The organism is Gluconobacter sp. P5B12, from assembly GCF_018812035.1.
Taxonomy (GTDB): Bacteria; Pseudomonadota; Alphaproteobacteria; order Acetobacterales; family Acetobacteraceae; genus Gluconobacter.
Window position 1 is genome coordinate 1 of sequence record NZ_JACRVV010000003.1, and the last position, 115,026, is coordinate 115,026.

Annotated in this window: 104 protein-coding genes, 7 tRNA genes and 1 other RNA gene (1 of these 112 only partly in view); 59 read left to right on the forward strand and 53 right to left on the reverse strand. The window is 55.2% G+C overall.

What is annotated here, in order from left to right; genetic code table 11:
- The first annotated feature begins 110 nt into the window (after nt 1–110).
- Nucleotides 111–187 (forward strand) — tRNA-Met (locus tag KP702_RS06815).
- A 255-nt stretch (nt 188–442) separates the two neighbouring features.
- Here the strand turns inward: KP702_RS06815 and KP702_RS06820 are convergent.
- From KP702_RS06820 to KP702_RS06830, 3 genes are all read right to left on the reverse strand, one after another.
- Entirely contained in the window at nt 443–1,723 is a 1,281-nt protein-coding gene (locus KP702_RS06820) for a DEAD/DEAH box helicase (RefSeq protein WP_202208425.1), read from the reverse strand.
- Nucleotides 1,724–1,909: 186 nt separating this feature from the next.
- Nucleotides 1,910–2,347 (reverse strand): hypothetical protein, encoded by a 438-nt coding sequence (locus KP702_RS06825; RefSeq protein WP_202208427.1) that lies wholly within the window; start codon nt 2,345–2,347, stop codon nt 1,910–1,912.
- Nucleotides 2,348–2,751: 404 nt separating this feature from the next.
- Nucleotides 2,752–6,495, reverse strand: a complete 3,744-nt coding sequence (locus KP702_RS06830) for a glycoside hydrolase family 99-like domain-containing protein (protein ID WP_202208429.1) — start codon at nt 6,493–6,495, stop codon at nt 2,752–2,754.
- 151 nt (nt 6,496–6,646) lie between these two features.
- On the opposite strand from KP702_RS06830, the gene KP702_RS06835 reads away from it, so the two are divergent.
- From KP702_RS06835 to KP702_RS06845, 3 genes are all read left to right on the forward strand, one after another.
- Entirely contained in the window at nt 6,647–7,840 is a 1,194-nt protein-coding gene (locus tag KP702_RS06835; RefSeq protein ID WP_215768702.1) for a homoserine O-acetyltransferase, read from the forward strand.
- Nucleotides 7,840–8,439: a methionine biosynthesis protein MetW gene (gene metW / locus KP702_RS06840; protein WP_064273068.1), complete on the forward strand. Its 600-nt coding sequence runs from the start codon at nt 7,840–7,842 to the stop codon at nt 8,437–8,439. The genes KP702_RS06835 and metW overlap by 1 nt, the downstream gene beginning before the upstream one ends.
- A 422-nt stretch (nt 8,440–8,861) precedes the next feature.
- On the forward strand, nt 8,862–10,178 hold the full coding sequence (locus tag KP702_RS06845; RefSeq protein ID WP_202208432.1) for a DEAD/DEAH box helicase: 1,317 nt from the start codon (nt 8,862–8,864) through the stop codon (nt 10,176–10,178).
- Between the two features lie 615 nt (nt 10,179–10,793).
- Here the strand turns inward: KP702_RS06845 and KP702_RS06850 are convergent.
- The 3 genes from KP702_RS06850 to KP702_RS06860 form a co-directional block, all read right to left on the reverse strand.
- Nucleotides 10,794–11,963: a polysaccharide biosynthesis/export family protein gene (locus KP702_RS06850; RefSeq protein WP_237390079.1), complete on the reverse strand. Its 1,170-nt coding sequence runs from the start codon at nt 11,961–11,963 to the stop codon at nt 10,794–10,796.
- 1,375 nt (nt 11,964–13,338) lie between these two features.
- Complete coding sequence (locus KP702_RS06855; RefSeq protein ID WP_215768703.1) at nt 13,339–14,364, reverse strand: hypothetical protein; 1,026 nt, start codon at nt 14,362–14,364, stop codon at nt 13,339–13,341.
- A 251-nt stretch (nt 14,365–14,615) separates the two neighbouring features.
- Complete coding sequence (locus KP702_RS06860) at nt 14,616–15,779, reverse strand: polysaccharide pyruvyl transferase family protein (protein ID WP_215768704.1); 1,164 nt, start codon at nt 15,777–15,779, stop codon at nt 14,616–14,618.
- A gap of 996 nt (nt 15,780–16,775) precedes the next feature.
- On the opposite strand from KP702_RS06860, the gene KP702_RS06865 reads away from it, so the two are divergent.
- The 7 genes from KP702_RS06865 (at nt 16,776) to KP702_RS06895 (ending at nt 26,310) form a co-directional block, all read left to right on the forward strand.
- Nucleotides 16,776–17,876 (forward strand): hypothetical protein, encoded by a 1,101-nt coding sequence (locus tag KP702_RS06865; protein ID WP_202208436.1) that lies wholly within the window; start codon nt 16,776–16,778, stop codon nt 17,874–17,876.
- A 5-nt stretch (nt 17,877–17,881) separates the two neighbouring features.
- On the forward strand, nt 17,882–18,673 hold the full coding sequence (locus KP702_RS06870; protein WP_237390080.1) for an ABC transporter permease: 792 nt from the start codon (nt 17,882–17,884) through the stop codon (nt 18,671–18,673).
- Nucleotides 18,670–20,181: an ATP-binding cassette domain-containing protein gene (locus KP702_RS16450; protein WP_202208438.1), complete on the forward strand. Its 1,512-nt coding sequence runs from the start codon at nt 18,670–18,672 to the stop codon at nt 20,179–20,181. Before KP702_RS06870 ends, KP702_RS16450 begins: the two co-directional genes overlap by 4 nt.
- Before the next feature lie 74 nt (nt 20,182–20,255).
- The gene (galE, locus tag KP702_RS06880; RefSeq protein WP_202208439.1) at nt 20,256–21,242 is read left to right on the forward strand and encodes a UDP-glucose 4-epimerase GalE; all 987 of its coding nucleotides are present in this window, start codon (nt 20,256–20,258) and stop codon (nt 21,240–21,242) included.
- 33 nt (nt 21,243–21,275) lie between these two features.
- Complete coding sequence (gene glf / locus KP702_RS06885) at nt 21,276–22,424, forward strand: UDP-galactopyranose mutase (protein ID WP_215768705.1); 1,149 nt, start codon at nt 21,276–21,278, stop codon at nt 22,422–22,424.
- Between the two features lie 209 nt (nt 22,425–22,633).
- Nucleotides 22,634–24,634 carry a glycosyltransferase gene (locus KP702_RS06890; protein ID WP_237390082.1) on the forward strand — a complete coding sequence of 667 codons (2,001 nt, stop codon included), beginning with the start codon at nt 22,634–22,636 and terminating at the stop codon, nt 24,632–24,634.
- Nucleotides 24,635–24,696: 62 nt separating this feature from the next.
- Nucleotides 24,697–26,310: a glycosyltransferase family 2 protein gene (locus KP702_RS06895; protein ID WP_202208443.1), complete on the forward strand. Its 1,614-nt coding sequence runs from the start codon at nt 24,697–24,699 to the stop codon at nt 26,308–26,310.
- Nucleotides 26,311–26,912: 602 nt separating this feature from the next.
- On the opposite strand, the gene KP702_RS06900 is transcribed toward KP702_RS06895, so the two are convergent.
- Nucleotides 26,913–27,002 (reverse strand) — tRNA-Ser (locus tag KP702_RS06900).
- 226 nt (nt 27,003–27,228) lie between these two features.
- Between KP702_RS06900 and KP702_RS06905 the strand changes: the two genes are divergently transcribed.
- The 12 genes from KP702_RS06905 (at nt 27,229) to KP702_RS06960 (ending at nt 38,863) form a co-directional block, all read left to right on the forward strand.
- Entirely contained in the window at nt 27,229–27,750 is a 522-nt protein-coding gene (locus KP702_RS06905) for a Spy/CpxP family protein refolding chaperone (RefSeq protein WP_202208444.1), read from the forward strand.
- A gap of 129 nt (nt 27,751–27,879) precedes the next feature.
- Nucleotides 27,880–29,295, forward strand: coding sequence for a signal recognition particle protein (gene ffh / locus KP702_RS06910; RefSeq protein ID WP_202208446.1), 1,416 nt, complete (start codon nt 27,880–27,882; stop codon nt 29,293–29,295).
- Between the two features lie 40 nt (nt 29,296–29,335).
- Nucleotides 29,336–29,686, forward strand: coding sequence for a 30S ribosomal protein S16 (rpsP, locus tag KP702_RS06915; RefSeq protein ID WP_202208448.1), 351 nt, complete (start codon nt 29,336–29,338; stop codon nt 29,684–29,686).
- Between the two features lie 31 nt (nt 29,687–29,717).
- Entirely contained in the window at nt 29,718–30,260 is a 543-nt protein-coding gene (rimM, locus tag KP702_RS06920; protein WP_202208450.1) for a ribosome maturation factor RimM, read from the forward strand.
- Nucleotides 30,257–30,961, forward strand: a complete 705-nt coding sequence (gene trmD, locus KP702_RS06925) for a tRNA (guanosine(37)-N1)-methyltransferase TrmD (RefSeq protein WP_202208452.1) — start codon at nt 30,257–30,259, stop codon at nt 30,959–30,961. Before rimM ends, trmD begins: the two co-directional genes overlap by 4 nt.
- Nucleotides 30,962–30,985: 24 nt before the next feature.
- Nucleotides 30,986–31,378: a 50S ribosomal protein L19 gene (gene rplS, locus KP702_RS06930; protein WP_007283497.1), complete on the forward strand. Its 393-nt coding sequence runs from the start codon at nt 30,986–30,988 to the stop codon at nt 31,376–31,378.
- Nucleotides 31,379–31,398: 20 nt separating this feature from the next.
- Nucleotides 31,399–32,826, forward strand: coding sequence for a 3-isopropylmalate dehydratase large subunit (leuC, locus tag KP702_RS06935; protein WP_202208454.1), 1,428 nt, complete (start codon nt 31,399–31,401; stop codon nt 32,824–32,826).
- Entirely contained in the window at nt 32,826–33,452 is a 627-nt protein-coding gene (gene leuD / locus KP702_RS06940; RefSeq protein ID WP_064273079.1) for a 3-isopropylmalate dehydratase small subunit, read from the forward strand. The genes leuC and leuD overlap by 1 nt, the downstream gene beginning before the upstream one ends.
- Nucleotides 33,449–34,558, forward strand: a complete 1,110-nt coding sequence (gene leuB, locus KP702_RS06945; protein WP_086633647.1) for a 3-isopropylmalate dehydrogenase — start codon at nt 33,449–33,451, stop codon at nt 34,556–34,558. Before leuD ends, leuB begins: the two co-directional genes overlap by 4 nt.
- 164 nt (nt 34,559–34,722) lie before the next feature.
- Nucleotides 34,723–35,925, forward strand: a complete 1,203-nt coding sequence (locus KP702_RS06950; RefSeq protein WP_215768706.1) for a pyridoxal phosphate-dependent aminotransferase — start codon at nt 34,723–34,725, stop codon at nt 35,923–35,925.
- Complete coding sequence (locus tag KP702_RS06955) at nt 35,922–37,133, forward strand: pyridoxal phosphate-dependent aminotransferase (RefSeq protein WP_202208458.1); 1,212 nt, start codon at nt 35,922–35,924, stop codon at nt 37,131–37,133. Before KP702_RS06950 ends, KP702_RS06955 begins: the two co-directional genes overlap by 4 nt.
- Before the next feature lie 41 nt (nt 37,134–37,174).
- Nucleotides 37,175–38,863 carry a M3 family oligoendopeptidase gene (locus tag KP702_RS06960; protein WP_202208459.1) on the forward strand — a complete coding sequence of 563 codons (1,689 nt, stop codon included), beginning with the start codon at nt 37,175–37,177 and terminating at the stop codon, nt 38,861–38,863.
- Between the two features lie 49 nt (nt 38,864–38,912).
- Here the strand turns inward: KP702_RS06960 and KP702_RS06965 are convergent, their stop codons facing one another.
- Nucleotides 38,913–39,437 carry a thioredoxin family protein gene (locus KP702_RS06965; protein WP_373687834.1) on the reverse strand — a complete coding sequence of 175 codons (525 nt, stop codon included), beginning with the start codon at nt 39,435–39,437 and terminating at the stop codon, nt 38,913–38,915.
- Nucleotides 39,438–39,509: 72 nt separating this feature from the next.
- On the opposite strand from KP702_RS06965, the gene KP702_RS06970 reads away from it, so the two are divergent.
- A complete protein-coding gene (locus KP702_RS06970) occupies nt 39,510–39,848 on the forward strand; it encodes a hypothetical protein (protein ID WP_052750061.1) in 339 nt (112 codons plus the stop codon).
- A 4-nt stretch (nt 39,849–39,852) separates the two neighbouring features.
- On the opposite strand, the gene KP702_RS06975 is transcribed toward KP702_RS06970, so the two are convergent.
- Nucleotides 39,853–40,281 (reverse strand): DUF423 domain-containing protein, encoded by a 429-nt coding sequence (locus tag KP702_RS06975; RefSeq protein ID WP_202208461.1) that lies wholly within the window; start codon nt 40,279–40,281, stop codon nt 39,853–39,855.
- 116 nt (nt 40,282–40,397) lie between these two features.
- Between KP702_RS06975 and KP702_RS06980 the strand changes: the two genes are divergently transcribed.
- The 3 genes from KP702_RS06980 (at nt 40,398) to KP702_RS06990 (ending at nt 42,383) form a co-directional block, all read left to right on the forward strand.
- Nucleotides 40,398–40,991, forward strand: coding sequence for a DUF4142 domain-containing protein (locus tag KP702_RS06980; RefSeq protein WP_202208462.1), 594 nt, complete (start codon nt 40,398–40,400; stop codon nt 40,989–40,991).
- Between the two features lie 16 nt (nt 40,992–41,007).
- On the forward strand, nt 41,008–41,571 hold the full coding sequence (locus KP702_RS06985; protein ID WP_202208463.1) for a cob(I)yrinic acid a,c-diamide adenosyltransferase: 564 nt from the start codon (nt 41,008–41,010) through the stop codon (nt 41,569–41,571).
- Between the two features lie 236 nt (nt 41,572–41,807).
- Complete coding sequence (locus KP702_RS06990; protein WP_202208464.1) at nt 41,808–42,383, forward strand: hypothetical protein; 576 nt, start codon at nt 41,808–41,810, stop codon at nt 42,381–42,383.
- 3 nt (nt 42,384–42,386) lie between these two features.
- Here KP702_RS06990 and KP702_RS06995 read toward each other — a convergent pair whose 3' ends face one another.
- The 3 genes from KP702_RS06995 to KP702_RS07005 form a co-directional block, all read right to left on the reverse strand.
- Nucleotides 42,387–44,282 (reverse strand): OPT family oligopeptide transporter, encoded by a 1,896-nt coding sequence (locus KP702_RS06995; protein WP_215768707.1) that lies wholly within the window; start codon nt 44,280–44,282, stop codon nt 42,387–42,389.
- 73 nt (nt 44,283–44,355) lie between these two features.
- Nucleotides 44,356–46,056 (reverse strand): alginate export family protein, encoded by a 1,701-nt coding sequence (locus tag KP702_RS07000; RefSeq protein WP_202208466.1) that lies wholly within the window; start codon nt 46,054–46,056, stop codon nt 44,356–44,358.
- Nucleotides 46,040–46,630 carry a hypothetical protein gene (locus tag KP702_RS07005; RefSeq protein WP_215768708.1) on the reverse strand — a complete coding sequence of 197 codons (591 nt, stop codon included), beginning with the start codon at nt 46,628–46,630 and terminating at the stop codon, nt 46,040–46,042. Before KP702_RS07005 ends, KP702_RS07000 begins: the two co-directional genes overlap by 17 nt.
- 101 nt (nt 46,631–46,731) lie before the next feature.
- On the opposite strand from KP702_RS07005, the gene ispH reads away from it, so the two are divergent.
- From ispH to KP702_RS07025, 4 genes are all read left to right on the forward strand, one after another.
- Nucleotides 46,732–47,733, forward strand: coding sequence for a 4-hydroxy-3-methylbut-2-enyl diphosphate reductase (gene ispH, locus KP702_RS07010; RefSeq protein WP_046901354.1), 1,002 nt, complete (start codon nt 46,732–46,734; stop codon nt 47,731–47,733).
- Nucleotides 47,734–47,739: 6 nt separating this feature from the next.
- Nucleotides 47,740–48,690, forward strand: a complete 951-nt coding sequence (locus KP702_RS07015) for a homoserine kinase (protein ID WP_202208467.1) — start codon at nt 47,740–47,742, stop codon at nt 48,688–48,690.
- Nucleotides 48,683–49,135, forward strand: a complete 453-nt coding sequence (gene rnhA / locus KP702_RS07020; RefSeq protein ID WP_046901356.1) for a ribonuclease HI — start codon at nt 48,683–48,685, stop codon at nt 49,133–49,135. The genes KP702_RS07015 and rnhA overlap by 8 nt, the downstream gene beginning before the upstream one ends.
- Before the next feature lie 108 nt (nt 49,136–49,243).
- Nucleotides 49,244–49,319, forward strand: a tRNA-Asn gene (locus tag KP702_RS07025).
- 130 nt (nt 49,320–49,449) lie between these two features.
- Here the strand turns inward: KP702_RS07025 and KP702_RS07030 are convergent.
- Nucleotides 49,450–50,676 (reverse strand): MFS transporter, encoded by a 1,227-nt coding sequence (locus KP702_RS07030; protein ID WP_064273089.1) that lies wholly within the window; start codon nt 50,674–50,676, stop codon nt 49,450–49,452.
- Between the two features lie 61 nt (nt 50,677–50,737).
- On the opposite strand from KP702_RS07030, the gene gpt reads away from it, so the two are divergent.
- From gpt to KP702_RS07045, 3 genes are all read left to right on the forward strand, one after another.
- Nucleotides 50,738–51,253: a xanthine phosphoribosyltransferase gene (gpt, locus tag KP702_RS07035; RefSeq protein WP_086633629.1), complete on the forward strand. Its 516-nt coding sequence runs from the start codon at nt 50,738–50,740 to the stop codon at nt 51,251–51,253.
- A 50-nt stretch (nt 51,254–51,303) separates the two neighbouring features.
- Nucleotides 51,304–51,380, forward strand: a tRNA-Pro gene (locus tag KP702_RS07040).
- A 20-nt stretch (nt 51,381–51,400) separates the two neighbouring features.
- A tRNA-Arg gene (locus KP702_RS07045) sits at nt 51,401–51,477 on the forward strand.
- A gap of 44 nt (nt 51,478–51,521) precedes the next feature.
- Here the strand turns inward: KP702_RS07045 and KP702_RS07050 are convergent.
- The 24 genes from KP702_RS07050 to rnpB all read right to left on the reverse strand — a co-directional run bounded on the left by KP702_RS07050 (nt 51,522) and on the right by rnpB (nt 79,754).
- Complete coding sequence (locus KP702_RS07050; RefSeq protein WP_202207291.1) at nt 51,522–51,932, reverse strand: Ivy family c-type lysozyme inhibitor; 411 nt, start codon at nt 51,930–51,932, stop codon at nt 51,522–51,524.
- A 28-nt stretch (nt 51,933–51,960) separates the two neighbouring features.
- Nucleotides 51,961–52,521: an isochorismatase family protein gene (locus KP702_RS07055; protein WP_202207292.1), complete on the reverse strand. Its 561-nt coding sequence runs from the start codon at nt 52,519–52,521 to the stop codon at nt 51,961–51,963.
- A gap of 95 nt (nt 52,522–52,616) precedes the next feature.
- Complete coding sequence (locus tag KP702_RS07060) at nt 52,617–53,960, reverse strand: hemolysin family protein (protein WP_046902044.1); 1,344 nt, start codon at nt 53,958–53,960, stop codon at nt 52,617–52,619.
- 86 nt (nt 53,961–54,046) lie between these two features.
- Entirely contained in the window at nt 54,047–56,083 is a 2,037-nt protein-coding gene (gene ligA / locus KP702_RS07065; RefSeq protein ID WP_215768709.1) for an NAD-dependent DNA ligase LigA, read from the reverse strand.
- Nucleotides 56,080–57,798 (reverse strand): DNA repair protein RecN, encoded by a 1,719-nt coding sequence (recN, locus tag KP702_RS07070; RefSeq protein WP_215768710.1) that lies wholly within the window; start codon nt 57,796–57,798, stop codon nt 56,080–56,082. The genes ligA and recN overlap by 4 nt, the downstream gene beginning before the upstream one ends.
- A 45-nt stretch (nt 57,799–57,843) precedes the next feature.
- Complete coding sequence (locus tag KP702_RS07075; RefSeq protein ID WP_211516639.1) at nt 57,844–58,737, reverse strand: outer membrane protein assembly factor BamD; 894 nt, start codon at nt 58,735–58,737, stop codon at nt 57,844–57,846.
- 68 nt (nt 58,738–58,805) lie between these two features.
- Nucleotides 58,806–59,843, reverse strand: a complete 1,038-nt coding sequence (gene lpxC / locus KP702_RS07080; protein WP_202207295.1) for a UDP-3-O-acyl-N-acetylglucosamine deacetylase — start codon at nt 59,841–59,843, stop codon at nt 58,806–58,808.
- Between the two features lie 135 nt (nt 59,844–59,978).
- Nucleotides 59,979–61,523, reverse strand: coding sequence for a cell division protein FtsZ (gene ftsZ, locus KP702_RS07085; protein WP_202207296.1), 1,545 nt, complete (start codon nt 61,521–61,523; stop codon nt 59,979–59,981).
- Between the two features lie 58 nt (nt 61,524–61,581).
- Nucleotides 61,582–62,979, reverse strand: a complete 1,398-nt coding sequence (gene ftsA / locus KP702_RS07090) for a cell division protein FtsA (RefSeq protein ID WP_046901366.1) — start codon at nt 62,977–62,979, stop codon at nt 61,582–61,584.
- A complete protein-coding gene (locus KP702_RS07095) occupies nt 62,976–63,920 on the reverse strand; it encodes an FtsQ-type POTRA domain-containing protein (protein WP_215768711.1) in 945 nt (314 codons plus the stop codon). Before KP702_RS07095 ends, ftsA begins: the two co-directional genes overlap by 4 nt.
- On the reverse strand, nt 63,920–64,831 hold the full coding sequence (locus KP702_RS07100; protein WP_215768712.1) for a D-alanine--D-alanine ligase: 912 nt from the start codon (nt 64,829–64,831) through the stop codon (nt 63,920–63,922). Before KP702_RS07100 ends, KP702_RS07095 begins: the two co-directional genes overlap by 1 nt.
- On the reverse strand, nt 64,828–65,742 hold the full coding sequence (gene murB, locus KP702_RS07105) for a UDP-N-acetylmuramate dehydrogenase (RefSeq protein WP_215768713.1): 915 nt from the start codon (nt 65,740–65,742) through the stop codon (nt 64,828–64,830). Before murB ends, KP702_RS07100 begins: the two co-directional genes overlap by 4 nt.
- The gene (gene murC, locus KP702_RS07110) at nt 65,739–67,175 is read right to left on the reverse strand and encodes a UDP-N-acetylmuramate--L-alanine ligase (RefSeq protein ID WP_215768714.1); all 1,437 of its coding nucleotides are present in this window, start codon (nt 67,173–67,175) and stop codon (nt 65,739–65,741) included. Before murC ends, murB begins: the two co-directional genes overlap by 4 nt.
- Before the next feature lie 40 nt (nt 67,176–67,215).
- Nucleotides 67,216–68,313 (reverse strand): undecaprenyldiphospho-muramoylpentapeptide beta-N-acetylglucosaminyltransferase, encoded by a 1,098-nt coding sequence (gene murG / locus KP702_RS07115; RefSeq protein ID WP_215768715.1) that lies wholly within the window; start codon nt 68,311–68,313, stop codon nt 67,216–67,218.
- Nucleotides 68,310–69,503, reverse strand: coding sequence for an FtsW/RodA/SpoVE family cell cycle protein (locus KP702_RS07120; protein ID WP_086633620.1), 1,194 nt, complete (start codon nt 69,501–69,503; stop codon nt 68,310–68,312). The genes murG and KP702_RS07120 overlap by 4 nt, the downstream gene beginning before the upstream one ends.
- A 5-nt stretch (nt 69,504–69,508) precedes the next feature.
- A complete protein-coding gene (gene murD, locus KP702_RS07125) occupies nt 69,509–70,855 on the reverse strand; it encodes a UDP-N-acetylmuramoyl-L-alanine--D-glutamate ligase (RefSeq protein ID WP_215768716.1) in 1,347 nt (448 codons plus the stop codon).
- A complete protein-coding gene (mraY, locus tag KP702_RS07130; RefSeq protein WP_064273099.1) occupies nt 70,852–71,943 on the reverse strand; it encodes a phospho-N-acetylmuramoyl-pentapeptide-transferase in 1,092 nt (363 codons plus the stop codon). Before mraY ends, murD begins: the two co-directional genes overlap by 4 nt.
- Nucleotides 71,943–73,319, reverse strand: coding sequence for a UDP-N-acetylmuramoyl-tripeptide--D-alanyl-D-alanine ligase (gene murF / locus KP702_RS07135; RefSeq protein WP_202207303.1), 1,377 nt, complete (start codon nt 73,317–73,319; stop codon nt 71,943–71,945). The genes mraY and murF overlap by 1 nt, the downstream gene beginning before the upstream one ends.
- Nucleotides 73,316–74,767, reverse strand: a complete 1,452-nt coding sequence (locus KP702_RS07140) for a UDP-N-acetylmuramoyl-L-alanyl-D-glutamate--2,6-diaminopimelate ligase (RefSeq protein WP_202207304.1) — start codon at nt 74,765–74,767, stop codon at nt 73,316–73,318. Before KP702_RS07140 ends, murF begins: the two co-directional genes overlap by 4 nt.
- 8 nt (nt 74,768–74,775) lie before the next feature.
- Nucleotides 74,776–76,743, reverse strand: a complete 1,968-nt coding sequence (locus KP702_RS07145; protein ID WP_202207305.1) for a penicillin-binding protein 2 — start codon at nt 76,741–76,743, stop codon at nt 74,776–74,778.
- An 85-nt stretch (nt 76,744–76,828) separates the two neighbouring features.
- On the reverse strand, nt 76,829–77,629 hold the full coding sequence (locus KP702_RS07150) for a hypothetical protein (protein ID WP_202207306.1): 801 nt from the start codon (nt 77,627–77,629) through the stop codon (nt 76,829–76,831).
- The gene (rsmH, locus tag KP702_RS07155) at nt 77,626–78,597 is read right to left on the reverse strand and encodes a 16S rRNA (cytosine(1402)-N(4))-methyltransferase RsmH (protein ID WP_215768717.1); all 972 of its coding nucleotides are present in this window, start codon (nt 78,595–78,597) and stop codon (nt 77,626–77,628) included. Before rsmH ends, KP702_RS07150 begins: the two co-directional genes overlap by 4 nt.
- Entirely contained in the window at nt 78,594–79,064 is a 471-nt protein-coding gene (gene mraZ / locus KP702_RS07160; protein WP_046901379.1) for a division/cell wall cluster transcriptional repressor MraZ, read from the reverse strand. The genes rsmH and mraZ overlap by 4 nt, the downstream gene beginning before the upstream one ends.
- A gap of 286 nt (nt 79,065–79,350) precedes the next feature.
- Nucleotides 79,351–79,754, reverse strand: an RNA gene (rnpB, locus tag KP702_RS07165) — RNase P RNA component class A.
- Between the two features lie 75 nt (nt 79,755–79,829).
- On the opposite strand from rnpB, the gene KP702_RS07170 reads away from it, so the two are divergent.
- Nucleotides 79,830–80,822 carry an alpha/beta hydrolase gene (locus KP702_RS07170; RefSeq protein ID WP_202207308.1) on the forward strand — a complete coding sequence of 331 codons (993 nt, stop codon included), beginning with the start codon at nt 79,830–79,832 and terminating at the stop codon, nt 80,820–80,822.
- Between the two features lie 9 nt (nt 80,823–80,831).
- Here the strand turns inward: KP702_RS07170 and KP702_RS07175 are convergent, their stop codons facing one another.
- The gene (locus tag KP702_RS07175) at nt 80,832–81,290 is read right to left on the reverse strand and encodes a hypothetical protein (RefSeq protein ID WP_046902046.1); all 459 of its coding nucleotides are present in this window, start codon (nt 81,288–81,290) and stop codon (nt 80,832–80,834) included.
- 6 nt (nt 81,291–81,296) lie between these two features.
- On the reverse strand, nt 81,297–82,766 hold the full coding sequence (gene zwf, locus KP702_RS07180) for a glucose-6-phosphate dehydrogenase (protein WP_202207309.1): 1,470 nt from the start codon (nt 82,764–82,766) through the stop codon (nt 81,297–81,299).
- Nucleotides 82,767–83,036: 270 nt separating this feature from the next.
- Between zwf and KP702_RS07185 the strand changes: the two genes are divergently transcribed.
- On the forward strand, nt 83,037–83,303 hold the full coding sequence (locus tag KP702_RS07185; RefSeq protein WP_007283547.1) for a GapR family DNA-binding domain-containing protein: 267 nt from the start codon (nt 83,037–83,039) through the stop codon (nt 83,301–83,303).
- Nucleotides 83,304–83,361: 58 nt separating this feature from the next.
- Nucleotides 83,362–83,952 carry a hypothetical protein gene (locus KP702_RS07190; RefSeq protein ID WP_215768718.1) on the forward strand — a complete coding sequence of 197 codons (591 nt, stop codon included), beginning with the start codon at nt 83,362–83,364 and terminating at the stop codon, nt 83,950–83,952.
- A gap of 23 nt (nt 83,953–83,975) precedes the next feature.
- Here KP702_RS07190 and proB read toward each other — a convergent pair whose 3' ends face one another.
- From proB to rplU, 4 genes are all read right to left on the reverse strand, one after another.
- Nucleotides 83,976–85,112: a glutamate 5-kinase gene (gene proB / locus KP702_RS07195; protein WP_202207311.1), complete on the reverse strand. Its 1,137-nt coding sequence runs from the start codon at nt 85,110–85,112 to the stop codon at nt 83,976–83,978.
- Nucleotides 85,109–86,119 (reverse strand): GTPase ObgE, encoded by a 1,011-nt coding sequence (obgE, locus tag KP702_RS07200; RefSeq protein ID WP_064273106.1) that lies wholly within the window; start codon nt 86,117–86,119, stop codon nt 85,109–85,111. The genes proB and obgE overlap by 4 nt, the downstream gene beginning before the upstream one ends.
- Before the next feature lie 77 nt (nt 86,120–86,196).
- Entirely contained in the window at nt 86,197–86,463 is a 267-nt protein-coding gene (gene rpmA, locus KP702_RS07205; protein WP_046901385.1) for a 50S ribosomal protein L27, read from the reverse strand.
- Nucleotides 86,464–86,489: 26 nt separating this feature from the next.
- Nucleotides 86,490–86,804 (reverse strand): 50S ribosomal protein L21, encoded by a 315-nt coding sequence (rplU, locus tag KP702_RS07210; RefSeq protein ID WP_046901386.1) that lies wholly within the window; start codon nt 86,802–86,804, stop codon nt 86,490–86,492.
- A 285-nt stretch (nt 86,805–87,089) separates the two neighbouring features.
- On the opposite strand from rplU, the gene KP702_RS07215 reads away from it, so the two are divergent.
- A tRNA-Ser gene (locus KP702_RS07215) sits at nt 87,090–87,179 on the forward strand.
- 164 nt (nt 87,180–87,343) lie between these two features.
- Here KP702_RS07215 and KP702_RS07220 read toward each other — a convergent pair.
- Nucleotides 87,344–89,590 carry an FUSC family protein gene (locus tag KP702_RS07220; protein ID WP_202207312.1) on the reverse strand — a complete coding sequence of 749 codons (2,247 nt, stop codon included), beginning with the start codon at nt 89,588–89,590 and terminating at the stop codon, nt 87,344–87,346.
- A 31-nt stretch (nt 89,591–89,621) separates the two neighbouring features.
- A complete protein-coding gene (locus KP702_RS07225; RefSeq protein WP_237389934.1) occupies nt 89,622–90,668 on the reverse strand; it encodes a UdgX family uracil-DNA binding protein in 1,047 nt (348 codons plus the stop codon).
- Between the two features lie 423 nt (nt 90,669–91,091).
- On the opposite strand from KP702_RS07225, the gene KP702_RS07230 reads away from it, so the two are divergent.
- From KP702_RS07230 to KP702_RS07240, 3 genes are all read left to right on the forward strand, one after another.
- On the forward strand, nt 91,092–91,556 hold the full coding sequence (locus KP702_RS07230) for a MucR family transcriptional regulator (RefSeq protein ID WP_046901389.1): 465 nt from the start codon (nt 91,092–91,094) through the stop codon (nt 91,554–91,556).
- Between the two features lie 68 nt (nt 91,557–91,624).
- Nucleotides 91,625–92,578: a signal peptide peptidase SppA gene (gene sppA, locus KP702_RS07235; RefSeq protein ID WP_202207314.1), complete on the forward strand. Its 954-nt coding sequence runs from the start codon at nt 91,625–91,627 to the stop codon at nt 92,576–92,578.
- A gap of 39 nt (nt 92,579–92,617) precedes the next feature.
- Nucleotides 92,618–92,923 carry an integration host factor subunit beta gene (locus tag KP702_RS07240; RefSeq protein ID WP_202207315.1) on the forward strand — a complete coding sequence of 102 codons (306 nt, stop codon included), beginning with the start codon at nt 92,618–92,620 and terminating at the stop codon, nt 92,921–92,923.
- A gap of 223 nt (nt 92,924–93,146) precedes the next feature.
- Here KP702_RS07240 and KP702_RS07245 read toward each other — a convergent pair whose 3' ends face one another.
- From KP702_RS07245 to trxB, 3 genes are all read right to left on the reverse strand, one after another.
- A complete protein-coding gene (locus tag KP702_RS07245) occupies nt 93,147–93,335 on the reverse strand; it encodes a hypothetical protein (RefSeq protein ID WP_215768719.1) in 189 nt (62 codons plus the stop codon).
- Nucleotides 93,336–93,372: 37 nt separating this feature from the next.
- Nucleotides 93,373–94,269, reverse strand: a complete 897-nt coding sequence (locus tag KP702_RS07250; protein WP_202207593.1) for a LysR family transcriptional regulator — start codon at nt 94,267–94,269, stop codon at nt 93,373–93,375.
- Nucleotides 94,270–94,386: 117 nt separating this feature from the next.
- Nucleotides 94,387–95,361, reverse strand: coding sequence for a thioredoxin-disulfide reductase (gene trxB, locus KP702_RS07255; RefSeq protein ID WP_202207317.1), 975 nt, complete (start codon nt 95,359–95,361; stop codon nt 94,387–94,389).
- 98 nt (nt 95,362–95,459) lie between these two features.
- Between trxB and KP702_RS07260 the strand changes: the two genes are divergently transcribed.
- The 6 genes from KP702_RS07260 (at nt 95,460) to KP702_RS07285 (ending at nt 102,511) form a co-directional block, all read left to right on the forward strand.
- A complete protein-coding gene (locus KP702_RS07260) occupies nt 95,460–95,942 on the forward strand; it encodes an Lrp/AsnC family transcriptional regulator (protein ID WP_046902047.1) in 483 nt (160 codons plus the stop codon).
- A complete protein-coding gene (locus KP702_RS07265) occupies nt 95,942–97,063 on the forward strand; it encodes a glycosyltransferase family 2 protein (protein ID WP_237389935.1) in 1,122 nt (373 codons plus the stop codon). Before KP702_RS07260 ends, KP702_RS07265 begins: the two co-directional genes overlap by 1 nt.
- Nucleotide 97,064: 1 nt before the next feature.
- Nucleotides 97,065–98,462 (forward strand): glycosyltransferase family 39 protein, encoded by a 1,398-nt coding sequence (locus KP702_RS07270; RefSeq protein WP_237389936.1) that lies wholly within the window; start codon nt 97,065–97,067, stop codon nt 98,460–98,462.
- 49 nt (nt 98,463–98,511) lie between these two features.
- Nucleotides 98,512–99,432, forward strand: coding sequence for a flagellar motor protein MotB (locus KP702_RS07275; RefSeq protein WP_202207318.1), 921 nt, complete (start codon nt 98,512–98,514; stop codon nt 99,430–99,432).
- A gap of 26 nt (nt 99,433–99,458) precedes the next feature.
- Nucleotides 99,459–100,325 (forward strand): flagellar motor stator protein MotA, encoded by an 867-nt coding sequence (gene motA, locus KP702_RS07280; protein ID WP_046901396.1) that lies wholly within the window; start codon nt 99,459–99,461, stop codon nt 100,323–100,325.
- A 68-nt stretch (nt 100,326–100,393) separates the two neighbouring features.
- Nucleotides 100,394–102,511, forward strand: a complete 2,118-nt coding sequence (locus KP702_RS07285; RefSeq protein WP_215768720.1) for a prolyl oligopeptidase family protein — start codon at nt 100,394–100,396, stop codon at nt 102,509–102,511.
- Nucleotides 102,512–102,645: 134 nt separating this feature from the next.
- On the opposite strand, the gene rpsU is transcribed toward KP702_RS07285, so the two are convergent.
- Nucleotides 102,646–102,849: a 30S ribosomal protein S21 gene (gene rpsU, locus KP702_RS07290; RefSeq protein WP_007283570.1), complete on the reverse strand. Its 204-nt coding sequence runs from the start codon at nt 102,847–102,849 to the stop codon at nt 102,646–102,648.
- Nucleotides 102,850–103,038: 189 nt separating this feature from the next.
- Here rpsU and def point away from each other — a divergent pair, with 189 nt between their 5' ends.
- From def to KP702_RS07310, 4 genes are read left to right on the forward strand one after another with little or no spacing between them, the layout of a single operon-like run.
- Nucleotides 103,039–103,551: a peptide deformylase gene (def, locus tag KP702_RS07295; protein ID WP_202207319.1), complete on the forward strand. Its 513-nt coding sequence runs from the start codon at nt 103,039–103,041 to the stop codon at nt 103,549–103,551.
- Nucleotides 103,552–103,553: 2 nt separating this feature from the next.
- Complete coding sequence (locus KP702_RS07300) at nt 103,554–104,036, forward strand: MarR family winged helix-turn-helix transcriptional regulator (RefSeq protein ID WP_252348613.1); 483 nt, start codon at nt 103,554–103,556, stop codon at nt 104,034–104,036.
- Nucleotides 104,033–104,731 (forward strand): response regulator, encoded by a 699-nt coding sequence (locus KP702_RS07305; protein ID WP_202207321.1) that lies wholly within the window; start codon nt 104,033–104,035, stop codon nt 104,729–104,731. Before KP702_RS07300 ends, KP702_RS07305 begins: the two co-directional genes overlap by 4 nt.
- The gene (locus KP702_RS07310) at nt 104,709–106,076 is read left to right on the forward strand and encodes an ATP-binding protein (protein WP_202207322.1); all 1,368 of its coding nucleotides are present in this window, start codon (nt 104,709–104,711) and stop codon (nt 106,074–106,076) included. The genes KP702_RS07305 and KP702_RS07310 overlap by 23 nt, the downstream gene beginning before the upstream one ends.
- A gap of 8 nt (nt 106,077–106,084) precedes the next feature.
- Here KP702_RS07310 and KP702_RS07315 read toward each other — a convergent pair whose 3' ends face one another.
- Nucleotides 106,085–106,657 (reverse strand): outer membrane protein assembly factor BamE, encoded by a 573-nt coding sequence (locus KP702_RS07315; RefSeq protein ID WP_086634131.1) that lies wholly within the window; start codon nt 106,655–106,657, stop codon nt 106,085–106,087.
- 108 nt (nt 106,658–106,765) lie between these two features.
- Between KP702_RS07315 and KP702_RS07320 the strand changes: the two genes are divergently transcribed.
- The 7 genes from KP702_RS07320 to KP702_RS07350 all read left to right on the forward strand — a co-directional run bounded on the left by KP702_RS07320 (nt 106,766) and on the right by KP702_RS07350 (nt 111,233).
- Nucleotides 106,766–107,347, forward strand: coding sequence for a DUF177 domain-containing protein (locus KP702_RS07320; RefSeq protein WP_046901403.1), 582 nt, complete (start codon nt 106,766–106,768; stop codon nt 107,345–107,347).
- 154 nt (nt 107,348–107,501) lie between these two features.
- Entirely contained in the window at nt 107,502–107,705 is a 204-nt protein-coding gene (gene rpmF, locus KP702_RS07325; protein WP_046901404.1) for a 50S ribosomal protein L32, read from the forward strand.
- Nucleotides 107,706–107,768: 63 nt separating this feature from the next.
- Nucleotides 107,769–108,878 carry a phosphate acyltransferase PlsX gene (plsX, locus tag KP702_RS07330; protein ID WP_202207323.1) on the forward strand — a complete coding sequence of 370 codons (1,110 nt, stop codon included), beginning with the start codon at nt 107,769–107,771 and terminating at the stop codon, nt 108,876–108,878.
- Nucleotides 108,879–108,886: 8 nt separating this feature from the next.
- Nucleotides 108,887–109,855 (forward strand): beta-ketoacyl-ACP synthase III, encoded by a 969-nt coding sequence (locus tag KP702_RS07335; protein WP_215768722.1) that lies wholly within the window; start codon nt 108,887–108,889, stop codon nt 109,853–109,855.
- 72 nt (nt 109,856–109,927) lie between these two features.
- Nucleotides 109,928–110,251, forward strand: coding sequence for an integration host factor subunit alpha (locus KP702_RS07340; RefSeq protein WP_064273136.1), 324 nt, complete (start codon nt 109,928–109,930; stop codon nt 110,249–110,251).
- A complete protein-coding gene (locus tag KP702_RS07345) occupies nt 110,205–111,095 on the forward strand; it encodes a MerR family transcriptional regulator (RefSeq protein ID WP_215768723.1) in 891 nt (296 codons plus the stop codon). The genes KP702_RS07340 and KP702_RS07345 overlap by 47 nt, the downstream gene beginning before the upstream one ends.
- Nucleotides 111,096–111,156: 61 nt before the next feature.
- Nucleotides 111,157–111,233, forward strand: a tRNA-Pro gene (locus tag KP702_RS07350).
- 48 nt (nt 111,234–111,281) lie between these two features.
- Here the strand turns inward: KP702_RS07350 and KP702_RS07355 are convergent.
- From KP702_RS07355 to KP702_RS07365, 3 genes are all read right to left on the reverse strand, one after another.
- Entirely contained in the window at nt 111,282–112,388 is a 1,107-nt protein-coding gene (locus tag KP702_RS07355; RefSeq protein WP_202207326.1) for an AI-2E family transporter, read from the reverse strand.
- Between the two features lie 89 nt (nt 112,389–112,477).
- Nucleotides 112,478–112,909 (reverse strand): DUF3574 domain-containing protein, encoded by a 432-nt coding sequence (locus KP702_RS07360; RefSeq protein ID WP_202207327.1) that lies wholly within the window; start codon nt 112,907–112,909, stop codon nt 112,478–112,480.
- Nucleotides 112,906–113,544, reverse strand: coding sequence for an NUDIX domain-containing protein (locus tag KP702_RS07365; protein WP_237389938.1), 639 nt, complete (start codon nt 113,542–113,544; stop codon nt 112,906–112,908). The genes KP702_RS07360 and KP702_RS07365 overlap by 4 nt, the downstream gene beginning before the upstream one ends.
- Before the next feature lie 268 nt (nt 113,545–113,812).
- On the opposite strand from KP702_RS07365, the gene KP702_RS07370 reads away from it, so the two are divergent.
- Nucleotides 113,813–115,026, forward strand: partial view of an ABC transporter ATP-binding protein/permease gene (locus tag KP702_RS07370; RefSeq protein ID WP_215768724.1) — the 5' portion only. It continues 589 nt past the right edge of the window; 1,214 of the gene's 1,803 nt are visible here — the first part of the coding sequence; its start codon is at nt 113,813–113,815; its stop codon lies off the right edge, out of view.

Below are 115,026 nucleotides of genomic sequence, written 5' to 3' on the forward strand. Positions count from 1 at the left end.
AATCCCTCAGCGCCTATGATACTGCACCTCAAGGTGCGGAAAAGTCGGTCGCCGCCAGGTCCCCTAGCCCACTCACAAAAACTCCCACACACCAACATCACATACACCACCGCGGGGTGGAGCAGCCCGGTAGCTCGTCAGGCTCATAACCTGAAGGCCGCAGGTTCAAATCCTGCCCCCGCAACCACACCAATACAGTTCCAAAACCCCCGCTCTCTCACCGAGACAGCGGGGGTTTTCGTGTTGCGGGGAGTTTAGGTAGAAACTACTAAGGAAACAGACGGAAAGGCTTCCTGCAGTAATTTTCGCGTTTGGTAAAAGTATGTGAATTCTGGAATTAGCTGGCGTCATACACCCGGGCTACCAGCATCAAGTGTTTAATTGATGCTGGCTTATCCGCTAAGCCCTCCATGGGCAGGTAAAGCTATAAGCAAATCGTTCTTTAAGCTCTTTTGGCTGCTTCACGTGCGGCAAGCTTTTCTTCTTCGGTCCAGACCTTGCGCTCACGCTTGACCTGCGGCTTGACCTGTTTGACTGGGCCGCCTCCTAGCACGGGTGCTCTCATGGTTGAGTGACGTGCGGTTTCTGAATGCCAAGGATGATCGGTGTGAACCATTAATGTGCGACCGATCTCTTGTTCCACACCATGCAGCCACGCACGTTGTTCGGCATCACAAAGGGTAATGGCGAAACCACTGCGCCCAGCGCGGCCGGTACGACCGATCCGATGGACGTAACTCTCGGGTAGGCTTGGGAGATCATGGTTGAAAACATGTGTGACTGTGTCGACGTCGATGCCGCGGGCAGCAATATCTGTTGCGACAAGCACCTGTACAGCTCCCTCGCGGAACGCATTGAGTGCACGCTCTCGCTGCCCTTGAGATTTGTTGCCATGCAAAGCTTCAGCAGTAATTCCTGCCTCGGTTAAAAAGGCACAGACCTCATTGGCGATGTTCTTCTGAAGTGTGAAGACAACAGCCTGACCAACATCCTGTGTCTCGAGTTGTGCGAGAAGAGCTGCTTTTTTGTGGGCGGCATCCATAAACATCACCGACTGCTCAATTCGATCCACAGTGGTCGATGGAGGCGCAATTTCGACTTTTACTGGATCGCGGAGAAGGCTCTCGACCAGAGCTGTGATAGATTTCGGCATTGTCGCTGAAAATAGAACGGTATGCCGATCTTTCGGCAGCGTTGCGACAATACGCTCGATTGGTTTTGCAAAGCCCATATCCAGCATCTGATCGGCCTCATCAAGTACAAGCGCTTCAAGTTGCGAGAGATCGCATAAGCCCTGTTCGATAAGATCCAGAAGCCGTCCTGGAGCGGCGACAATAATGTCTACGCCATTTTCAAGTGCATTGACCTGATGGAATTGGCTGACACCGCCGAAAATCGTTGTTACGCGAAGGCTCAGATTGCGCCCGAATTTCTCAAAACCATCTGCAATCTGGGAAACAAGCTCACGTGTTGGTGCGAGTACGAGGACGCGTGCGCCACCTTTTGGTGCTGTACGAGAGTTGGCTGCCAAACGGTGGAGTAGCGGGAGCGCAAAAGATGCTGTCTTGCCTGTGCCAGTTTGCGCCATACCCAAGAGATCGCGGCCTGCCAGCAGCATAGGAATTGACTGTGCCTGGATGGGGGTAGGTGTGACATACCCTTCTTCAGCCAGAGCGCTTAGGAGAGTCGGCGCCAAGGAAAGATCGGCGAAAGTCATGGACATGGACACGCGGCGCCTCCGGCGCTCAATAATGCTGCGCCTGGTTGGGCTTCGCTGTTTCAGAACGCGGAGTTTTACGGGTGATGCCAAGCGGGGTCAACGCGTTCAATCGGTTCTTTTATCTCTATGCGCGCATCACATCTTCTGCGGTTCTTACAAGTACTCCCACCTATTAACCGCTCCAATAATTCATGATTTTGCGATATCTCGCATCGCTACCACCAGATTCATATGAGACGCTAAAAGACGCTGCGGGAGCGTAGGGAGATAAATACGAATGGCTTCCAGTCTTTTTGACTCTGGTAGTGTTGCGAAAGGCGGACGCGAGCTTTCACCATCACTGCCCGCATCATAACTTTTAGCGATCGCATTAATGAGGGAAGGCGGAACGGAAGCCAGCAGCGTCTTTTGGGCGGGAGTTAGAAGTCTGTCTCGCAAAGGGCCAGACAGGGTCCGAATTTCAGAGACTTTTGGAGGTTCGTAAGGCTTGAGTTGGGACAGCGGAAAATCGACTTCTACGCCATTGCTTTGCATCACATAACCAGTGGAACCTTCAATATCGACAAGTTTGCCGTCATGGGCGCCTTTGAGGTCCGAAACATGATCGCCGATTGAGAACTGTGCCATGGCTAACCTCACAATATGATGTGTCATAGGGGGGTATGAAATGCTTGGGCGTCAAGCAGGCTGCCACCCGTCAAACACTTTTTCCTGTTTGAGTGCGCAACGAATAATAACTGCGAAGTAATAAGTAGAAAATAGATCTCTATTTACGTCTTGGACGTAGATATGGATCTGCGTCAGTCTCTCATTACTGGAATAGAGATTATTCATTTCATCCAGGAAAGCACCCAAGTTCTGGCGGTTTCAGGCGTTCGTCAGCGCCAATGTAACTCTCTCATTTCGCAAAACTCATGCGATGGTTCTCTGACCCAAGACATCAGATACGCCCGTGACATCCGTCTTTGTATGGAATAATTGTTTGTTCCGGTAACGGGTGAAGGCCTGTCTTGGAATTCCATCCTATAAAATTACAAACCGAATTGCTGACGAATTTTTTGATGATAAAGCTTTTGCCTTTCAGCCTGCTCGTCAGAAAAATGTAATCTTCTTGAAACAAGCTCATGCATGAATTTTATTTCTTCGAGATGAGTATTTTGATTGAGCGTATGGGTCGAAGACGATTGATGTCGTCTATGGATGTTCATGGCATCGCTGACATAAACAACACTCACGTCCTTATTATCTAAAAGCTCAAGATAAACGCGCCAGTCTCCGGCGACGTTCAAAACTGCCAAGTCTTTCTTGCATTTTTTTAGAGCCGCTTGCATCGCTGTTTTTTGAAAAATAGCGCTGCTGACATTGAGAACCAGATTACGCTCAGCCAGGCATGTTTGGAGAAAATCTTGTCCGCTGAATTGCCCATCGTGTTCAAGAAGGTTTCCGGCTGCTTCCATGCAATATGGTTGATATGATGCGGAAAGCGGTGCGCCGTTCTCATCTATTGAGCGGCTATCACAAAATGCCATGACCGTGTTCGGGCACTGATGCGCAGCGTGAACAAGTTTTTCCAGAAAGTGAGGGTCACAGAGATCATCTGCTTCCGCGATCCAGACCCATTCGCCTTGTGCCTGTTTGAGTGCTTTCTGCCATTGAGCGAAGACCGATCCGGAAGGGCGTCTGCCTTTGATGATGCGAACGTCACGTCCCCACTCGGCAGCAGTATCCACCGCGATCTCGACGCTCTTATCTGTCGATGCATCATCGAGAACGATAATTTCCAGAACTGGAAACGTCTGCGTAAAAATGGAGACAAGCCGGGCCTCCAGATAACGAGCGTAATTGTAAGAGGGGACTACGACAGACACTGATGGGACTTTTGGCGCAGCCAGTCGCAGAAGTTGCTCAGCGTAAGGGCGAAAAAGAAAGGACTTCCCGAGTTTGCGTGCCGCGTCCTGTCGGCTGGTTTGAGTGCGGCCTTTTGACCATTGGGCAAGTTCCAGCGCTGCCAAACTCATGGCTCTGACATCGGCGAATGGCACAATTGTATTGCATGTTGTCGGGTCGTCTTGCAGGCTTTTAAGAAGCTCTGGAATGCCACCGTTGTCTGCAAAAGACGTACAGGGCAGGCCTGATGCCAGAGCTTCCAGGACGACGGAAGGGTAGGGGTCTTCGCGCGAGGTCAAAGTGAAGACGTCAGAGGCCGACAGCCAGTCTGATACGTTGCAAACACGACCCGGCATATGAAAGGTGCCGCTTGTGCGGGCATGATCGATTTCGGTTCTCAAACCATCCTGAAGGACCGGATCAATTGCACCGACCCATACACAATGAGCTCGCCCAGCCAGCTTCCTCCAGAGCTGGAGAAACAGGTCGAAACCTTTTCGCATATCCGCGTAGCCAACCCCAATGACCAGAAGATCCTGACCCGTAAGGCCTAACTGTGATCTGAGCGCTTCGCGAGCGGGCCTGCTGAAGGTTGTCTGATCATACAAACCCTGAGGAAGGATCGTCGTGCGAGGGTGTTTTTCCAAGCCGAGCCGTGCGGCGCAGGAGCGTGTGGGGACAACAACTGACTGGGCCGTTTCGCACGCGCCTCCCATAGATTTCCGTAGATCTCGGCTTTGGAGAAGGTGAGGTAATTCGTGAATAAGGAATGTGTAAGTGATTGCATTGTCATGCAACAGAGGCGCAATTGTCGATGACGCCGCGCTATTTAATAGCGCGTATTCAAAACCTTCTGCCCGCAACGTATTCAGGCGCGCCATGGCATGGCCAGTTGTGGGGGGCAAGATTTCAACAGGGGCAATGGCCCGGTAGTCTTCCATCATTGCGCCGCCTTCAAGCAGAATGAAGCGGATATCGACACCAAAAGATCTTCGGAATGTCCGACCTGTCTCCAGGAGGAGTTTTTGCGCGCCGGCAGGAAAAGCATCGTGCCCAATCAGCAGCAGGCGCACTTTGTTTGAGGAGCTTTTGAAGCCGGTGCAGGCTCTGGCTGTGGCATTCAGATAGGCGCTCCCAAAATGAACGTCTGGCTCTAGATAGGCGCCTTCTGCCCATTCATTCCACGCATTGATGCAGACAATGGATTCCCCGAAAAAGCGGTTCTTTTGCGCGGAGTTGACGAGGCCATTGAGCCATTTCTCATAAAGCTCAGGAGTTGACCCGTGCATGACGAGGCCGTTGCCCTGACGTCGTGCGTCATTATCCCATGAAGGCGCCGCTGTGCGGATAAGGGGAAAAGACGGGCTTGGCTGTCGGAGCGCATTTTCTACAATATCCGTGTAATCGTAGATCTGTCCTCTGAAGTCTTCGTCAAGAATTTGAACGTTTTCATTGATGAGGCGGCAGTCGGAAACGACTTTGTGCGGAGGGAATTCAATGGCTCCTTCAACACCGAAGGAATGAGGGTCTTCATCTCCAAAAGCCTGTCCCATAATAAATATGGGGTTGAGGCCATGTCTTTCCCGAAAGAGTTCACGCCAGCGCGCAAAGGCTTGTCGTGCATTGGGAATGGTTCCAGGGCGGTACACCATGAGGAGAGGGCGATCCCCGATCCTGATGTATCGTGGATCACACATATGTCTGGCAAAGCAGTCTACGAGAGCGTTGTCATCCTCGTCTCTGTAATGCTGGGCAATCAGAATATCATCTTCTGATCCGTCCCAGCGGCGGCTCCAGTTCTCATTGGCCCACATCAGACAAAATGGGAGGTCAATCTGAGGGTTGGCCAGAAGCATCTCTAACGGCCCGTCAAGGAGACGTTTTCGATTGAACCAGTAAAAATAGAAGACAAACCCTTCAATTCCGGCGGCCTTGGCCATTTGGGCCTGACGGTCCAGAAGGTCTGGAGAATTCAGAGTGTAATGACCCAGGTCACGCGGAATCCGGGGCTGATAATGATCTGCGAAGCGGGGGAGTGCGCGCGACGTATTGGTCCACTCTGTAAATCCCTTGCCCCACCATTCATCGTTTTCGGATGTGGCATGATATTGGGGCAAGTAATATGCAAGGACACGGGCGCGTCTGATTGCGCTCTGGGGAAGTGGGTTGAAATCCTCAAAGGAGGGGCCTGGCGCGCTACGCCGCCGAACTTCCCGAAAGACTGTGACTTCATTTGGCGGGCATGAAGAATGAATTCCCGAACGGTTCTTGTTCTCCAGATAGTGGAGAAGCGGATTACTGTCCGGAGCATGGCGAAGATAATTCTTCCGGTAGTAAACAGGGTCAAAGCCTTCAAATGGCTGCCTGGCCTCACGGAAGCCCTGGATCATGTAATGTTCCAGCGGGTCGAGACCGGCGGCGGCTACATCGGGATAGGTTTTTAAATAAAAAGCCGGATCAAACTCAGCAATAGGCTTTAATTTCTGGGTATGGCGGTTGAGCAGATAATGAGCCAGCGCCAGCATCCCTTGTGGAATGGGGTAAGTTTGAGTGTACCAGCCAGGATCAAACCAGCCGATTGGTCGGCGACCTTCTTTCTCTCCATTTGTGACGTAATGTAAGAGCGGATCTCCCAGAACATCCCGATTTTGGGCGATATACCAATGAGGATCAAAAAAAGGGTTGGGTTTGCGGCCCTCTTTCCAGCCGTGCTGGTGATAATGCCGCAGAGCTGCGGTTCCGAGGTTCTGGAGGTCTGGATTGTTCTTCAGATAATATGTTGCATCAAACACCCCGGAGTATCCCAGAATTTGAAGCGCGCTTGGTGCGAAAGCATCCGAGGCTGCAGAGACGGCTGGGCTGGATGAATCCGGGAGGGTGTGAAGCATGAAACGGTTTTTTACTGTTTCTTAATGAATTTCAAGTGCGTTAATTTATCGTCAATAAGAAGGGTGATTTGCCGTGGGGTGCGGAGAATGTCATACCGTCGGCCCCGAAGGGCATCGACGCCCTCCCGTCGGCATCGGAGGTGGAAGACTGATGGACCGCAGTGTGTCTTCCTTTGAGGAAGATAGTCCCGTTTACACGCATCAGACCATGTACCTGGAAGAGGGGATGGATCTGGAATGCGGCGTTCATCTTGCGCCGCTTGAAGTTGCTTACTGCACCTATGGCACCCTCGCGCCTGATCGCGGCAACGCCATACTGGTTTGTCATGCTCTGACCGGAGATCAGTATCTGGCGGAGCCTAATCCACTGACTGGCAAGTCGGGCTGGTGGAACCGCATGGTTGGGCCTGGCCTTCCAATCGATACGGACAGATTTTTCGTCATCTGCCCCAATGTGCTGGGCGGGTGCATGGGATCTACCGGTCCGAAGTCCATTCGGGCAGAGACCGGGCGGCCGTGGGATAGTGAATTTCCTCCCATCACCATGCACGATATCGTCGCTTCTCAGGCATGTCTGTTGAACCACTTGGGCATCAAGCGTCTTTTTGCTGTCGTAGGCGGCTCCATGGGAGGAATGCAGGCGCTGACGTGGATTGCCGATTATCCAGAGCGCGTCTTTGCGGCTTTGCCGATTGCAACGTCGCCGTTTCACTCAGCCCAGAATATTGCATTCAACGAAGTCAGCCGTCAGGCGATCTTTGCAGATCCTGACTGGCATGATGGCCATTACAGAGACTTTGGCGCCATTCCGGCTCGTGGCCTGGGGGTCGCGCGGATGATGGCCCACATTACTTATCTGTCTGAAGAGGCTCTGAGCCGGAAGTTCGGACGTAAAGTTCGAAGTGAAGCTCCAACGGCCGTGCCGGCTGCCAGCAGTCCTTCTCTGTTTGGTGAGATGTTCGAAGTTGAGAGTTATCTGCGGCATCAGGGTTCAACATTCGTGCGCCGGTTTGATGCAAATTCGTATCTGACAGTAACGCGGGCGATGGATTATTTTGATCTGGCCGCCGAGCATGATGGCGATCTTTCGGCACCGTTTCGCAAGTGCGAGACGCGTTTTTGCGTTGTGTCCTTTAGTTCAGACTGGCTTTTCCCCACGTCTCAGTCCCGTCTTCTGGTGCGGGCATTGAACAAAGCCGGAGCAAACGTCTCTTTTGTGGAAATTGAGAGCGATCGTGGGCATGACGCGTTTCTGCTAGACGAGCCTGATCTGGATCGAACGGTTCGGGGTTTCCTGAATGGTGCGGCTGAGCATGCAGGTCTGACGAAAGTGGAGGGGGTCTGATGCGGCTGGATCAGCGTTTGATTGCGGAGATGATTCCAACCCGGGCCCGCGTTCTGGATGTCGGAAGTGGCGACGGTACGCTCATCGATTATCTGTATCGGACGCGAAACTGCGACGCTCGCGGCATTGAAATCGACATGCAGAGCGTGACGCAGTCCGTTGCGCATGGTCTGCCGGTTATGCACGGAGATGCAGATCACGATCTGTCCTACTATCCCGATGACTCGTTTGACTATGTTGTTCTGCAAAGAACACTTCAGGCGGTTGAGCGTCCCCGGGAAGTGTTACGGCAAATGTTGCGGATAGGGCGCCACGCCATCATCTCTTTCCCGAATTTTGGTCATTGGCGGTTGCGTTTGCAGCTTCTGACAACCGGCCGCATGCCGATGACATCAGTGTGGAGTACGCCTTGGTATTCCACGCCCAACATCCATCCGTGCACTATTCGGGATTTCCTCGCGTTGTGTGAGGAAGAGGGATATATTGTGCAGCAATGGCTTGCCATTGATGAGGATGGGTTGAAAGCGCCTTGGCGGCGCTCAATTCGCTTCGCAAATCTCTTTGGTGAGCAGGCACTCTTTTTGTTGCGTCGCGGGTAGGGGGCGGTTCTTTTCTCTCTGTGCATTGTGCATGCTCGGGAGCTTCACTGTTTTGCAAAACACGTGAAATAATAATGATTTTTTATAAATCATAGCCCTCAATTCCCTTGCGAGGCAGGGGAAGCTGCCCTACATCCGTTTGCAGATATCTCTGCCTGAAAGCAGGGAGATGCTGACGGTTTCTTCGTCATGCTGGTCGATTTTGGCACAAGGTGCTTTGCTTCCCTGATTCTTGCAGGAAAAGTGAAGTGGGCAATGTGCGAAGGCTCTCGGGCTTCCGCGCATGTCCAGCCGTGTGCCTGCGTCTCGGTGTGAAGGTTCGTCTTTCATCAACTCTCTAGGCTCAAAGCAGGCATTTTCTTCGTGCATAAAGTGCGAACTAGCTGTGCGAGCCAGGCCTTGTTATCCCTCAGGAGGGGTCCATGACCAGTTTCGCAGAGCTCAAACTCGCCGAGCCACTTCAGAAAGCCCTTGCTGAAGAGGGTTACACCACGCCAACCCCCATTCAGGCTGGCTCCATTCCTTACCTTCTGGAAGGACGGGACCTTCTTGGTCTGGCTCAGACGGGAACAGGCAAGACGGCTGCATTCGCGCTGCCGATCCTGGACTACCTGCTGCGGCATCGTCGCCCGGCAACTCCAAAGAGTGTCCGGGTACTGGTTTTGGCTCCGACGCGTGAGCTGGCTTCCCAGATCGATGAGAGCTTTGCTGCATACGCACGCCACATGAAGCTGACGCATGCAGTCGTGTTCGGCGGGGTCGGACAGGGACGCCAGGTCGAGGCAACGCGCCGTGGCGTGGATGTTCTCGTGGCTGCGCCGGGCCGTCTGCTGGATCTGGTTGGGCAGGGTCACATCGATCTTTCTGCCCTGGAGGTTCTGGTGCTGGATGAAGCCGATCGTATGCTCGACATGGGCTTCGTCCGTGATATCCGCCGCATCATGGCTCTCTTGCCTGCGCGCCGTCAGACGGTTCTGTTCTCGGCAACGATGCCGCAGTCCATTAGCGATCTTGCTCATTCTCTGCTGAAGGACCCTGCTACTGTTCAGGTAACACCTGAATCCAGCACGGTTGATCGCATCCGTCAGGCTGTGATGTTCGTGGAGACGGACAAGAAAAAGGATGCGACACTGATGCTCGTTGAGAGCTCAAATGTCGTACGTGCGGTCGTGTTTACGCTGATGAAGCATGAAGCGAACAAGGTTGCGGAATTCCTGAACAAGAACGGCATTACGTCCGAAGCACTGCACGGGAACAAGTCCCAGGGTGCGCGTGAACGTGCCATGGCTGGCTTCCGCAACGGGACGATCAAGGTCCTGGTCGCGACAGACATTGCTGCGCGTGGCATTGACGTTGATGATGTTTCTCACGTCTTCAACTACGATCTGCCAAATGTCCCTGAATCTTACGTTCATCGTATCGGTCGTACAGCGCGTGCTGGCCGCGATGGCTGGGCCGTCTCGCTCTGCGATGCCGAGCAGCGTGCGTGGCTTCGGGATATCGAGAAGAAGATCGACAAGGCTATCCCTGTTGTAACCGATCATCCTTACCACTCTGATGCGGCTCAAAACTCCACGATGCGTCCGCCAGTGTTGGGTGGTGGTCGTGGCGGTGGCGGCCAGAGGGGCGGTGGTGGAAATGGCGGCGGTCGCCGTCGTTCCGGCCCTCCTGCTGGTGGACGTAGTGGTGATGGCGCTCGTCGTGGCGGCGGTGGTGGTCGCCCAACGGGTCGTCGTTGATCCATTTGTAGTGGATATTAAATAATAGTATGTAGTCCTGAGAGGGATTTCTACTTCTCCGCCTATTAAGTTAGGCGGAGATTTTTTTAGACATGACGTTGAAACTATTTTTTATGTAATGATAAATATATTTTTCTTGTAGAGCGCGAATAATCCGCGGAGATGCGCCTTTTCAGCTTCAGAGTGCTGTTTGAGATCGGTCAGAAACTCTGTACGGAGAGTTTGACTAAGTGCTTGAAAGTAGCTTGAGGACGCGCAAGGTTTGAACTGTTAAGCTTCCGGAAGCACATGAATAGCACGGCTGGAGATTGACCGGATGCCGGAGGATTGTTCAGTTCAGGAACCAATTATGCACGGTTGCCTTCTGCGTCAGATCAGCAGCAGATACGGCACAGTTTCAGACTAATCATAATCTTTTTAGGTAAGCGCTAGTTTGATCCTATGAATAGAGCAATCAGGTCAAGAAAATAGCCGCCAAAATTTTTGCTGTGATAGGAATGATTGGTTAAAATATATGTCAAGTATTTTGCATTTGTTTATATTCGCGTATCATACATCTATGATATGCGAATATAATTACATAATTCGGACTAGAAAAATTAGAAAACTGAAAATTTAGCGTGCAATCCACGCTGCCGTGATCGCTGGGCTTATAAGGGTGCTGATCAACTGATTGAACTTATAGAAACGGTCAGTCTTAGCATTCGCGATCAGGATCACGTCCTTGCTCTTGATGGGTATCCGCTGGGCAAGGAAATAGCTTGAAGGGTTCATCATATCCAGCTTGTAGATTACAGGAATTCCCTGGAGAGTTTCAGCAGTCTGCAGGTTCAGGGCTTTGGCTGCTACAGTGTCCTCAAAACGGAAGAGGAAGACAGCGTTAGGGTCCGCCAAGTTATCATTCGGGCCGCCAACGCGTGCGATTGCTTCTGCGAGGTTTACAGTAGGGGAGTTGAAATCAACTTGCATGGCATTCTTGGAAGCCGCGCCAAACACCGTATAGCTGCGGGGCTGGTAGACAACATGAATACGATCTCCCGGTCTGGCTGGAATATCTTCCTTGGGATAGGTCTCTAGCGTTCCGAGATCCGTACCCCCAGACTTATTGCCGCGAACAAGTTGAACGAACGTGTCTTCGGGGGGGTAATTTGCGCCTCCGGCAATAGCAACAACGTCTGACAGGCGTTCCTGTGCCGTGCTCAGCAGGACCCGTCCCGGATGATGAACGGCGCCCGAGATGATAACGGTGTTGGAAATGTCGGTGCCGATATGGACCATCACCTCTGCGTTCTGAGACTTCCCCGTTAGTGCCGTACGAATTTTCTCGGCAAGATTTTGAGGTGTCATCCCCACGACATGTAGGCGCCCTACATAAGGGATGGTCAGTGTTCCATCAGCTTCCACTTCGGTGGGGGGAAGAGTCTGGTGAGTTACACTTCCCGTTGCACCGGATGCGGCTGAGAGATCGGTGTTGGAACTGACACTGGGGGCTGCCCCCGAGAACAGGCCGCTTCCGAGTTCGAAAACCGTAATGTTGAGCACGTCCCCCACGCCGATACGGTCATTAGGTATCAGGCGTGAACTATCAGCATAAAGGGACGAGATAAGGGGGGGGTGTTCGGTTGCGAGTACCTTTGTGACTTCGGGCGTGACTTGCGTGACAAGAAAGCCCAAAGGATTCCGGGTCTTGTCGGTAGCCGCTTTCAGCACAGCACTCTCGGTGGGTGCATTCCCCGGGAGTGCACTGCATCCGCTGAGCGACAGGACGCCGAGTAGTAGTGCCATTCTGAGGGGTGAGCGGTTGCTACTTGGAAAACAATCGACACGCATAGAATAGAGAAGCCTTCGAATGGGGGAAAAGGAGAGGGTGTGCTCACGTGGCGGCAATGCTGTTATAGAAGGATGCCAGTCGTTGGCCATAGGCCTCTACTAAGAAAGATCTCTCTTTCGCTTTTTCGTAGTGCCCGATCATTCTTAGCTGACAGGAGACAGCATAATATCTACCAGAAATACGGTCAAAGAATGATCCCCTGGTTCTATATGTGACCGTCTCGGTAGCAATATAGCTTACAATTGGAGGGTTCTAAAAACCTATTGGTTTTGAGCTACTGTCTATGATTTCGTTCCTTCTGTTCTGACTGAAGGAATGGCGAGATGAAACAGTGCGGTTTTTTTTGATGTTAAAGAGCGACTGGCTCGCCTGAGCGGACTTGGTGATCAAATTCGAGGCATTTTCCTGAACTGTGGACTTTGAGATGTTTTGACCTGATATGGGTAAGAATTTGGTATATTCAGATGGGAATAAAGTCAGTCGATCCGGTTCTGATGTTCAAAATTCTAGTAATCGTAGGCGCTGAATAATTTGTTCGGTGAGCGGGCGAAGGAACTGATCAACGATCACCTCTCTTTCAAGCGCTTTTTTCAGTCTGGGACTATCGGACCTCGCTCTTGACGCAAAGACAATCTGACGGCTTCGAGAAGGTCTGAACCACCCGGGTGTGATTGAAACACTTAGATACGGTCTTGTGGGATGCCGGTTATCTGTAGGTGTCAGACCAGCTTTTGGTTGCTGCACTGATGGCGTTTCCAAACGCAGCGCAATGTCAATGGTGAGAAGTCAGACTTTTGGAATGGATTTGTTTTTAAGGCATGGAAAGAGAAGCCGGCAAGGCTGTCTCACAAGGACAGGTATTGCTGCTAAACGCGGAATTTTACGACGCTCAAGCGGCATAAGAACGGAGCGACCTGCAACAGATCTTGCCATTGAACCAGGAGTTTAGGCGATCAGAATCGAAGATGGGGCTGTTCACCAGCGTCATTGGAATAAAACGCGCCGCTTCCTCTTCATCGAGAGCATTGGTGGCATCGTATAGTAATCCAGAGCGCAATGCCTTCTGCTCTGTTTCAAATGCGGAGCAAAAGCTGTCTCGGACAACTATCAAGACCTATCCGTTGAGCCCCCAATCAGACTTTAGGAACCTCAATCGACGGTTCCTCGATTTCGCGATGCTATTGGTATCCGGAAATCTGTATTCCTAGATGAAATACAGATTTCCGACGATCCGTGCTTGGTGACGGTGCGATCTTCACACTGGCGCATCTGACTTAATTGATGTTTGACTGCTGATGCCTAGCGAGAAAAAAGGAAATAAATACTCAATCACAATGCTTGTAGCGCGACTTTTTTGTACTTTCCTGCTGAGGTGCAAAGGTAGAGATTGTCGTCATCCCATGTTACCTGCCCCTTCTTGCATTCCGTTGCCGGTTTGGGAGACGAGGTGGCAATAAGGCGCAGACCTTGAATATCCAGATAGCCGTTCTTGTCGAGGTGAGACGTTTCAGTGTGCTGCTGGTCGAACGTTTCCAGGAAAAAGCCAGTTTCGGTAGGCTGTGTCTTATAGAGTTGGATCATGTTCGTGGCATTACGGATTGAAATTCCGGTCGTCCAAGGAAGCCACGAATGGTCATAGGCGACGTGCATGATATCCAATGCAACCGAATTCGTCTGGTTTCCGGGCGCGCCTCCGCCAGTCAGAAATAGCCCACGAGACCATTTGCCATCCAGTACTTTGCCGTTAAAATTAACATCAACTTCCATATCTGTTGCAGAATTGGTGCTGAGGTTCAGAACATCGTTGTCAATTTCTGAACTGATGGACGTGTTCTTGCCGCCGCCCGTCCCGGAATCCATGCCCCGGTAGATGCAAGCAACCCAGTTTCGGTTCGGGTTGGGATTATGAAGATTGGGGCGATTGGGGCGGCATTCTAGAGAAACGGCCTGTGTGGTTACATGGTCTTTTTGCGGAAGTGCCGCTGGGTCAAACACGTATTTGAGATTAGAAGTGACATTCCACGGATTTGTATAGGTGGCGTTGAATGTTCCGCGCCCATTTTCAGGTGCACCAATACCCGGACCAGAGAAAATATTGCCATTCAAATGATAGGTGCCGAGCGTATTGCTGGGGAGCGCCTTGGAGAGATGGTATCCTTCCGTTGAAGGCGGAAAATAGACATCCGGAGCGGACGTAGTGGTGAATGCCTTTTCTATTTCCGTTTTATCGGAGGTAGCTCCTCGAAAATTTGCCGGCTTTCCATGTTCTGTGATGATCACGGGCTGCCCGAGCGCAACACCTGACGCGCCAAGAGATGTCGTGACTGCAATAATTAGTGCGAGTTTTCTTTTCATGATGTCATCCGTCCGTTGAGATAGGGGGCTAATGTCCCGGTTGGCGGTACGTTTCTCTGATCTTGACGAATGATCGCACGATAAGTTTCACAGACGCCCTGGCGAGTGATGATTGCTACTGTTCTGAGGCGAGATATCAAAAAGACAGGAGGCGTTTCCTGATGGGGGGCACCTCCTGTTTGATCCGTTAGATCGTTGCAGGCCAGTTAGTAGGAAATAAGGGGATCAATTCCTGTCAAAGGAGTGTCCTATCAAACCGAGAGGTTTGTCGAATTATCAATAGTATTATCGTTGATGCTGCTCTCGATCATAAATCCGTAAACTTTGTCGACGATGTCGAGTTTTGTTTTGCGGGCAGTTTGCGCATGATCGTGGAAAGTTTCTGTCTTCTTATTCCAGTCGTAGGAGAAAGTGAAATCATGCATGCCGATGATATCGAAGCCAGAGCCCATTTCGATCAGCGATAGGTGTTTGACGTCATAGTAAGGGACACTTACGGACGCACAAAGGCCACGAGCCCCCATCATCGAAGCGACAAGGTGGGCATGAAAACGTGTCGAAAAAACAAAATCGTTCGAGCTGATTTGGAAGCCGTTTTTCCAGAGATCATTGAAGTCCCGGACAACGATATCAGTCCGTCTGGATATGCTGACTACCTTGTCAATGATGATGTGGTCAGAAATGGCGTCCAGAGTAAGAAATTCAATGCCATTCTGTGCCTGGGGGCAATGCTCGATAAGCTTCAGGAGAAAGGAGACGACGAGGAAAGGATTGCTCCCCGGCTGGGCGGAGATGATTAATTTGCCCGGTCTGTCCTCATCACTTTGAGGTATAGGAGAGAGGAAGACATCGTCACACGAGAAGGATGCCTTGCTTTTCAGGCCCCAATGAATCAAGCGCTGATAGCTTTTTTCGTCTCGCACATCGATCCATGAGAAGACCTTGAAGAGTTCTCCGATAATACGCTCGTATGACTGATCGATAGGCTCTAGGCCAAGGCCGGTACCAAAAAGCTCGAACCCGGCTTCTTTCTTTAACTTTGCCAGAATTGCGATGATTGCGTAGTTAAAATAAAACTCACTATTCATGTAGCCACCGCCAATCATATGAACGCAGCGTGCTGATTTTATTAATTCGAGCCCATTGGCGAACGAAACTCCGCCGTCATTTTGGAAGCCAAGGTCCAAAATGTAATCAATTCCCTTGTTGATGGAGTTTCTGGATGCAGTCCATAAAGTGTCGGTAAATTTTATATTTTTGTAGTCTTTGAATGCCACTGCAGATACGCCCGGATTGCACGTATCTACCCAGATTTCTTCCAGCGGAAATTTGTTTGTTAGAAAATTAATCCATGTTTTGGCGATTAATTCATCACCAAAATTCAGATAACCAGAGTGGCAAACCAAGTATATCATAATGTTTCCGCTGTTACGGGTGATTTTTTCGATTTTCCATCATTTATAAAAATATTAAAAGGCATGATATAATTTGTTTCAGAATGATTTTTTTTGTAGGTGAAGCGGTAAACTAAAGTTGCAAGCTGGTGAGTCTGCTTTGACCTTTCTTGCCTATGTTGTGTTCTGGGGGGAATGTCTATGTTTTGGAATTTCCAAGTTTTCTAGGTGCTAACCGCGAAGTGCGACTGTGCAGCGTTAGAATTTCCACTTGAGACGATACGAGGAATATATCGTTTTATTGGGTTGTGTTATCGTAAGTGATTAATATGTAGGCGGCTTCTAAAAATAATTATTTCTGTACGGTGATAAAATCTGCTTATCGCGTGAGAAGAAAGCCTTGGCGGCTATTTTTCTCCCTAAGTTTCACAATTCGATAAATGCAGCGAACTTGGAAAACTTCGGGGGTATCTGCCGGAGATGTATGTCGGGTCCATCTACGAATTTGGTAAGGCGCATGATGATGCTTGTAACGTGCGGTAGATAGCGGTCGTAATTGCCTTTCAGATTATTGCAGGTTTGTGAGGTATAACGTGTTGAAATTTTTATATTAATTTCCGGTAAGTAAAATAATATATTTTTTATACGGGGGTTGGCTACTAAGGAAACTTTGGGTTGTCTAGGCAAAGAACTGGAGAAGGGGGGGCGTCTACCGCCCAGGCACCGAAAAAGTTATTACTGAAGGCTTTCTGGCAGAATGACCTCCAACTTGACCTAGGAAAAGGCGAATGCGACAATCTTTTTCTCTTTGAGAAGGTTTCAGGCGGGTTTGAGGAGTGCTGAACTTTCAAGGCGAGCTTTGCGGTAGGGGTATGTAAAGAGGTTGCGGCGAGGGTGGGTCCTGTTTGGAAGCCATGTCGTGCATAATATTGTTTGGTGTCGTTCGTGCCCAATTCCGTTCTTTTGAATGTTGCGGTTTGTGTTTCTGGCAGCCCGTTGTAAAGGTCGTCTTTGTTCATGAGTAATGTCAAGAAACTTGTCTCAGACTATTTGTTTCTAGGGTTTGTTGTTGTTCCGACACTGCTTTCAATTCTCTATTTCGGGTTTCTTGCGTCGGATGTTTATATTTCGGAATCGCGCTTTGTCGTGCGGTCTCCTGAAAAGCCTTCGATGAGTGGGTTGGGCGTCATGTTCAAGAGCGCTGGGATTGCCAATTCCAGCGATGAGGCATACGCCGCTGACGACTACATTATTTCCCGTGATGCGCTGCATTCTATCAACACGGACAACGCTTTTGTTCATGCGTACAGTGATCCGCATGTTTCAGTTTTCAATCGCTATGACCCGGTGAAAATCTCCTCATCTTTCGAGGACCTGTATCTCTATTTCCAGCGTAAGGTTAAGGTTGACAACAATTCTACGACTGGAATTACAACTCTGACGGTGCGGGCTTATCAGCCCCAAAATGCCCAGAAGTTCAATGAAGAGCTTTTGAAGATGGCTGAAGACACGGTCAACCATCTGAACGAAAGGGCGCGTTCAGATCTGATCCAGTTTGCAACGCGTGAAGTGCGAGAAGCTGAGGCTTCTGCTCAGAAAGCTGCAATTGCTATTGCTGATTACCGGAATAGCCACAGGATCATGAATCCGGAGCAGCAGGCATCCGGGCAGTTGCAGATGCTTTCCAAGTTCGAGGATGCGTTGATAGCAACACGTGCCCAGCTTGCGACGATGCAGAAAACGACGGCTAATAATCCTGGTATTGCAGTTCTTCAGAACCGCATCATGAGTCTCTCGAAGGAGATGACAAATGAGGTTACGAAAATTTCCGGCACTGACGGTTCCCTTGCATCCAAAGCGTCGGATTATCAGGGCCTGATCCTTGCGGACCAGATTGCGGGTAAGCAGCTTGCCGCCGCCGTTTCCTCTCTGGAGCAGGCGCAAATGGAAGCGCGGCGTCAGCAAAGCTATGTTGAACGGATTGCGCAGCCTAGCCTGCCTGATGCTTCTGAGGAGCCTTATCGTATGAGGGATATCTTCGCGACATTCCTCATGGGGCTCATTCTGTGGAATATCGCCCGGATGCTGAATGCAAGCGTTCGGGAACATATGGATTGACGGCCATGAGTTCACATGGCTCTTTTGCCCGCTCTTTCGTTATCCAGAGGCGTGTCATCTGGGCGCTCTTTCTGCGCGAAACCCTGACACGCTATGGGCGGCACAACATTGGTGTGCTGTGGCTTTTCGGCGAGCCAATGCTATTTACGCTGGGAATAACGACGCTCTGGACGCTGGGGCACATGTCTCACGCGTCTAACATTCCTATCGTGGCTTTCGCCCTGACAGGATATTCCACCGTTCTTGTATGGCGTAACATGCCCAACCGCCTGAATAAGGCGGTGGAAATCCATCTTGGCCTCATGCATCACAGGAATGTCAGACCCATAGATATTTATGCGGCGCGTCTGCTTCTGGAAGTGGGAGGCGTTACCACGTCATTTGTGGTTCTTTCGGCCCTGTTCTGTAGCATAGGCTGGATGGACCCTCCTGAGAATATTCTGGAAGTTATAGGAGGTTGGGTACTGATGGTCTGGTTCGGGGCGAGCCTGGCGATCCTTGTCGGTTCCATCAGCGAGCATTCAGAACTCTTTGAGCGGCTCTGGCACCCCATAACCTATCTTATGATTGGATTTTCAGGGCTTGGCTTTCTGGTGGATGCCATGCCTGCTGCATCGCAGTATTACCTTTTGATGATCCCGATGGTGAATTGTTCCGAAATTATCCGAGATGGATATTTCGGGTCTCTTTTCACCGCGCATTTCGATGTGATGTACGTTGTGATCTGGAACATCATTCAGTCTTTTTTTGCGATGATTGGCGTGAGGTTCGTTTCCCGAGGCATGACGCTGCAATGATCGAGTTCCGGGATGTCCGTAAAAATTATCATGTTCGAGGAGGGATTAATCGGGTTCTTAGGGGAGCCGATCTCTTAATCCGTCCAGGAGAGAAAGTTGGAATTCTCGGTCGGAATGGCGCGGGTAAATCGACTACAATCCGTCTCCTGAGTGGTTCGGAACTGCCGACTTCCGGTACTGTCGAGCGGCAGATGTCTGTATCATGGCCTTTGGCGTTCGGTGGGGCTTTCCAAGGTGCTCTGACTGGTAGGGATAATGCGAAGTGCATTTCACGTATCTACGGGCGGGAAATTGAAGATACTCTGCAGTTTATTCAAGATTTTGCCGAACTTGGCCTTTATTTTGACGAACCAGTAAGGACCTATTCGTCGGGAATGGCTGCGCGTCTGGCGTTCGCCATCTCGATGAGTATTGAGTTCGACTGCTTTCTCATTGATGAAGTTGTCCATGTTGGAGATCACAAATTCCATGAAAAGTGCCAGATTGAGCTTTTTGAAAAACGGGCGAACCGGGCACGAGTTATCGTTTCACATAACGAGGATTTTGTCCGGGAGCATTGTGAACGGGCATATGTGCTCAAAGATGGTCTGTTCCACTCGTTCGAAGACGTTGATGAGGCCATCGACTTTCATATTAACACCCTTCATGGAAATAATGGCTCTGGGGATATGAGCAAGCCGATGGTTGCCGTACCACGGCACGATCCGAATTCGATTTATGTTCCTCATCCAGCGATCGAACGTCGGTCTGATGTGCCTGAGGGAACCCAGATTACGTTATCAATCCCACCGTCCTCCATTTTTCCAGACTGCCGACATGAAGCATGGCTTTATCGGCCCGCTGGGTATGATGGACATAGTGCTCTGCCGCTGATGGTGTTTCAGGACGGATGGTGGTTTAAAGCCGACGATGGTCCGTGGCAGGTACCCGTGGTTCTGAACAATCTGATAGCGGATGGCCTGCTTCCACCTATGGCCGTGTTGTTTGTAGAGGCGGGGAAGCCAAACCAGAAGCACGGGCTGGCGAGTGAGCAGCGTTCCTTTGAGTATGACAGTTTGACGGATCATTATGTCCGCTTTCTGGACGAGGAGGTTTTTCCTGAGGTCCGCAAGCACGTCACGATTATGGATGATCCCGCCCAGAGAGCGATCGGGGGGTTCAGCAGTGGCGGCATCTGTGCGTTCACAGCTGCGTGGCAGCGTCCAGATGTGTTCGGAAAGGTCTTTTCCGCTTGCGGCAGTTTCGTGGATATCCGCGGGGGCGGAGCGTACCCGGATATCATCATGCAGTCCGATCCCAAGCCCTTGCGGGTATTCCTGCAGGTGGGGATCAATGCTCGGCTGTCCGGTCGCTTTGAAGGGTTGGACTGGCCGGCGGGAAATCGCACTATGGCTAGGGCTCTGGCCTTCAAGGGGTATGACTATCAGCTAGTGACTGGGGAAGGGGATCTTTCCCATGTTCATGGAGCGTCCATCCTTCCGGACGTCTTGCAATGGCTGTGGCGTTAAGGGCTCTTTTTTTGGTAGCTCGTTGACGAATTTTCTGAATGCCTCGGATGCGTCAATCTTTTTGGGAGTCTTGAATGCGTTATCTCGTTACTGGGGGCGCTGGTTTCGTCGGCAGTCATGTCGTTCTTGCTTTGCTAGACGCGGGTCATGAAGTGGTCGTTCTGGATAATCTGAGCACGGGTTATCGTGCAGCTGTCCCAGTCGGTGTGGCCTTCCACAAAGTGGATTTGCTTGACTATCAGGCAACTGCCGAAGTTGTTGCCCAAGGACCCTGGGATGGTGTTCTGCATTTTGCGGCTTTGTCCCTTGTCGGGGACAGTATGCGCGAACCGCTGCACTATCTGCGACAGAATTACTTGACGGCGTTGAATCTCGTGCAGACCTGCGTCGAGCAAGGGGTGAAGAAAATAGTTTTTTCTTCCACCGCAGCTCTCTTTGGTGGGCCTGAACGCCTGGATCCCATTCCTGAAACTGCACCGGTTCAGCCTGGGTCGCCTTACGGTGAGAGCAAGTTCATGATCGAACGTGTGCTGCACTGGGCTGACTCGATCTATGGTTTGAGGAGTGCCTGCCTACGGTATTTCAATGCCGCAGGAGCTGATCCGGAGGGACGGGCAGGGGAAGATCACCGCCCTGAAACCCACCTGATTCCCCTAACCATTGATGCCGCTCTGGGGCGCCGTCCGGCACTCAAGCTATTTGGTACGGACTATCCTACCAGAGACGGTTCTTGTATCCGCGATTATATCCACGTGACAGATCTTGCTGATGCCCATGTGCGTGCGCTTGGCCAGATCGACCATCGTAGCGTCACGTATAATATCGGTAACGGGCAGGGATATTCGAATCTGGAGGTCATTCGCAGTGTAGAGCGGGTGAGCGGACGGAAGGTTCCTTGGGAGGCTGCGCCGCGACGTGAGGGGGACCCTTCTCTACTTGTGGCTGATTCCACCACGCTTCGGAAGGAGACTGGCTGGGAGCCGCGTTTTGGAGATCTTGATCGCATTGTGGAGACCGCGCTGCGTTGGCGCGAGAGTCATCCCAATGGTTATGCAATATAATCGTGCAAAAATTTTTGAACTTGGAATAACGTTATGAGATTTTGTATTGTCGGCGCTGGCTTCAGTGGAGCCATTATTGCCCGTCACCTTTCAGAGAAGGGTCATAAAGTCCTTCTTCTTGACGAGCGGTCCCACATCGCCGGAAACTGTCATACCGAACGTGACAAAACGACGGGCGTGATGGTGCATCGTTATGGCCCACACATTTTTCATACTGCTGACCAGCGCGCGTGGGATTACATCCAGCAATTCGGGACGTTCCAGCCGTACATCAATCGGGTAAAGGCGATTTCCCAAGGACGTATGTACACGCTCCCGGTCAATCTCCTGACGATTAATCAGTTCTTCAATACGACTATGTCTCCCAAGGAGGCGCGTGCCTTTATCGCAGAAAAGGCTGACACGTCGATCAAGGAGCCGAAGAACTTCGAAGAGCAGGCACTCTCGATGATTGGTCCGGAGCTCTACAAAGCCTTTTTTTACGGATATACGAGGAAGCAGTGGGGACTGGAACCTACCGAGTTACCGGCTTCCATTCTCAAGAGGCTTCCGCTGCGCTTCAATTATGATGATAACTATTTCAATCATCCGTACCAGGGGATGCCGGAAGAGGGGTACTCGGCCATCGTCGAGAATATCCTGAAATCCGAGAACATCGAAGTTCGGCTGAATACGAAATTCGAAGATCTTTCCGAAGAATTCCAGCACGTTTTTTATACTGGGCCGATCGATCGTTATTTCGATTTCAGACTTGGACGTCTGGGGTACCGGACTCTTGATTTCGAACGCATCGACAGTGATGGAGACTATCAAGGTGCGGCAGTAATTAACTATTGCGATCAAGATGTTCCGTTTACGCGCATCTCAGAACATAAGCATTTTGCGCCATGGGAAGCGGATTCCTTAAAGAAAACGGTTTCTTTTCGGGAGTATAGTCGTTTAGCTGAGCCGAAGGATGTCCCATATTATCCAATTCGACTCGCCAATGAAAAAACAATGCTTGACAATTATATTTCTCTCGCGCGGGCTACTAAAGGAGTATCCTTCCTTGGTCGCCTGGGTACTTACCGTTACTTGGATATGGACGTGACGATTTCAGAAGCTTTGAAAGCTTGCGATCAAATTGATGAACTCTTGGCAGCAGACACCCAACTGCCGGCATTCTTCATCGATCCTTCCTGAGTAATTTTTTTGTCTTGCTAGCCTTGCTATACGCGTTTCGCGTGAGTGAGGCTTTGCGGTATGAAACGTGTTAATAAATTTTTGCAGGTAACGGTTTCTCCATGAATGTTCTTAATCGCACTCCAGAGGTAAGCAAGTATTCACATGCTGACCTTTTCCCGTTTTTTCCTATAAACTTCTCACCGGACCAGAGAAGCAAGTCCCTGTATATGGTAAAGCCGTATACAGATCTTGATGACAATGGGAATGTTATTGTTGAGCGTGGGCGTGTAGTTACGTTTGACGGTTTCATGACCGCGCTTTACGAACGTGAAATCAACCACATTGTTCCGAATGCAAAGCTTTATCTTGAGCTTGAAGTACAAGGAAGCTGTCGTGTTGGCCTGTTTCATCGTTCTCAGGCTGGTGTGGTCACCGAATTTGCGATGGAAAAGCATGTCGGCAAAGATCCTCATGAAGTCCGTACAATTCGCATTGATTTCGACATTGTAGGAGCTGAGGCTAAACTTGGCCGGTGGTACTTTACGATTGAAGCACTGGATTTTTATTCAGCAGCCCAAGAAACCAGTGAAAAGTCCGAAGCAGACGGCGGCACTCTTCTACATAAAGCATATCGGAGTGCATGGAATGCACTAGGTGTCGAAGGAACGCCAACCGATGTTATTCTGCGCCGCGCAACGTGGGGTGTGTACAATGCGAAGCTGCAGGAGGTCCGTCCTTGCTTCGTAATTTGCACTTTCCGTCGTGAGAAGCAGCTCGCGGGCAATGTGGACCGTCTGGTCAGCGCGCTTGAAGCAGAATACCCCGGTTACGGTATCATCATTGTCGATAATGCCCGGACGGTAGAACGTCAGGAACATTGGCCCGAAAACGTCCGCGTCATACAGCAGCGTAACGTTGGCGGGGCCGGTGGTTTCGGACGTGGTATGTTTGAAGCTTTGGAAAACGGTGGCTACACACATATCGTGATGCTCGACGACGATGCAGACGTTGAGAAAACGGCCATCGCGCGTATGACCAATTTGTTCCGGCTCAGCCTGGACCCGGAAGTATTTATTGGCGGCGCACAGCTTGACGTATACGACCCGTCTCGCCTGGCAGATGGTGGTGCGCACTGGGTTCCAGACCGCTTTGAGCGTCCTTTCGCACGACTCGCCCCAAGTGATCTGGGTGAGTTGTCCGCAAAAGACGCGCTCATGCGCAACCATTCGCTGAATTTCAACGGCTGGTGGCTCTTCGGCGGTCATGTGGATGGTTTCCGCAAGTTCGGAATGCCGCTCCCCTGCTTTGTGCATCTGGATGACGTTGAATATGGCGTGCGTCTGACAATGCGCGGCGGCCATGTACTGTCTATTCCGGGGATCGCAGTCTGGCATGAGCCGTATTATGCAAAGCCCGAAGGTTGGTTTGCGTATTACAATATCCGCAATGAGCTGATTCGCCTCTCCTGCCATATTGAGGTGCTGTATGCGCTTCTCGTCGGAGACAGTTTCGAGACGTCCCGCGAAGAAGTCGATAAGCGCATTTCCAAGATCATGCGTCGTGTCACCCGTTTGCTTCTTCGGCGCTTCCGTGGTTTTGCCGACATTTACCACTACGGTTCGGCTATGCTGCTTGTTCTGGCAGTTGAGGACTTTCTTAAGGGCCCAAGCATTCTCGCAGACACGGATGCTGCGGATCTGCATGCGGATATCATGAAGGTCTACAAACGCTTCAACGCCAATCACCGCTTCGAGAAGTCTCTTCCAGTTGGTGTAATTCCTACCCCGCCTGGGACATCTGACAAGTTCATTGTTCCGTGGGTTAGCCGTACGAAACGTGGACGGGGTGTTCTTCTTCGCGGCTACAATCTCTATCAGCGTTTGAGCCGTAACGGGAACGTATCGCTGATGACGAGAAAGAAGACGCCGCTGGATGCGATTTCAGCACGTCGCCGTCAGATGACGGTCTTTAATAGCCGTAATGATATTAACTGGCGCGATATCCGCTCTGGTCGTGACTGGGCGTACTATGATCCTCAGCAAATCGGATATCATATCTTTTCGAATGACCCCGAGCTTTATAAGGAAGCGCGCGAGCGTTTGTCCAAGGCGCTGCGTGCCTACCGCAAGGACGTCTCCAGCGTTCAGCTTCAATGGGCGAACGAGTACGATCGTCTGATTTCAGAGCCATTCTGGCGCGATTTGGTCCAGACGTTCGATCGCGTCTGAATGTAAGGTCAATGCCAGCTTGGTACCTGTTACAACCTTCGAGAGCATCTTCTTCCCTTGAGATGTTCTCAAAGGATCTGTTCCCGCAGGCTTGGGCTGCTCATGCACGATTTGAGCATGTGGGGCTTCGGGTGCAGGCGGAAGCTGAACTGCTGGTAAAAGTTTTCCGACACTTAAAAGGGGCAACTCCAGAATTAATTCTGGAGTTGCCCTCTGTGCAGGGGGAGATGGTTCTTGCTCTGCCGCCTCTGACCGAATGCGGGGACCGTCTCTCCTACAATCTGTATGAGGGCAATCGCGAAATTCCGTTGCAGCCTCAGAGCATTGTAGTGGATTGGGTTTGTGATCGACCTCCCGAACGCCAAGTCGGTATTGCGGTCGTAGTGTGTACCCGAGATAGGGACCCGCAGCTTCAGATGCTTGTTGGCCAGATCGCCCCTCAAATGGGGGATGTGGAAAGCTGCATCATTGTTAATCAGGGAAAGGTCGCTCTCAAGGACCGATTGGTTTTGGAGGGTGATCAGAAAAAATATCGGATTTTCGAGCAGGACAACCTAGGGGGAGCGGGCGGCTTTACTCGCGGCATTATGGAAGCCTTGAAGGACCAGAATGTTACGCACGTCCTGCTTATGGATGATGATGTAGAAGTCGATGCAGGTTTGTTTTGTCGTCTTCGTTCCGCCTTGTCGTATGTTGTTTCTCCCAAAACATGCTTGGGCGGAGCAATGATCAATCTTGATCAGCGGGATCGTCTCCTGTCTGTCGGGCATGGTTTTGATCCTATCAAGGCAATTACGACAGACTTTTTGCCTCGTAAGGGAGTGCGTTTAGGGGAAACTGAGGCTCGCTCCTTCCTTGAGCGACCTCTCGATGTCGATTTCTGCGGGTGGTGGTTCTTCTGCTTCCCTCGTCAGGCGGTAGAGGTTAACGGGCTGCCATTACCTTTGTTTCTTCGTGGAGACGATGCGGAATATGGTCTGCGCTTGAAGCGTGCAGGTTTTCCGACGGTTATGTGGCCAGGGATTTATGTTGCTCACCCGCATCTGCTGAACCAGACAAGACCATGGCATCAGTATTACGATCGACGAAACGCGCTTGTCTGCGCAGCACTTCAGTGTGGTTTCGTACCATCTCCGGCTATCATTCGGCTTGTTCGAGGGGTCTTTAACGCGATTGCTTTGTATCGCTATGCGGAAGCACGTGCCGGGATTCGAGCGCTGCAAGCATATCTTGATGGGGCAGAGGGTCTAGAGCGCTGGAGCGAGGAAGGGCATCGTGCCCTTGTAGAAGATGATGAGGTGACGTGTCAGTCTTTAGGGCAGGAACGGGTTTTTCTAAAAACGTTCGATACGCCTCTGTCACGAACCATTATCACAGTCCTTCGGGTGTTGGGAGATATTCTAGCCCAGAGAAACGCTATAACCACTCAGGCTGTAAAGGTTGATGCTACGTGCTGGAAGGTCGGGACGATTCACCGCCCCGTTAGTGTGTGGCTCGTTGGCGAGAGGCAGATAATACATATCTGGCGCGATGCCGCTCAGGCGCGCGACATTGCGCTGAGTCTGCTTCGTCTAATGTTTTTTCTCGCGACACGACGATCACGGAAGCCTGAAACTCTATTGAGGCTATCGGCGCCAAGATGGTGGGCAAAACGTCTAGGTGTTTCGATAGACTGAGGATTTTTTTAAGGGGTTCGTGCCCATTAATTGTTTTTTTGTTCATTCGTTGGTGGTCTTGTTTTACAAGAAATCCTCTGCGTTGGCTCCCAAAAACAAAGTGTTGAGCCGTTAATGCATGTAATGGCATTAAGTCATATCAAAACATAATATTGCATCGCTATCGTCCCTATGGGCGGTATAATCAGCGAAAAAAATACTATTTTTCTTACATCCCAGAGAATTTATTCTTGAGTATATAGTGCGTATTCTAGGATAATCAATTCGAATATTAATTTTTGATGAACAGATAGTAGGAAGGAAATGATATAGGCTGCAGGATAGGGGGAATTTATTTACGTTTAAAAAATATGGCATAGACAATTATTATATTGGAATAATTGCAATGTACTTAATGTCTTCTTAGAATAAAATCGGGTAAATTTATAATTTTATATATTCAGCACGTATAGTAATAATAAATTAGTCTATAAGCATATTGTTAGTTTATTTTTTTTTGAATGTTGAGGTTGTATAGTGCCGCAAAATGTAAAGTGGAGTGGATAGCGGGTCTGATGAGTTCTTGTCGTCTGAATACGTGGATTATATAATTTTCCAGATTATGGCGGAGAGGGTGGGATTCGAACCCACGGTACGCTTCCACGCACGGCGGTTTTCAAGACCGCTGCCTTAAACCACTCGGCCACCTCTCCGGACCCCGACCGTAAAATCGGGAGTCGTGTCCTGCGTGCAGGACGTGGGCGGCTTCATGCGATGAGATGGCTCCCACGTCAAGTCTCCTTCTTTGTTACATACCTTGGAGGGGTTTACTCTTCGAAACAGGACATGGGGCGTTTTGTAACGAAGAAACTGCCATCTTGAAGGGAATGGGGCGGGAACGCTTTTTCGCCTCTCATCACCATCAAGGATATAGCATCCATGACGGCATTTCGTCTTTCTGTTCTCCTCCCAGCTCTAGCTTCCGTTGGGCTGTTGGCTGGTTCCTCTCTGGCGCACGCCCATCCAGGTGCGCCTGGACCGCAGCTTGATAGCCTACATGGCAGGCCGGGTCCGGGAGGGGGGCTGCCACCGTTCCCGCCGGGAATAACTCTGACTGAGGCCCAGAAGGCTCAGGTCCATAAGATTTTCAGCCAAGGCCATGAGGAGATGAAGGCTCGGCATGAAAAGCTGAAGGCACTTCGGGACAAGATCCGCACGGCTCTTTCCGTGGAGGGTGATCTGGATCGCATGCTCCTCACGGATCTGACCAAGCAGGAATCCGACCTGCATGTGCAGGAAGCGCAGGCGCGACTGGAGACGCAGGAGAAGCTTCATGATATTCTGACGCCTGAGCAGCGCCGTCAGGCAAACGCGACCATGGAGAAAATTCGTTCGCTCCATGATCAGTTGGGCGCCATTATGGGCCACCCGCCTGAAGATGGACCGCCGCCTGCACCCTGATTCCTGAGGTTGAGGCGCTCTATTGCTTGACGTCCGCGTCACGAAGCGATAGAGCGAACCTGTTTCCGGACACGCCACATCGCGAAGGCTCGCGCAGTGGCGTGTTTCTGCTTGCTATAAGGTGGCCCGTTGTTCGATCAACTCTCAGGTAAGATGTCCGGTGTCCTCGAAGGGCTTTCCAAGAATGGAAAGCTCTCGGAGGCTGATGTCACCGAGGCCATGCGTGAAGTTCGTCTCGCGATGCTGGAGGCGGACGTCGCGTTGCCGGTCGTGCGGGACTTCGTCAATAAGGTGCGTGAGCGTGCAGTTGGTCATGAAGTGCTGGAAAGCATTTCTCCTGGCCAGGCTGTCGCCAAAATTGTTAACGATGCCCTGATTGACGCGCTCGGCGGCGCCGGTGTTGCTCCTCTGAATCTTTCAGCTGTGCCGCCAGTTCCCTTGCTGATGGTTGGTCTGCAGGGTTCGGGAAAGACCACGACGTCGGGTAAAATCGCCCTGCGTCTCTCTTCCCGTGAGCGCAAGAAGATTCTTCTGGCGAGCTTGGATGTGCAGCGTCCAGCAGCGCAGCTCCAGCTTCAGCAGCTTGCTGAGCGCGTCAACGCGATTACAGGGCTGGTAAAGTCTCTGCCAATCGTAGCGGGGCAGTCGCCGGTAGATATCGCGAAGCGTGCGCTGGAAACAGCCCGTCGCGAAGGCTACGATATCGTCATTCTCGATACCGCTGGCCGACTGTCTATCGACGAAGCTCTGATGGACGAGGTTCGCGAGATCCGTTCTGTCACGAACCCGGCAGAAACGCTGTTGGTCGTGGACGCGATGACGGGGCAGGACGCGGTCAATACAGCCAAGTCCTTCAATGAAGCCGTCGGTATTACCGGCGTCGTCATGAGCCGAATGGATGGTGATGCCCGTGGCGGTGCCGCACTGTCCATGAAGGCCATTACGGGCGCACCGATCAAGCTGACGGGTTCTGGCGAAAAGCTGGAAGCGCTCGAAGAATTCCATCCGGAACGTGTAGCTGGCCGCATTCTGGGGTTGGGTGACGTTGCTGGCCTCGTGGAACGCGCAGCGGAAACGCTCGACCACGAAGAAGGCGAGCGCGTAGCCAAAAAGATGCTCGCCGGTAAGTTTGATCTGGATGACTACGTGTCCCAGATCAACCAGATCAACCGTATGGGGTCGATCTCGGGCATTCTCGGCATGCTTCCTGGTATGGGTAAGATCAAGGATATGCTGGGTGACAAGGAGATCGACACGTCGATTTTCAAACGTCACAAGGCCATCATTTCCTCGATGACCAAGCAGGAGCGCAAAACGCCGGGGATCATCAAGGCATCCCGTAAAAAGCGGATCGCCTCGGGTTCTGGAACGACGGTTCAGGAAGTGAACCGTCTGCTCAAGCAGTTTGACGACATGTCCACAATGATGAAGCGCATCAGCAAAATGGGCCTTGGTGGCCTGATGCGCGGAATGGGTGGGGCAGGTGGTCTGGCCGACATGATGAAGGGAATGGGCAAGCCCGGTGGGCGCCCGCCTTTCGTCTGATCAGCATCAAGTTTTCAAGTTTGTCTTTCAGGAGTTTTTCATGAGCCTCAAGATTCGTCTTTCACGCGCTGGTGCCAAGAAGCGTCCGTACTACCACATCGTCGTTGCAGACAGCCGCAGCCCGCGCGATGGCCGTTTCATTGAAAAGGTTGGCGCATACAACCCAATGCTGCCGTCCGACCATGCTGATCGTATCCGCCTCGATGGCGAGCGCATCCAGCATTGGCTCGCCAACGGCGCGCAGGCAACCGACCGCGTTGCACGTTTCCTCGGCAACGCTGGTCTAGCTCCGAAGCCTGCTTACAGCGAGCAGCCGAAGAAGTCCGCTCCGAAGGCCAAGGCTCAGGCTCGCGCTGCAGAAGCCGCCGCTGCTGCAGCTGCCGCAGCCTGATCTACTGCTGACGTTTCAGGACGCTTGATCCGTGCCACCCTTTAAACCTGACAGTGATGTCCTGATCGCGACCATCGGTCGTCCGCATGGCGTGCGCGGTCTGGTTCATCTTCATGCTGCTACTGATGATCCGGCTTCTGTCGAGATGTTTGGTGCGCTGCATGATGAGCGTGGGGTTGTATGGACAGCACGGTGGGTTTCTCCCGGAGTGGCTGCGCTTGCAGATGCCCAAGGGAATACCCTGCCAGACCGAACAGCTGCCGAACGACTGGTTAACCGTCGTTTGTATGTTGCGCGTGAGCTTCTGCCGACTGTCGAGGAAGACGAGTTCTATCATGCCGACCTGATCGGCATGACTGCAGTTTCCGAAGATGGTGAAGTGCTTGGAACCGTTTCCGTAGTTCATGACTATGGTGCGGGTGTCAGCCTCGAGATTGATCGAGGTCTGATCGTTCCATTCACGCTGGCTTGTGTGCCGCATGTCGATCTCGCGCACCGTCGCGTCACCGTCGTGCCGCCAGTTGAAGTCGAGGTCGAAGGTGATCTCGATGGAGAGGTACAGGTTCGGGTATGAGTTGGCGCGCTGACATCCTGACCCTGTTTCCGGACATGTTTCCGGGGCCGCTAGGGTTTTCCCTGGCGGGCAGGGCGCTTGATCGCGGTATCTGGTCTTGTGAATCGCATGATCTGCGTGAGCATGGACTGGGTCGTCATCGCGCTGTGGATGATACGCCGTTTGGCGGCGGAGCTGGCATGGTCATGCGGGCAGATGTTCTGGATACGGCTCTTTCAGCGCTTCCGGCGCTGGATGGTCGTCCTGTCATCTATCCGACACCCCGTGGGCGCCGTCTGTCGCATGAAGATGCAGAGCGTTTCGTGGCAGGGCCAGGTGTTGTGGTTCTGTGTGGGCGTTTTGAAGGTATTGACGAGCGTGTGCTGGAAAAGCACGACATCGAACAGTTCAGTATGGGCGATGTCGTGCTGTCAGGCGGAGAAATTCCGGCCCTGATGCTTCTGGACGCATGTGTGCGTCTTTTACCGGGAGTGATGGGTTCCCAGATTAGTGGTCAGGACGAAAGTTTTGCCGACGGTCTGCTGGAGTACCCGCAATATACGAAGCCGGCGGTCTGGGATGGGCGCGAAGTGCCCGAAATCCTGCTCTCCGGCAATCATGGTGCCATCGCCCGCTGGCGTCATGAACAGTCAATCGCCGTCACGAAGGCACGTCGCCCCGATCTGTGGGATGCGTACCTGGCGCGACAGCAGGTTCATTGAATTTTTGTTTCCAGGAGTTTGGTCATGAACATTATCCAGCAGTACGAGGCGCGCGAAATCGAGCGTCTTTCCACGGCTCGCGCCGTTCCGGAATTCATCGCAGGTGACACGGTTCGCGTTGGCGTCCGCGTTGTCGAAGGTACGCGTGAGCGCGTGCAGAACTTCGAAGGCGTTGTCATTGCCCGTTCCAACAAGGGTCTGAACAGCAACTTCACGGTTCGCAAGATTTCCAACGGTGAAGGCGTGGAGCGTGTATTCCCGCTGTACGCTCCGTCCCTCGCCAGCATCGAAGTGGTGCGTCGTGGTAAGGTGCGTCGCGCAAAGCTGTACTACCTGCGTGGCCGTTCGGGTAAGTCTGCCCGTATTGCAGAGCGCCCGCGCGATCTGCCGAAGGCTGGCGAAAAAGCCGCTTCCTAAGTCAAGGTTGGAGTATAAGGATGCCCGTTTCTTCTTCGCCCAGAACCCTGTTTGACAAGATCTGGGCCGATCACGTCGTTGACCGTCTCGAAGACGGGACGTGCATCCTATACATCGACCGTCACCTCGTTCACGAGGTGACAAGCCCGCAGGCTTTTGAAGGTCTGCGGATGGCCGGACGTCGCCTGCGTCGTCCGGACGCAACAGTCGCCGTGGTGGACCACAACGTCCCCACGTCCGACCGTTCCCAGCCGATTGAAGAGCCGGAAAGCCGTCTCCAGATCGAAACGCTGGAGAAGAACGTCGCTGAGTTCGGCGTTCCATATTTCCCGCTGCGTTCCGCGTCTCAAGGCATCGTTCACGTTGTGGGTCCGGAGCAGGGTATTTCCCTGCCAGGCATGACAATCGTTTGTGGTGACAGTCATACCTCGACGCACGGCGCACTCGGCGCGCTTGCATTTGGTATTGGCACGTCCGAAGTCGAACACGTCATGGCGACCCAGACGCTTCTCCAGAAGCCCGCAAAGAACATGCGTGTTTCTGTTGAGGGCAAAGTGGGTCCGGGCGTAACGGCCAAGGACATCATGCTGGCCATTATCGGCAAAATCGGTACGGCAGGTGGCACCGGGCATGTGATCGAATTTGCCGGCTCTGCAATCCGTGATCTGGACATGGCCGGGCGTATGACGCTCTGCAACATGTCCATTGAAGGCGGTGCAAAGGCTGGTCTGGTCGCACCCGACGAAACAACCTTCGCATACGTGAATGGCCGTCCGTTTGCGCCGAAGGGTGAAGCGTTCGAGCAGGCCTGTGCTTACTGGCGTACGCTGGCATCGGATGAAGGCGCTCATTTCGACACGGAAGTGACGTTGAAGGCCGAGGACATTGTGCCTTCCGTCACTTGGGGTAACAGCCCGCAGGACGTTTTGCCGATTGATGGCATCGTGCCGTCCCCATCTGATTTTAAGGATCCCGCACAGGCCGCGCAAGTCCAGCGCGCTCTGGATTATATGGGCCTTACGGCTGGCCAGAAGATTGCCGGAACGCCCGTCGATGTGGTGTTCATTGGCTCCTGCACCAACAGCCGTCTAGAAGATCTGCGAGCTGCTGCTGAAGTTGTGCGCGGGCGGCATGTTGCGAAGACTGTTCGCGCCATGATCGTTCCAGGCTCAGGCCTCGTGAAGGCTGCTGCCGAAGCCGAAGGGCTGGACAAGATTTTCCTTGAGGCCGGTTTTGAGTGGCGCGAGGCAGGCTGCTCGATGTGTCTGGGGATGAACCCGGATCGTCTGACGCCGGGACAGCGTTGCGCTTCTACGTCCAACCGTAACTTTGAAGGTCGTCAGGGGCCGGGCGGCAGAACGCATTTGTGTTCCCCATCCATGGCTGCAGCCGCGGCTGTGACGGGCACGCTATGTGATGTGCGTGAGCTGATGAAGGAAACCGTCTGATGGACAAGTTCACGGAACTGACCGCCATTGCGGCTCCGATGCCGAATGAGAACATTGATACCGATCAGATCATTCCGGCGCGCTTCCTGAAGACCATCCAGCGCACAGGTCTTGGCAAGAACGCCTTTGCGGCGCAGCGCTACGACGAGAATGGCAACGAGAACCCGGACTTTGTGCTGAATAAAGAGCCGTATCGTCAGGCTGAAATCCTCATCACCTATGACAATCTCGGTTGCGGCTCGTCTCGTGAGCATGCGCCGTGGGCTCTGCTGGATTTCGGCATCCGCTGTGTCATCGCGCCGAGCTTTGCCGATATTTTTTTCAATAACTGTTTCAAGAACGGTATCCTGCCGATCCGTTTGCCACGGGAAATCTGTGACGAACTGATGGGTGATGCACGCCAGGGTTCGAATTCCCGTCTGACGGTCGATCTGGAAAAGCAGATCATCATTCGCCCCGACGGGAATGTTGTGCCGTTTGAAGTTGATCCCTTCCGCCGTCACATGCTGCTTGAAGGTCTGGACGATATCGGCCAGACGCTGGCGCATGATGCGGAAATCAGCAGCTTTGAACATCAGGCCAGCCGTGCATGGGTGCCGTCAATCAGCATGGGAACTGCAAAATGAGTGAAGCCCACAAGCTTCTTGTTCTTGCCGGTGATGGTATCGGCCCGGAAGTCATGCGTGAAGTTGCACGAATTGTGCATTGGCTGGACGCAAACCGTGGCCTGAAGCTGGACATTACGGAAGAACTCGTTGGCGCGGCTTCCCTTGCAGTCCATGGCGTTCCTATCCGTGATGAGGTTATCGACCTTGCTCGGAAGTCTGATGCGGTTCTGTTCGGCTCTGTTGGGGATCCGGCCTGGGGTCATGTCGGGTTCGACAAGCGCCCTGAAGTGGCCATTCTGAAGCTGCGCAAGGAGCTTGAGCTTTTCGCAAACCTTCGCCCGGCCCAGCTTTTTGATGCGTTGATTGATGCGTCTGCCCTGAAGCCGGAAGTGGTGCGCGGCCTGGATATCATGATCGTCCGTGAGACGGTGGGTGGTATCTATTTCGGTGAGCCACGCGGCATCGAGACGCTTCCGGATGGTTCTCGTCGCGGAATCAATACGGAAGTTTACACGACGTCCGAAATCGAGCGTGTTGCCCGTGTTGCTTTCGAGATGGCCCGTCAGCGCGGAAACCGTGTCTGTTCCGTCGAGAAGTGCAATGTGATGGAAAGCGGCCTTCTGTGGAAGGAAGTCGTCACCGATCTGCACAAGCGCGAATATCAGGATGTGGAATTGTCCCACATGCTGGCCGATAACTGCGCCATGCAGCTCGTTCGTAACCCGAACCAGTTTGATGTGATCGTTACGGGCAACCTGTTCGGCGATATCCTGTCCGATCTGGCGTCGATGCTCACGGGTTCTCTGGGTATGCTTCCGTCTGCAACGCTCGGCATTGTCCGTGAAGATGGCAAGCGCAATGCGCTGTATGAGCCGATCCATGGCAGCGCGCCGGATATCGCTGGCAAGGGCATTGCAAACCCGCTGGCGCAGATCCTGTCTTTCGCGATGCTGCTGCGTTACTCGCTCAACCGGGCTGAGGATGCAGAACTAATCGAAAAGGCAGTGTCAAACGTTCTGGCAAGCGGCCTGCGCACCGCTGACATCATGTCTCCAGGCATGGCTCGCGTTGGCACCGATATGATGGGACAGGCTGTTTTGCGCGAAATGGAAAAGCTGGCCTGATTTTACCCTAAATTGTCTCTGCTTAAGGGCCGGGTAGTTCCATAAGGAGCCGCCCGGCTTTTTTTGTGCACGAAAAACGTGTCAGTCATGTGCCGATGGGCTGTGGTCAAATGAGGGCGGACGGCGCTAGGGTCTCTGCGCGATAAAGCCACCGGGAACCCATCATGTCTCTCATTGCCGACCGTCTGAACCGTATTCTGCCGAGCCAGACGATTGCGATTACCCAGAAAGCCCGTGCCCTGAAGGCAGAGGGCCGCGACATTATCAGTCTTTCAGCTGGTGAGCCGGATTTTGATACGCCGGATTTCGTCAAGCAGGCCGCCATTCAGGCCATTCAGAATGGCGAGACGAAATACACGGATGTTGCAGGTACGATGCCGCTGCGTGAAGCCGTTGCGGCCCGACTGAACGCTGATTTCGATCTGGATTACCGCGCTGAGGAAATTTGCGTTTCGACTGGCGGCAAGCAGGTCATTTATAATGTGATGGTTGCCACCCTGAATGCGGGCGATGAAGTCATCATTCCGGCTCCGGCCTGGGTGTCTTACCCTGATATCGTCTCGCTGGCAGACGGAACACCTGTCGTAATCCAGACAACGGCTGAGAACGGTTTCCGCCTGACGGCAGACCAGCTTCGCGCTGCCATTACGCCGAAGACGAAATGGCTGATGCTGAACTCGCCCTGTAATCCGACAGGTGCAGCTTATGACGAGCATCATCTCAAGGCGCTGACTGAAGTTTTGTTAGAGCATCCGCATGTGTGGATCCTGACGGACGATATGTACGCCAAGCTGATGTATGAAGGTGCCGTCGCCAAGACGTTTGTGCAGGTCGAACCGCGTCTGCGCGACCGGACGGTGACGATGAATGGCGTGTCCAAGGCCTACGCCATGACGGGCTGGCGGATTGGCTTTTCCGCAGCGCCTGTGGAACTGACGCGCCAGCTGATCAAGCTGCAAGGACAGAGCACGAGCAATCCATGCTCCATCGCTCAGGCTGCGGCCAAGGAGGCCGTTTCAGGCCCGCAGGATTTCATTGGGGAAATGGTGAGCGTTTATGAGCAGCGCCGCAATCTTGTGGTGTCCATGCTCAACGACGCACCTGGCCTGAGCTGCGCAAAGCCGGAAGGCGCGTTTTATGTCTTTCCGTCCATCGAGGGAACGCTTGGTAAAACGAGTAAGGGCGGTCATCTGATCGATAGTGACGAGATCTTTGTCACGGCTCTTCTGGATGAAACGGGCGTTGCTGCGGTTCACGGAAGTGCTTTCCTGACGCCCGGATATTTCCGGATTTCCTATGCCACCAGCACCGAGCTTCTGAAGGAAGCCTGCACCCGCATTCAGCAGTTCTGTCAGGGCCTGTCATGACGTTTCGCATTGCATCCCGTCTGGCAACACTCCCCAAGCCAGCCACTATCGCTATGGCAGCGCGGGCCCGCGAATTGCGGGCGGAGGGTGAAGACGTCATTTCACTTGCCCTTGGACAGCCGGATTTTCCATCACCGCCAGAAGCCATTGAAGCCGCTTATGCAGCCGGGTTGGCTGGTGATACGGGTTATCCTCCCATTCCGGGCCAGAAGGCGCTGATTGACGCCATTATTCATAAGTTCAAGCGAGATAATGATCTGACGGTCACGTCTGACCGTATTATGGTGGCCAATGGTGGCAAGCAGGTCATCTATAATGCGTTTGCGGCAACGCTGGATGACGGGGACGAAGTTATCGTTCCCGCGCCTTACTGGGTCAGTTATCCACTGATTGCCCGGATGCTGGGTGGGACGGCCGTTGAAATTCCCTGTCCGGAAGAAAATGGTTTCCGGCCTGATGCAGCGACAATCAAGGCTGCGATTACGCCTAAAACCCGTTGGCTGGTTCTCAATTTTCCGAACAATCCCACCGGTGCCATCCTTGAACGTCATAACCTTGAAGCCATTGCCGATGTCTTGCGCGAGGCGCCGCATGTTCTTGTCATGTCTGATGAAATTTACGAGCACCTGACGTTTGATGGTCGCAGGCATCTGTCCATCTTGCAGGTGGCGCCGGATCTGGCAGACCGCATTCTGGTCATCAATGGTATGGCCAAGGCCTACGCTATGACGGGCTGGCGCGTCGGTTTTGCATGTGGTCCGACGCCGCTCATCAAGGCGATGATTGCGGTGCAGGGGAATACAACGTCCGGTGTTTGCACACTTGCTCAGGCAGGCTCTGCTGCTGCGTTGAAAGGTGGGCTGGATCGTATTGAGCAGATGCGCGAAACCTACCAGCGTCGTCGGGATAAGATGGTTGAAGCGCTTCAGGCTATTCCAGGACTGACATGCGCCGTTCCGGAAGGCGCTTTCTACGTTTATCCAGGTGTTGGCGAACTGATTGGCGGCACTTCTGCCAGTGGGCGATTGCTGGATACGGACGTGGCATTTGCAGAGGCGTTGCTTGAAGAGGCTCATGTTGCGACCGTTCCGGGAACTGCGTTTGGCTTTAGCCCTTATCTGCGCCTCTCATGTGCAGCGTCCGATGACCAGCTTGCAGAGGCATGCCGCCGCATTGATGGGTTTGTAAAAGGTATCCGCAAAACCTGAGAAGCATGGACGGAAACGGAGCGGAGTGTCAGAATTGGATCATGACACAGACAATCCCTCCGTTCTCTGACCTGTCTTTCCCCCGTCCAGACGAAGCGTCTCTTAAGGCGCGTTACGCGGACATTTCGTCGCTGCTTGATCGCGGGCAGCGCGAAGAGGCTCTCAAGGCTTTTGATGCCGTTCGGCGAGAGTATGAATCCTGGGCCTCCCACGTTCATCTCCAGTTTTCCCGCAATACACAAGACGAGACGGCGAAGACGGACCGTGACTACGCGGATCGCCTTTCGCCTGTTGCGACGGACCATGAAGTCATCATCAAGAAGCGTCTGCTGGCAGACCCTGATCGTGCCGGTCTGGAAGCGCTCCTGACGCCACATGTGGTTCATTTGTGGGAAGCAGACACCACGACGTTTGATCCTCGGATCAGCACGGATCTGGAAGAAGAAGCGCGCCTGACGGGCGAATACACGGCGCTTCTGGCCTCGGCGAAAATTGCCTTTGATGGCAAGGTTCTGAACCTGTCAGGGCTTGTACCATATTTGCAGGGGCCGGATCGGGACGTCCGCCATGCTGCCGAGCAGGCACGCTGGGCCTTTTTTGAAGAACATGGCGAAGAACTGGATACGCTTTATGGGCGTCTGGTTGAGCTGCGTGACCGGATGGCGAAAACGCTGGGGTTCGAGAACTATATCGGGCTGGGTTACCGCCGGATGCGCCGGACAGATTACGGCCCGGAGCAGGTGGCATCCTTCCGGGAAAAGGTTCTTAGTTCAGTTACCCCATTGGTTCAGTCACTGCTGGAACGCCGTCGCCTTAAAATGGGATGGGACAAGGTCTGGGCCTGGGACGAGGCACTGATCGATTTGCAGGGGAACCCGGAGCCGGCAGGAGATCATGATCTGCTTGTGGCTCGGGCAGAAGGCATGTTCCGTGCGCTCGACCCCAAAGGCGAAATGGGCGATTTCTACGTTCAGATGCGGGATCTCGGATACCTTGATCTGAAGAACCGGGACAACAAGGCGGGCGGTGGCTTCTGCACCTCATTCCCGACCGTTGGCAGCCCTTACATCTTTGCCAATTTCAATGGCACCCATAACGATATTGGCGTGTTTACCCACGAGATGGGGCATGCCTTCCAGAACTGGAAAAGCCGCGATCAGGACTGGGTCGATCAGCTCTGGCCGACCATGGAAGCCGCCGAGATTCATTCCATGGGCTTGGAGTTTCTGACCTGGCCGCAGATTGATACGCTGGTCGAAGACGGGGCAGGAGACCGGTATCGCCGAATGCATCTCATCGATGCGCTCTCATTTTTCCCATACGGTGTCTGTGTCGATCACTTCCAGCATGAAGTGTACGCCAATCCGCAGATGACAGCGGCAGAACGGCACGAGACCTGGGCACGCCTGGAGAAAATGTACATGCCCTGGCGGGACTGGGGCGATCTGGCTTATCCGGCAAAGGGTGGTCGCTGGCAGGCCCAGCTCCATATCTATCGTCTGCCATTTTATTACATTGATTATGCTCTGGCTCAGTGCTGTGCACTGCAACTCTGGCTTCGTTCCCGTATGAACCGGGAAGCCACGTTCGAGACATATCGCAAGCTGTGTTCGGAAGGCGGCTCCAAGCCGTTCTCACAGCTTGTGGCTGATGCCGGTCTGGTATCCCCGTTTGAGGAGGATGCTTTGGCGGAAGTCGTTCATGAAGCCGAGCAGGAACTCGGAATCTGAGGCAACGGTTCTGGCTCTGAAGGGTAACTTCAGAGCCAGAATAAACGGTTTATCCGCGGCTGTTCCACTCGGAAATCAGGTCAAGAACGGCCTGTGGAGACATGCTGCGAGCATTCCCGAGAGCCTTCGATCCGTCGCCGTTCAGGGCCTTTCCATCTGGCGTCACGATGATGACTGTCGGAACAGCCTTGATCGTCACGTCGTATTTCTGGGCCAGATCGAGATTGGTGTTAATGCGCCCGACATTCACCGGGACGATCACAAACTGGCTGTCCAGCCATGCCTTGGCGTCGGGCAGGGCAAAAATGCCGGAGAGCATTTTGCAGTCCGGGCACCAGTTGCCGCCGAAATCGAGAAGCACCTTACGGCCCGTTTTGGCAGCGAGCGCAAAGGCATCGCGCACCTGCTCCTGGGCGACGGATGTGTCTGGATAGGGTGTTGCGACCGGCGGGGCTGATGTTTCCGTCAGTTTGGGCGCAGGCGTACCTGCAGCCTGTGCTGAAAAAGGTGCGGAAAGCGCCAGACCCAGTCCGGCGGCGGCAAGAAGGGAAACGCGCATAAAAAAGGCTTTCATTGATCGAGTGGTCTGCATCACATAACGCAGTGTCACAGCAAAACGATTAAAGCCTACTTCATTCGGAAGGTCATGCTTTTGATAACGCAACACGGTTCACCCTCATCGCCCTCCGCTCAGCAGGGTGCAGAAGTCAGTATTCTGGAGACGCTCCTGAGGACCGTCGTCCTCGTTGGGCTTACCCTGGCACTTGCCGCCATTTTTCGTTTCTGGGAACCTGCCGTAAAGCTTTCTCAGAAGACTGCGGCGACGCATGCCTGGCAGTCGCTTTACAGCGTGTTTCATATTGAAACGGCGCTCGGGCGGGAACAGCTCATTCTTGTAGGTATTATTCTGTTCTGTTTTGCCGTGGCGCTGGTCGTTCAGGTGGCTGGGCTTTTTGCTCTTAAGATGATCAGAAACAGATCCTGAAGTCTCAGGCTGAGCGCCGTCTTAGTCCGGACAGTGCTGCAAGAAGCCATGCTAAAATCAGCAAGGTACCGCCATAGGGGGCTATGCGAGCTACTGAGAGTGTCCCGATTTTCAGATCAAAAAGCGCGAAAAGCGTGACGGAGACACAAAAGAGCAGCGTGCCTGCCAGCATCGTCAGACATGCAAGACGTGCCAGGCGTAGCGTCAGAAAGCGCGCTCCTAGTGAAAGCGCACAGAGTGCGATGGCGTGCCACATGAGGATGTCCACCCCGGAGTGCAGAACGGCACGGCCATTGGGGATGGCAAACATATGGTCGGGGAGGTGAGAGGCAAGCGCCCCGAGAACCACTCCGGATGCGCCTTCGACAGCTCCGGCAATGAAACAGAAGCGGAAGGCACCGGAAAAATCATGCGTGCTAGAATTTGCGGACATGGCCTGAATGTATCATGAGTGGTGCCGAACATGAATGGACCGCTTGAAGCCGGGACCATTCAGCCAGAGTGGCTGGGACATTGTCCTGGTCTCGCAGATGGAAGGAATGTCTCTTCATGACAGTTACTGTACGCTTCGCAGCTCTTGCCTCGATTGCCATGCTGGCAGGCCTGAGCGCCTGTAATGCCCCGGATGCACCGCCGGCACCGGCGCTGCCGTCTGCTGCATCAACCTATACGCTTTCGACAGCGGATGCCGCATTTCTTCAGCAGGTCGATGCCATGGACCTGACGCAGGTGAGCATTGCGACACTGGCTGCCACGCATAGCAACAGCGATGTTGTGAAGGCTTTCGCCGCAACACTGGTCAATGACCACACGACCAATCGCAAGGCCGTCTCGAAGGTAGCTAGCGATGCCAACCTGACCGTTACTGATAAGCTGAATGCTGGTGATGAAGCTCACGTTGCAGCCTTCGGGCATCTGTATGGCGCTGCGTTTGACCGTGTCTTCCTGCGCGAAGTTCTGAGCGTTCAGACGCCTGCTCTCAGCAGTGCTCTGGCAACAGCATCGCAGTCCGGCGGAACGGCCGATATCAAGACGCTGGCATCAGACACCACGAAGATGCTTAAGGACCATACGACTCGTGCGCAGGACCTGAGCGGCGCGAAGACTGTCAAAGGTCATCATCATCACTTCGGTCGTCACTAAGGTTTAGAGGCCAACTATGACGGGTGTTCGGCTTGATCGTATTGTAACGCGTGGCGGCGATTCAGGGCAGACTTCACTGGGAGACGGAACGCGTGTCTCAAAAGCCTGCCCAAGGATTGAGGCCATGGGGACGGTCGATGAGCTGAACGCTCTTCTTGGTTTACTTGATTATTCGCTTAGAGCAGAGGAAAGTATACGCGAGCTTTCCTCTGATATTCGAAAAATACAGTCCTGTCTTTTTGATCTGGGCGCAGACTTATGTATTCCGGACAAAGAGCGCCCTCAAAGTCTTACAGTAAAAGCCGTTAGTTGGCTGGAAGAACGTATTGAAGAGATGCGCCTGCAGCAGCCTGCTCTTCAAAGCTTTATTCTGCCCGGCGGTTCTCTTGTTTCTGCTCATGCCCATATGGCCCGGACTGTTGCACGGCGCGCAGAACGGCGGATTGTCGTTCTGGAGCCGGCGCCCGAGGGTGGGCTGAGGTTCCTGAACCGTCTTTCTGATTATTTCTTTGTTCTTGCGCGTCACGCCAACGATCACGGAGCAACGGACATTCTCTGGCAACCGGGGCAGTGGCAGTAAAAGAAAGATGAATACAGTCTTATTGTGTTGATGACAGGACATATAAGATCTGGTAAAAGAATTTCGTCTGATACACCGGAATGAGTTAGAAAACCGGCAGTGTCGACTTTCATTTCCTTGTCAGGGCATGCTTTTTTCTGATCGGCTTCAAGCCTTTCAGAGCCTCCGTCATTCAGGATGGGCATTCTGATCAGGTGACATAGAACAAATTTTATAATTGGTTGAAAAAACGAAGAATGCAGGACGATCAGCAGGTTAGTGAAGACAAACTGCGTGAGGCGCTTGCTCGTCTAGGGTCAGGATCTTCCCGCCCCCAGAAGGCGCGTCCCACAACGCCGACAACAGAACGCCGCCGTCGCTTTGTACGAGATGGTCAGGTTGTTGTTGAGCATCAGGCCAGCCGTGGATTTGCACAGCGCAGCAATGCTCCGAGCCAGGACGACCAGGACGAAATTGAACGTCTTCGTCAGTCCGTAAAGCGTGAGCAGCGTCGCTGGGAAGAAGCTGAGCGTTATCTGGCTGAAGCCCGGACGCAGCTCAAAGCGTATGAGACGCGAGAAGCCCACGCTAAAATCCAGATTACGGAGCTGAACCGTCATCTGCGTGAGCATCAAGACCAAATCCAGGCTCTGAAAGCCCAGCTTCATCAGTCCCGTGAGCAGGCCGCTGAAGCAGCCCGCCGTTCGCCGCGCCCGGTTGGACGTCCGCGTAAGGAAGTGCAGGACGAAACTGTGGTGAAGAAGGTCGCTGTTGAGGCCCCGGCTGTTGTTCTTGACGAGCCGGAACCTGTTCAGTGGTGGGTAAAGGCCTGAATTTCAGGCCGTCGGGCGACGGACAGAACGCCCGAACCAGAACATGATGCCTAGAAACACTGCCCATCCCAGTCCGGCTCGAACCATGTCCGGAATGGGAAGGGCCAGTGTTTCCGTGCTGCCGGTGGCGCCGACAATGGCTGCCACGGCAACACCCACCAGACTTTCTCCCACAATAAAGCCAGATGCGATCATTGTGCCCTGTTCCTTGGGGAACTTGCGCAGGAGCCAACCGAGGCCTGCTCCGATTGCGATCGTCACGGAGACGTTGGCAGGCAGGTAGATGCCCATGCCAACGGCTAGAGGCGGCAGAGCAAGACTGCGCCGCTTCAGAAGAATATCCGCAATGACCAGTACAATTCCAAGCACTGCTCCAATCTCCAGCATCAGCCAGTCCAGATTGTGCGTGAGAATACCTGTGGCAATGACAGCCATCAGAGCTGGTTGTGGCGCTGCCAGAGCCCGGGTTGGGTCCATATCAGCGCGGGGCATGGCTCCTACAAATCCGTAGGCCTGATACAGTGTTTGTAGTACCCATGGGATAACCACTGCACCGACAGCACAACCAATCAGGAGGGCAACTTCCTGCTTCCAGGGCGATGCGCCGACCAGTTGTCCGGTCTTCAGATCTTGCAGGTTATCATTCGATACGGCGGCAGATGCTGTAATGGCAGAAAGTACAAATAGCCCGAATGCAATAACCGTTGGGCGTTGGTCGGGCGAGAGAACGCCGCCACTTTCCAGTCCCCAGAGTGTGACGGAAATGGCAATGATCGCGATAATTCCGACGCCTGAAATCGGGGAAGACGATGATCCGATAATGCCCGCCATATAGCCGCAGGCGCTCGCGACCAGAAATCCAAGACCGAAACAGGCGCCCAATCCCAGAAGAACCAGAGTAACCAGTGATGCACCGTGTGGTATTGCGGGCCACAGGAACTGGGTGAACAGCCCCGAAAGGACGAGTGCCAGTCCGATGCTCAGGCCAATCAACGTCCGGGGCGCAAGATCCTGATCACTCTCATCCTGTGACGCGCGATGCTTGATGGACAGAGACTCTTTCAGGCCAACTGCAACAGGTTTGGCGAGTGCAAGCAGCGTCCAGATTGCGGCAACCGCAATTGTTCCGGCGCCGATGAAACGCACTTTATGCAGCCATAAACCTGTTGCAGCGGCCATGGGGTCTGCGGTCGGGTTCAGATGCCCCAGAATGGGAATCATGACGCCCCAGCCCATCAGAACACCCAGTAGCATGGCAATGCCACCGCCGATGCCGACAAGATAACCCGTTCCCAGAAGTGCGAGGGAGAAGCTGATATCCAGACGAAACACGGAAGCGCCGAAGCTCGTAGCGGCCGAAACGCCGTCGGACAGTAGCCTGAGCCCTGATGTCGCCAAAGCAACGGCAGCAGAGACAAGGCTTCCTTTTGTCAGGGAACGCAGGCTTTCGGCATCGCCTTCAGGGGAAGAGGCTCTCAGGATTTCAGCACAGGCTGTGCCTTCCGGATACGGGAGGTCAGAATTCTTCACCAATGCCCGACGCAGCGGGATCGTGAAGATGACGCCGGTCATGCCTCCTGCAAGTGTCAGCAGGAGTGAGACAAAATATGGAAATTCGTGCCAATACCCGACCATGATGAGGCCAGGCAGCGCTGCGAAGACGCAGGAGAGTGTTCCTGCCGCAGAAGCCTGCGTCTGCACCATATTGTTTTCGAGCATCGTCCCGCCGCCCATCAGGCGGAGTACGGCCATTGAAATGATGGTCGCAGGAATGGAGGAACCGAAGGTCAGGCCGATCTTCAATCCCAGATAGACATTTGCTGCCGTGAAGACGACGGTAATCAGGGCACCCAGAATGATGCCCCGCAAGGTCAGTTCGCGGCTGTCCATAAGTTTCATGGTGGGGCGATCCTGTGATGTCGCGTTGTTTTTTCGGGCATTACGCTGCGGAGGCCCGCACCGCAACCATTCATCAAAAAGCAAATGACAGGCTGGACTGATAATAGAGCCCGCTTTTTGCTCCGGCATTTTTCAGATCATGCGATGCTGCAAACCAGGCAACCACATGTGTCCAGTTCCAGTGTCGGGAAACAGCCCAAGTCAGCAGACCATTTGGCGCAACACCGATGAAGTGGCTGCGAAACTTCGGGAAATTATAAGCCGAACTGATTGAATAGACGGAGGACGCTGTGGTCTCCCTCCATAGAATCGGGACTTTGATCCGCAAAGACACCTTACCGTACGAACCCACGACAATGGGGGACAGATTGATCAGGTTCGCTGCGCCAATGTAGCCCGTGTAATCCAGATACGGATTTTGCGGGGCAAACGGCGCACTGTAAGTCCCGACTGTTCTTGTGCGACGGTTTTCATTTCCGCCGGAATAGACGTCCGTCTGAATTCCGAAGAATGGTTTGAGGGGCAGATTGGAGCGTCTGTATCCCAACGTCGTATTCACGGAGTAAGCAGAGACCTGGCGCCGGGCAGTGGTTCCGTATTGTGTGAAATTGCCCTGCTGCCACAAGACGCCAATGGCATATTCGAGTTGCTGGGCTGTACCGTACCACCGGAAACCGAAATTGTTACGATTTGTCGCGCCCGTTACGGAGCTGATTTTGCTCGCACTGACCAGCGGAACAGAGCCTGTTTTTCCACCAAGATGAAAGCCAATCCAGAACAGATCGAGATAGGATTGAACACGCTGTTGGCCTAGATGGAACGCGGGGACGTCAAAGGTTGTGTTGAAGCCATAGAGGCGCGTGTTCCAGTCCTGCGTGTCGTGGAACATGGCTGTTGGGGTGATGTCTGTCGCGACGAAGTTATAGAGATCGAACCGGACGTGCGGGAAAATGGCGTAAGCGCGGGGTCCGTTCCAGGTAATCTGGATGTTTGGGGGCTCCCGGTCGTAAAGGACATAGGATGGGGCATCGAGAAACTGCTGGCGTCCAAACATGAGGCCTGTCTTGGCTGTGCCAATTGTGCGTTTGTATTCGATGAAGGCCTGATGCAGATCCAGGCGCTTGCGGTAAGTGCTGCCATAGCCATATCCGTTCCAGCCTGCGGCCGTACCGTTCACGAGCTGTGCGAAAACACGCCAGTGTTCTCCAATATGGAGGTCTGCTCCCAGCATATTGCGCGTGACAAAGCGGCCTGATCCGGAGTGGGTATTCGTCCCTAGCATCGGATAGTCGTTGTACCAGTTGCGAAGGCGGGTGCGCTCGGACAGGGACAGCCAGATTGTGCGTTCATTGTTGAGAGCAATGAATTTCAACGGATCGAAAATGTCGCTCTGATGCCGTTTGTTACGCAGGTATGACCAGTCTTCCGCCCATGGCGCGACACCATAGCGTCCGACTGGTCCAAAACCTGCACCTTCGCCGTTGCCGCGATTGAATCCACCCCATCGGGGCTGGCGTCCGATCGGCGCCACATTCTGGCTCGGCGTCAGGCGGCGTGGTTGTTCCAGAAACCCTGCATGGGGAAAGTTCTGAATTTCCGGACGTTCTGCGTGATGGACCTTGATCCTTTCTTCTTTCGATGCCGAAACGTCAGGAGTCGCAGAAAAGGCTGAGGACCCAAAGCCTGCCAGGCAAGCCAAGGTCGTTTTCAGCGTAATCCGGATTTTGACGTCAGGTGAAAGAGAAGGAAAAAGGCCCTTACTGCGTCCGGCCACGGAACTTTACGACAGGGAGGTGCTGCTGATTATAAGTCAGCTCATCCTTGGTCAGCTGATAGCCGATTTCGAGCGTGTAGGGATTTTCCTGAATATTTTTGGATGCAGGAAGATCAACAAGGCGCAGATCCGTACGAACAGACTGGTTGCTGACATTCGGTTCCAGTTTGAATGTATCCGTGAAGACCTTCTTATCCACGATTTTTCCGTCACGCATGATGACGATGAAATAGGGGACGTCGATGGTGCCAGTCTTGGAGGCAGGTCCTCGCGTCAGGTTCATTGCCAGACTGACGCGGGTACGAATCATCTGCTGGTCTTTGGGGCCTTTGGGGTCACGTTCACAGTCCCCCGAAATGGCGGTGAGCTGTGCATGGCTGACCAGATTCCCGATGTCCGGATCTTTTCCGTCATAGACAAACCGGTCTGCTGCGGCGCTGGGAATATCCGTGACCGGGCATGTGGGGGCAAAGAAGCCCGGATTGGATTCGTCACATCCCGCGAGTGTTGAAATCGCGACGACGGCAAAAGCCGGGACAAACAGGGACGTGGCAAGGCGCCGAAAGGCTGGCATCTGCTGTAGAAACTCCCACAAAGCGGCCCGGACGTTGCGACATGCGTCAATCCGGTCGATACTGGTCCTACATATCGAACTCCGCCCGCTTGGGGAACACCATGTCAGATCAGACAACTCTTGCACCTGAAGGTGCTGCACACCAGAAGACGCTCCGCGTCCTGCTGGCCGGGCCTCGCGGCTTCTGCGCCGGTGTGGATCGTGCCATCCGTGTCGTTGAAGAAGCGCTGCGCCGTTATGGCGCGCCCGTCTATGTTCGTCACGAAATCGTCCATAACCGTACTGTGGTTGAAGGACTGGAGGCCAAGGGCGCCATTTTCGTTGAGGAACTCGACGAAGTGCCGCCCGACGGGCATGTCGTTTTCTCAGCGCATGGCGTGCCGAAGTCAGTTCCAGCCGAAGCGCAGCGCCGCAATCTGCTTTACCTAGATGCAACGTGCCCGCTGGTTTCGAAGGTACACCGCGAAGCAGAGCGTCACTTTGCAGGTGGTGGCCCAGAGCAGCTCCATATTCTGATGATCGGTCATGCCGGCCATCCGGAAGTAGTGGGCACAATGGGCCAGCTTCCGCCGGGCGCTGTCACGCTCATCAACGATGCTGAAGAAGCCCGTACGATCCAGCCAAAGGATCCGGCGAAGCTGGCCTTCATCACGCAGACGACACTGTCTGTGGATGATACGGCTGAGATCGTCGATATTCTGCGGACTCGCTTCCCGCTCATTGAAGGTCCGAAGCGCGAAGACATCTGCTACGCGACGACCAATCGTCAGGAAGCTGTGAAGGCCATTGCGCCGGAAAGTGATCTGGTGATCGTGATCGGTTCGCCGAACTCTTCCAATTCGCAGCGTCTGCGGGAAGTGGCCGAGCGTTCTGGTGCCCGCCGTGCACTTCTGGTGCCGAAGCTGGAAAATCTGGACTGGTCTGTGCTGGAAGGCGTTGAAACGCTGGGCATCAGTGCGGGTGCGTCCGCTCCGGAAAGCCTCGTGCAGGAAATGGTGACGGCGCTTGCTGCGAAGTACACGCTGAAGATTGAAGAGCGAATCATGAAGGAGGAAAACATCAATTTCCGTCTTCCAGGTCCGCTTGCTGGTGAGGACAACTGAGTCTTCATGGCCGTCTATACTGAACTGGCGGCCGAGGCGCTTGAAGCGTTTCTTGGCACATATGACATCGGTGCCCTGGTTTCTTTCCAGGGCATTGCCGAAGGCGTCGAAAACAGCAACTTCCTCCTCCAGACCACGGAAGGGAAGTTCATCCTCACGCTCTTTGAGCGGCGGGTCAAAGCGTCTGACCTTCCATGGTTTCTGGGGCTGATGCAGCATCTGTCGGGGAAGGGCATGAACTGCCCGCAGCCTGTACAGGCAAAAGACGGAATCGCTCTCAGGGTATTAGCAGATCGCCCGGTGGCGATCACCACGTTCCTTCCGGGGCAAGCTGTCCCTCAGATTACAGCATCTGCCTGTCATGCACTGGGACAGGTCCTCGCGACGTTCCATAAGCTAGGGCAGGACTACACAGCGGAACGTCCTAATGGGCTGTCTGTGGAAGCCTGGCGCCCACTCCTTGAGAGCTGTCAGGGCAGTGGGGATGACCTGCTGCCGGGCCTCACGCAGGAACTGTCTGAGGCAGTGTCACGGATTGAAAAGTCTTGGCCTGCTGCGGGCAGTTTGCCTCGTGGGCAGATTCATGCAGACCTCTTTCCCGATAATGTCTTCTTTCAGGGTGACCAGATCTCTGGGCTGATCGATTTCTATTTCGCCTGCACGGACCTGTTTGCTTACGATCTAGCGATCTGTTTGAACGCTTGGTGTTTTCGCGATGAGAAGGTTTTCGAGCCCGCTTTCGCTCACGCCATGATCGAAGGTTACGAAAGCGTCCGCAATTTAGAGGTGGCTGAAAAGGAAGCTTTGCCAGTTCTGTGTCAGGGAGCTTCAATCCGGTTTCTGCTGACGCGCCTCTACGACTGGATCAATACCCCGGCTGATGCACTGGTGACCCGCAAGGACCCACTGGCCTATCTGGGGCGTCTCCGACATTTCTCAGGTGTCGCCCATGTCTGATGCGAGCGCGGATCAGCTTCCGGTCGAGATCTGGACGGATGGTGGATGCAAACCCAATCCCGGCCCAGGAGGCTGGGGAGCACTGCTTTGCTTTAAGGGCAAGGAAAAGGAGCTATGGGGCGGGCATCCGGAGACGACCAATAACCGCATGGAACTGACGGCTGCGGCTGAGGCTCTGGAAGCTCTGAAGCGGCCGTGTCGGGTCACGTTGCATACAGACAGTGAATACCTCCGGAACGGTATCACGCGGTGGCATAGTGGTTGGGTACGGCGGAACTGGCGTAATTCAGCTGGTGATCCCGTTGCCAACATGGATCTGTGGCAGCGCATTCTCGATGCGGCCAAACCTCATGAAATCGAATGGCTCTGGGTGAGGGGGCATTCTGGTGATGTGAACAACGAACGTGTGGATGTATTGGCAACCCGGGGGCGGGAAGAGCTCTGAAAAAGCCATGTTTTCTGCGGGTTACTGAAGAAAGTTCAGAAAAATGTAGAAATATGAAAAAAGGGGCTTTACCGACCCCGGCGGTTGGACTAAATACCTCCTCACCGGTCCCGAATAGCTCAGTTGGTAGAGCAAGCGACTGTTAATCGCTGGGTCGTAGGTTCGAGTCCTACTTCGGGAGCCACTCTTTCTTCTTGAAAGAACTGGTTCGGTACAGTGAAAAGCCCCTTACGGGGCTTTTTTCATATCTACTGTACTGATTGACCATCACCGGAAGCTTGATGCCGTTCCGGTGATGAGTTCGTTGGATTTGCTCAGAGTTCTTCTGGTCTGACGTCTTCTAGGCGATCCAGCGCCCATAGGCTGGGAAAGAGCCGAATCCACGTTGCCGCGACAAGAATTGTTCCTACGCCGCCTGCGATAACCGCTGCTTCGGGCCCGATGGCTGTTCCCAGCATTCCGCTCTCAAATTCGCCCAGCTGGTTGCTGGAGCCGATGAACAGCGAATTCACAGCGGAGACCCTTCCGCGCATGGCGTCTGGTGTAGCCAGCTGAATGAGTGACGACCGGACGACAACACTAATGACGTCTGCTGCTCCTAGAACCATCAGGGCGACGACTGAAATCCATGTGATGTGCGAAGCGCCGAATACGATGGTCGCGATTCCAAAAACAATCACGGAAACAAACATCGTAATTCCAGCACGGCCCCCAAGTGGATGGCGAGACAGCCAGGCTGATGTAAAGAGCGCTCCGAGCGCGGGGGCTGCGCGCAGAAAGCCCAGCCCGATTGGCCCCACATGAAGAACGCTATCCGCATAGACGGGGAGCATGGCCGTGGCACCACCAAGGAGAACTGCAAACAGATCCAGGGAAATTGCACCAAGAAGGTCGCGACGTCTGTTTAGAAAACCAAGGCCCGCAAATACAGAGGCGAACGTCACGGGTTCTTTTGATGCGACCTTATGGCGCAATTTCAGAGCCAGCGTTCCTAGAAACGCCAATGCGAATCCAAGCGTCGCAAGGCTGTAGCAGATGACTGACCCAAGTCCGTAGAGAAGGCCGCCCAGGCTCGGCCCCACAATGGATGCCGTCATGAACAGCGAGGACATCAGGGCCTGTGCTCTGGGCAGAAGCTGAGGGGGAACGATCGCTGGAAGAAACGCCTGCTGGCACGGCATCTCGAAGCTGCGTAGCGTGCCGTAGAACGCTGCAAAAGCGTACACATAGGCCGGGGTCAGGCAATGCATGGCTGCGATGGCGGCAAGGGCGCCCGTGCTGAGCACTTCCAGAATCTGGCAGATCAGCACCACGCTGCGGCGATTAAAACGGTCCGCGACGTGTCCGGAGATGAATGTCAGGGGAACCATCGGTAGAAACTGTGCAAGGCCCAGATAGCCCAGCGACGAAACGCTATGGGTCAGGGCGTACATCTGCCAGCCGATGGCAATTGTCAGCGTCGTAGCAGAAAGCTGGGAACAGATTCGGCTGATAATCAGTGGGCCGAGGCCGGGAAGGGCTCGTAATGCTGGTTCAATCATTCAGGCACATTAGTCACTTCCGGCGTGCAAGTTTATTGCAAAATTCCGAGCCGGAAGGCAGATGAGAGACATGAATGCTACATCCACACCCAAACCCGTAACGTACGCAACCGTCACCTGGGACCAGCTCCATCGTGACGCCCGTACTCTTGCTGCGACGCTCATGGAAAAGCACGGTCCGTTCCGCGGTATCGTGGCGATTACGCGTGGTGGCCTGATCCCCGCAGCTATTCTTGGCCGTGAAATGGGCTGCCGCCTGATCGAAAGCGTTTCTGTCATCAGCTACGCTGGTGAAGAAGGCACGCAGCACCAGCCGAAGGTTGTGAAAGCGCCAACTGCCGCAGGTGACGGTGAAGGCTTCCTGATCGTCGATGATCTGGTTGATTCCGGCATTACGGCTCAGTTCGTGCGTGAAATGCTGCCCAAGGCTGTTTTTGCCTGCCTGTATGCCAAACCGGACGGAAAACCGCTGACCGATCACTATGTCACGGAAGTCGCTCAGGACACCTGGGTGCTGTTTCCATGGGATACGGCACCACTTTTTGTGCCTCCGCTCGTAAGAAATGAAAAAGATTGAAAAAACCCTATTGCGTCCGGAACTTATACCACCTAAGTTCCGCCTCGGTTCGGGGCGTGGCGCAGCCTGGTAGCGCGCCTGTTTTGGGTACAGGAGGCCCCCGGTTCGAGTCCGGGCGCCCCGACCAGTCTTTGAGGTTTCTTTACTGCGCCCTTAGCTCAGTTGGATAGAGCAACAGCCTTCTAAGCTGTGGGTCGCTGGTTCGAATCCAGCAGGGCGCGCCAGCCTGCTTAACAGCAGCGCCGCGCGCCTAGCAATCTTCAAAAAATTAGTTGGCAGGATTGTTCTTGCTATAGGCATCCCGAAGAACCTTTTCCATTGCTGGTTCTGGTGATCCGAGAAGAGTCTGCTTCAAGGCGCTGTTAGCCTTTATCGACAAAAGCCCCCATGCGCCTGAATGGTCGTTTGCCATGACGATTTCTAGCTGCTGCGCCGCACAGTCGTGGGGCTTGCACATGTGACCCAGTGCATAGCGTTTTCCATCCTGAGAAAAATATTCCACAGGAGTTGATGTGCCCTGTCCTGATACGACCCAGGCCGGCAATGTAATCATGCTTTTATAGGCCTCCTTGAAGCCCGAACGGCTCAGGAGCTCCTGTGTCGTTGGAACTTCTGCAGACGCAAGTGAGGTGGAGAGTGCGATAAGGGGTAACATCGCTGCGAATAATTTCAGTTTCATATGTAGTGTCCTCTCCAGCCGAGCTCGTTCAGTCAGACAAAGTGATTCCGTTGCTCCTCAGTTTCTGGAGGAGGGCGCTTTGGTCCGCGTTGATGCCACGGCAGGCCTCAAGCGCGATGTCTGTCCTAAAGCCACAGCGCATGGCGTCCTCAGCAGTTGCCGCGACACAGAAATCAAGCGCCAGGCCACAGATCACAACATGGTTGATGGAAAGGCCGCTGAGGAGCGCATTCAGGCCCGTAGAGGTGACATGGTCATTGTCGAAGAACGCTGAGTAGCTATCCCGATTCTGCGCCATTCCTTTGTGAATGATATGGCTGATCGGGCTAAGATCGAGAGATTTTGGAAAATCAGCACCTGACGACGCTGCAACACAATGTTCGGGCCAAGGTCCGCCTTGTGGCGCGAAAGAGCAGTGATTTGCGGGATGCCAGTCCTGAGTGGCAACCACTGCCTCAAAGCCGAGATGGGACAGGGTATTAACCTGAGCAATGATTTCATCGCCTTTAGGAACAGCCAAGGCTCCATGAGGCAAAAAATCATTCTGGACGTCGACGATAATCAGAGCTGAGTGCTGGAAATCAGGCAAAGGAGCAATCTTCCGAGGCTGAGGCAGGAGCCATGTCCTGCAGAACGCATTGTGCGATCTTAATCAGCCTCCATGCCTGGAAAAAAGGTTTCCCGTTAGAGGCGTGTCACCAGAAGCTGGTTAATCCGGAAGCCTTCAACGTCCACAACTTCGAATCGGAAGCCTGAAGATTCGACGCTATCGGCCTTTCGGGCCATGCGACGCAGGCGATTCATCACGAAGCCACCAACGGTATCGAAATTCTGGGCATCGTCGAAAATCGGAATATCGAGCTCGCGAATGACGTCACCGATTGGTGCTGCGCCATCAATAAGCCAGGAGTTGGCATCACGGCGAACAATGGCCTGCTCTTCAAATGGGCTGACCAGACCATCCATGAGGGCGCCCATGATGTCCTTGTAGGTGATGAGGCCCACGACTAGGCCGTACTCATTCACGATCAGTGCAAAGCCTGCGGAATGAGCATCAAACTGCGCGAGAGTTTCCCACAGGTTCAGCGTGTCGGGCAGGGATAAGACATCCCGACGCATTTTGAAGATCTGGCTTGCGACGGGAGTCAGGCTCTCCTTGGATTGCGGCTCATCCACAACAGCAACCAGAACGTCTTCTGCGCGAATAGACCCGATCACGCGATCCAGACCGCCATCGCAAAGAGGATAACGGGAGTAGGGACGCACGCGAACCTTGTCCCGCTGGCTCTCTGGTGTCTCCTGAACGTCCAGAAAGACGATCTCATCACGCGGGGTCATGGCGGACGTCACGGAGCGATCCTGAAGGCCCAGAACATTCTGAATCATCTGATGTTCCTGCTCCAGCAGGATACCAGAGGCTGTGCCCGCAGCGAGAATAGCGCGCAGATCTTCAGGCGTTACAGGTTCGACAGTGGCCGCAGCTGGGATTTTCATCACGCGCAGAAGCACATCGGATACGCGCGAAAAGACCCAGACCGCAGGATACAGAACCTTCAACGCCAAGGCAGGGAACCACCCAACCTTAAGAGCGATCCGATCCGGTGCATTCATTGCAATCCGCTTGGGAAGCAGATCCGCGAACAGGACGAAAAGTCCCGTAATAAGAATGAAGGAGCAGGCCGAGCCGCCCTTGGCCGAAAGAGACGGCGAAAAGCCCATGAGCTGGAAGCCGTCTGCGATGGGCTCGCTCAACATCGATTCGCTGATGATACCGCCAAGAACGCCAACGGCATTCAGGCAGATCTGCAGGACAGTAATGACCTGCCCGCTATTGCGACGGAGCTTTAGAAAGGCAACGGCTCGTGGATCGCCGGCCTCTGCTTTCGAGCGAAGCCTGACGTCACGAGCTGCGGCGAAGGAAATCTCTGAAAGAGAGATCAGGATGGAGACCGCGATCAGGACGACGGTCGCGAGAAGGCCCAGCAGGAGAAGAACAATCATGTGCTGGGTGTAAGAAGAAACTTGCATGCAGGCGGCATCATACTCCGAAGACACCAGAACACGCCAATTATCTTCGGGTGGCAGCCATGCAGGTCCTCAATGTCTTAAAACTGTCAAATCCCTGCCAATGTTCTCCAACCGGCTTCGTCAACAGTTTTAAGCCCCAGATCAGCAGCCTTCTTTGCTTTTGATCCCGCTTTTTCTCCCAGCACAACCAGAGACGTCTTTTTGGAAACACTATCGGTTACCTGTGCCCCAAGACGCTCCGCGATTGCTTTTGCTTCAGGGCGCGTCATTGTGGTCAGGGTGCCGGTGAAGACGATGGTTTTCCCCGAGAGGTGGCCTTCGGACGGTGCTTCTTCTGCTTCAATTGTGTGGAGTTGCTGGCGAAGATCATCAAGAGTTTCGACGTTGTGGGCTTCTGAAAAGAATGCGACCAGTTCGTCTGCAATCGCACCACCGACGCCCATGATGGAATCTAATGCTTCCCGCTCTTCGCTGCCCGCGTTCGCAGCTACCATTGCGTCGCGCCAGGCTTCAAAGGTGCCGTAATGCCGCGCAAGAAGCTGGGCGTTACGCTCTCCGATCCGGCGAATTCCAAGACCGAAAATGAGCCTGGCCAGAGATATAGTCCGTCGCTCATCAATCGCCTGGAGAAGATTCCTGACCGAGAGCTCTCCCCAGCCGTCCCGTTTCTGAAGTTCATCCTGATATGCGCTCAGGCGAAAAATATCTCCTGGGCGCAGGACGTAACCCGCAGCATGAAATTCTCGGATGCTGCGGTCTCCGAGGCCATCAATGTCGAACGCGCCTCGTGACACCATGTGAATGAGCCGTTCCACGACCTGTGCCTCACAGGTCAGTCCGCCGGTACAGCGGCGCACTGCTTCTCCATGGACACGCTCAGCCAGTGATCCGCAGACCGGGCAATGATCTGGGAAAACGTATCGCGGGCTACGTGGCTCATCGCTTTCCACAACGCCCAAAATTTGTGGAATGACGTCTCCGGCACGTTGAAGGCGAACCAGATCTCCATCACGGACGTCCTTACGGGCGATTTCGTCTTCGTTGTGCAAAGTTGCACGCGAGACAATCACGCCACCAACATTGACGGGCTCCAGATGAGCTACAGGGGTCAAGGCGCCAGTTCGTCCGACCTGAATTTCAATCCGCAGCAGCCGGGTGATGGCCTGTTCAGCCGGGAACTTCCAGGCAATGGCCCAGCGCGGCGCGCGACCTGCAAACCCCAGTCGGTTCTGGAGGGCTATATCGTTCAGTTTGAAGACAATGCCATCGATATCATAATCGAGGCCGGAGCGATCGCGAGCGAGCCTGTCTACATACGCGGGGATATCCCGGGCATGTTCGATCAGTTCGGACAGGGGATTAACCGTGAAGCCCCAGCGTGTCAGGGCCTCAAGATATCCTGAATGGGTTTCGCTTATAGCGGACGATGCGTAACCCTGAGCGTAGGCGAACAGGGACAAGGGTCGGCTGCGTGTGATTTCCGGGTCTAGCTGTCGAAGAGATCCTGCTGCGGCATTTCGCGGATTGGCGAACGGTTTGATTCCGCGCTCTGCCTGTTGCTCATTCAGGGTTAGGAAGTTCTTCTTTGAGAGGAAAACTTCACCACGGATTTCTATGACATCTGGTGCATCATCAGGGAGAGTGTGCGGAATATCCTTGAGCGTCAGCAGATTGGCCGTGACGTCTTCGCCCTCAATACCGTTGCCACGCGTCACGCCCCGGACGAATTTTCGGTTCTCATACGTCAGATTGATAGAGAGGCCGTCAATTTTGGGCTCGGCGACAAATTGAAGGGCTTGAATGCCGTCGTCATCCAGCCCCAGAAAGCGACCAGCGCGCGAAACAAATCCTTCAAATCCGTCAGCCCCAAAGACGTTATCCAGAGACAGCATCGGAACAAGATGACGGTGCTTTCCAAAAGCCGAATCGGGTAGAGCGCCGACGCGATCGCTCGCTCCTCCCTCACGGCGAAGCTCAGGGTTGGCGTCTTCCAGTTCCAGAAGCTCACGCCGGGCAGCGTCATATTCTGCGTCAGAAACCTCCGGGTCGTCCTTGCCGTGATAGGCCTCGTCCCATCGGGCGAGCAGGGTCTCAAGTTCGGCGTGACGATCGGCAGAATTCATGCGGTCTGTTCCAGAAGGCTATCTGCGGCGCCGCGTGCCGCATCAGTAATGACGTCACCCGCAAGCATCCGGGCAATTTCTTCGCGGCGGGCTTCACGGGAAAGAGGCTCTGCAAGTGTCTCGGTGCGCTCGTTGTGGATGCGCTTGGCAATGCGCAGGTGATGGTCACCTCGGGCGGCAACCTGCGGGCTGTGCGTTACGACGAGGACCTGCACGTCCTGTGCGACCTTGTGCAGCCGGTCGCCGATTGACGATGCGGTTGCGCCGCCAACGCCAGAGTCCACCTCGTCAAAGACCAGTGTTCCCACATCAGAGCGCTGGGCCAGCACAACCTTCAACGCCAGCATCAGACGCGATAGCTCACCGCCAGAGGCCACTTTGGCCAAAGGACCGGGTGCCTGACCGGGGTTTGCCGCGATAAGAAAAGAGGATTGCTCCATGCCGCGGCTGTTCCATTGTTCGGGTGCGAGCGGGAGCAGCGAGACAATGAAACGGGCACGTTCAAGTTTGACCGGCTTCAACTCACGGCTGACGGCCTGCTCAAGTTTTTGAGCAGAGTGTTCGCGCGCCTTGGACAGAGCTTTCGCGGCTTCTTCATAGGCCAGCCGCGCTTCTGTCAGAGCGATTTCAAGCCGTGACAGTTCGGCATTACCCGAATCGAGCGCAGCCAGACGGCTTTTCAGGGACGCGAGAAAGGACGGCAGTTCGGCGACCGAGACGTTATGTTTTCTGGCTTCGGCCCGCAGGGAGAAAAGACGCTCTTCTGTCTCTTCCAGCAGTCGCGGATCGCTCTCCGTATCGGCAGCAAGACGCGTTAGCAGCATTTCTGCTTCTGCTAACGCTTCCTCAGCTTTTTCCAGCGCATCTAAAGCTTCCTGGGCCTGCGCCTGATGAGTGGAGGTGCTGCCCTCAGTTTCTGCAGAAGACGGCAGCAGCCGGACCAATGCCCGGCTGGCAGACCGCAAAGCGGCGGAAGGGTTTGATGAGCGTCGGTCACGCGGCGTCAGTTCAGAAAGGGCTGCGGCAACAGCCTCTCCGCGACGTTCGTCCTGCTGAAGACTGACACGTAGCGCGGCAAGCGACTCTTCTTCGCCTTCCTGAGGAGCCAAAGTCGAGAGGTCATCAACAGTTGCACGCAGCCACTCCTCCTCGCGCGCAGCAGCATCCATTTCGGAACGTGCTTTTGCGAGCGCTGTGCGGGCATTGGCCCATTGATGAAACGTTGTGGCGGTTCGCGCCAACAGGTCCCTTTTGACGCCGAATGCATCCAGCAAATTCAGGTGGGTGCTCTGATCGGCGAGACCCATCTGCTCGTGCTGGCCCTGGATTTCCACGAGTTGAGACGCGATACGCCGCAGCAGGCTAATTCCGACAGGCTGATCCGAGACATAAGCGCGCGAGCGTCCATCAGGCGTGACGATGCGGCGCAGCACCAGAGGCTCCGAAGCTTCTTCCAGTGCGATTCCCTGTTCGCTCAAAAGAGTGAAAACAGGATGCCCGGACGGCACTTCAAAGATGGCAGCCACACTGGCTTGCGCTGCCCCGGAGCGGATCAGTCCAGCATTGGCGCGGTCGCCAAGGGCAAGGCCAAGGCTATCGAGCAGGATGGATTTACCAGCACCGGTCTCACCCGTCAGAACGGTGAGACCAGCGGCCAGAGTCAGATCGAGCTTTTCGATCAGAACGACGTCACGGATCGAGAGATGGGTCAGCATGACGGGAATGTTGTGTGTAGTGAGGCGTGTTTCAAACGCCTCACATCAGAATACGCTATGCCAGGCGCGGGAAAAGAATCCACGCGGCTTGCTGGACGTCTTGATCGGCTGCTTGAACTCGCTGGACAGCAGCTTGTTGTCCCGCAGATTTGCGTAGGCATAGCGGTACCACTGACTGTCTGGATAGTTGTAGCCCAGTACGGATGCCGTCTGTCTGGCCTGATCCTTGAGACCGAGAGCCAAATAGACTTCGACAAGACGCTCCAGCGCTTCAGCTACGTGATTCGTGGTCTGGAAATCCTGCACGACACGCTGATAGCGCGTCATTGCGGCTTCATAGTTGCGCTGCTGCTGATACCAGCGGCCAACCAGCATTTCCTTGCCGGCAAGGTGATCACGGCAAAGATCGATCTTCAGCTGGGCGTCACGTGCATAAGCTGTCTGTGGGAAGCGGGTAATAACCTCTTCCAGAGCATCAAGGGCTTCAACCGTTCCCTGCTGGTCACGCTGGACGTCAGCGATCTGCTCATAATAGCAAAGGGCGCGCAGATAGAAGGCATAGGCCGCATCAGGGCTGGTCGGGTGGAGCTGGAGATAACGCTCAAGCTGCTGAACCGAAAGCGCATACTCACCTTGCAGGTAGTAGGCATAGCCTTCCATCAGCTCGGCATTGCCGGTGAAACCGGAATACGGATAGTTCTGCTGAAGCAGCTCGAATTCGCCGCCCGCCAGTTCATATCGGCCGGAATGAAGAGCATCGATACCGTAGTTATACAGCGTCTCTGCGTCAGCAGCCTTTGGAATAACTGGCTTCTCATGCTTGTGAGAAAGCAATGAACAGCCTGACAGAAGCAGCAAACCGCTTACGGCCGCAGCCTTCAGAACAAGACCCCGTCCGTTCCAGGACACTTCGAAATGATGCTGAGTGCTGCTTGCCATACCTGCTCTTCCCGTGAAGCCCGTCTTATATCACGGGAATGCGGGGACGAAAGACCCGCCATTTAACCTTAGGCTGCGACGCGTGTGCGACGGTGGCCCCGTGCTGAAACGGTAGAGGTCGGAGTTTCAAAACGCCAGTTTTTCTGATCTGAAAAAACGCTGCGCAGAAGCTCGTTATTAATTTTGTGACCAGATTTATGGCCGATGAATCCCGCTTTCAGGCGGTAGCCGCAGCAATACAGATCACCGATAGCATCAAGAAGCTTATGTCGGGCAAATTCCCGCTCGATTTTCAGACCTGCTGGATTAAGAATGGTCTTACCATCCACTACGACAGCATTGTCGAGAGAGCCTCCACGGGCGAGGCCAATACTTTGAAGATATTCAATGTCCTTCCGGTTCACAAAAGTACGGCAGAAAGACACTTCTTCTAGAAAGCGAGCCGGATCAAGCTGCATGGCATAGCGCTGACACCCAATGGCTTCAGCATCAAAATTTAACGAAATTGCAAGAGAAAGACCGCGTTGAGCCGGGCGCAGCTCGGCAAAAGCACCGTTGTCGCCTTCAACCCGGACGTTTCGAAGAATTTCGATAATTTTTCGTGGCGTATCTAGCGTTTTCTTCCCTGCGCATCGTAGCAGAAAAGCAAACGCATCTGCCGAACCGTCCAGAACCGGTAATTCCGGACCACTAACCGAAATGAACGCGTTATCGATTTCCAAGGCGTTAAGGGCCGCCATCAGGTGCTCAATAGTTGCCACGCGCAGAGAAGGATCATTTTTGCAGGCAACAACAGTCGAAAGTTTGGTGTCGATAATCCGGTCATAGAGAGCGGGAAACGAAGGAGAGCCGGGGTAATCGCTCCGCTGAAAGCGAATACCTGTATCCGCTTCGGCTGGAGAAATTTCCAGATCGACATCAAGTCCACTGTGAAGGGCGATGCCGCGGCAAGATATAGGAGAATGAAGAGTTGTCTGCAGGTTCTTCAAATCGGGACGCTCAGAGAAAAGAGGCGTCTGCGTGCTGTCAGACGCGCTGGAAAGTAGCGGGCGGACCTTTCGATCTGCTGGAACCGACTTTCCATGATGCGCTGGCGTAACCTGCATGAATCCCCCGACGATTTAGACTGGCTTATAATAAAACCCAGTCATCGCCGGAGTGCCATTCAATGATTGTTGCCGGATATTACCTGACTGCTTTCCTGCGATGCGCAGGATTTTGCAGGAAAGCAGTTTGCCTATTCAGCGACGCAGATAGGTCGGGATATCAAGCGTAGAATCATCGCTCCCATCCGACGGCGCTTGGTTATGGCGCTGGTCGGAGGGGTTATGATGATCGGTCTGCTGATATGCGTCACGGCTGTTCTGCTCCGTGCGCGGGGCTTGCGGAGCTGCTTGCTGCGGGGCCGGACGGCTACGGAAGGCGCCCGTCATAAGGCCGAAAATGCTGCGTGGGGCTTCTGGAGCTGGTGCACGCGGCGGCTCGGAAAACAGGCCAGCGCGCGGGGAGCGCGGTGCTGCATCGTCCTGCGGGGCTGCGACGTGCGGCGGCTGAGGGGCCGCATGTGGCGGGGGGGCAACCGGGCTTTCCGCAGCCGGGGGCGGCGATGCAGGCTGCTGTGATGCATTGGGATCAAGATTGAAGTTTGGGCGTGGCGGCCCACCAGCATAGGTCGATCCCGGTTGGAACGTCTGAGGAGCCTGACGATTTTGAGCAGACGTATCGCGGGATGCCGCAGCAGAAGGGGCCTGCTGGGGAGCCGCCGCAGGCGTCGTCTCTGTATTGTTCGGATCATTTCTGGACTGGGTGTCGATGCCCGTCGCCACAACCGAAACGCGGATGCGCCCGTTCATGTTTTCATCGATCAGAGCACCAAAGATGATGTTGGCTTCTTCGGCAACTTCTTCACGAATACGGTCGGCAGCTGCGTTCACTTCGTAAAGTGTCAGATCTTCACCACCTGTGATGTTGATCAGCAGGCCACGGGCGCCAGCCATGGAGGCATCTTCAAGCAGTGGGTTGGAAATGGCGCGCTCGGCAGCGGCAACGGCGCGATCTTCACCGTCGTCTTCCGTGGTGGCTTCACCGGTGCCCATCATGGCCTTGCCCATCTCTTCCATCACGGCCTTCACGTCCGCAAAGTCGAGATTGATGAGACCCGGAGAGACCATCAGGTCCGTAATGCCGCGAACGCCCATGTTCAGGACGTTGTCAGCCATCTTGAAGGCTTCACGGAACGTCGTGTTCTGGTTCGCGGAATTGAACAGGTTCTGGTTCGGAATAACGATCAGGGTGTCGACGTGCTTCTGAAGCTCGGCGATACCGGATTCAGCAGCCAGCGTGCGGCGGCGACCTTCGAAGTTGAAGGGCTTCGACACCACACCAACTGTCAGAACGCCACGTTCACGGGCCATGCGCGCGATAACCGGAGCCGCACCCGTACCCGTACCACCGCCCATACCGGCTGTGATGAAGACCAGATTCGCCCCTTCGAGCTGACGCTCGATTTCCTGTGCAGCTTCTTCAGCAGCTTCGCGGCCGATTTCCGGCTTGGCGCCTGCGCCGAGACCGCGTGTCAGATGGGGGCCAAGCTGGACGCGGCGTTCAGCCTTGGAGTGGGCGAGCTGCTGCGCATCCGTGTTGGCAACAACGAACTCGACGCCCTTGAGCTCCGAATCGATCATGTTGTTGACAGCATTCGTGCCACCACCACCAACACCGACGACGGTAATGCGCGGGGCCAGTTCAACGTGAGAGTTCGGGGTCGGGGTAAGGTTCAAAGTCATGATCAGGTCCGGAACTGCGAGGAAGCAACGGAAAAAAGGGCGTTATTTTCTGTGTAGCTCATCCACGGTCGCGGATGAACCCCACGAGACGTTTCAGAAGGCTGCCAGATCGAGGTTCCGGGGTTGAAATGTCCCCAAAGTCCCGATCTGCGCCCGCTGCCCAGGCCAGAAGCCCCGCAGCGGTGGAAAAACCGGCCGAAGCTGCAGCAGTCTCCGGCAGGCCATGAACGTTCAGCGGTTTGCCCATGCGAACCGGCCGGGCAAGAATGCGTGTTGCGACAGGCACGATGCCTTCCATCAGGGAAGCTCCGCCTGTCAGAACGACACGCCCGTTGGCGAGACGCCCCAGACCTGCATTGTCCAGAGCATGGCGCACAAGTTCAAGTGTCTCTTCAACGCGAGGCTGAATAACGGAGATCACTTTCGAGCGCGGAATACGGGCCAAACGGTCCCGGCCTTCCCCAATGAGGGGCACGGACAGGATTTCGCGTTGATCGTCAGACCCGAGCTGTGCCGCACCATACATGGTTTTCAGGCGCTCTGCAGTTTCCAGAGATGTCGAAAGAACGCCCGCAATATCACGGGTAACATGAAGGCCACCAACAGGGATTTGTGCCGTATGGATCAGTCGGCCTTCACAGAAAACTGCGAGAGAGGTGGTTCCGCCTCCCATTTCCACGACGGTAACGCCTAAATCACGTTCTTCGTCAGCCAGCACGGCAACGCCAGAAGCAAAGGGGCTGGAAACCAGTCCGTCGAGTTTGAGCTCTGAATGCTGAAGAACGGTATCCAGTGTGCGGAGAGCACTGGAGTTCATGTCAACAACATGCAGTTTCGTCGCCAGCTGTTCACACTGATGGCCACGCGGATCAGCAATGCCCGGCATGGAGTCAACGACATACCCGATGGGAAGGGTATGGATGACGTCCCGGCCTTCTGACCATGCACGAGCCTGACCGTCCGTGATCAGGCGCTGAACATCTCCATCCGTCACTTCACGACCACCGATGGGCATGTGGGCATCGATTAGGCGGCTTCGGGGATGACCGCAGGACAGATTGACGACCAGTGAGTCCATTCGTCGCTCTGCGGCTTCCTCTGCCTGACCAACGGTGGCGCGAATAGCAGCCTCAGCTTCACGAATATCCACGATCGACCCAGATCGAATTCCGTGGGAGCGCCGCCAGCCATAACCCAGAACCTGAATGGAACCATCCGGCTCACCCTTGCCAATGAGGCAGGTCATTTTCGTCGTGCCGATATCCAGCGCACCGAAAACGCCATTGCGCCAGACACGAGGTTTGGATGTCTCTTCCGGAGGCAGCGGCAGGATTTCACGTGATGCGCGGTTCAGCGCAACTTCGCGTTCGCCACCCACAGGGATCAGGGACCGGCCCCGCAGACCACCCCGGCGGCGAAAGGCCGGAAGATCGGACGTTGGTGTAAGATCGGTCATGGCTGCTGTGTCGTCTGGCTGCTGTCAGAAGGAGGGGCGGGTGTGTCTGTTTTGGGTGTGTCAGGAGGAGGTGTGGGCGCAGGTGTCTGATGAATGACCATGCGATCTGGAAGGCGCATGTCAATCGAGACGACAGGCCGATCCAGCAGGTTCATGCTTGTCTGATATTGCGCGAGACGTGCAAACGCTGCGGCCTCTTCGCCTTCGGGGAGCATGACAGTTGTCCCGTCTTTCAGGGTCACATTCCAGCGCCTGTTTCCCACACGAATGAGGGCGGTCACACGGGATTTGACATCCGGCTGTTTGACTAAAGCGTCAATGACGACGGACGCGGCAGTATTGGCACCATCGCCAACGACAAGCGGTAGCTGAAGAAAAGCCTGAGCATTCTTGCCTGTCATGCCCTGATCGGGAACTTCTTCGCCGGCCTGATTAATGAGCGAAAAATGCCCATGCGTTTGCCAGACGGCGATGGGTGTACGTTCGGTCAGGTTGATGATGATCGTATCCGGCATCCGCCGCTCGACGGTCGCATGATCCACGAAGGGAAGTTCATCAATGCGCTGGCGTGCGGCTTCAACAGAAAAACCGAAAATTGGGTGGCCAGTGCTTGTTCCCAGGGCTTCGTAAATTGATGCCTCGCTGGTCATGCCGCGACCATTGATGACGACGTGCCGAATAGGCAGCGGCTCCATGGCAACAAGCTTGGCTCTCAGCGGAGCAAAACGCTCCTCCGACGCTGCGTCATACAGGAGGCGCGCTCCTACTCCTCCCAGTCCGACCACGACAAGGAATACGATTCCGGGGCGAATCAGTTTCCGTTGACGGCGCAGGAACAGTTTCGTCCGTGACGGCCGGTCTTCGTAAGGCGGCATCGGCGCCGGGCGGAAAGCCGGGTCACGTCGGAAATCGGGTTCCTGAGGGCGGGAGTCCCTGCGCATCAGCGGGTCAGTGCCTCCTGAACCAGCCAGTCACAAAGATCCGGGTACGAAATGCCGCAATATGCAGCCTGTTCCGGCAGCAGGGAGGTTGGGGTCATGCCGGGCTGCGTGTTAACCTCGAGAACGATCAGAGTGTCTGTCTCGTCGTCGTAGCGGAAATCCGTTCTGCTGGCGCCAGAACATCCCAAAATCTGATGAGCACGCAGAGCATAATCCAGTGCACGCTCGGTCACGCTTTCTGGCAGCTCTGCCGGGACGACGTGCCTGGAGCCACCAGCTTTGTACTTTGCTTCGAAATCGTAGAATGCAGCCGTTTCGGCAGGCAGGATGTCGGTTACGGCCAAGGCGCGATCACCCATGACGCCCGCAGTCAGCTCACGGCCAGGAACGAATGTTTCAACGAGAGCTTCTTTGCCGAAGCGCCAGTTCTTCGCTATTTCGGCACGACGGTTATCACCCTGGCGGATAATTTCAACGCCGACCGACGATCCTTCCGCAACGGGCTTCACAACATACGGCACGGGCAGTGGGTCTGCTTCCGCCAGTTCTTCAGGCGTGATGACACGGCCTTCCGCAATGGGAAGTCCCGCTGCGGCGAGCAGCATGCGGGTTGCTCCCTTGTCCATTGCGACAGCAGAGGCGCGGATGCCGGAGTGTGTGTACGGAAGTCCCATCCATTCCAGCACACCCTGAATGGCGCCATCTTCGCCTTTGGGACCATGCAATGCATTGAAGACGACGTCAGGGGTGGCCGCTTTTAGAGCCTGAATGGTGACGGCAATATCGGCACCGACATCGACTGGCGTTACCTCATGCCCTTTCTCACGCAGGGCAGAGATGGCTGCATTGCCACTGACAAGGCTGACAGGTCGCTCGCTGGACGTACCGCCATATAAAACTGCGACCTTCATACTGTCTTCTCTCCTACGTCACGACGACCAATGCGTCTGATCTCCCAGTGCAGGTCAATCCCGCTATGGTCCAGAACTTTCTTGCGAACAGTTTCCCCAAGCGTTTCAAGCTGTTCGCTACTGGCATCACCAATGTTCAGCAGGAAGTTGCAATGCTTCTCACTGACCTGAGCGCCACCCAGCGTCAGGCCACGGCAACCTGCTTCATCAATCAGCGCCCAGGCTTTGTGACCCTCCGGGTTACGAAACGTTGAGCCACCAGTGCGGGCACGAACAGGCTGGGACGCTTCGCGAGAGGCACGAATTTTTGCAAGGCGTTCCCGAACGGCGTCTGGCACGTCTGGTGTGCCCCGCAGTCTAGCCCGGATGACAATAGCGCCTTCCGGCAAGTCCGAATGACGGTACGCAAAGCCCAGGTCTTTACAGGTGAGGCGACGCAACTCGCCGTCTGACGTGAGAATATCCGCCCAATCGAGAACGGCATTGATGTCCGAACCATAAGCGCCAGCATTCATGCGCACAGCCCCGCCAACGGACCCAGGAATGCCGACGAGAAACTCCAGTCCAGCCAGTCCAGCCGCGGCACTGTGCTCGGCTACCGTGACATCCAGAGCCGCGGCACCCACTACCAGGCCATCAGTCTGGACTTCAATGTCCGAGAAACCACGGGCCAGCCGGACCACCACGCCTTCAATACCACCATCGCGGATGATGACATTTGAGCATGCGCCCAGAACTGTCAGGGGCATGTCGACGGGGCGGTTCCGCAGCAGATCAGCCAGATCATCGGCGTCTTCTGGCACGAACAGCCAGTCAGCCGGGCCGCCAGTGCGGAACCAGGCGCGGGCTCCCAGCGGTGCATTGGCGGTCAGACGTCCGCGAAGCCCCTGAACTGGAAAGTTGTCGCTCATACAGCGCTTTCCGGCGCCGGGCTTTTGGTGTTCAGAGCTTCCAGTTCTTGCGGAAGGGTCTGAGCCCACTGGGTGATTGTTCCGGCACCGAGGCAGACTACATAGTCGCCGGGCTTTGCGATCGCATTCACCATTTCAGGAAGAAGTTCAGGTGAGGGCAATGGCACGACAGACCGATGTCCACGATCCCGCAGGCCTTCGACCAGAGCATCACGATCTGCGCCTTCAATCGGGCTTTCACCAGCCGCATACACGTCAGCCACGATAACGGTATCAGCATCGTTCATGCAGGTGCAGAATTCGCCGAACAGGCCTTTCAGACGGGAATAGCGATGCGGCTGCACCACGGCAATGACGTTCTTCGCGCCTGCCTGACGTGCAGCTTTCAGGACAGCCGCAATCTCGACCGGATGATGACCATAATCGTCAATGATCGACACGCCATTGAATTCACCCGTCCGCGTGAAACGACGCTTTACGCCCTTGAAGGACGCCAGGCCCGAGGCGATGACGGAATCACTGATTTCCATTTCCAGCGCCACCGCGATGGCTGCCAGAGAGTTCAGAACGTTATGATGCCCCAGCATTGGCAGGCGGAACGGACCGGCGCGACGCGTCCGGTTGCGGGCGCGGTTCGTGACCACAACCTCGAATGTTGCGCCACGCTTGTCCATCACGACCTTCTCAGCGCGAACATCGGCTTGCGGGCTGAAGCCGTAAGTGATGATGCGGTGATCGGACAGGCGCGGGATCATCTGCTGAACCTGCGGATGATCCACGCACAGTACTGCAAAGCCGTAGAACGGAATGTTGGAGACGAACTGGTCATAGCCCGCCTGCATGGCTTCTTCCGTACCCCAGTGATCCAGATGCTCGGGGTCCATGTTCGTGATGACAGCAATGACCGCTGGAAGACGAAGGAATGATCCGTCGCTTTCGTCGGCCTCAACAACCATCCAGTCACCAGAGCCCATACGGGTGTTGGTGCCGTATGCCTCGATGATGCCGCCGTTGATGACGGTCGGGTCCAGCTTCGCATGCTCCAGGACACACGCCACGAGGCTTGTCGTCGTGGTCTTGCCGTGTGTGCCGCCGATCGCGACAGACCAGCGCAGACGCATCAGTTCTGCCAGCATTTCCGCACGACGAACGACCGGGATCAGCTTTGCCCGCGCCGCAATAACCTCAGGGTTGTCTTTCTTGACGGCTGTAGAGGTCACGACAACCTGGGCGTCACCCAGATTGGAGGCATCATGTCCGATGTGGATCTGGATGCCAGCGTGTCGCAGACGCTGAACATTCGAGCTTTCCGCAATATCTGAACCCTGAACCCGGTAGCCCAGCATGTGCAGGACTTCTGCAATGCCGGACATTCCGATACCGCCGATACCGACGAAATGAATGGTTCCGATGTTCAGGGGCAGGGCGCGCATGGGGCAGGTACTCTTGAGGTAATAGGGTAAAAAGAGATGATCAGGACCGAAGGCCGGCTTCGATCAGGTCTGCTACTTTTGCGGCAGCATGAGGGCGAGCAAACTGACGTGCAGCTTCAGCAGCAGCAGAAAGGCGCTCAGGGTGTGTAAGCAGGTCAGCCACGAGAGCCGTCAGGGCCGCAGATGTAAAATCCGGCTGACGAACCATCCAGGCCGCTCCCGCATCTTGTAAGGCTTTGCCGTTGGCGCCCTGTTCGTCAGAGGCGGCGATGGGCAGAGGTACAAGAATGGACGGAAGTCCGGCCATGGCCAGTTCTGCGACAGAAGATCCGCCTGCGCGACCGATAACCAGATGGGCTGATTTCAGTCGCTCGGGAACATCGTTGAAAAAAGGTTCAACCTCAACCGCAATATCGGCACCTTCATAGATGGCACGAACGCGATCGGTATCTTCCGCGCGAACCTGTTGTGTCACATGCAGACGCGTCCGGAAGCCAACCGGCAGAGCGGCCAAAGCCTGAGGCACGACATCTGAAAACACGCGGGCACCGAGTGAGCCACCCCAGACCAGGAGCCGAACCGTCTCTTTTGGTGCGGTATAGGGCTGCCCGAACAGGGCTTCGATCCCGGCCCGAACAGGCATGCCCGTCAGAGTGACGCGGGCGCCCTGCGGGAGGCGCGCAACGCTGTCATAAGACGTGGCGATGAGGGGAGAAAAGCGCGACAGAAAGGCGTTTGCCTGTCCGAGAACCGCGTTCCCTTCGTGAATAACCATTTCCGGACGCTGCGATTTTGGCAACATGCGAGAGGCCAGAAGCGGCGGAATGGATGGATATCCTCCAAACCCGACAACAGCGGCCGCATCGAGTGTTTTGAGGATCCGGCGTGCTTCCAGCATGCCTCGGAAAAGTGCGGTAATACCACGCACTTTCCCCCCAAGGCCTTTGCCCGCCACGCCTGCACCGTCCAGCACGTACTGAGGCCGATCCTTGAACATGCCGGTCTCACGCCGCCCATGTCTGGTGTCCGTCATAAGAACAAGGTCATGCCCACGTTCTGCCAGGACGGTTGCAACAGCTTCAGCCGGGAAAAAATGCCCTCCGGTTCCACCGGCAGCAACGACAATCGGACGTTTCATGGGGTGTTTCTCTCAAGAAGGGAACCGGGGGTGTAAGGGGTGGCGACACGCTGGGCAATCTTGCCCGGACCAACGTGATGGCGCGTCAGGGCAAGGACCATTCCCATGGTCAGAGCAATGGACATGGCCGAACTCCCACCATACGAGATGAATGGCAGCGTCATGCCCTTTGTTGGGATGAGGTGAAGTGTTGACCCCATGTTGACGAACGCCTGTAGTCCGAACCCTGTAACCAGGCCTGCCGCGGAGACAATCACAAAAGGATCTTCTTCCCGCATCAGTTTCAGCAGGGTGCGGAGAACGATAATGCCGAACACGGTGATAATGCCGAAGCAGAGCAACAGGCCGTACTCTTCGCCGGCAACGGCAAAAACAAAGTCGGCATGAGCATCAGGCAGCAGATCCTTGACGCGTCCTTCACCCGGCCCACGTCCGAGCAGACCCCCATTTCCGAAAGCACGAAGCGCCGTGTCGATCTGATAGTGATCGCCAACGTCCGGATGCAGGAACCGCTCAACACGGGAGCGCACGTGTGGGAACATGACGAACGCCATGCCGAATGCACCAATCATGCCTGCAACACAAAGCCCAACCCAATACAGACGCAGTCCGTCGACGAAGAGCTGCGTCATGAAAACCATGGTGATGACGGACAACATTCCAATGTCCGGCTGGGACTTGAGGAGCGCCAGAATGACGCCAAAGCATGCGAATGCGATCAGCATTCCGGGGAACGCTATGTTCCCCCGCAAAACGACCGTCCGGCGTGCGGAGAGCAGCCAGCCCGTCATGACGGCAAAGCAGGGCTTTAGAAATTCTGAAGGCTGCACGGACATCATGGGCAGGGCGATCCAGCGGCGCGCGCCTTTGATCTCCATCCCGTGCACCAGTGTCATGGCTGTGGCGGCGAGGGCAAGAATACCCCCGATAAAGGCTAGCTTTTTGACACCGGCTCGCGAAAGATAAGACACACCAAGCACGATCGCCCCAGCCAGTGCCAGGAAGATCACCTGCTTGAGGATGAACATGTTGCGGGATGCGCCAATTCTCGAAGCCACGGCAGGGCTGGCCGCGAGCATCAGCACATAACCCAGGCCGATCAGAATTCCGACACAGGCGAGCGTGACCCGGTCGGTATTGCGCCACCAGCGGGCGATTGCCGATGAATCGACACGGGAGGAGCCCGCCATGACCGTCAACCTTCCTGTTCTGCTTTGAGCATTTTGCCCGAATGGCCTGATTTCACAATATTATCGCAAATCTGGAGAAAGTGTGACCCACGATCCTCAAAACTGCGAAACTGATCAAAACTTGCACAGGCCGGAGACAGAAGAACGGTTCTGACACCACCCGTTAAGGCTGCGTCAAACGCTGCGGGCACTGCGCGATCCAGCGTGTCACACATCGTATAGGGAACGCCATTGGCTTGAAGTGTTGCAGCAAGAACAGCGGCGTCTCGACCAATGAGGAACGCGTGGGCAATGCGGTCAAACCATGGGACAAGCATTTCGATGCCGCCCGCTTTAGCCGTTCCCCCTGCAATCCACATCACACGGTCGTAGGACCCAAGCGCCTTGGACGCAGCTTCGGCATTAGTTGCTTTGCTATCGTTGATGAACGCCACACCATCCTGCTCGGCTACCTTTTGCAGCCGATGTTCCAGACCGGGAAATGAGGCCAATCCATCACGAATAGCCGTGTCGCTCAAACCAAGATGCTTTGCCATCGCCCAAGCCGCGGCGACGTTCTGACGGTTGTGCCGTCCGGGGAGTGCAGGGCCGTCGAAGGATGGAACCGCATCCGGCGCCAGCATCGTGACGGGAATTCTTCGTGACGCAATTTTCTCTGCGATCGTCATGCACCACGGATCGTCTTCGCCGATGGCCGCCAGATCTTCAGACGTCATGTTGTCGAAGACATGCGCTTTCGCTGCTGCATAGCCATCCATGTCTCCATGACGATCAAGATGGTCCGGTGTAATGTTCAGCAGGCAGGTAGCCGCAGCGTGGAACTGGTCCAGCCGTTCCAGCATGTATGACGACATCTCAATAACGTAAACGCCGGTATCAGCCAGAAGAGGAAGTGCCAGAGACGCAGTGCCCAGATTGCCGCCCGCGACACAGGGAACCCCGGCGGATTGCAGCAGATGCGCCAGCAGAGCTGTCGTTGTGGATTTTCCGTTGGTACCGGTTATGGCTGCAAAACGCGCTTTAGATCCGGCTTTGCGAACATTGCGATAAAGCAGTTCTGCATCTGACAGGATCTGCACATTCTGAGCGCGAGCCAGTTCGGCCACAGGATGGGGCTTAGGCAGAATGTGCGGAATACCAGGAGACAGGACGAGCGCTGTCATGCCGGACAGGTCTGTCAGTGGTGCAAGTGTCAGTCGCTCATGAGGGGGCAGAGACGGGGCATTATCATCCCATGCCTGAACCTCGGCACCCATGTTCAGCAACGCGTTGACTACGGCCGCACCGTTACGACCAAGGCCGCAAACCGCATAGCGCTCACCTGCGAGAAGATCTGTCGGAAAGCCTGTCATCTCAATTTCAGCGTGGCCAGACCACACAGCCCCAGAACGATGGAGACAATCCAGAATCGTACGACGATCTTCGGTTCCTGCCAGCCCTTCTTTTCAAAGTGATGGTGCAACGGTGCCATGAGGAACACACGCCGGCCTGTACGCTTAAACCAGAAGATCTGGATCACGACGGAGAGCGTTTCTGCGACGAACACGCCGCCAACAATGCACAGAACAAGCTCATGCTTGACGGCGACGGCAACGGCCCCAAGTGCGCCGCCGAGGGACAGGGAGCCTGTATCACCCATAAAAACGGCAGCCGGGGGTGCATTGAACCACAGAAAGCCAAGCCCCGCTCCAATCAGTGCGGCGCAGAACACAGCCAGTTCGCCGGTGCCCGGAACAGGGTGAAGCTGGAGGTAATCAGCAAAAACATGATTGCCCACGAGATAGGCAATCAGCGCAAAGACGAGCGCTGCAATTACGACAGGAACAATGGCCAGCCCATCCAGGCCATCGGTGAAGTTCACGGCATTGCCGAAGCCCGTAATCGTAATCATCGCAAAAAGTGGGAAGGCATAACCGAGCGGAAGGAGGATATCCTTCACGAAGGGGAATGCGACGGCATTACGGAGTTCCGGTGGCGTCAGGTGCTGGAGCCAGATGCCTGCGATGAGAGAGGCTGCAAACTCACATCCCAGCCGTACGCGCTTGGACACACCTTTCGTATTACGGCGGGAAAGCTTTAGATAGTCGTCTGCAAAGCCAACGGCACCGAATGCGGCAGTTGTGAGCATAACGGCCCAGACGAAACCGTTTGTCAGGTCTGCCCACAACAGCGTCGCGGAGAACAGCGCGATCAGGATTAGCATCCCGCCCATTGTTGGCGTGCCAGCCTTTTCCAGAATATGCCGTTCCGGACCAAGCGTGCGGATAGGTTGCCCTTCACGCTGGATCCGTTTGAGCTGCGCAATGAAGGGGTTGCCAAGCGCTAGCGAGATCACCAGCGCCGTCAGGCACGCACAACCCGAGCGGAACGTCAGATAATGGAAGAGGTTGAAGAACCCGCCATGCGATGAGGCATGAGAGGCGACGAGATTGAACAGCATCAGGCAGAGACCGGGTTGGAAGCGTTATCGAGGGCCGCAATGACATCGCGCATCCGGCTGCCCAAACTGCCTTTGACGAGCAGAAGGTCACCGGGGCGGAGAGCATCACACAGAAGGGGGGCGAGGGAAGACGCGTCCGGGGCGTAACCACCCCGCACGGTTTCGGGAAGAGCTTCGTAAAGCGCGTGCATGTGGGTGCCACAGCAGAAAGCCAGTGCATCTGCTGCAATTACGGCATCCGCGAGAGAACGATGTTCTGCCTCTGCGAATTCGCCAAGTTCACGGATGTCTCCCAGAGCGACCACGCGCCGTTTGGCGGGAAGAAGCGAGAGAGTCTCTAGCGCCGAACGAATGCTGGTCGTGGAGGCATTGTAGCTTTCATCAAGCAACTGCACGCCGTTCAGCACAGTACGTATCTGTCCGCGGCCTGCTCCTGGAACAAACCCGGTCAACGCTTTAGCCGCATTCGGCACATTTTCGCCAAGGGCTGCGACAGCTCCGAGAGCCAGCGCGGCGTTTCGCGCCAGATGTCGGCCGGGAGCTGTTAATCTGACGGACACGCTCGGCGCATTAGGGAATGTCAGGGTAAAAGTGCTGCCTTCCGCGGTGCAGAGCAGGTTTTCTAACCGGACTTGGGCGGCAGCAGAAAAGCCGCTTAACCAAAGCGATGCATGGTTAGGGAGTGCTGTCTGAAACAGGTCTTGCCCCACAGCATCGTCCGGAGCAATAGCCGTCCCGTGTGGTGGTAATGCGCTGAAGAGTTGGGATTTTTCACGCGCGATTTCTTCCACGCTTCCCATATGGCCCAGATGTGCTGTTCCGATGGTGGTAATGATTCCAACGTCCGGACGAACCTGCGCAGCCAAGGGGGCAATTTCCCCGACATGGTTCATGCCAATCTCACTTACGCAAAAACGTGCATCGCGGGGGAGGCGCGCTAATGTGAGAGGGACGCCCCAGTGATTATTGTATGAGGCGATGGCAGCATGTGTCGGCCCGAGCGCAGAAAGTGCGGTGCGGAGCATGTCTTTCGTCGTGGTCTTGCCGACGCTGCCAGTAATCGCAACGACTTTTCCATCAAAGCGTGCGCGTGCGAAGCGTCCCAGTGCTTCCAGGCCTGTCATCGTATCGGCAACGATCAGGAGGCGTGGGTCCGTCAAGCCTCTGGTGTCATGCACCATCACACACGCTGCCCCGGCGGCGAGGGCCTGCGCGATGTGTGCATGGCCATCACTGGCATCGCCCTTAAGTGCGATGAAAAGGTCGCCAGATTTTAATGTCCGGGTATCGATGGAAATTCCCGTGACGGCAACCTCAGCTTCAAGGCGGCCATTTGTCGCATCACGAAGCTCTTCGGATGTCCAGAGAACGCTCATGCTGCACCTGCGAGTTCACGGATAACGCTGCGGTCATCGAACGGAAGAACGGTTTGACCGACAATCTGTCCCTGCTCATGACCCTTGCCAGCAACAACCAGAATGTCCCCCGGCTGAAGCGCGTCCAGCCCAGCGGCGATCGCAGACCTCCGATCCCCGATTTCGTGTGCTTCCGGGCAGGCTGCATGAATGGCGGAACGGATACTCTGCGGATCTTCGGTGCGTGGATTATCGTCCGTCACAATCGCGAGGTCTGCCATGCGTGCCGCAACATCACCCATCAGTGGGCGCTTGCCACGATCGCGATCTCCGCCCGCACCAAACACGACGACCAGCCGTCCCTGAGTGTGTGGACGGAGGCTGGCGAGAACGCGTTCCAGTGCATCCGGCGTGTGGGCATAATCGACGTAGGCTGCGGCTCCATTGGAAAGCTCAACAGCACGTTCACATCGTCCGCGCACACCGACCAACTGCGGCAGGTAATCTACCACGCTTTGTGCTGTGCTTTCATCCTGCCAGCACATCGCGGCTGCCAGCATGGCATTATCGGCCTGGAACAGGCCTGGTAATGCCAAGGTTATTTCTGGAAGCTCTTCGCCGTAGAGGGAGAGCCGAACAATCTGACCGGTAGGCGTCGGAGTTGTTTCGAGAAGGCGCAGGGCTGTCCCTGTTTTGCCGACTGTGCGAAGTGTCATGGCGCGCTGGGCTGCCAATGCCTGCAACGCGTTGAGCGTCTCAGGATCCATATCCGCATTGACCGCAGCGATACCATTCGTTGGCAAAAGCTCTTCAAAAAGACGCAGTTTGGCAGTGCGATAGGCTGTAATCGTGCCGTGGTAATCCAGATGGTCACGCGTCAGATTTGAAAAGCCCGCTGCGTTAAGCGTAACGCCATCAAGGCGGTGCTGCTCCAGTCCGTGCGATGAGGCTTCGAGTGCAACATGATCCACACCGTACTGCGCCAAAGAGGCAAGTGTCTTGGCCAGTGAAACGGGATCAGGCGTTGTCAGTGATGGCGGAGGCGGGACGTCAACGTTGGCAATCAGCCCCAGTGTTCCAAGGCTGGCCGCCTTGAAGCCCTGAAGCGTCCAAATCTGGCGAAGAAATTCTGCCGTGCTGCTTTTGCCGTTTGTTCCGGTTACTGCTGCAATGCAGGTCGGCTGTGGACCTGCAAGCGTTACAGCCGTTAATGCGAGCAGGTGTTTGGCGTCAGGAGTTAGTAGAACGGGAACATCAGCTTGCGCCGGATGATCTGCAACAACGGCAACTGCACCATTTGCGACCGCTTGAGGAATGAAGGCTGCTCCGTCCTGTTTCGCGCCCCGGAGAGCAAAAAACAGTGTGCCCGGCCGGACCTGTCTGCTGTCTGCTGTTACCGCGCAGATTTCAGGGTCAACGGAAGGCGACAGAATGGAACCATTCTGCCGGAGGAGTTCAGAGAGACGCATGGGTAGGCTCAGTGCTGTGTCTTGGGAGTGTGCGCCTGATTGCGCGGATCCCCAGGGTCGTTACCAGGGCCAAGGGCACGATAGCCCGCTGGCACGGACGGATTCATGGGGATGGCGAGAGATGCATCAATGGCGTCCTTGTTGGCTGTATCCGGGAACTGGTTCAGGATAGGCCCAACACGGGAAATGATTTTCTTGACAGTTGGCGCTGCGTTCCATGCGGCGGTGGTCCAGCCATGTGTGGCCGCAGTGCCCTGTGGGCTATCGAGCATGACATACACCGCATAATGCGGGTTGTTCATCGGGAAAACACTGGTGAAGGCCGAAACGTTGACGTGTTTCAGGTATCCACCATGAGCACCGATCTTTTCAGCCGTGCCTGTTTTGCCACCCACGTAATAGCCCGGAACTTCAGCCGATTTGCCGCTTCCCAATGTTACGTCAAGACGCAGCAGTTTGCGCAGCAGAGCAGACGTCTTCTCTGACAGAACCCGCGTTCCGACAGGTGTCTGTGCGCCAATGTCATCGCCGCTATCTGCCTCGTCGGGCTTGTAAACAACGGGGCGCACCTTGGCATCAGGTGTCTGACTTTCGTCCTGCTGATCCCGGGCCACCAGTGTGGGCTTCAAAAGAATGCCGCCATTCACGGTGGCCGCCGTGCCGCGGACAATGGCCAGCGGAGGCTCAGCCACACCATGGCCGAAGCCGACAGTCATGACAGTGGAGAGGCCCCAGTTTTTCGATGCGGGTACTAGGGGACGTCCGGCTTCTGGAAGCTCAACCGGGACGCGGTTGAAGAAGCCCATGTTTCGCAGCCAGTCCTGCTGGCGCTGGGCGCCTACATCCAGGGCAATATGGGCTGCGGCCGGGTTGGACGAATATGCCAGCACGCCCGGTAGAGACAGCCATGGTGCAAAATGATCAGTCTTCATATCGCGGATGGTGAAGCGGCCAACACGAATGGGAATGGTCGAAAACCGATCCCAGATATGAACCACACCAAGCTGGAGACCCATTGCGGCTGTCTGGAGCTTGAATGTCGAGCCAGGCTCGTACATGCCTGTCACAGCACGGTTGAAGCGCGCGTCGTTCGGTGCGTGGTTGAAATCATTGGCGTCATAGTCAGGGAGGCTGACCATGGCGAGAATTTCGCCCGTCCGAACATCCATGACAATGGCCGAAGCGCCGATTGCCGAGAATTCATCCTTGGCAGCCTGCAACTCATCATGTGCCACGGCCTGAACGCGAACATCCAGAGAGAGGCGCAGCGGTGTGCGGTCCGAATTCAGGCGCTGATCAAAAAAGCGCTCCACGCCTGCGATGCCATGATCATCAATATCCACGCTGCCCATGATCTGGGCTGCAGTCCGGCCAAGAGGATAATGACGGCGCTCACCGGCCTCAAAATAGATGCCGGGAATACCAAGGTTATTGATTGCAATTTCCTGCACGGGGGAAATATCACGGGCAATGTAAACGAACTGCTTCTTTAACGAGAGGCGACGAACGGTTTCGGCTTCATCCAGTTTGGGCAGTACAGTTTTAAGCTTCTTCGTCGCATCCTCCGGATCAATCAACTCCATCGGATTTGCGTAAACCTGCGCGACGGGGAGAGACAGCGCCAGAGCCTGTCCATTGCGATCGGTGATGGTCGCGCGTTTGACTGTAGGCAGGACAAAATCTCCTGCCATTTCACCGCGTGGATCGCTTTTCGGAATTTCTGGAACCTGAGGTGCGATCTGGCGCTTCTCGGGCTCCATAGGCATCAGCACCGTTGCGAACGTGGCTTTGAGGGCAACTGCGCCATAAATGGCCAGAAAACCCATGCCGACGCCCAGAAGGCGACTATGCATCTGATCCAGATTAAGACGGCGGGAAGGCGTTCGCACTGCCGTCTGTGTGTCGCGCCGCTCTGCCCGTTTGCCCGGGCGCGCTGCGCGACGCGAACCTGATGGGGGTGGCACGTCCTGGGGCATCGTGCGGCGTTGCGTCCTGTCTAAGGTGCTCGCCCGAAGCTATCCGGAAAATACTGAACGAGCAGTTAATAAAGAAGAGAGGGTCTCAGTTAGCCAACGGAACTGGCGGGGGCAATGCGTCTTCGTCATTTCCCAGCGCAGAGCTGGCATGATGGTGCGGGCGCGGGCGTTCTTCAGCAACGCGGGTCAAGGACGCCTCACGAACCTGATGAACGGGTTGTGTGTGCCACGCAGCAGCGACCAGTGGTGTCGGGCGTGCGCCATGATAGCTCACAAGACGAACGGTCGGCGTCACGTCCGAACGGGTTGTCGCACTGACATGCGGCGTCACAGGACGAGCAGAGGCCAGATCCATGTCTGGGGAATGGACAATCCGGTCAGCATGCGGGTGAGCAACATGCGTCGTAACGGCACGGGCTGTCATGACATGAGGTGTGGGAACTGCAGGCGTGGCTGCAGCAATAACCGGAGTATGCTGAACGGGCGCAACTGGGTGAACAACCGGAGGAGCCGGCAGCGGAAGATGTGCCTCGGTCGCCGCACGGTTGACGACTTCATGCAGGCTTTCGCGCGGATCTGTTGGAACCGGGCGCGAGCCCGGGTTTGGAAGGCGTGCCTCAAGACTGGCCATGCGGATGAACTGATCCGGGGCCATAGGGTGAAGGTCGGGAAGAAAGCGCGCTGCCAGAGTGTTCAGGCGATCCGGCTGGTTCAACAGGGCCCATTCCGTGCGCATCATGGCTGTCTGCGCGCGGACTTTCTGCGTTTCCTGGACCACCTTGGTGATCTTCTGGTCGAGGACCGTCGTCTCATGCTTCTTGGTGTAGAGAAACAGGCCAGACCCTGCGGCGAGAACAGCGCAGGCGATGGTGAAGGGCCGGATCATGCTCGGTTTCCTGAGGCGGGCGGTTGTGGGGCGGAATTACGAACCAGAGCGCGCAACCGGGCGCTGCGTGCTCTGGGGTTATCCCGCGCTTCCTCTTCCGTGGCAGGCAGGGGGCGGGAATACAGGAGAGAAAAAGCCGAAGGCTCTTTCCGGACAGGCGCCGGGTCATAGCGGGACGGATTGGCAGTGCGACCTGCCAGTTCCGCCATGGCGCGCTTGGCCAGACGATCTTCAAGGGAATGGAAGGTCACAACAACGAACACGCCGCCTGGAGCCAGAAGGCGAGGGGCTGCCTCCAGCGCGCGTTCCAGTTCGCCCAACTCGTCGTTCACAGCAATCCGGAGGCCCTGAAAGCTGCGTGTAGCGGGATCGATCTTGGAGCGGTCTTTGGGGACGCAGGAGCGAACGATGTGAGCGAGGCGACCCGTGGTCGTAATGGGTTCTTCCGCGCGGGCTGCCACAATGGCGCGTGCGATGCGACGGGACAGCTTCTCTTCGCCATAACGATAGAGAACATCCGCCAGATCACCTTCCTTCATGGAATTTACCAGATCGGCAGCAGAGGGGCCTTCGTCCCCCATGCGCATATCCAGCGGACCATCATTACGGAAAGAAAAGCCGCGTTCAGCCTGATCAATCTGGAAGGAAGAAACACCGAGATCCAGAACGATGCCGTCAAACGGTCCGTCCTGGCCCACAAGCGCTTCCATGTCCCCGAATGTTCCCTGATGCATGAACAGTCGACCATTGGCCTGCTCGGCCATGGCTTCACCACGGGCAATCGCAGTCGGGTCACGGTCAATGCCGTGCAGGGTGCAATCTGCGCTGTTGAGTATGGCACGTGCGTAACCGCCGCCCCCAAATGTTCCATCCAGATACCGGCCGCCCTCACGCGGGGAAAGTGCTGCGAGCACCTCCTTCAGCATGACGGGAACATGTCCTTGATGGACGAGCGTGATTGCGTTCATGCCGCATCTCCGGTGGCCGGTTTGCGGCTGCTGGTAAGTTCTTTTGCCCGTGCGCGGGCCTGGTGACGACGTTCTGCTGCTGCTGCCGGATTCCAGATCTGGAAAACGCGACCCAGTCCCATGAAGGACACTTCGTCGCTTAGCGATGCATGGGCGCGCAGAACATCGGGAAGAATGATCCGGCCTTCCTTGTCGCTGTCGAGCGGATACGCATCTGCGTAAAGGCTTGCAGCTAGATCTTCGTGGTCTTCAGAGAACGGATCGTATTCGTCCAGAGGCTGCGCCAGAGAGGCGAAAGCGGCGGACGTCCAGGCTTCGATGCACGGATGAAGATGTGAGGGCCGAAGAATGACCAGCGCTTCGCCGGGCTGAGCCTGCGTTCTGAGAGCGGATCGGAAGGGGGCCGGAATGGAAACACGTCCCTTGGCGTCAAAGCGGTTCTGATGTGTGCCGAGGAACATGCTCATTGATGATGTGCCTCCCTTCACTTCAGGACTTGCGCAAGGTGATCAGGTATTTCTCTGTTCTTTCTTGGGATACCATGGGATTTCATGGGACGTCAAACATATATCTGCGAAAAACCGCAGAAAACTGCGGCTATTTTCATGGTGGAAATTGTGACGCGATTTTTTGCTGTTTGTTAGGAATTATCAGGGATAATCGCACGGCGAGATCTATACCTGCCGTTATTTGTTCCCTTTATGTTCTCATGGCGTAGCTTTTGAGAATTACTGGAGAACGTTTTTTATCAGAGGTGCCAGACGGCCTGTAAGCCGGGTTCTGTCCGCCAAAGGCGGGACGATCATTCCTCTGGGACATGCATCGCTGCATGCCTCACGCAACCAACCCGAACGACGGAGTGAGACGCTCCCGGCTGCCTTGCGACAGCCTGCCGTTCCTATTCGGTTTTGCTCCCGGTAGGGTTTACCGTGACCGACGCCGTTGCCGGCATCGCGGTGTGCTTTTACCACACCGTTTCGCCCTTACCCGCGACGTATTCCAAGAAGGAACAGTCCGGCGGGCGGTCTGTTTTCTGTGGCACTATCCCTAGGGTCGCCCCCGCCGGCTGTTAGCCGGTACCGTTGTCCCATGGAGCCCGGACTTTCCTCCATGACGGGGATCCTCATCCCAATCACAGCGACCGTCCAGCCGTCTGGCGGTGCGGACCTTGCGCCGGGAGCGTTTGCGGGTCAAGGGCAGACTTTGTTCTTGTTTCGCGGCATGATGCTGGAATGAAACCAGTATTTGCCCTGAGGGTGTTCCTCGCGTGGCTCGCATGGCAGGCTCGTCGCCGAGGTATTGTACGTCCGGCAGTGCCTGTTGAGGTGGTTCCAGAGATCCCCGGTCCGGCCCCGTCGCCGGAGGTGCTGAAGCAGATACGGAAGATCACCGGGCGCCCCAGCTTTCCGCAATGCCTGTCATCGCTGCGGATCTGCAAATGGGTAGACATCAGGGTTCCCGGCGGGGAAGGCCCGCGACCTGCACGCCTGTATCGGCCAAGAGGGGCCGTATCGGGCGTGGTGCTGTTCCTGCACGGTGGCGGATTCGTACATTGCGATACGACGTCACATCATGGGATTTGTTGCCGCATCGCTGCGTCTTCAGGCGCAATGGTCTTGTCTCTCGATTACCGCCTGGCACCGGAACATCGCTTTCCCGCGGGCCTAAGAGACGCGCAGGCAGCCCTTCAATGGCTCAAACTGGCAGCGCCGGATCTGCCGATTGCTGTGGCAGGGGATAGTGCTGGTGGAAATCTGTCAGCTGTTTTGGCGCAATGGAGTCGCTCACAGCCTGATCTGCAACTGGCTGCCCAGCTTCTTTATTATCCCGCGCTGAGTGGCCCGGTCATTCCTTTATCCCGGCATGATTACGCGGAGGGCTACATGCTGACGACAGACCTTCTGTATTGGTACTGTTCTCAGACGCTTTCATCGTCCGATCAGCTTTTCGATCCGGAATTTTCGCCTGTTTTTGCGGATCATCTGACTGACCTTCCTCCCGCCATGATCGTGACGGCCGGGTTTGACCCTTTGCGTGGAGAAGGTGAACTCTACACGCGATTGCTTAGGGAGGCTGGAGGAACCGTTAAATACCGGGTGTTTCCACGCATGATTCATGGCTTTCTGAACGGGTATGCCCTGTTCAGGGATGGGCGGACGGCATTGCGGGAAGGGGGCGTATTTTTACGCGAGGCTTTCAGGAAGGTCGGATCACGACCTTCCTGAGCGGAAGCTTTAAAGCCGCAGTTCGTGGAACGTACCAGGCGTTCCTGCATCGGTTTGAATCGTGCGCTCACTGCGATCAACCTTCAGGCTGAACAGTTTGTCAGCTGACGGTTTGTCTCCGGGGCAGCCATTACCGTGGCGTCCCAGAACATCAATGTCCGGATTATTTTCGGCAGCATTGCCATTCACAACGAACACGAGACAACGCTTGGGCATGTCCGTCAGTCCGTCGTTGGTCACGACAAGCCGCAGATGTTCCACAAGGGCTGTATTATCGAACCAGCTCAGCTTGTTGAACGTAAACTTGTCGTAGGAAAAATCCAGAAGTCCGGAACGAACGACCACGAACATCAGCAGAAACGCCGGCACCACAATCAGGAGCCGGCGCATCAGGTGCTGTTTGAGTGTACGGGGCGGACGCCGTGTGCCCCGTGTAAAACGGGGCTTCGCGTTCGCGGGGTCAGTCAAAAGCAATTACTCCATGTCTTCGTGCCACTTGTCGCCCTTGTCGGCGAGCAGCGCTGCAGATTTCTCCGGACCATAAGACCCGGCACTGTAAGTCTGCATCGGCACCTTGTTCTCGCTCCAGGCCTTGAGCACAGGCTCGGCCCAGCGCCATGCCGCTTCAACTTCGTCACGGCGAATGAACAGAACCGGATTCCCACGCACCGCGTCAAGCAGAAGGCGCTCATACGAGTCCGGAAAGGGCAGGCCACCTTCCATGCGGATTGTCGTGTCGAGATCTGCCGTACGCAGGGTATAGGCGTCCAGAGCGGGGTTCTTGACGTTAAGCTGGAGCTCAACACCCTCGTTCGGCTGAATGCGAATGACCAGTCGGTTTTCTGCTGGTGCGGCACCAAACAGAGCAGTGGGCGCAGAGCGGAAACGAATAACAATCTCGCTGACCTTGCGTGCAGAGCGCTTCGCCGTCCGGATGTAGAACGGAACACCCTTCCAGCGTGGAGTATCGACCCAGGCGCGCACTGCGGCGTATGTTTCCGTGTTGCTCGGCTGTCCCAGCTCTTCCAGGTAGCCCGGAACGCTCTGGCCACCGACAACGCCGGCCGTGTACTGCGCACGTACGGTCTCAGAAGCGACAGTTTCATCCGTAATCGGGCGGAGTGCGTTCAGCACGGCCAGCTTGGCATTACGGACGGTATCGGCTTCCAGGGAATCAGGCGCTTCCATCGCGACCAGACACAGCACCTGCAGGAGATGATTCTGGATCATGTCCCGCATGGCACCTGAGGTGTCGTAGTAGGAGGCACGCCCTTCAACCCCGACGGTTTCAGCAGCCGTGATCTGAACACTCTCGATCTGCTCGGCAGACCAGACGGCGTTCATGATCGGATTGGCAAAACGAAGAGCCAGAACGTTCTGGACAGTCTCTTTCCCGAGATAATGGTCAATACGATAGACCTGATTTTCCGGGAAATACTGGCCCACGCCGTCATTGATGGCAGTCGCGGTCGCCATGTCCGTGCCAATCGGCTTCTCCAGCACGACGCGCGAACGAGGCGTTACGAGGCTATGGCCGTGCAGGTTCTCGCAAATTCTTCCGTACAGTTGCGGGGCTGTCGCGAAGTAATAAACGCGGATCCGGTCAGACGGGGCTTCGGAGAGAATGGAGGACAGGGCGCTCCAGTCACTGTCGGCCTTCGTGCCATCAAGTGTGACGTAATGTAAAAGTCCCAGAAAACGGTCTACGAGGACCGGAGACCGGACATCATCGGGGATGAAGCGTTCCAGCGCCTCTTTGGCGCGGGCAACATAGCCGTCCCGGTCGATATCCGTACGGGCCGTACCAATGATGCGGGCATCGTCTGGTATCTGTCCCATGCGGAGACGGTTATAAAGCGCAGGCAGAAGCTTGCGCATTGTGAGATCGCCGGTGGCGCCAAAGATAACATAGTCGAATGGTTCGACTTGCTGGACGTGTTCCATGGGTGCTCTCTGACCTCTCGAACCCGGATTGTCGGGGGAAAAGGGTTTAGGGTTCAGGCCTTTGCAGGCAGGGTCTAGTTCCGCTCTGAGGGGCTTTATGTCAAGGGAACGGGCATGCACGACATCGGGAGGAGGCATCACGGAAACGCGTGCGTTCCCTAAATGTGCACATAATTCCGTTGACCTCCCAAGCCTTGGCGCGATAAGCCGCGCGGCTGGTGTCGCATCTCTGCGATGCCCCGGACTTATGCCTGAAAAAGGAAAATGAACATGGACGCAGAAAGCAAAATCGAAGGCGCCGCAACGGGTGGCATTGCTGCTGACCGCCTGCGCTCCATCATTGAGCGGGTCGAGCGTCTGGAGGAAGAACGCAAGGCTCTGGCGGGTGACATCAAGGATATTTTCTCTGAAGCCAAGTCTGCGGGTTTTGACGTGAAGGTGATCAAGCAGATCATCAAGCTGCGTAAGCAGGAGCCTGCGGAAGTGGAAGAGCAGGAAACACTTCTTGATATCTATCGCCGCGCTCTTGGTATGTAATCCGGCGTCTCCGGATCGAACCCGCATTGTCTGGCTCTTTTAATATCCGGACCGGAGCATGATGCCCGATATTTCATGGTTGCCCGCATGGGCATTGATGTCTCTGCTGATCATTGCCGGGCTGTTCGCCCTGGCACTGGTCTGCATGCCGTTTGCCGTTTTCGGTGTTAAGCCACGGTTGCAGGAACTTGAGTTCCAGATTGCAGAACTGCGTGCAGAGCTTCAATCACTGTCTCTGCGTCTGACGGCCCCGCCATCAGACCGGATGGTTGCCGCCGGGCGGCCGTCTGCCGAAGAAAGCCGGACTGACAGTGTTCGTGCGCCAGTTCAGAAAACGCCCTCAGTTGAGCGCGTACCGTCTGAACCAGCGGATTATTTTGAGCCTGCTGCTGTCGTGCGTGCTGAAGGGCCGTCCTATGAAGACGGTCCGTTGGTGGCTGATCCTGACGCTCTGCGAAGAGTAGCCAAGAAGCCTGAGGTCGCTAAAAAAAGCTGGTCTCGCGCGCCTTGGGAGGGTGAGCAGGCGCGAATTCGTGCTGCTCGGGAACGGGAAGAGCTTGCTCCTCGCTCCGTAGCCAGCCGAAGTGATGATGACGAGGCCTTTAGGACCCGCGCGGAGCCAAAGCTCCGGTGGCTGCCAAGAGACTAAGAACGGTTTGTGCTGGAAGGGCTTTAGTGCTGATCCAGCACAAGATCATCGCGATGAATCAGAACATCGCGACCACGGTAGCCTAAAAGCTGCTCCATTTCTTCCGAGTGATGGCCGATAAGCTTTACGCACTCTTCGGAGGTGTAGGACGCCAGCCCACGACCCAACACATTTCCCCGCGCATCTTTGATCAAAACAAGATCGCCGCGCTCGAAATGTCCGTCAATTGCGGTAACGCCAGCGGGAAGGAGTGATGCGCCCACGATCAGGGCATTCTGCGCTCCCGCATCAATCACAAGAGAACCCTTGGGGTGCAGGCTGCTTCCGATCCAACGTTTGCGGGCAGATCCCGTATCCGTCTGGGGAAGGAACCAAGTGCACAGACCACCATCCAGAAGCTTCTGAATGGGATTCTGCGCCTGTCCTGCCGCAATGACCATGGCTGCGCCAGCGCGATTGGCAATTCGCGCCGCCATAAGCTTCGTACGCATCCCGCCAGACGAGTAGCCAGGTGGAGGCTCGCCCCCCATGGCCATGATGTCGTCCGTCACTTGCTCAATGACCGGAATATGGCGCGCGGCTGGATTCGTGCGGGGGTCTGCCGTGTAGAGGCCGTCAATGTCGGAGAGGAGAACGAGACAATCTGCTTCAATCATCTGCGCAACACGGGCGCCTAAACGATCGTTGTCACCAAAACGAATTTCCGAGGTAGCGATGGCATCATTTTCATTGATGACGGGAATGCAGCCAAGGTCCAGCAAGGTCTGGAGTGTAGCGCGAGCATTCAGATGCCGCTCGCGGCTTTCCGTGTCATCAGGCGTAAGGAGAAGTTGGCCTGCGACAAGACCGTGCTTGGCAAGAGCCTCACTCCAGCCCTGAGCGAGACCAATCTGTCCAACTGTAGCAAGTGCCTGCTTTTCGTCGAGGCGCAGGCGGCGGTTCATCAGGCCCAGTTGATGTCTTGCAAGGGAAATTGCCCCTGAAGATACGACAACCACTTCAGTGCCAGCCTTTCTGAGACTGGCGATGTCCTCACAGACACTTCGCAGCCAGTCGGCCCGCAGCGCTGCCTGTGCGCCATCAACAAGAAGGGCGCTTCCAACCTTGATAACAATCCGGCGCGCCTGCGCCAGTTGAGGGGCAGGGGCCTTGGCGGTCATGCCAGCTTGCTTTCCTTTGCTGCATTGACGCGATCCTGAAGGAGCCGGAGCAGCTCGGGAAGACCTTCACCTGTCACCCCAGAGAGTGTCAGTACTTCTGCGCCAGATGCTTTTGCGAGAGCCCGCTTTTTTGCCGATTTCTGCTCAGCTGTCAGGGAATCGCACTTGTTCAGCACGATGATCTCAGGCTTGGCGGCCAGCACCGGATCATAGGCTTCAAGCTCATTCCGGATCAGGCGCCAGTGCTTCACGATCTGAGACTCTGTTCCATCAATCAGATGAAGCAGCGTTGCGCAGCGCTCGACATGGCCCAGGAAGCGGTCGCCGAGGCCTGCGCCTTCGCTTGCGCCTTCGATTAGTCCCGGAATATCCGCAATTACGAACTCTTCAGTCGTATTCAAGCGTACGACGCCAAGCTGCGGATGCAGAGTGGTAAACGGGTAGTCTGCAATCTTCGGGCGCGCTCGGGATGCCACGGAAAGAAGCGTAGATTTGCCTGCATTCGGGAGGCCAACCAGGCCCACATCCGCAATGAGTTTCAGGCGAAGCCAGACCCAGCGCTCTTCACCCGGCCAACCCTTGTCGGCACGGCGTGGCGCACGATTGGTGCTGGTCTTGTAATGGGCATTGCCTCTGCCACCATCACCGCCGCGGCACAGAAGGATCTCTTTGCCGTCTTCGTCCAGATCTGCAAGGAGTGTCTCGCGGTCTTCATCGAAGATCTGCGTGCCGACGGGCACATTGATGATAACGTTTTCCGCAGCTGCACCGGTTCTATCGGACCCTGCGCCGTTGCCGCCTTTACGGGCCTTGAAGTGCTGTGTGTATCGGAAGTCGATCAGCGTATTGAGGGCAGGGACGGCGCGGAAAAGAACATCGCCACCACGCCCGCCGTTACCACCGTCAGGGCCACCGAATTCGACGTACTTTTCCCGACGGAAGGCGATCACGCCGTCACCGCCATCGCCGGAACGTACATAGATCTTGGCCTGGTCGAGAAATTTCATCGTATTATCCGCAACATATGAAAAAGGCCGGCCCTTGGGAGGACCGGCCCTTCCGCTCGCGCTTGGGGCGCGGTGACTTACTCGGCGGCTTCCGGCAGCGCCACGGAAACGTGGACGCGGCCTTCGGCGCGACGCTGGAACTTCACGTGTCCGTCCACAAGGGCGAACAGTGTGTGATCGCGACCAATGCCAACATTGCTGCCAGCCTTCATCTTGGTTCCACGCTGACGGACAATGATGTTGCCTGCCAGAACGCTTTCGCCGCCGAACTTCTTGACGCCGAGACGGCGACCGGCGCTATCGCGCCCGTTACGACTGGAACCGCCTGCCTTTTTTTGTGCCATGGCTGTGTATCCTTCCTAGTGCGGCTTCAGGCCGCGTTGATCGCGTCGATGCGCAGCACGGTAACGTGCTGGCGGTGGCCATTCTTACGACGGCTGTTCTGACGGCGACGCTTCTTGAAGATGATGACCTTGGCCAGACGATCCTGTGCGACCACGGTGGCCGTCACGGTTGCGCCAGCAACCAGCGGCGCGCCAACGGTCACGCTGCCTTCGCTGCCGACCATCAGGACGTCGGAGAAGGTCACGGTGCTACCGGCTTCAGCCTCAAGCTTTTCAACCTTCAGGATGCTCTCAGGAGCAACACGGTACTGTTTTCCGCCTGTGCGGATGACTGCAAACATTCTGGAAACTCTCGCTGTTCCGATCTCTTGGCCGCTTTTGCCGGGGTATTCCCGGTCTGGCGCAGCCCAGTCGCTTCTTATCGTTGGTTCCTGACCGACCACATGGGACGGCTAGAACAGGCGGGTCGATACAAGGAGACAGCCATCCAGTCAATCAAAAACAGCAAATTGCGACCGGGCCATGCTATCTTTAATTAGGGAAAGAGTGGTGGCTCCCTCTTGCATTATGCTGAAAAGCCAGTCATAAGCCGCGCCATCGATCAGGTCTGCTTCTGTGGACCGTACGGAGAGGTGCCAGAGTGGTCGATTGGGGCGGTCTCGAAAACCGTTGTGCCTTCGCGGGTACCGTGGGTTCGAATCCCACCCTCTCCGCCATAATTCCTAAGATCTGTATATCTGGCCTCAACCCTTGTGAGGAATATTCTCCATCGTGGGGTGCGGTTTGTATCGCGGTATTTGGATTACATCAGAGCGCACTATAATCGTTTTGTAATATTCAAAATTCCCAAGGAATGCGAAAAGAGCATTCCTCTCATCGCCTAATGTGATTCTTGCACCTTCAGGTGACTACGCTCGCCTCTAAATGGGCGGCTGGCATCTAGGAAATCGGCGTTCGTTTGCATCGTGTAGGCAATAACAACGAGGTAGGTGATCGCCCGCGTCATTTCCAGTCGCGTGACCAGATCTGTCTCATGCTCATCCAGAGCGCGAAGGCGCCTTACAGCCGCATTGGCAACGCGGGCCGCTTTATCATGGCGACGTGTGGATTGTTCGACGTAATGGAGCACCAATTGAATGGGGCGTCGTGCGCTGTCGGGAAGGTATTCGCGGTCCAGCAGTGTTCGCAGGCGAATAATGTTCAGGCCCAGCGTAAGTGTGGCGAGCGTCCCCAGAATACAGGCTTCGATGAGCGGAGCGGGGGTAGGGCCAGCATGGCGGATCAGGCGTGCGAAACGGTCCGTATTGCGGCCGATCCAGATACTGATTTGAGGTGTCTGTGCGGGATCCGCCAGCCCGCGCAGTTCAGCCAGCATAATTCTGCGGAGACGCAGCCGTTCATCAGAACTGTTGAATGGCAATACGGTCCTGAAAACCAGGACACTGATGCCCACCGCCATAACAACGGCCATATTGCCGTTATAAAACGCCACCTCGTTCATCACGTGGTGGTTCTCCAGTCCCAACATTGCAGGGAGGAGAAGACCATAAGCAGCAGCGCCGCCAGCAGTGGACGGATTGCCTTTTGCCAAGCCACCAAGGAACATGGCCGGACCTAGGAAGAGCGCCAAAGTCTCGAAGGTCGTGACCTTGGGCATAAGGACAAAGACAAGTATCCACGCCACGACGTAAGCGACCAGAGCGCCTTTCAAAAACTCGGTAGTACCAAGAACCGGGTTTTCTTTAGTGGCGAACAGGCCGCAGACCAGCGTTGTGATGGCGATGAAACCAAGTCCGCTTGGCCATGCTGTGACTTCATAAATCAGGGCCGTAACAAGAACGGCACAAGCCCCGCGAAGGCCGTTATGAATTGCTTCGCGTGTGTCGCGGTGAGTCTGGCGCTGGAAATGAAAATGATCGCCTGGAATAGAGTGGGTGCTGGCCTCGTATTCCTTGATGGCAAGTTCCAGGTCCCCGAGCAATTCTCCAAGTGACATGAAGAGAACGCGTTCATCGAGGTGTGTCTCGGTATCCTGTTCATTCAGGCGTAGATCGAACGGGTCTGTTCCAGGAATGGGTTCATTGCTGTTCTCAAGATCGGTAATTCGGTGAGGGGCAGCATACAGGCGGCAAACATCACGGAGATGCTGGAGTTCTGCCAAAAGATCCGGGACAGATTCAGTATTGGCAATACGCTTCGGGAAATCCTTCAGGAACGAGAGGATTTCATCAGCGGCCTGCGTGAAGGCAGGGTGGTCATGGTTCAGAAGTTGCAGGCGCATTGCCATACCGAACCCGCGAGACAGCAGGGCTGATACGGAGGCAAGAGCGGCACGGGCATGGTCACCTTCGTGTCCATGCGGGCCCATCTCGACTTCTGCGAATTCAATCTGATCGTTAATGCTGAGGATCGTGCCGAACTGCCTGCGTGCTGCATTCAGGGCGCCGCGTTCCTCACCAAGAATACTCGTAAGCGTCTTCGTAACGAGAACCAGAGCAGATTCAAGCTTCTGGCGCAGCTGGATCCGGGCCTGCCGTTCCTGAGTGGTGGCGAAGATCAGCCCCATGAAGGCTTCACACAGAACGCCAAGGGTAATGTAAGTGGTTCTGGAAACGGCAACGGTGAAGATATTGTCCGGATCGGAGGCCGCATCCATGCAAATGATCGAGCAGGTATATCCTGCAAGAACAAGGGCATAAGAGCGGAAGTTACTTACGAATGTTGCGAGTCCGCTGCACACGCCAATCCAGACGGCGATCATGGGAAAGAAGAGCCAGGGTGCCTGAGGCGCGGCTGCCATCAACGCAATAGATGCGACCGCTCCGGTAATTGTTCCAATGATACGCCATTTGGCTTTGGACTGGCTTTCCCCACGGGTGGCCTGTGCAACAGCCCAGACAGTCATTGCGGCCCATGCAGGACTGTCCAGCTCCATCCAGAAGGCAATTCCGATGGCGAGACAGGCTGCAAATGTATTTCGCAGAGCAAAAGTCAGGGTCGCTGCGGATGGCGCATAGATCCATGACAGGGGCAGCTTGACCCTTGGCCGCAGAGCGGCTGACGCACCTGCACCTGATGGAGAACTGTTCGGAGTCGGACGTCCTGTTGACGTAGTACTGCCACTCATTGTGCGGCTTTCTTACTCCTGAAGCTGTCAATTAGGCGAGAGCGGAAATGGCCATTCTCAGATCTGCGACAAATTTTGTGTATTCGCGTGTCCTGCTGTCCTCATCCGGAATTCTGAGCAGGTAAGAGGGGTGGACAGTCACAATGCCAGTACTGCCATCTTCCAAAGTTATGTAACGGGAACGCTCTCGTGAAATAGTGATTGATCGTCCAAGGACGGAACTGGCGCCAGTAACACCGAGTAGAACTGTAACTTTTGGGTGTAGGATACGGCGTTCCGCCGCGATCCACGGAGCGCAGGAGGCCACCTCAGCCGCGTCCGGTTTCTGGTGGATGCGCCGTGTGCCGCGAGGGACAAATTTGAAATGTTTGACGGCGTTACTGATCCACGCCTGTTCCCGATTGCCTCCGGCTTCCTGAAGTGCGCGCTCGAAGAGTTGTCCGGCTGGGCCAACAAACGGTCGTCCCTGAAGATCTTCCTGATCTCCTGGTTGTTCGCCGACAAAGAGGATCTGTGCCTGCGTCGTGCCTTCTCCGGAAACGGTGCGTGATGCGTGGTGGCAAAGATCACAGAGAGAACAATCGACGGCGAGGGACCGCAGGTTTGACAAAGAGGACGTCTTTTCAATCTCCTCCAGATCAGGTGTGACATGCACTGTGGCCGGGTTGGCCCAAAAGGCGTTGTCTTGCCCGGCCGTCGCCGCTTTCTGTGCAAGACGAATTAGATCTGCCTCTGATTGTCCTGCCTCATCAATGGGTGGTCCAACGCGGTACTTGTGGCCGTCCCAGCAAAGTGTCGTCTCGTCTGAAAGGAGAACCCAAGGAGAAACCCGTAGTCTAATAAGAGGGGATCTCTGACTGTCTATGAGCTGTAATTTTTGGCGTGTTCGAATGATCTGCCAGTCTGTTATCCGGTTCTCTGGGAACGCGCTCCTCAATTCAAGAATTTGCTCTCGAACAGTGCTGGCAATCTGCTCAAACCGGGTGATGTCTGTCTCAAGCGGGCTTCCGTGCTCCTGGATATGTTCCAGGGCGCGATAGAGAAGATCAAATCTCTCCGGGATATCGGATGCAAACACAGACGGAATGAGGGCGGCAAATTTTCGGGGTAAGCGAAAAGGGGAGGGAGTGTCAGGTAAATCCCGATCGGTTTTCGCTGCGTAAAGAGCGGTAGGCGCTCTAATACTCCAAGTGATGGAAGACGCTGGGATTCGCTTGCTCAGGAAATTACGAGATTGTGTTCGCCATCCTGAAAAATCACTTGGTGAACAGAGTGAAGCGTCAACGGGTTGCATAAGGCTTCCTGGAAAGAAAGTTAGCGAATTCCGAAACACGTCCTGAAGTGATTACTTCTTTTTTAAGGAACGTGTGGTCAATTTGGTATTAAAGTTGAGTGGCTATCTCGGTGGTATTGGGTATATATTCTGCAAACAGGCTCGGCAGAATGATTTCACGCTGTTGAGCATAGTAAAAATGCTATTTTGAATGGAAGGTAAGATATTATGTCGGAGAATACATCCCACCCGGATCTGTTGGAGCTTACAGCACAGATCGTTGCTGCACAGGTCTCCAAGGGTAATGTGGATGCGGCGTCTCTCCCGGCATTGATCCGCCAGGTTTATGAAGCTCTTGCAAATGCTGGCGCTCCGCAGGAAGAGCCGCAGCCCGAGCGTCCGCAGCCTGCTGTGCCGATCAAGCGTTCAGTATTCCCGGATTACATCGTCTGCCTTGAAGACGGTAAAAAGCTGAAGATGCTCAAGCGTCACCTTCAGAGCGCATACAACATGTCCCCAGAGCAGTATCGTGAGCGTTGGGGTCTTCCGTCTGATTACCCGCTGGTTGCCCCGAACTATGCACAGCGCCGCTCGGCTCTGGCACGCGAAATCGGTCTGGGCCGCAAGATCAGCGCAACAGGCGAAGGCAAGAAAGAAACTGGCCGGACGCGTCAGTCCAAGAAGCAGGACTAATTCCCGGCTTTCTGGAATTGTCTTTCTGAAAAAGCACTATCTGTCATGTGGTCGGAGAATACTGTTTCATGAGTTTAGAGGCAGAGACGCTTCTCCGATCCATGGCTGACAGCAAGCGCCTCCTTCTCTGGAGGGGCGCTGCGCTTCTGTTTTTTCTTGCGGCGCTCGTTCTCGCCGTTGGTAAGAGTCACTCAACAGTTTCCAGTTTTGATACGCGTCCCCACATTGCGCGTCTGGTCATTCACGGAGTGATCGGAAATGACGTTTCCCAAATTACGACGGCTCTTCGCAAAGCGCAGAAATCTTCTTCAGTAACCGGACTCCTACTGGTTGTTGATAGTCCGGGCGGTGGTGTCACGGGCGGGGAACGTCTGCACGACTCGATCGAGAAATTTGCGCAGGTAAAGCCGGTCGTTGTCACGATGGGCGATATGGGCGCGTCTGCTGCCTACATGCTCTCAGTTCCAGCACAGCATATCGTTGCACTGCCTTCCACATTGACGGGTTCGATCGGTGTGATCCTGCAGCGCCCCGATCTTTCCCCGCTGCTGGGGCGTGTCGGCATTGATGTTGCTGCAATTACGTCTGGTGCCATGAAAGATCAGACTGACCCTACGAGTCATCTGACGCCTGAAGGGCGCACGATGCTTCAGGGATTGGTCAATGATCTCTTCGATCAGTTTGTCGCCATGGTCGTCAAAGGGCGGCACATGCCTGAAGACAAAGTGCGGAGTCTTGCTGATGGGCGGGCCTATACGGGGCGTCAGGCTCTGAGCTTAGGTCTGGTCGATGAATTGGGTGATGAAGACACTGCGCGGCAATGGCTCAGGCAGCGCCTGAAAATTGGAGACGCGCAGTATCCCGTCATGCCATTGCTTTCTGTGTCCAAGAAGCACTGGTATGATTTTCCCCGCAAACGGGCCATGCTTGAAGGTGTGTTTGGAACAGGCTTCACGGAGATGCTGGCAGGACGATTAACCCTCAGCAGCCTTGACGGGGCCGTTGCGATTCTGCAACCCTGAAAAGCCAGTTTCATGGGCGGAGGCAGATAGGCTGCAGTCATGACCAAATCGGAACTTATTGCAGAGCTTTCCACGATTTATCCGCACCTTCTGACGCGGGATATCGAGCGGATCGTTCACACCATTTTTGACGAGATCAGCGCAGCGTTGGCACGAGGTGATCGTGTTGAACTCCGGGGCTTCGGCGCATTCATTCCACGTCGCCGAGATGCACGAACGGGCAGGAATCCTCGAACGGGGGACACTGTTTCTGTTGAAGAAAAAAGTGTTCCTTTTTTCAAGGTTGGAAAGGAGCTGCGAGAGCGTGTGAATCAAAGCGCAACGAAGTTAGCCGGGTCAGAGTGACTGGATATTCTTCTCGCTGTGTTTTGGGCGCCGCTTTTTGAAGCATAACAGCAGAGCTATCGTTTTCGGGCGCGCGCTGAGATCCGTTGTGCGTTACTCTGGGGGCATGCGGAAAGCCCTTTCTTTACATGTTTGGATAGTCCCGATTTTCATAGGGGCAGTGTTCTGCACCGGGCTTCCTTCGGCACAAGCTGCCTCAGGATCTTCCCTTAAAAAAACGGCTTCAGCAAAAACGATACAGGGTCCTAAAGGTCGTGCTACCGTCGTGCCCTGTTATCGTTCTCAACTGGGTTTGATTGTTCTCAAGAGCAACGTTGAAAGCACTCATGCCCGGCATGGAAATGGCTTCGCGCCGGTTGGCGAAGCCGTCTTCCGGTCTAGCGCAGCCCAGCATGTCTGTGTCACGGGGCACGGCCGCCGCGGATAAACGCGGCGGTGTTAGATGTGCCTTATTCCTGGCCCTTGAGGCTACTGATTTCCGAAAGCAGGAAGTCGCGGAATACTGCGATCCTTTTAGATGTTCGTAGTTCTTCTGGATACACAAAGTATGCCTCTACCAGAGGCACAGCCTGACCTGGCAGGACTCTAACCAGGTTGGGATAAGACGCTGCCGTGTAAAGCGGAAGAGAGCCAATTCCCGTTCCGGACGCAATGGCATTGGCAACAGCGGCAATATTGTTAATCGCCAGCCTGCTCCCACGATGTGCCAGCCCTTCATGCCGAAGAAGGTCCAGAAGCCAGTTTACATTCGGTAGTGGCAAATGACGCCCGGCAAAGCCAATGATCTGGTGTTCTGCCAGTTCCTGCAGATTTGTCGGTGTACCGTACCGATCCAGATAGTCGGGGCTGGCATAGATTGGCATAGGGAAATTGGCCAGATGACGCTGTACAAGGTCTGGCTGTGTTGGCGGATGCAGGCGAATAGCCACGTCTGCTTCACGCATTCCCAGATCAAGGTCTGCGTCTTCAAGAAGAAGCGTGACCTCAATATCAGGGTGCAGTTCCAGAAAGCGATGCAGCCTCGGAGAAAGCCAACAAAGGCCAAAACCGGTGGTTGTCGTGATTTTTATTTTGCCCGCCGCTCGTTCCTTGCTTTCGCTCAGGAATGCCTGTGTCAGGGCCAGCTTGGAGAAGACTTCACGCACGGTGCGATTCAGAACCTCACCCTGTTCAGTCAGGATGAGGCCTCGTGCATGCCGATGAAACAGCGGAACACGCAGAACCTCCTCCAGAGCTGAAATCTGCCGCGAAACGGCAGACTGGCTCAGGTTAAGTCTGTCACCTGCATGGGTGAAGGACCCGGCTTCGGCGACTGCGTGGAAAATACGCAGTTTGTCCCAATCCATGTGGTGGTCTCCCCGATCGCTGGCGCGTCGGTCCTCGTCCTTCTTGCCCATGTCACCTGGCGTTGTTTAAGCGGTGTGTCGTTGAAGGGACGAAACTGTCTGAACCTGCGACGAGGGTCAAGTTTTTGTCATAGCAGGTATGCCAGAAATGTAGCGTTCGGCTTCCAGAGCGGCCATGCAGCCTGTACCCGCAGCCGTCACAGCCTGCCTATAAATCCGATCCTGAATGTCGCCTGCGGCAAAAACACCCTCTACTGAAGTGCGCGTTCCACCAGCTTCCGTGATGATATATCCATCTTCGTCACAAGCCACTTCATGGCGGAACGGCCCCGTATTCGGGCTGTGGCCGATGGCGACGAACACGCCATCAACGGGCAGAGTTTCGCTTTCTCCCGTCTGAGTGTTCTTCAGACGAACGCCACACACAACTTCCGGCGTTCCCGCACCAAGAACTTCTTCGACAGCACGGTTCCAGTGAACATCGATTTTCGGATTCGCAAAAAGACGCTCCTGCAGAATGCGTTCTGCCCGGAAACCGTCCCGGCGATGAATAACGTGAACCTTGTCAGCGTGGTGAGTGAGATAGAGCGCCTCTTCCACGGCCGTGTTGCCGCCACCCACGACTGCAACCGTTTTACCGCGATAGAAAAAGCCGTCACAGGTTGCGCACGCCGAAACGCCGCCAGCCTGAAGGCGCTTTTCCGACTCGAGGCCAAGCCATTTGGCCTGGGCGCCCGTTGCGATCACGACTGTACGTGCAAGAAACTCGTCCCCTGAGTCGCCTTTCAGATGAAAGTATCCATCTGCGGCCGGACCGGTCTTCAGGTCTGCCTCGGTAATCAGGTCATAGATCAGGCGTGTGCCGACATGTTCAGCCTGTTCGCGCATCTGCTCCATCAACCAGGGGCCCTGAATGGGCGCCGCGAAGCCAGGGTAGTTTTCGACGTCGGTCGTGATGGTCAATTGGCCGCCAGGCTGAAGACCAGTCACGAGAATCGGTTTCAGACTGGCGCGTGCGGCATAAATGGCGGCAGTGTAGCCAGCGGGGCCTGCGCCCACGACCAGAAGGTCCGTATGATGGATTTCAGGCATGATCGATCCTCGTCCGTGTTTTGACCCCTCATATAGAGCTTTCAGACGCATGTGCCATCTTTGCGGACGCTGCCACCTGCCATATACGTCAGATTCAAATGAACGCTTCTTTCTCTTCCATCCCCGTTGAACTGGATGCCATTGACCGGCAGATCATCGCCGAGCTTCAGGCAGACGGTCGTATGACCAATGTGGAGCTGGCCAAACGCGCCGGTATTTCCGCTCCCCCCTGTCTGAGGCGTGTCAGGCGTCTGGAAGAACTTGGCATCATCAAAGGGTATCATGCAGAAGTTGACGCAGCCCTTCTTGGCTGGTCGCTCAATTTTTATGCCCTCATCGGTCTCGATAGCCAGAAGGGAAGTGTTCTGGAGGCATTTGAGGCGCAGGTCGGTGCCTGGCCCGAAACACGCGAGTGTCATATGATCCGTGGCGGAGGAGACTTCCTCGTCCGTCTCGTCGCTCGTGATGCTGCCCACCAGAACATTCTGACCCGTCGCCTGACAGACAGTGTCCACGTCGTGCGGGTGCAGACACTCCAGACCATCCATACCAGTCGTGATCTGGCTGGAGTTCCTATCTGATGGCAGAAGCATCCCCAACGGTTAGCGCTGGGATGCTTTTGCCTGCCCGGATCAGCATTATTGTTCCCTGCTATAATGAGGCAGAGAATGTTGTTCCCCTTGTCGCGGCTTTGGATGCAGCTCTTGAAGGAGAACGTTGGGAAGTCATTTTTGTTGATGACAACTCCCCGGACGGAACTGCCGAGCGCGTTTCAAAAGTTGCGAATAATGATCCTCGTGTAAGGGTCATCAAAAGGGTAGGACGTCGGGGTCTCTCATCTGCTGTTATTGAAGGTTTTCTGTCGTCCAGCGCACCGTATGTGGCGGTCATGGATGGGGACCTTCAGCACGAGGAGACTGTTCTGCCCAAAATGCTGGTAGATCTTGATGCCGGCTCCGATATTGTTGTCGCCAGCCGCCACGTAGAAGGCGGAGACAACGCCGGGCTGGCAGGTTATTGGCGGCATCTCCTGTCAGACACCGGCATTCGTGCCGCTCAATCGGTTTTGCCGCACCGCCTGACTGATCCGATGAGCGGGTTCTTTGCCATGCGGCGAGAGCTTTTTCAGGCTGTTCTTCCAAAACTTTCCGGAACCGGCTTCAAGATCCTGCTGGATTTGGCGATGTCTGCGCCAAAGCCCGTGAAGATCACGGAAGTACCCTTTGTTTTCCGTCCGCGCCTTGCGGGAGAAAGCAAGCTGGATGTCGTTGTTCTTCTCCAGTTCGCAATGATGATTCTGGATAAAGTCACGCATGGCTGGCTGCCATCCCGTTTTCTGGCGTTTGCGCTGGTTGGGCTTGTTGGTGTGGTCGTGAATGTTGCCGTGATGCAGATTGCCCGACTGGGAGGAATGGATTTTTCTCAGTCTCAACTGGTTGGAACGGCCGTTGCCATCCTGACAAATTTCCTGCTCAACAACCGTCTCACTTATCATGACCGTCGCCTGAAGGGCGCGAAGATGTGGGTGGGATTAATTATTTTCTTCGCCGTCTGTTCTCTCGGGGCGGCCGCTAATATCGGGGTGGCCCGTATGGTGCTGCACGATGTTGGCCATGGGCACTGGGACCGTGCGTCTGCCGCAGGGGCCGTGATCGGTGTCGTCTGGAATTACGCTGTGTCTTCCACTCTCATCTGGCGCTGACGTGACTGATAATTTCAAGAAGCAGGCCAGCCTGTTCTGGGCGCTTCTTGTTGCCCTGACTGTGACGCGCCTCGGGTTGGCAGCATGTCTGCCGCTCACGCCCGATGAGGCTTACTATTGGGTGTGGTCCCGCCATCTTCAGGGTGGCTATTTCGACCATCCTTTCATGGTAGCCCTCTGGATCAGAATTGGGACATGGCTGGCTGGCGACACGTCTCTGGGGGTGCGTCTGCTCGGGCCGCTTTCCGTTCTTCCCGGAAGCTGGGCCCTGTACCATGCGGCCAGGCTGTTGCTCCCGTCGCGCCCTTGGCCGGTATCAGGCTTTCAGGCCGTTCTTCTCCTGAATGCAACGCTGATGCTCGGACTTGGATCAGCGACCATGACACCGGATACACCGCTGGTATTTTTCGTTTCGGTGTCTCTTTTTGCACTAGGAAAAGCCGTCTCGTCGTCGGGGAGCAGAACAACAGGCTGGTGGCTGTTAACGGGTGTTTTGCTCGGTCTCGCCTTTGATTCAAAATATACTGCTGTTCTGATCGGTTTAGCCCTTGGGGGGGCAGTTCTCACGACCCCGAGGCTCAGGAAGCAAGCTGGCCCATGGCTGGCAATTCCGCTTCTGATCATCACGACGACCCCAGTCCTTCTCTGGAATGCATCCCATCATTGGGTCAGCCTGCTGAAACAGGGTGGACGAGCAGGCGACTGGCATCTGGCTCGTGCATCCCAGTTTCTGCTGGAGCTTCTCGGAGGTCAGATTGGTCTGGCGACCCCCCTTGTTTTCGGGCTCTTTGCTCTGGGTGGCTGGGCGTGCATCAAACGGAACAGACTTCTGGCATGGCTAAGCCTTCTGCCTCTCGCTGTGTTTGTCACGCATGCTCTGGGCGATCGAGTACAGGCAAACTGGCCGGCTGTTGTTTATCCCGTCCTGGCTCTGGCTGCGATAGAAACAGGTCGGAGTGTTCGGTGGCCGGTCATCAGCGGAATAGTCTTGACCGTGCTGGTTTATGGGCAAGCCGTTTTCTCTCCGTTGCCGTTTCCCGCCGCTAAAGATCCGATCCAGCGACAGACGGCTGGATGGCCCGATTTCAGTCAAAAACTTGTCGCTCGTGCTCAGGAGACGGGAGCATCGGCTTTCATAGCTGAAGAGTATGGTCTCGCATCTCAACTCGCTTTGACACAGAACAGTCTTCCAGTTCTGGGATCAGATCCAAGGTGGAGCCTGTTTTCTTTTCCGTCTGCTGAGGTGCCGCTCGGTTTAAAAATTGAAGAGCTTCACCGCATTCCCGCAGTGCTGGATCAGGACACGCTGTGTCGCCAGAGCCATGGCCATAATGTGCGGTGCTACCGCGTTGACGTTGTGAAAATGCCGTCTGGTGTGCAGTTGCCAAGGCGGACTTAAAGCTCTCCTTAACCTTTGATTGCCATACTGACCTCTCTCAGGAGGCAGCATGTCGAAAGCAAACGGCAAGGACGAGCGCAGGATCATCATCAAGCGTTTTGAAGTTGTAGAAGGTGGCCATCACGGCGGAAGCTGGAAGATTGCCTATGCGGACTTCGTGACGGCCATGATGGCGTTCTTTCTGGTCATGTGGCTCATCAATGCCACGACAGAAGAGCAACGTAAGGGCATCGCTAATTTCTTTAATCCGATAGCAGTTCAGCAGGACGCACCACCCAAACTGAGCGTCATGCCTGATCTCTCTCCCATCGCGTCCTCTGATCGCCCTATGGCGGTCAAGCCCGGTCAGACCGCGGGGCCAAATCCAGATGACGGTCCATCAGGACAGAAACATCTTTCCCAAAAAGATGCGGAAAAGCACAGCGCACAGATTGTAGTTCTGCGCGATGGGCAGATCGAGCCAGGAGAACCTGTATCCGGCCAAAGGGCATTTCCCCACAAGCCGGCCTTCCAGAGTGCTGCCGATCAGATCACTAGAGCCCTGAATGCCCCGTCACAACTGGCAGACGTGCGCGATCAGGTCTCCGTTAAGGTTGGTGATGACGGGTTGCACGTGGAGATTGCAGATTCCGAGCATCAGCCAATGTTTGCGCTGGGCTCTGCTACTCCAACGCCGCGTGCCCTTCAACTCCTGAAGCTAGTCGCTCCTTATCTTGAAAAGCTCCCCGGGCACCTCTCCATTGCCGGATACACGGATGCGGCCCCTTACAAAGCCGGTTTGCCATCCAACTGGAGCCTGTCCAGTAGCCGCGCGGTTGCGGCGAGGGATGTGCTTGTACAGGCGGGCTTTCCAGACCGACGTCTGCAAACCGTCAGTGGCTATGCCGATAGAAACCTTTTTGATCATGCCAATCCGCTAAGTCCACGGAACAGACGCGTCGTTCTGGTTCTGTCACCAGATCAACCGTAGCAAGTCCCCCGTCAGGAAATATTGAAATGTTTATTCTTATCGGCCTTGGCGTCGTTCTTGCCTGCGTGTTTGGCTCCTTCGTGGCATCAGGAGGCGCCATAGGTCCATTGCTTGCATCCATGCCCTTTGAATTGCTGACAATTCTGGGGGCGGCGATTGGCACATTTGTCATGGCCAACTCAATTTCCGCTGTGAAACACCTTCCGGCAGGCTTGAAGAAAGCCATGAAAGGCTCGCAGTACGGTCGACAGGATTATCTTGAACTTTTGGGGCTGCTGTTCCACGTGACCAAGCTGGCGGCCAGCAAGGGGATGATGGCTATTGAGAGCCATATTGAAGATCCCCAAGGCAGTACAATCTTCGGGGCGTTCCCGAAGATTCGCGATAACGGACAGGTCTGTTCCTTTATCTGCGATTACCTGCGGATGGCAGGCATGAATGCGACAGATCCGTTCCAGATGGACGACGTGATGGGACGGGAGCTTAAAAAGAACCTGCGGGAGGAGATGCATCTTCCTCACGCACTGCAATCTGTTTCCGATGCTCTTCCAGCTCTCGGAATTGTTGCTGCCGTTCTCGGCGTGATCAAGACTATGGCATCCATCAGCAAGCCTCCTATCGTGTTGGGCGAGATGATTGCTGGTGCGCTTGTCGGAACGTTCCTCGGTATTCTGCTGGCATATGGCATTGTTGCCCCGATTGCAGGCCGTCTCGGTGGCGTTGTGGAAGAAGAGGCGTCTTATCTTGATCTGGTTCGTTCCGTCATTGTCGCGCACCTGCAAGGGAATGCGCCTCAGGTCAGTGTAGAAATCGGCCGCAAAAGCATTCCCTGTGACCTCATGCCGACCTTTCAGGAGGTCGAAGAGGCTGTCAGTGCCGTTGCCGTGGGGTGAGGTTGTTTTCCCGTGGGTGATCTTTACGATGCCGTCATCACTATGAATGACGGCCGAAAGGATCAGGCATGCGTCCCTCCGCACTGCGGGCTCTCTGTCTCTTACTTCCTCTTTTTCCTTTTGCGTCGGTACAGGCTGCTACGGCTACTCCCTCAAGGGCTCAGCTTGAGCAGGTCGATGGCGGACCAGCCCTTCACTGGGTGAAGGCTGAAAATAAAAAAACGCAGAATGCTCTGGCTTCTGACCCCAGATACAAGCCGCTTTATGATCGGATCCTGTCGGCTCAGCAGTCACCGGATCGTCTCGCTGTTCCCACGCAAATGGCGGGAGAGATCTGGAATTTCTGGCAGGACAAAGTTCATGCCCGCGGGGTCTGGAGAAGTACTTCAGAGGCTGATTTCAAAAGCGGACATCCGCTATGGAAGATGCGCTTTGACTTGGATGAGCTTTCTCGGTCTGAACATGCCAACTGGGTTATGGAAGGGCTGAACTGTCTGGAACCAGCAGATCGGATCTGCCTTCTGGGCTTGTCCAATGCGGGTGAAGACGCGCACGAACTGCGAGAATACGACACGAGCACCAATCAGTTTGTGCAGAACGGTTTTCGGCTACCAAACGGAAAGCAGGCGGTCGCATGGCTCGATAAGGATACAATCCTGGTCTCTCGAGACTGGGGTACGACCGATGCCGGTCTGACAACGTCAGGGTACCCATATGTTGTCCGTGCCCTGAAGCGCGGGCAGAGCCTGTCTCAGGCTCAGGAAGTGTTCCGTGGAACCGGTCAGGACATGGAAGTCGTTCCCACTGTCCTGCGGGACGGGCAGGGGCATCAGGTCGTCCTGATCGACCGGCACAAGGATTTTTTCCATAGCGAAGTTGAACGACTGGATCCCGTAACGCTCAAAACAGTCCAACTGCCCATGCCGGAAAAATATGACGGTTTGAGCTATCAGGATGGCCAACTGGTCTTCCATCTGCTCCAGGACTGGTCAACGGTGAAGGGGGCTATTCCCGCGGACAGTGTTGTAGCGGTAGATCCAGATCATCCTCAGGCCCCCGAGATCATTGTCACTCCGACCCAGCGGCAGACAATCGGGGATGGAATGGATGGCGCTATCGCGGCAACCAAGGATGGTCTTATCGTTGTTATGTATGACAATGTTCAGCCCGTACTGATGCTCTATCGCCGGGCCTCGAACGGCCATTGGTCTGGGCGGGGCATTGAGCTGCCCAAGAACATGGCCGCCAGTATTGTCTCTTCTGATCCCCACAGCTCAGAAGCGTATCTCCAGCTCGAAGGCTTCATTCAGCCGCCGCAGATCTGGAGCGTCAATACCGCCAAGCAGAACACACAGCTTCTCTATAGCCAGCCCGAACTGTTTGATTCGTCCAAGCTCACTGTCGAGCAGCTTTTTGCGCCCAGTAAAGACGGAACGCAGGTCCCGTACTTTGTTGTGCATGCGAAAGACTGGACGAAGAATGGTGCCAACCCCACGCTCATGACCGCCTATGGTGGCTTTGGCCTATCGTACCTGCCTGTCTATCATCCAGACCTTGGGATCACGTGGTTCGAGCGTGGTGGGGTTTACGTGATGGCAAACATCCGGGGTGGCGGAGAGTTCGGCCCAGCCTGGCATGAAGCCGCGCGTCACGCAGGGCGTCAGTATGCCTATGATGACTTTGCATCCGTGGCCCGGGACCTGTTTTCCAGAAACATTACGTCGGCCAAGCGTCTGGGTATTCGTGGGCGATCTAATGGTGGCTTGCTGATGGGGGTAGAATTCACGCAGCATCCGGAGCTGTGGAACGCGACCATCATCGGTGTGCCGTTGCTCGATATGCTGAATTATGAGCACATGGCGGCAGGCGCCTCATGGGCTGCTGAATACGGAAGTGTGTCTACATCCGAGGGAAAAGCGTTCTGGGATAAGACCTCACCGCTTCAGGCCTTAAAGCCAGATGTACGCTACCCAACACCATTCATTTTCACTTCAACCCGAGATGATCGTGTTGGCCCTGTGCATGCCCGCCTGTTTGCGGCGCGCCTTCAGGAGCTTCACGTACCCTTCTTCTATTATGAAGATACGGAAGGTGGCCACGCCGGGACTGTCAATGCCGCTGAAGTGGCGCATGAACGGGCTCTGGAGGCGATTTATCTGAGCCGTAGGCTGATGGATCCACGCTGAAAAGGGGATGCCTGCTTCCTTGCCGTAAAAGGTGAGGAGGCAACTCCCAGAATTTTGGTGTGTAAGGCAATAAAAAAAAGCCGCGCCCCCAAGGGCTGCGGCTTTTCTCGTCCGTTCAGATAACGGGAAGGACTTTAGAAGCCTTCACGCTCCAGACGCTTGCGCTCCATCTTGCGGGCACGACGAACAGCTTCTGCTGCTTCGCGGGCGCGACGCTCAGAGGGCTTCTCGAAGTGGCGACGCAGCTTCATCTCACGAAACACGCCTTCGCGCTGCATCTTCTTCTTGAGCGCCTTTAGCGCCTGGTCAACATTATTGTCACGAACGAGTACCTGCACGGTGCCGTCAACTCCTTCTGGGCCCGCCTTTAGCGTCACCCGTGATATGGCAATCCAATTGGGATGGAGCCCTTAACACACTCTTTTGGAGATGTGCAATTCATTCGATGGTGCTTGTGCTGATTTTTATCCATGCGCAATCTGCAGCGGATTTATGCGTTAACGTTCTGCAACTGATCGAGGAAGCTCATGGCTCTGCTCAAGATTGCCCGTATGGGCCACCCTGTCCTGCACCAGGTCGCAGAACCCGTTTCTGACCCAACATCCCCGGAAATCCGCCATTTGATCAAAGACATGCTCGACACAATGGTCGATGCGAATGGTGCCGGGTTGGCTGCTCCGCAAGTTCATCACCCCCTGCGTCTTTTCGTCTATCGTGTGCCGGCGAACCGGGTTTCGGACCCTGAACAGGCCATGTTACCGCGTGTTTTGATCAATCCGGAAATTACACCTCTTGGTGAGGAGATGATGATTTGCGGTGAAGGTTGCCTCTCGATTCCGGGGCTGAGGGGTGATGTTATCCGTCATGCCAAGGTCCATTATCGTGGTGTGGATGAGAATGGAGACGTGGTCGAAGGCGAGGCGGTCGGTTTTCATGCCAATGTTCTTCAACATGAGAACGATCATCTGGATGGCATCCTGTACCCGCAGCGCATCGAGGATTTCAGTCGCTTCGGATATGTTGAGGAAATAGTCCGGTGACAATGCGCCTTCCGGACGGACCACCTTCTGCGACTGCCCATCTTTACCTCCGTGAAGAACAGATCCGTCAGTCCTACGAAGCGCTCATGCTTGCGTGGCGCAGTCTCAATTCCGAGTGTGAGACGTTGCTGCGAGAGAATGGGCTGGGCTCGGCGCATCACAGAATTCTTTTTCTGGTTGCGGCTCACCCCGGGATCACTCCTAGCGCTCTGCTGGCCAGCCTCGGGATTACAAAGCAGTCCCTGGGCCGTGCCTTGGGAGACCTACGTGATCGAAACTTTCTGGTGCAGGAAGAAGACCGTCATGATCGGCGCAAGCGTCCGCTCAAACTCACGCCTGAGGGGGAGGCGATTGAGCGACAGCTTTTTCAGCTGATCCGTGAAGTCATGACGAAGGCTTACAGGGAGGCAGGAGTAACGGCGGTTGAGGGGKTCAAGCGCGTTCTTTCGCCTCTTCAGATTGCGCCAGGAGGAGGGTTTCGATGAGTGATGAGCATATTCTTGTTGTCGATGATGACTCGCGCCTGCTCAGGCTCTTGCAGCGCTATCTCGCTGAAAACGGTTATCGGGTCACAACGGCACAGGATGCCCGTCAGGCCCGTGAGGTTTTGCAACTGATCCAGCCTGATGCCATCGTTCTGGACGTCACCATGCCGGGCGAAGATGGTGTTTCGTTAACACGGGCGCTCAGGGCTGAGGGTCTGTCGTTGCCGATCCTTCTGCTGACGGCGCGGGGAGAGCCTGCGGATCGGATCGACGGGTTGGAATCCGGTGCTGATGATTATCTTGGGAAGCCGTTTGAGCCGCGAGAGCTGTTGCTTCGCCTGCGGGCACATCTACGAAGGATTACGCCCGCCGTATCTACGGTTTCCGAAGTGCCCTCCGTTCTGCGGCTGGGAGTGCTGGAATTTGATGTGCCGCGTGGCCTCCTCACTGGCCCGGATGGCCCTGTTCATCTGACGGGAGGAGAGGCTGCCCTGCTGGGGGTGCTGACCTCCCGCCCTGGTGTCGTCATGTCACGTGAGGAAATCGCCAAGGCGCTCGACATGGATGAGATTGGCGAGCGGGCTGTGGACGTGCAGGTAACGCGTCTCAGGCGGCGCATTGAGGTTGACCCCAAGGAGCCACGTTTTCTCCATACGGTTCGCGGGAAGGGTTATGTTCTCAAACCCGGGATCTGAAGATCGCTGGGGGCGGCTGGATCGCCCGCTGCGACGTGTTCTGCCGCGCTCCTTGCTGGGACGATCCATGTTGATCGTTCTGACGCCACTACTCGTCACGCAGGCAATCGTCCTGATCCTGTTTTACGGGACATATCTGAATGTCGTCTCCCGTCGCCTCTCTGATGGCATCACGGGGGAGGTATCGCTCGTCATGTCGATGCTGGAGCGTACCCCCGAGCAGGATCGACGCGAGGCTCTTCTCCGGGATGCTTCAGCTAGAACCCAGCTTGAATTCGTTTTCCATCCGAAGGCGACTTTAAGTCGTGAAGGAACGAATCATGTCCTCGGTCCGATTGATGATGATTTTGAGCGTGCTCTGCATCAGGGGCTGGGGAGACCTTTCTTTGTAGACTGGTCTGCCGTTCCGGAAACCGTCAGAGTCTCTATCGCATTGCCTGACGGTGTGCTGGACGTTCTGACGCCTCATAAGAGGCTCAGTATCGGCCCGATCTGGATGTTTGTCGCTTGGGCTTTCAGCAGTTCGGCCCTTCTTTTCATTATTGCAGCACTGTTCATGCGCAATCAGGTGCGTGCCATCCGTCGGCTTGCTCAGGCTGCAGAGCTTTTCGGGTTAGGGCGCGACGAGGGCGCTATCCGCCCGCAAGGCGCGCGTGAGGTGCGTCAGGCTGCCATCGCGTTCAACCGCATGCAGGATCGCGTTAATCGGTTTGTCGCGCAAAGGACGGCGGTTCTGGCGGGGGTTTCCCATGATCTGCGGACCCCCTTAACGCGATTGCGCCTTAGTATGGCAATGCTTCCGACGAAGGGGCGCATCCAGGCGGAAGATATTCAGCCCGATATTCAGGATATGGTGACTGATATCGAAGATATGGAGCGGCTGATCGGGAGCTACCTGTCTTTTGCGCGTGGAGAGGGGTCTGAACGCCCTGTTCCAACGGATTTACGATCCCTTATTGACGAGGTCGCTGTGGCTGCAAAACGTGCCGGTGGTCAGGTTCTGGGGGTCGAAGGGCGGGAAGGGATTGAAATACCCGTACGCCCGGATGCTCTGAAGCGCGCGCTCACCAATCTGGCAGACAATGCCCGACGGCATGGGGGTGCCATGCGAATTTCCCTCTGGGAAGGGGAGCGAAGGGTCGAGATTACTGTGGAAGATAATGGCCCCGGCATTCCGCCTGATCAGCGAGAGACAATTCTGCACTCAGCGCGATCAGGAAGTAATGGGGGAAGCGGGCTTGGGCTGACGATTGTCCGCGACATCATTCATGCCCATGGAGGCACGATTAGATTGCTCGAAAGCCCGCTTGGCGGACTGGGCGTTCTGCTCAGCCTGCCAAAATAAGCGGAAGATCAGGGGAGGGTATTACCCGCACCACCATTGCCCGTGCCCTGGTTGCCCAACGGGCCCTGGCTGCCACCAAATGTGCTGCTCATGTTGCTCATTGGGTTGTAACGGCCAACGTTACCCAGCAGCTCCTGAATGACCGACGTCTTGGTGCCCGGCGTTGGGGTTGTGGCGCCCACCATGCCGACGCGGATGGAATCCTTGCGGTTCAGGGTATCCATCTTCCGCAGTACGCCAGAATTGTCGAAATTCAGAACCACAACCTGCTGCTTGTCGACCGTTGGGAAGCCCAGCGGCGTTGGAGACGTGATCATGGACACATAGATCCATGTGTTGTCGTCAAAGGTTGCGTGTGCGGTCGGGGAGCCGAGGCTGTCGAGTACGTCAGACCGTGTGCTGGTGCCTGGCACCAGCTGGGCATAGTCGGTCTTCTCGATGAGCGAACCCCGCGGCTCGGGAATCGGGCTGAATACCGAGCATCCTCCCAGAAGGAGCGGAGCACAGGCCAAACCGGTGAAACCGAGGCGTTGCACAAGACGTGTTCTGCTTTTGGTCGTCAGAAAAGATGCGTTATTCATGGAACCGGAAACTATCCTGTGCAAGAGAACCGCTCAACCCTGCGGGTGCCTTAAACGATACCTGCCTGTCAACGATTTCCCCTATGTAACCGGGGATGGAGTGCTCAAATGTCTCATTCTCCCGAATTTTCACGTCGTATCCCCCTGAGTCGGGTAGGGGCAGGAACAGAAGAAACCGTGACGGCAACCCCGCAGGAGCGTGAAGCCCTGGCGCGGCGGTTTGGCATTCCGGCAGTGCATCACCTTGAGTGTCGCTTCGTTCTGACACCTGAAAGCAAGACCGAAATTCTTGCTCAGGGCCGTCTGAGCGCAAAGGTGACACAGGAATGCGTCATTACGGCAGAAAAATTTGACGATGTGCTCGCCGAGACCTTTGTTCTGCGCTTCATTCCGGAATCCCAGATGCCGGAAGATGAATTCGACATCGATTCCATTAATCTGGATGCCCCTGACGACGTTCCCCATGATGGCAGGGCGCTGGACATTGGCGAAGCCGCTGCCGAACAACTGGCCCTGATGCTGGACCCATATCCTCGTCTTCCGGGTGCCGGTCTCGAAAATGCTGTTGACGTGGCACCTGCGGAAGGGGAAGAAGGGGACGATCAGTCCGAGGACCTGCCTGAGTCAGAGCGTCGCCCAAACCCATTTGCAGCGCTCGTGGGTCTGAAGAACGGGGATAAAAAAGAATAAAATCCCTCGCTTTAGCTTGCGGGTTTGCGTTTGCTCTGCTAGAGCCGCCCGCCTGAACTCGGCGTAAATACGAGACGACGAACAACGGGGCACCGGATGCCGCTGGGAGCGGAGCAAGGGTGCCGACACAGAAGCAGAAAGAGGCATAAAAGCCATGGCCGTCCCTAAAAGAAAGACCTCGCCGTCCCGTGCTGGCATGCGTCGCAGCCACCATGCCCTGCAGGCTGAAGCGCATGCAGAATGCGCGAACTGCGGCGAACTGAAGCGCCCGCACCATGTTTGCAGCCACTGCGGTCATTACGATGGTCGTGAAGTTGTTGCAGCAGGCAAGAGCCTGAAGACGGCCGTCCGCGCCTGATCTCTTCTGCGGATGCTCTGATGGGGTATCCGCATCTGCGATGCTGTCCGGGAAACTGTCTTAATGTCTAAAGCGCCTGTCACGCCTGTTCGTGACACAGCGGCCCTAGGGCCTTATGCCCTTGCCGTCGACGCAATGGGGGGAGACAGGGCACCGGATATCGTCCTCGCTGGTCTTGAACTGGCGGCTGATCGGCATCCGACAGCCAGACTGCTCCTGATCGGAGATGAGACGGTTTTGAAACCGGCTCTGGCACGATATCCCAAAGCTGCCCGCATCTGTGACATCCGTCACGCTCCAGCCAGTATTCCAATGGAAATGAAGCCAACCGCAGCTCTGCGCGTTCGTGGCTCTTCCATGCGTATGGCTATGGAGGCTGTATCCTCTGGCGAGGCCTGTGGCGTCGTCTCTGCGGGAAACAGCGGAGCCATGCTGGCTCTCGCCAAGATTATCGTCAAAGCCCTTCCAGGAATTTCCCGTCCCGCTATGGTTGCCGTGCAGCCTTCCGCGCGCGGTGATACCGTCATGCTGGATCTGGGTGCCAACATCGCCTGCGATGCCCGCAATCTGGTGGAATTCGCCGTTATGGGCGAGGCCTTTGCGCAGGCTGCTCTTGGTTTGCCAAAGCCTACAGTCGGGCTCCTGAATGTCGGCTCAGAAGACCTTAAGGGTGACGAAAGGCTGCGTCAGGCCGCTGAACGTCTGCGTGAAAGCGCTCTGGCGGAGCAGTTTCATGGCTTTGTTGAAGGCCATGACATTACCGCTGGGACGACGGATGTGGTTGTCACGGATGGCTTCACGGGAAATGTTGCTTTGAAGACAGGCGAGGGGGCTTTGAAGCTTGCTTTCGGCCTGCTGAAGCGTGTTTTCGAAACTAATCTTCTGACCCGTATCGGCTATTTGCTGGTCCGCCCCGGCCTGGAGCGGATGCGGGAATGGATTGACCCCCGGCGTTACAATGGCGCTGTTTTTGTCGGGTTGAATGGCGTTGTTGTGAAATCCCATGGTGGCGCAGATGGTGAAGCTTTTGCCGCAGCCGTCGATATCGCAATGGATGCCGTAACCCATAACCTGAACGACAAGATCCGTGCCCGTCTGGATCAGCTCGGTATGCTGGGAGCTGATGTGGCTTCTGCTGCTACCAGCACGGTCGCCCCAGAACCTGTGAGCTGAGAAACTTTATGTCCGGTCCCCTTCGTGCCCGCCTGACAGGCGTGGGTGGCTATCTGCCACGCACGATTGTCACGAATGACGATCTCGCTCAGAAGATCGAAACATCCGACGAGTGGATCCGGGCACGCACGGGAATCACGCAGCGTCACATTGTTTCAGGTGATGAGACGACGGCATCTATGGCCGCCGCCGCTGCGCGTCAGGCTCTTGAGCAGGCCGGTGTAAACGCTGACGACGTTGACGCCATCATTGTGGCCACCTCAACGCCAGATCAGGTTTTTCCCGCTGTGGCAACTCAGGTGCAGGCCCTTCTTGGAATAACCAGAGGGTTCGGCTTCGACATCAGTGCCGCATGTTCGGGTTTTGTCTACGCCTTGGCCTCGGCAAATTCGTTCATTCAATCAGGGTTGGCAAAAAAGGTTCTCGTAATTGGAAGCGAGGTCTTTTCCCGATTGCTGGATTGGAATGACCGCACAACCTGCGTTCTGTTCGGAGACGGTGCTGGCGCTGTACTTCTGGAAGCGGGAGCTGAAGAAGGTGGGGGTGTTCTCTCGACCCATCTTCATTCTGACGGTCGATCTGGGGACATTCTGTACGTTGACGGGGCAGTAGGCTGCGCAGGCACGACTCAACATCTTAAAATGCTTGGGCGAGAAGTGTTTCGTCATGCGGTTGTTAAGCTTTCCCAGGCTGTTGATGAAGCGTTGGAAGCCAATAACCTGACGGGTCAGGATATTCAGTGGCTTGTACCGCATCAGGCCAATCTCCGTATTATTGACGGTATGGCCAAAAAGCTGGCTCTTCCTGCCGATCGTGTCGTGGTGACAGTGGACCGTCACGCTAATACGTCTGCGGCCTCCATCCCGTTGGCTCTGAATGAAGCTGTCAGAGACGGTCGTATCCAGAAGGGCGATCTTGTTCTGATGGAAGCGCTGGGTGGCGGTTTGACCTGGGGTTCTGCGCTCGTTCGCATGTGATGCGGCGCATCGTCTTTCAAGGTTAACGATTGATTCCTTTGACTGTTCTGAACGTCATGATACGCATGTGTCATGAGTACAGTCACGCGCGCGAATCTTGTCGAGCACATCTATAGCCGTGTTGGGCTGTCCCGGCACGATTCCTCCATGATTCTGGAAAGTGTGTTGGAGAAAATTTCCTCCACACTTGAAGCAGGTGAGTCCGTGAAGCTAAGTGGCTTCGGGACCTTCTCCGTTCGCCAGAAGGGAGAACGCATCGGGCGAAATCCCAAAACCGGGGTTGAGGTTCCAATCTTGCCTCGCGCTGTCTTGGTGTTTCGGTCTTCGCAACTTCTGCGGGACCAGATGAATGGCGTGGAAAGCCATGCTGACGATGTGGACGACGCAGATGATTGATAATTCTTCCCACTCTGTCGATAGCATTGATTTTTCCGATGATAGTCCGGCTGATTTCGCCAATGGGAAAATCAAAAAGGGTCCAGACGCTTACAGAACCATCAGCGAGGTTGCGGAGGAACTCCATATTCCGCAGCACAGGCTACGTTCGTGGGAGACACTCTATCCGGGGGTGAAGCCATTTCGTGGAGAGAGTGGTCGTCGCTACTACAGTCCGGAACACGTTGAAACGCTTCGCCTTATCTCGGACCTTCTTTACGTGCAGGGCTATAAGGGCCAAGGCGTTTTGAGGGTTCTAAGGGAAGAAAAAGCCAGGAAAGCTCTGGAAAATCGCACTGCTTCTCCCAAGGCTGCGGAGAGCATGGCAAGCGCCCATGAAGGGCTTGTTCCAGAGTCCGAACCAGCTTTAGCAGACGGTACAGACGATATTATCTTTCCTGAAGCTCCTGCCGCACAGGAAAACACTGTCGTTCCTGAACTGGAAGAAGAGAATGTTGCTGAAAGTGTAATGCCGGTGCTTCACGTTGAAGAGGATGCGTCACTTTCAGAGCATCATGAAGTTCTGGATCCGGAAGAAAAGGCTGACCGGGTGCTTGACGAGTGCCTGACAGGAAGGACATTCGCCGAAGCCGAAGCCGAAGCCGAAGCCGAAGCCGAAGCCGAAGCCGAAGCCGAAGCGCCTTTCTCAATTTATGACACAGAAGAAGTGCTGGCTCTTCAGGATGCGAATCAGCATCTTGCTGCGTCTGTCAGGCATCTGGATGCAGAAAACGAATTTCTGCGTTCTGAAATGAAGGAAATTCTGGAAGAACTTCAGATTTTGAGAAGTCTTCTTCCTGTATAAGGCAGATGCCCCATTGCGGTGATGAGTTTACGCTGCTAAACCACCGCCACCGCAGGACGAACGGGCAGTAGCGCAGCCTGGTAGCGCACCAGTCTGGGGGACTGGGGGTCGTGGGTTCGAATCCCGCCTGCCCGACCAGTCCTGCGGTAATTTCCTGAAAAAATGATGTTTTTGTAAAAGGCCTTTTCAGGCCTTTTTCTTGTCTGTGCGCTCTTCTGTCCAGAGCGTCCACAGCAGGTGCAGTGCGGCCATAATTGCTGGTCCAAGGAATAAGCCGAGAAGGCCCCATGTTTCTGCTCCGCCCAGAATACCGAGCAGGACCCAAAGGAATGGCATTTTGGTGCTGCCACCAATTAAAACGGGGCGGACAAAGTGGTCAGCTACAAAAATCACGACTGAACCCAAGGCCATCACCACGATTGCGCCGATCATGCTGCTTTTGGCCAAGAGCAGGAGTGCGACCAACCCGACGGTTGGCCATGCAAGAAATGGTATCATTGCGGCAACAGCCGTGAGCATGGCAAAGAGCAAGGGCTGTGGAGCACCTGTCAGCATATAGGCGGCTCCCATGATCGCCCCTTCTCCTAGGCCGACCAGCACCAGCCCTGCGAGAGTTCCGTGAACGGATGAGATCATCTGCTTGGCAAGGCTTTCTCCTTGCTCACCAAACAGCCGATGCGAGCCGACAAGCCCTTTGCGGATAACGTAATCACCATCCTTTAGCAGGAAGAAGAGCGTTAACAGGGAGAAGGCGAAAAGTGTGCCACGACGCGCGACCTGCGACCCAACCTGCTTTGTCATTTGCATGCCATGTGCGACATCGACTGAGTGAAGCAGATGTGACAGCCGTTGCGGGCTGGTCATGTGGTTTTGCCACCAGGTGGTTGCCTGCGTAGCGACGAACGGAAGGTGAGGAACCCACTCAGGCATCGGGATGCCGTTATTGCGTACGTCCTCAATCCACTCCAATGCGCTTCTGATCTCGTCGGCAAGTTTGACGCCAACAAGTGAAACGGGGACCAGAAAGATCAGAGCAACAACTAACGTGAAGCTCATAGGCAGCCAGTCATTGCGGCCAAACCGACGCTCAGCGCGCTGGTAAAGCGGCCAAAGGGAAATGGCGAATACGCATCCCCATAACAAAGCCGGAAGAAAATTTTTCAGTGTGTAGAGACCGATAGCCACGAAAAAGAGGGCCAGAAACCCACGCGCCCGCCGCTGTATGGTTCCGGTGGAATCCGAGGCTTCCACCGGAATGACTTCAGGGGAACGAGGAGGAAATTGATCGGTCATGGGGGTCCTGAAAATAGTGGCCGGAAATTATGGCTGATGCGCTATCCGTTCGCGCACTGGCGAAGTGTTTGCATCATGCCCGTAGGTTCTCAGTTGAACAGTGAGCATCCGGACTGAATGGTGAGGCCCACGGCCTGTTGGGAGAACTGTTGCCGGTAAGCGGCTTGAATTGCACGCAGATTGTGCTGAAGGTTCTTATCAGGAGGCGTCACAACCCAGAGAATTCTGGACGGCTCCCTGCCGACGATATGGGTGACTGTGTTCATCCACTGCCCATCAGCCTTGAAAACTGTCAGGCCGCTCGGGAAATAGGGAGTAATTTGGGATGTGACAAATGTCTGCCACTCATCATCTGTTATCGGCAAGCCGCCGGGACGCGTCTGCCCGAACATCATTCTGATCTGCAATGTATCCTGAGCACGCATTTCGCGGCAGAGGTCGGGCGTGACACTCACCGGGACGACGCAGCCTCCCAAAAGGGGAAGCGAGAGGAACAGCGCAGTGAGACCGAGGTTTTTCATGAGTGTGTTTGTGCCAGTGCATTTTTAAGGATGGTACATTCGCTGGGAGTGAACAGACCCCGCCGGATAAACAGATCGATCAGAACAAGATTGACGTTGAACTTGAAGTCATCGGTGTCCCGAACGAGAGAGAATGCATCCGTTAGTGGTATCAGATGAAAGCTCTCAACTTCACCATCTTCTGCTACCGGGAGAAAATCTTCTGGCAGGATCAGGTCATAGCAGTGAAGAACATCTCTTCTAAGCCCTTCAGGGCGGTCCATGGCGTAGTGCAGTCGGCTGACGGGCACTGCGCGGCGGGATAGTTTTTCTGGGATGCCAGCCTCTTCCTGAGCTTCCTTGATAACGGTCATCTCTGGGTCAAGCCCGGCACTCATGCCGCCAGCGACCAGATGGTCCAGTTTCCCAGGATCAAGACGTTTGGACATACTCCGACGGGCGATCCATAGCATTGTGCCTGTGGAATGCTCCACGAGGCCATTCATATGGATACCTTCTGCCGCTACTCCCAGAACAGGAATGGCACCCCGGTCAACACGCCCAATGACATGGCCTTGCGCGTTGCGAACGTCGAAAGGCTCATCATGCGAAGCATACACGCCCTGTCTGGCAAGAGTTTGGGAGAGGGGAAACAAGTCCTCTCCTGACGCAACGCCGAACTTTTCGTGTGTTTTTAATCCCAAAGATTCAAGCTGGAGGGACGTTTCCGGGGAAATCCATCCAATCTGCTCGTGAGCACAAAAAAACGGGAGCCGTCCGCCGGGAAGGCGTGCGCTATTGCAGGCCTCTATATGTCGGAGGAACGGATCAAGATTCGGGAATGGAGACTTTTCTAGCACAATCGAAAGTTTCGCATGCGCGCGAGCGATTGCAAAGCGGAGCCTCTCTTTCTCATAGTCTGGCATGTCAAAGAAACACGATTCGAAATCGGAAAGCCTGTCTCTCAAAGAACTCTGGAAAAAAATTCGTCCTGAAAATCCTGGCCGTACAGCGTTCTGGGTCGGGGCGGCGATGGTTCTGCTTCTTGTAGAAAGCGGGACGACTGTTGCGACCCCCTGGCTATTCAGTCGGATGGTGTCGGCGTTGTCAGAGCATCAGGCGCTGCTGGCAGTCCCGTTCTGGCTGATTGGCCAGTATGCGATCATCCGTGTTGTTGCTGGCCTATCGACACCGCTGCGTGAAATGCTGATTGCTCCTATTGAAGCTGACCTGCAAAGGCGTGTTGCGCTGGTGGGACTGGAGCATCTTCACGCCATGAGCGTGCGGTTTCACCTTGATCGGCAGACGGGAGCTCTCACGAGGACACTGGATCGTGGCTCGGATGCGATTGGCACATTGCTCAGTCTTGTCCTCTTCAATGTTCTGCCAAACACCATCGAACTGTTGATGACGCTTTTCGTTGTGTTTCGGATCTTTGACTGGCGGTATGTCGTGGTGGCTGTCGGCGGGATCGGCGTTTATGCGGCTGTATCGTATGTTTTTACACGTATGCGAATGACGGCCCGGCGCGCGCGGAACACAGCCAACAGTCAGGCACAATACCAACTCGTTGACAGTATGCTGAACTTCGAGACAGTCCGCAGTTTTGCCAACAGTCATCAGGAAATTCTCCGCTACGACCGGTCGCGCGTCGCTCTGAAAAACGCTGAAATTCGTTTGAAACGATTGGTCGGCCTTTCCCAGATGGCGCGAAGCCTGCTGATTGCGGGCGCAACCGCGGTCATATTGTTGCTGGCCGCTCATGACATCGTGCAGCACAGGATTGGTGTCGCACAGTTCGTTCTGATCGGCAGTTATCTTCGAGGGCTCTATAGTTCTGTAGGAGCGCTGAATTACGTCAGTGCGGGCTGGAGAAATGCCCGGGTAGATCTTGAGAACTACCTTGAACTTCTTGGTACGCACTCAGAGATTGTTGAGGCAAAAAATCCGGTATCCCTGCCGGTCAAGCTTGCAACCGGTGGTCCAGCGTCGATCAGGTTCGAGCATGTTTCCTTTAGTTATGATCCGTCCCGTGAGATCTTGCATGACATTAATCTTGACGTTCCGGCAGGAACGTCTCTGGCGATTGTCGGTCATACGGGCTCGGGGAAATCGACGATTGGACGTTTGTTGACCCG

Excerpts from the sequence above, each read along its gene's own strand:
- KP702_RS06820 (WP_202208425.1), bottom strand. The coding sequence starts at position 1,723 with ATGTCCATGACTTTCGCCGATCTTTCCTTGGCGCCGACTCTCCTAAGC.
- KP702_RS06825 (WP_202208427.1), bottom strand. The coding sequence starts at position 2,347 with ATGGCACAGTTCTCAATCGGCGATCATGTTTCGGACCTCAAAGGCGCC.
- KP702_RS06830 (WP_202208429.1), bottom strand. The coding sequence starts at position 6,495 with ATGCTTCACACCCTCCCGGATTCATCCAGCCCAGCCGTCTCTGCAGCC.
- KP702_RS06835 (WP_215768702.1), top strand. The coding sequence starts at position 6,647 with ATGGACCGCAGTGTGTCTTCCTTTGAGGAAGATAGTCCCGTTTACACG.
- metW (WP_064273068.1), top strand. The coding sequence starts at position 7,840 with ATGCGGCTGGATCAGCGTTTGATTGCGGAGATGATTCCAACCCGGGCC.
- KP702_RS06845 (WP_202208432.1), top strand. The coding sequence starts at position 8,862 with ATGACCAGTTTCGCAGAGCTCAAACTCGCCGAGCCACTTCAGAAAGCC.
- KP702_RS06850 (WP_237390079.1), bottom strand. The coding sequence starts at position 11,963 with ATGGCACTACTACTCGGCGTCCTGTCGCTCAGCGGATGCAGTGCACTC.
- KP702_RS06855 (WP_215768703.1), bottom strand. The coding sequence starts at position 14,364 with ATGAAAAGAAAACTCGCACTAATTATTGCAGTCACGACATCTCTTGGC.
- KP702_RS06860 (WP_215768704.1), bottom strand. The coding sequence starts at position 15,779 with ATGATATACTTGGTTTGCCACTCTGGTTATCTGAATTTTGGTGATGAA.
- KP702_RS06865 (WP_202208436.1), top strand. The coding sequence starts at position 16,776 with ATGAGTAATGTCAAGAAACTTGTCTCAGACTATTTGTTTCTAGGGTTT.
- KP702_RS06870 (WP_237390080.1), top strand. The coding sequence starts at position 17,882 with ATGAGTTCACATGGCTCTTTTGCCCGCTCTTTCGTTATCCAGAGGCGT.
- KP702_RS16450 (WP_202208438.1), top strand. The coding sequence starts at position 18,670 with ATGATCGAGTTCCGGGATGTCCGTAAAAATTATCATGTTCGAGGAGGG.
- galE (WP_202208439.1), top strand. The coding sequence starts at position 20,256 with ATGCGTTATCTCGTTACTGGGGGCGCTGGTTTCGTCGGCAGTCATGTC.
- glf (WP_215768705.1), top strand. The coding sequence starts at position 21,276 with ATGAGATTTTGTATTGTCGGCGCTGGCTTCAGTGGAGCCATTATTGCC.
- KP702_RS06890 (WP_237390082.1), top strand. The coding sequence starts at position 22,634 with ATGGTAAAGCCGTATACAGATCTTGATGACAATGGGAATGTTATTGTT.
- KP702_RS06895 (WP_202208443.1), top strand. The coding sequence starts at position 24,697 with ATGTTCTCAAAGGATCTGTTCCCGCAGGCTTGGGCTGCTCATGCACGA.
- KP702_RS06905 (WP_202208444.1), top strand. The coding sequence starts at position 27,229 with ATGACGGCATTTCGTCTTTCTGTTCTCCTCCCAGCTCTAGCTTCCGTT.
- rpsP (WP_202208448.1), top strand. The coding sequence starts at position 29,336 with ATGAGCCTCAAGATTCGTCTTTCACGCGCTGGTGCCAAGAAGCGTCCG.
- trmD (WP_202208452.1), top strand. The coding sequence starts at position 30,257 with ATGAGTTGGCGCGCTGACATCCTGACCCTGTTTCCGGACATGTTTCCG.
- rplS (WP_007283497.1), top strand. The coding sequence starts at position 30,986 with ATGAACATTATCCAGCAGTACGAGGCGCGCGAAATCGAGCGTCTTTCC.
- leuC (WP_202208454.1), top strand. The coding sequence starts at position 31,399 with ATGCCCGTTTCTTCTTCGCCCAGAACCCTGTTTGACAAGATCTGGGCC.
- leuD (WP_064273079.1), top strand. The coding sequence starts at position 32,826 with ATGGACAAGTTCACGGAACTGACCGCCATTGCGGCTCCGATGCCGAAT.
- leuB (WP_086633647.1), top strand. The coding sequence starts at position 33,449 with ATGAGTGAAGCCCACAAGCTTCTTGTTCTTGCCGGTGATGGTATCGGC.
- KP702_RS06950 (WP_215768706.1), top strand. The coding sequence starts at position 34,723 with ATGTCTCTCATTGCCGACCGTCTGAACCGTATTCTGCCGAGCCAGACG.
- KP702_RS06955 (WP_202208458.1), top strand. The coding sequence starts at position 35,922 with ATGACGTTTCGCATTGCATCCCGTCTGGCAACACTCCCCAAGCCAGCC.
- KP702_RS06960 (WP_202208459.1), top strand. The coding sequence starts at position 37,175 with ATGACACAGACAATCCCTCCGTTCTCTGACCTGTCTTTCCCCCGTCCA.
- KP702_RS06965 (WP_373687834.1), bottom strand. The coding sequence starts at position 39,437 with ATGAAAGCCTTTTTTATGCGCGTTTCCCTTCTTGCCGCCGCCGGACTG.
- KP702_RS06970 (WP_052750061.1), top strand. The coding sequence starts at position 39,510 with ATGCTTTTGATAACGCAACACGGTTCACCCTCATCGCCCTCCGCTCAG.
- KP702_RS06975 (WP_202208461.1), bottom strand. The coding sequence starts at position 40,281 with ATGTCCGCAAATTCTAGCACGCATGATTTTTCCGGTGCCTTCCGCTTC.
- KP702_RS06980 (WP_202208462.1), top strand. The coding sequence starts at position 40,398 with ATGACAGTTACTGTACGCTTCGCAGCTCTTGCCTCGATTGCCATGCTG.
- KP702_RS06985 (WP_202208463.1), top strand. The coding sequence starts at position 41,008 with ATGACGGGTGTTCGGCTTGATCGTATTGTAACGCGTGGCGGCGATTCA.
- KP702_RS06990 (WP_202208464.1), top strand. The coding sequence starts at position 41,808 with ATGCAGGACGATCAGCAGGTTAGTGAAGACAAACTGCGTGAGGCGCTT.
- KP702_RS06995 (WP_215768707.1), bottom strand. The coding sequence starts at position 44,282 with ATGAAACTTATGGACAGCCGCGAACTGACCTTGCGGGGCATCATTCTG.
- KP702_RS07005 (WP_215768708.1), bottom strand. The coding sequence starts at position 46,630 with ATGCCAGCCTTTCGGCGCCTTGCCACGTCCCTGTTTGTCCCGGCTTTT.
- ispH (WP_046901354.1), top strand. The coding sequence starts at position 46,732 with ATGTCAGATCAGACAACTCTTGCACCTGAAGGTGCTGCACACCAGAAG.
- KP702_RS07015 (WP_202208467.1), top strand. The coding sequence starts at position 47,740 with ATGGCCGTCTATACTGAACTGGCGGCCGAGGCGCTTGAAGCGTTTCTT.
- rnhA (WP_046901356.1), top strand. The coding sequence starts at position 48,683 with ATGTCTGATGCGAGCGCGGATCAGCTTCCGGTCGAGATCTGGACGGAT.
- KP702_RS07030 (WP_064273089.1), bottom strand. The coding sequence starts at position 50,676 with ATGATTGAACCAGCATTACGAGCCCTTCCCGGCCTCGGCCCACTGATT.
- gpt (WP_086633629.1), top strand. The coding sequence starts at position 50,738 with ATGAGAGACATGAATGCTACATCCACACCCAAACCCGTAACGTACGCA.
- KP702_RS07050 (WP_202207291.1), bottom strand. The coding sequence starts at position 51,932 with ATGAAACTGAAATTATTCGCAGCGATGTTACCCCTTATCGCACTCTCC.
- KP702_RS07060 (WP_046902044.1), bottom strand. The coding sequence starts at position 53,960 with ATGCAAGTTTCTTCTTACACCCAGCACATGATTGTTCTTCTCCTGCTG.
- ligA (WP_215768709.1), bottom strand. The coding sequence starts at position 56,083 with ATGAATTCTGCCGATCGTCACGCCGAACTTGAGACCCTGCTCGCCCGA.
- recN (WP_215768710.1), bottom strand. The coding sequence starts at position 57,798 with ATGCTGACCCATCTCTCGATCCGTGACGTCGTTCTGATCGAAAAGCTC.
- KP702_RS07075 (WP_211516639.1), bottom strand. The coding sequence starts at position 58,737 with ATGGCAAGCAGCACTCAGCATCATTTCGAAGTGTCCTGGAACGGACGG.
- lpxC (WP_202207295.1), bottom strand. The coding sequence starts at position 59,843 with ATGCAGGTTACGCCAGCGCATCATGGAAAGTCGGTTCCAGCAGATCGA.
- ftsZ (WP_202207296.1), bottom strand. The coding sequence starts at position 61,523 with ATGACTTTGAACCTTACCCCGACCCCGAACTCTCACGTTGAACTGGCC.
- ftsA (WP_046901366.1), bottom strand. The coding sequence starts at position 62,979 with ATGACCGATCTTACACCAACGTCCGATCTTCCGGCCTTTCGCCGCCGG.
- KP702_RS07095 (WP_215768711.1), bottom strand. The coding sequence starts at position 63,920 with ATGCGCAGGGACTCCCGCCCTCAGGAACCCGATTTCCGACGTGACCCG.
- KP702_RS07100 (WP_215768712.1), bottom strand. The coding sequence starts at position 64,831 with ATGAAGGTCGCAGTTTTATATGGCGGTACGTCCAGCGAGCGACCTGTC.
- murB (WP_215768713.1), bottom strand. The coding sequence starts at position 65,742 with ATGAGCGACAACTTTCCAGTTCAGGGGCTTCGCGGACGTCTGACCGCC.
- murC (WP_215768714.1), bottom strand. The coding sequence starts at position 67,175 with ATGCGCGCCCTGCCCCTGAACATCGGAACCATTCATTTCGTCGGTATC.
- murG (WP_215768715.1), bottom strand. The coding sequence starts at position 68,313 with ATGAAACGTCCGATTGTCGTTGCTGCCGGTGGAACCGGAGGGCATTTT.
- KP702_RS07120 (WP_086633620.1), bottom strand. The coding sequence starts at position 69,503 with ATGGCGGGCTCCTCCCGTGTCGATTCATCGGCAATCGCCCGCTGGTGG.
- murD (WP_215768716.1), bottom strand. The coding sequence starts at position 70,855 with ATGACAGGCTTTCCGACAGATCTTCTCGCAGGTGAGCGCTATGCGGTT.
- mraY (WP_064273099.1), bottom strand. The coding sequence starts at position 71,943 with ATGCTGTTCAATCTCGTCGCCTCTCATGCCTCATCGCATGGCGGGTTC.
- murF (WP_202207303.1), bottom strand. The coding sequence starts at position 73,319 with ATGAGCGTTCTCTGGACATCCGAAGAGCTTCGTGATGCGACAAATGGC.
- KP702_RS07140 (WP_202207304.1), bottom strand. The coding sequence starts at position 74,767 with ATGCGTCTCTCTGAACTCCTCCGGCAGAATGGTTCCATTCTGTCGCCT.
- KP702_RS07145 (WP_202207305.1), bottom strand. The coding sequence starts at position 76,743 with ATGCCCCAGGACGTGCCACCCCCATCAGGTTCGCGTCGCGCAGCGCGC.
- KP702_RS07150 (WP_202207306.1), bottom strand. The coding sequence starts at position 77,629 with ATGATCCGGCCCTTCACCATCGCCTGCGCTGTTCTCGCCGCAGGGTCT.
- rsmH (WP_215768717.1), bottom strand. The coding sequence starts at position 78,597 with ATGAACGCAATCACGCTCGTCCATCAAGGACATGTTCCCGTCATGCTG.
- mraZ (WP_046901379.1), bottom strand. The coding sequence starts at position 79,064 with ATGAGCATGTTCCTCGGCACACATCAGAACCGCTTTGACGCCAAGGGA.
- KP702_RS07170 (WP_202207308.1), top strand. The coding sequence starts at position 79,830 with ATGAAACCAGTATTTGCCCTGAGGGTGTTCCTCGCGTGGCTCGCATGG.
- zwf (WP_202207309.1), bottom strand. The coding sequence starts at position 82,766 with ATGGAACACGTCCAGCAAGTCGAACCATTCGACTATGTTATCTTTGGC.
- KP702_RS07185 (WP_007283547.1), top strand. The coding sequence starts at position 83,037 with ATGGACGCAGAAAGCAAAATCGAAGGCGCCGCAACGGGTGGCATTGCT.
- KP702_RS07190 (WP_215768718.1), top strand. The coding sequence starts at position 83,362 with ATGATGCCCGATATTTCATGGTTGCCCGCATGGGCATTGATGTCTCTG.
- proB (WP_202207311.1), bottom strand. The coding sequence starts at position 85,112 with ATGACCGCCAAGGCCCCTGCCCCTCAACTGGCGCAGGCGCGCCGGATT.
- obgE (WP_064273106.1), bottom strand. The coding sequence starts at position 86,119 with ATGAAATTTCTCGACCAGGCCAAGATCTATGTACGTTCCGGCGATGGC.
- rpmA (WP_046901385.1), bottom strand. The coding sequence starts at position 86,463 with ATGGCACAAAAAAAGGCAGGCGGTTCCAGTCGTAACGGGCGCGATAGC.
- rplU (WP_046901386.1), bottom strand. The coding sequence starts at position 86,804 with ATGTTTGCAGTCATCCGCACAGGCGGAAAACAGTACCGTGTTGCTCCT.
- KP702_RS07220 (WP_202207312.1), bottom strand. The coding sequence starts at position 89,590 with ATGAGTGGCAGTACTACGTCAACAGGACGTCCGACTCCGAACAGTTCT.
- KP702_RS07230 (WP_046901389.1), top strand. The coding sequence starts at position 91,092 with ATGTCGGAGAATACATCCCACCCGGATCTGTTGGAGCTTACAGCACAG.
- sppA (WP_202207314.1), top strand. The coding sequence starts at position 91,625 with ATGAGTTTAGAGGCAGAGACGCTTCTCCGATCCATGGCTGACAGCAAG.
- KP702_RS07240 (WP_202207315.1), top strand. The coding sequence starts at position 92,618 with ATGACCAAATCGGAACTTATTGCAGAGCTTTCCACGATTTATCCGCAC.
- KP702_RS07250 (WP_202207593.1), bottom strand. The coding sequence starts at position 94,269 with ATGGATTGGGACAAACTGCGTATTTTCCACGCAGTCGCCGAAGCCGGG.
- trxB (WP_202207317.1), bottom strand. The coding sequence starts at position 95,361 with ATGCCTGAAATCCATCATACGGACCTTCTGGTCGTGGGCGCAGGCCCC.
- KP702_RS07260 (WP_046902047.1), top strand. The coding sequence starts at position 95,460 with ATGAACGCTTCTTTCTCTTCCATCCCCGTTGAACTGGATGCCATTGAC.
- KP702_RS07265 (WP_237389935.1), top strand. The coding sequence starts at position 95,942 with ATGGCAGAAGCATCCCCAACGGTTAGCGCTGGGATGCTTTTGCCTGCC.
- KP702_RS07275 (WP_202207318.1), top strand. The coding sequence starts at position 98,512 with ATGTCGAAAGCAAACGGCAAGGACGAGCGCAGGATCATCATCAAGCGT.
- motA (WP_046901396.1), top strand. The coding sequence starts at position 99,459 with ATGTTTATTCTTATCGGCCTTGGCGTCGTTCTTGCCTGCGTGTTTGGC.
- KP702_RS07285 (WP_215768720.1), top strand. The coding sequence starts at position 100,394 with ATGCGTCCCTCCGCACTGCGGGCTCTCTGTCTCTTACTTCCTCTTTTT.
- def (WP_202207319.1), top strand. The coding sequence starts at position 103,039 with ATGGCTCTGCTCAAGATTGCCCGTATGGGCCACCCTGTCCTGCACCAG.
- KP702_RS07305 (WP_202207321.1), top strand. The coding sequence starts at position 104,033 with ATGAGTGATGAGCATATTCTTGTTGTCGATGATGACTCGCGCCTGCTC.
- KP702_RS07310 (WP_202207322.1), top strand. The coding sequence starts at position 104,709 with ATGTTCTCAAACCCGGGATCTGAAGATCGCTGGGGGCGGCTGGATCGC.
- KP702_RS07315 (WP_086634131.1), bottom strand. The coding sequence starts at position 106,657 with ATGAATAACGCATCTTTTCTGACGACCAAAAGCAGAACACGTCTTGTG.
- KP702_RS07320 (WP_046901403.1), top strand. The coding sequence starts at position 106,766 with ATGTCTCATTCTCCCGAATTTTCACGTCGTATCCCCCTGAGTCGGGTA.
- rpmF (WP_046901404.1), top strand. The coding sequence starts at position 107,502 with ATGGCCGTCCCTAAAAGAAAGACCTCGCCGTCCCGTGCTGGCATGCGT.
- plsX (WP_202207323.1), top strand. The coding sequence starts at position 107,769 with ATGTCTAAAGCGCCTGTCACGCCTGTTCGTGACACAGCGGCCCTAGGG.
- KP702_RS07335 (WP_215768722.1), top strand. The coding sequence starts at position 108,887 with ATGTCCGGTCCCCTTCGTGCCCGCCTGACAGGCGTGGGTGGCTATCTG.
- KP702_RS07340 (WP_064273136.1), top strand. The coding sequence starts at position 109,928 with ATGAGTACAGTCACGCGCGCGAATCTTGTCGAGCACATCTATAGCCGT.
- KP702_RS07345 (WP_215768723.1), top strand. The coding sequence starts at position 110,205 with ATGGCGTGGAAAGCCATGCTGACGATGTGGACGACGCAGATGATTGAT.
- KP702_RS07355 (WP_202207326.1), bottom strand. The coding sequence starts at position 112,388 with ATGACCGATCAATTTCCTCCTCGTTCCCCTGAAGTCATTCCGGTGGAA.
- KP702_RS07360 (WP_202207327.1), bottom strand. The coding sequence starts at position 112,909 with ATGAAAAACCTCGGTCTCACTGCGCTGTTCCTCTCGCTTCCCCTTTTG.